The organism is Bacillus sp. FSL W8-0645, assembly GCF_038007905.1.
In the GTDB taxonomy this organism is placed as follows: Bacteria; Bacillota; Bacilli; order Bacillales; family Bacillaceae; genus Bacillus; species Bacillus pumilus.
This window is the reverse complement of sequence record NZ_JBBOYC010000001.1, coordinates 403,700-519,042: the sequence shown is the minus strand read 5'-3', so window position 1 is coordinate 519,042 and position 115,343 is coordinate 403,700. Positions and strand designations below refer to the sequence as shown.

At 42.3% G+C, this 115,343-nt stretch carries 105 protein-coding genes and 2 riboswitches (2 of these 107 running past the window's edge); of the genes, 36 read left to right on the top strand and 69 right to left on the bottom strand.

Annotated features, from left to right (window positions below; genetic code table 11):
• From NST39_RS02500 to NST39_RS02470, 7 genes are all read right to left on the bottom strand, one after another.
• A protein-coding gene (locus tag NST39_RS02500) for a PH domain-containing protein (RefSeq protein ID WP_341026826.1) crosses the window boundary here: on the bottom strand, positions 1-141 show its 5' portion. It extends 1,359 nt beyond the left edge of the window; 141 of the gene's 1,500 nt are visible here — the first part of the coding sequence; its start codon is at positions 139-141; its stop codon lies beyond the left edge, outside the window.
• The gene (locus NST39_RS02495; protein ID WP_126741644.1) at positions 131-610 is read right to left on the bottom strand and encodes a PH domain-containing protein; all 480 of its coding nucleotides are present in this window, start codon (positions 608-610) and stop codon (positions 131-133) included. Before NST39_RS02495 ends, NST39_RS02500 begins: the two co-directional genes overlap by 11 nt.
• A 312-nt stretch (positions 611-922) precedes the next feature.
• A complete protein-coding gene (cshA, locus tag NST39_RS02490; RefSeq protein ID WP_044140562.1) occupies positions 923-2,413 on the bottom strand; it encodes a degradosome RNA helicase CshA in 1,491 nt (496 codons plus the stop codon).
• 165 nt (positions 2,414-2,578) lie between these two features.
• A complete protein-coding gene (locus tag NST39_RS02485) occupies positions 2,579-2,917 on the bottom strand; it encodes a n-acetylglutamate synthase (protein ID WP_341026824.1) in 339 nt (112 codons plus the stop codon).
• A 127-nt stretch (positions 2,918-3,044) separates the two neighbouring features.
• A complete protein-coding gene (locus tag NST39_RS02480; protein ID WP_341026821.1) occupies positions 3,045-3,737 on the bottom strand; it encodes an alpha/beta hydrolase in 693 nt (230 codons plus the stop codon).
• A 27-nt stretch (positions 3,738-3,764) separates the two neighbouring features.
• Positions 3,765-5,129: a UDP-N-acetylmuramoyl-tripeptide--D-alanyl-D-alanine ligase gene (locus NST39_RS02475; protein WP_278177902.1), complete on the bottom strand. Its 1,365-nt coding sequence runs from the start codon at positions 5,127-5,129 to the stop codon at positions 3,765-3,767.
• 81 nt (positions 5,130-5,210) lie between these two features.
• Entirely contained in the window at positions 5,211-6,293 is a 1,083-nt protein-coding gene (locus NST39_RS02470) for a D-alanine--D-alanine ligase (protein WP_044140559.1), read from the bottom strand.
• 183 nt (positions 6,294-6,476) lie between these two features.
• On the opposite strand from NST39_RS02470, the gene NST39_RS02465 reads away from it, so the two are divergent.
• Positions 6,477-6,797 carry a thioredoxin family protein gene (locus tag NST39_RS02465; RefSeq protein ID WP_034663973.1) on the top strand — a complete coding sequence of 107 codons (321 nt, stop codon included), beginning with the start codon at positions 6,477-6,479 and terminating at the stop codon, positions 6,795-6,797.
• A gap of 345 nt (positions 6,798-7,142) precedes the next feature.
• Positions 7,143-7,292: a Fur-regulated basic protein FbpB gene (gene fbpB, locus NST39_RS02460; protein ID WP_065097549.1), complete on the top strand. Its 150-nt coding sequence runs from the start codon at positions 7,143-7,145 to the stop codon at positions 7,290-7,292.
• A 99-nt stretch (positions 7,293-7,391) separates the two neighbouring features.
• On the opposite strand, the gene NST39_RS02455 is transcribed toward fbpB, so the two are convergent.
• The 8 genes from NST39_RS02455 to NST39_RS02420 form a co-directional block, all read right to left on the bottom strand.
• Positions 7,392-7,727 carry a hypothetical protein gene (locus tag NST39_RS02455; RefSeq protein ID WP_003214381.1) on the bottom strand — a complete coding sequence of 112 codons (336 nt, stop codon included), beginning with the start codon at positions 7,725-7,727 and terminating at the stop codon, positions 7,392-7,394.
• 117 nt (positions 7,728-7,844) lie between these two features.
• Positions 7,845-8,612, bottom strand: a complete 768-nt coding sequence (locus NST39_RS02450) for an ABC transporter permease (protein ID WP_341026818.1) — start codon at positions 8,610-8,612, stop codon at positions 7,845-7,847.
• Positions 8,590-9,516: an ABC transporter ATP-binding protein gene (locus tag NST39_RS02445; RefSeq protein ID WP_341026816.1), complete on the bottom strand. Its 927-nt coding sequence runs from the start codon at positions 9,514-9,516 to the stop codon at positions 8,590-8,592. The genes NST39_RS02450 and NST39_RS02445 overlap by 23 nt, the downstream gene beginning before the upstream one ends.
• 126 nt (positions 9,517-9,642) lie before the next feature.
• Positions 9,643-10,884: a dicarboxylate/amino acid:cation symporter gene (locus tag NST39_RS02440; protein ID WP_341026814.1), complete on the bottom strand. Its 1,242-nt coding sequence runs from the start codon at positions 10,882-10,884 to the stop codon at positions 9,643-9,645.
• Positions 10,885-10,962: 78 nt separating this feature from the next.
• Positions 10,963-11,095, bottom strand: a riboswitch (cyclic di-AMP (ydaO/yuaA leader).
• Positions 11,096-11,158: 63 nt separating this feature from the next.
• A complete protein-coding gene (locus NST39_RS02435) occupies positions 11,159-12,181 on the bottom strand; it encodes an AI-2E family transporter (RefSeq protein ID WP_341026813.1) in 1,023 nt (340 codons plus the stop codon).
• 208 nt (positions 12,182-12,389) lie between these two features.
• Entirely contained in the window at positions 12,390-13,658 is a 1,269-nt protein-coding gene (gene dctP / locus NST39_RS02430; RefSeq protein ID WP_341026812.1) for a C4-dicarboxylate transporter DctP, read from the bottom strand.
• A gap of 124 nt (positions 13,659-13,782) precedes the next feature.
• A complete protein-coding gene (locus NST39_RS02425; RefSeq protein ID WP_126741650.1) occupies positions 13,783-14,466 on the bottom strand; it encodes a response regulator in 684 nt (227 codons plus the stop codon).
• The gene (locus tag NST39_RS02420; protein WP_426551724.1) at positions 14,463-16,082 is read right to left on the bottom strand and encodes an ATP-binding protein; all 1,620 of its coding nucleotides are present in this window, start codon (positions 16,080-16,082) and stop codon (positions 14,463-14,465) included. The genes NST39_RS02425 and NST39_RS02420 overlap by 4 nt, the downstream gene beginning before the upstream one ends.
• Before the next feature lie 68 nt (positions 16,083-16,150).
• On the opposite strand from NST39_RS02420, the gene NST39_RS02415 reads away from it, so the two are divergent.
• The gene (locus tag NST39_RS02415; protein ID WP_268507518.1) at positions 16,151-17,248 is read left to right on the top strand and encodes a DctP family TRAP transporter solute-binding subunit; all 1,098 of its coding nucleotides are present in this window, start codon (positions 16,151-16,153) and stop codon (positions 17,246-17,248) included.
• A 25-nt stretch (positions 17,249-17,273) separates the two neighbouring features.
• On the opposite strand, the gene NST39_RS02410 is transcribed toward NST39_RS02415, so the two are convergent.
• A complete protein-coding gene (locus tag NST39_RS02410; protein ID WP_126741652.1) occupies positions 17,274-18,104 on the bottom strand; it encodes an EcsC family protein in 831 nt (276 codons plus the stop codon).
• A gap of 157 nt (positions 18,105-18,261) precedes the next feature.
• On the opposite strand from NST39_RS02410, the gene NST39_RS02405 reads away from it, so the two are divergent.
• The 4 genes from NST39_RS02405 to NST39_RS02390 all read left to right on the top strand — a co-directional run bounded on the left by NST39_RS02405 (position 18,262) and on the right by NST39_RS02390 (position 21,025).
• Positions 18,262-18,522 carry a GlsB/YeaQ/YmgE family stress response membrane protein gene (locus tag NST39_RS02405; RefSeq protein WP_003214275.1) on the top strand — a complete coding sequence of 87 codons (261 nt, stop codon included), beginning with the start codon at positions 18,262-18,264 and terminating at the stop codon, positions 18,520-18,522.
• 223 nt (positions 18,523-18,745) lie between these two features.
• Positions 18,746-20,023 (top strand): Nramp family divalent metal transporter, encoded by a 1,278-nt coding sequence (locus NST39_RS02400; RefSeq protein WP_065097557.1) that lies wholly within the window; start codon positions 18,746-18,748, stop codon positions 20,021-20,023.
• A gap of 70 nt (positions 20,024-20,093) precedes the next feature.
• Positions 20,094-20,663, top strand: a complete 570-nt coding sequence (locus tag NST39_RS02395) for a GNAT family N-acetyltransferase (protein ID WP_113768710.1) — start codon at positions 20,094-20,096, stop codon at positions 20,661-20,663.
• A gap of 98 nt (positions 20,664-20,761) precedes the next feature.
• Positions 20,762-21,025: a hypothetical protein gene (locus NST39_RS02390; RefSeq protein ID WP_012008971.1), complete on the top strand. Its 264-nt coding sequence runs from the start codon at positions 20,762-20,764 to the stop codon at positions 21,023-21,025.
• Between the two features lie 40 nt (positions 21,026-21,065).
• Here NST39_RS02390 and NST39_RS02385 read toward each other — a convergent pair whose 3' ends face one another.
• The 14 genes from NST39_RS02385 to NST39_RS02320 form a co-directional block, all read right to left on the bottom strand.
• Positions 21,066-21,290 (bottom strand): hypothetical protein, encoded by a 225-nt coding sequence (locus NST39_RS02385; RefSeq protein ID WP_003214145.1) that lies wholly within the window; start codon positions 21,288-21,290, stop codon positions 21,066-21,068.
• Positions 21,291-21,559: 269 nt separating this feature from the next.
• Positions 21,560-22,039, bottom strand: coding sequence for a DUF2247 family protein (locus tag NST39_RS02380; RefSeq protein WP_341026805.1), 480 nt, complete (start codon positions 22,037-22,039; stop codon positions 21,560-21,562).
• Positions 22,040-22,043: 4 nt separating this feature from the next.
• Positions 22,044-23,636, bottom strand: coding sequence for a ribonuclease YeeF family protein (locus NST39_RS02375; protein ID WP_341029927.1), 1,593 nt, complete (start codon positions 23,634-23,636; stop codon positions 22,044-22,046).
• Positions 23,637-23,829: 193 nt separating this feature from the next.
• The gene (locus NST39_RS02370) at positions 23,830-25,551 is read right to left on the bottom strand and encodes a pyruvate oxidase (protein ID WP_044140545.1); all 1,722 of its coding nucleotides are present in this window, start codon (positions 25,549-25,551) and stop codon (positions 23,830-23,832) included.
• Positions 25,552-25,621: 70 nt separating this feature from the next.
• A complete protein-coding gene (locus NST39_RS02365) occupies positions 25,622-27,448 on the bottom strand; it encodes an APC family permease (RefSeq protein WP_268483624.1) in 1,827 nt (608 codons plus the stop codon).
• Between the two features lie 112 nt (positions 27,449-27,560).
• A riboswitch (cyclic di-AMP (ydaO/yuaA leader) is annotated at positions 27,561-27,708 on the bottom strand.
• 69 nt (positions 27,709-27,777) lie between these two features.
• Positions 27,778-29,865, bottom strand: coding sequence for a cellulose biosynthesis cyclic di-GMP-binding regulatory protein BcsB (locus NST39_RS02360; protein ID WP_341026802.1), 2,088 nt, complete (start codon positions 29,863-29,865; stop codon positions 27,778-27,780).
• Between the two features lie 4 nt (positions 29,866-29,869).
• Entirely contained in the window at positions 29,870-31,108 is a 1,239-nt protein-coding gene (locus NST39_RS02355; protein ID WP_221450755.1) for a glycosyltransferase family 2 protein, read from the bottom strand.
• Positions 31,109-31,130: 22 nt separating this feature from the next.
• Entirely contained in the window at positions 31,131-32,846 is a 1,716-nt protein-coding gene (locus tag NST39_RS02350; RefSeq protein WP_341026799.1) for a DUF2334 domain-containing protein, read from the bottom strand.
• A complete protein-coding gene (locus NST39_RS02345; RefSeq protein WP_341026797.1) occupies positions 32,836-33,687 on the bottom strand; it encodes a GGDEF domain-containing protein in 852 nt (283 codons plus the stop codon). The genes NST39_RS02350 and NST39_RS02345 overlap by 11 nt, the downstream gene beginning before the upstream one ends.
• Positions 33,668-34,750 (bottom strand): glycosyl hydrolase family 8, encoded by a 1,083-nt coding sequence (locus tag NST39_RS02340; RefSeq protein WP_341026794.1) that lies wholly within the window; start codon positions 34,748-34,750, stop codon positions 33,668-33,670. The genes NST39_RS02345 and NST39_RS02340 overlap by 20 nt, the downstream gene beginning before the upstream one ends.
• A gap of 197 nt (positions 34,751-34,947) precedes the next feature.
• Positions 34,948-37,134 (bottom strand): DNA topoisomerase III, encoded by a 2,187-nt coding sequence (locus tag NST39_RS02335; protein WP_268507511.1) that lies wholly within the window; start codon positions 37,132-37,134, stop codon positions 34,948-34,950.
• Positions 37,135-37,206: 72 nt separating this feature from the next.
• Complete coding sequence (locus NST39_RS02330; protein WP_341026792.1) at positions 37,207-38,262, bottom strand: tartrate dehydrogenase; 1,056 nt, start codon at positions 38,260-38,262, stop codon at positions 37,207-37,209.
• A gap of 98 nt (positions 38,263-38,360) precedes the next feature.
• Positions 38,361-39,293: a DMT family transporter gene (locus NST39_RS02325; RefSeq protein ID WP_341026791.1), complete on the bottom strand. Its 933-nt coding sequence runs from the start codon at positions 39,291-39,293 to the stop codon at positions 38,361-38,363.
• The gene (locus NST39_RS02320; protein WP_106066450.1) at positions 39,283-40,110 is read right to left on the bottom strand and encodes an AraC family ligand binding domain-containing protein; all 828 of its coding nucleotides are present in this window, start codon (positions 40,108-40,110) and stop codon (positions 39,283-39,285) included. Before NST39_RS02320 ends, NST39_RS02325 begins: the two co-directional genes overlap by 11 nt.
• Positions 40,111-40,264: 154 nt before the next feature.
• On the opposite strand from NST39_RS02320, the gene NST39_RS02315 reads away from it, so the two are divergent.
• Both NST39_RS02315 and NST39_RS02310 read left to right on the top strand, forming a co-directional pair.
• On the top strand, positions 40,265-40,939 hold the full coding sequence (locus tag NST39_RS02315; RefSeq protein ID WP_106066451.1) for a GntR family transcriptional regulator: 675 nt from the start codon (positions 40,265-40,267) through the stop codon (positions 40,937-40,939).
• Positions 40,940-41,075: 136 nt separating this feature from the next.
• A complete protein-coding gene (locus NST39_RS02310; protein ID WP_003214125.1) occupies positions 41,076-41,372 on the top strand; it encodes a DUF3817 domain-containing protein in 297 nt (98 codons plus the stop codon).
• Between the two features lie 178 nt (positions 41,373-41,550).
• Here NST39_RS02310 and NST39_RS02305 read toward each other — a convergent pair whose 3' ends face one another.
• The 3 genes from NST39_RS02305 to NST39_RS02295 form a co-directional block, all read right to left on the bottom strand.
• Entirely contained in the window at positions 41,551-43,800 is a 2,250-nt protein-coding gene (locus tag NST39_RS02305; protein WP_341026787.1) for a hypothetical protein, read from the bottom strand.
• Between the two features lie 1,055 nt (positions 43,801-44,855).
• A complete protein-coding gene (locus tag NST39_RS02300; protein WP_003213986.1) occupies positions 44,856-45,278 on the bottom strand; it encodes a pyridoxamine 5'-phosphate oxidase family protein in 423 nt (140 codons plus the stop codon).
• 290 nt (positions 45,279-45,568) lie between these two features.
• The gene (locus tag NST39_RS02295; protein ID WP_034664026.1) at positions 45,569-46,438 is read right to left on the bottom strand and encodes an SDR family oxidoreductase; all 870 of its coding nucleotides are present in this window, start codon (positions 46,436-46,438) and stop codon (positions 45,569-45,571) included.
• Positions 46,439-46,594: 156 nt separating this feature from the next.
• On the opposite strand from NST39_RS02295, the gene NST39_RS02290 reads away from it, so the two are divergent.
• Positions 46,595-47,206 carry a class I SAM-dependent methyltransferase gene (locus tag NST39_RS02290; RefSeq protein WP_268507500.1) on the top strand — a complete coding sequence of 204 codons (612 nt, stop codon included), beginning with the start codon at positions 46,595-46,597 and terminating at the stop codon, positions 47,204-47,206.
• A 17-nt stretch (positions 47,207-47,223) separates the two neighbouring features.
• Here NST39_RS02290 and NST39_RS02285 read toward each other — a convergent pair whose 3' ends face one another.
• The 3 genes from NST39_RS02285 to NST39_RS02275 form a co-directional block, all read right to left on the bottom strand.
• On the bottom strand, positions 47,224-49,311 hold the full coding sequence (locus NST39_RS02285) for a BglG family transcription antiterminator (RefSeq protein ID WP_341026784.1): 2,088 nt from the start codon (positions 49,309-49,311) through the stop codon (positions 47,224-47,226).
• 129 nt (positions 49,312-49,440) lie between these two features.
• On the bottom strand, positions 49,441-50,523 hold the full coding sequence (locus NST39_RS02280) for a C45 family autoproteolytic acyltransferase/hydolase (RefSeq protein WP_113768582.1): 1,083 nt from the start codon (positions 50,521-50,523) through the stop codon (positions 49,441-49,443).
• Positions 50,524-50,612: 89 nt separating this feature from the next.
• The gene (locus NST39_RS02275; protein WP_126741434.1) at positions 50,613-51,245 is read right to left on the bottom strand and encodes a GDSL-type esterase/lipase family protein; all 633 of its coding nucleotides are present in this window, start codon (positions 51,243-51,245) and stop codon (positions 50,613-50,615) included.
• 404 nt (positions 51,246-51,649) lie between these two features.
• On the opposite strand from NST39_RS02275, the gene NST39_RS02270 reads away from it, so the two are divergent.
• Positions 51,650-52,285 (top strand): FMN-dependent NADH-azoreductase, encoded by a 636-nt coding sequence (locus tag NST39_RS02270; protein ID WP_003214444.1) that lies wholly within the window; start codon positions 51,650-51,652, stop codon positions 52,283-52,285.
• Between the two features lie 45 nt (positions 52,286-52,330).
• On the opposite strand, the gene NST39_RS02265 is transcribed toward NST39_RS02270, so the two are convergent.
• The 9 genes from NST39_RS02265 to NST39_RS02225 form a co-directional block, all read right to left on the bottom strand.
• Positions 52,331-53,092, bottom strand: coding sequence for an IclR family transcriptional regulator (locus NST39_RS02265; protein ID WP_217012716.1), 762 nt, complete (start codon positions 53,090-53,092; stop codon positions 52,331-52,333).
• Between the two features lie 15 nt (positions 53,093-53,107).
• Entirely contained in the window at positions 53,108-54,121 is a 1,014-nt protein-coding gene (locus NST39_RS02260; protein WP_113768578.1) for a 5-oxoprolinase subunit C family protein, read from the bottom strand.
• Positions 54,118-54,864 carry a 5-oxoprolinase subunit PxpB gene (pxpB, locus tag NST39_RS02255; RefSeq protein ID WP_111913428.1) on the bottom strand — a complete coding sequence of 249 codons (747 nt, stop codon included), beginning with the start codon at positions 54,862-54,864 and terminating at the stop codon, positions 54,118-54,120. The genes NST39_RS02260 and pxpB overlap by 4 nt, the downstream gene beginning before the upstream one ends.
• 18 nt (positions 54,865-54,882) lie before the next feature.
• Positions 54,883-55,674, bottom strand: a complete 792-nt coding sequence (locus NST39_RS02250; RefSeq protein WP_341026771.1) for a putative hydro-lyase — start codon at positions 55,672-55,674, stop codon at positions 54,883-54,885.
• 5 nt (positions 55,675-55,679) lie between these two features.
• Positions 55,680-56,897 carry an NRAMP family divalent metal transporter gene (locus NST39_RS02245; RefSeq protein WP_065098812.1) on the bottom strand — a complete coding sequence of 406 codons (1,218 nt, stop codon included), beginning with the start codon at positions 56,895-56,897 and terminating at the stop codon, positions 55,680-55,682.
• Positions 56,898-56,923: 26 nt separating this feature from the next.
• On the bottom strand, positions 56,924-57,682 hold the full coding sequence (locus NST39_RS02240) for a LamB/YcsF family protein (protein ID WP_065098811.1): 759 nt from the start codon (positions 57,680-57,682) through the stop codon (positions 56,924-56,926).
• Between the two features lie 188 nt (positions 57,683-57,870).
• Positions 57,871-59,021 (bottom strand): IS3 family transposase gene (locus NST39_RS02235; protein WP_341026768.1). Its coding sequence is split into 2 segments (ribosomal slippage): positions 57,871-58,748 and positions 58,748-59,021, totalling 1,152 coding nucleotides; the frame shifts between segments, so codons are not numbered across the junction.
• A gap of 125 nt (positions 59,022-59,146) precedes the next feature.
• Positions 59,147-59,926, bottom strand: coding sequence for a Cof-type HAD-IIB family hydrolase (locus NST39_RS02230; RefSeq protein WP_445662375.1), 780 nt, complete (start codon positions 59,924-59,926; stop codon positions 59,147-59,149).
• 103 nt (positions 59,927-60,029) lie between these two features.
• Positions 60,030-60,299: an excalibur calcium-binding domain-containing protein gene (locus NST39_RS02225; RefSeq protein ID WP_003214076.1), complete on the bottom strand. Its 270-nt coding sequence runs from the start codon at positions 60,297-60,299 to the stop codon at positions 60,030-60,032.
• 184 nt (positions 60,300-60,483) lie between these two features.
• On the opposite strand from NST39_RS02225, the gene NST39_RS02220 reads away from it, so the two are divergent.
• Genes NST39_RS02220 through NST39_RS02210 form a run of 3 tightly spaced genes read left to right on the top strand, consistent with a single transcriptional unit; the run spans position 60,484 to position 61,444 of the window.
• Positions 60,484-60,861 (top strand): VOC family protein, encoded by a 378-nt coding sequence (locus tag NST39_RS02220; protein WP_003214168.1) that lies wholly within the window; start codon positions 60,484-60,486, stop codon positions 60,859-60,861.
• A 24-nt stretch (positions 60,862-60,885) separates the two neighbouring features.
• Positions 60,886-61,179, top strand: coding sequence for a DUF5316 domain-containing protein (locus NST39_RS02215; protein WP_341026764.1), 294 nt, complete (start codon positions 60,886-60,888; stop codon positions 61,177-61,179).
• A 25-nt stretch (positions 61,180-61,204) separates the two neighbouring features.
• Entirely contained in the window at positions 61,205-61,444 is a 240-nt protein-coding gene (locus tag NST39_RS02210; RefSeq protein ID WP_044140518.1) for a DUF2651 family protein, read from the top strand.
• Positions 61,445-61,475: 31 nt separating this feature from the next.
• Here the strand turns inward: NST39_RS02210 and NST39_RS02205 are convergent, their stop codons facing one another.
• The 5 genes from NST39_RS02205 to NST39_RS02185 all read right to left on the bottom strand — a co-directional run bounded on the left by NST39_RS02205 (position 61,476) and on the right by NST39_RS02185 (position 67,036).
• Positions 61,476-61,868: a RidA family protein gene (locus NST39_RS02205; protein WP_034664057.1), complete on the bottom strand. Its 393-nt coding sequence runs from the start codon at positions 61,866-61,868 to the stop codon at positions 61,476-61,478.
• 226 nt (positions 61,869-62,094) lie between these two features.
• The gene (locus NST39_RS02200) at positions 62,095-63,843 is read right to left on the bottom strand and encodes a methyl-accepting chemotaxis protein (protein WP_044140517.1); all 1,749 of its coding nucleotides are present in this window, start codon (positions 63,841-63,843) and stop codon (positions 62,095-62,097) included.
• A 97-nt stretch (positions 63,844-63,940) separates the two neighbouring features.
• Positions 63,941-65,062, bottom strand: coding sequence for a mannitol-1-phosphate 5-dehydrogenase (locus NST39_RS02195; protein WP_341026759.1), 1,122 nt, complete (start codon positions 65,060-65,062; stop codon positions 63,941-63,943).
• A 1-nt stretch (position 65,063) separates the two neighbouring features.
• Positions 65,064-65,498, bottom strand: coding sequence for a PTS sugar transporter subunit IIA (locus NST39_RS02190; RefSeq protein ID WP_012008933.1), 435 nt, complete (start codon positions 65,496-65,498; stop codon positions 65,064-65,066).
• A 95-nt stretch (positions 65,499-65,593) separates the two neighbouring features.
• Complete coding sequence (locus NST39_RS02185) at positions 65,594-67,036, bottom strand: PTS mannitol transporter subunit IICB (protein ID WP_341026756.1); 1,443 nt, start codon at positions 67,034-67,036, stop codon at positions 65,594-65,596.
• Between the two features lie 506 nt (positions 67,037-67,542).
• Here NST39_RS02185 and NST39_RS02180 point away from each other — a divergent pair.
• The 3 genes from NST39_RS02180 to NST39_RS02170 all read left to right on the top strand — a co-directional run bounded on the left by NST39_RS02180 (position 67,543) and on the right by NST39_RS02170 (position 70,602).
• Complete coding sequence (locus NST39_RS02180) at positions 67,543-69,177, top strand: copper resistance CopC/CopD family protein (protein WP_341026755.1); 1,635 nt, start codon at positions 67,543-67,545, stop codon at positions 69,175-69,177.
• 16 nt (positions 69,178-69,193) lie between these two features.
• Positions 69,194-69,808, top strand: coding sequence for a YcnI family copper-binding membrane protein (locus tag NST39_RS02175; RefSeq protein WP_341026754.1), 615 nt, complete (start codon positions 69,194-69,196; stop codon positions 69,806-69,808).
• Between the two features lie 197 nt (positions 69,809-70,005).
• On the top strand, positions 70,006-70,602 hold the full coding sequence (locus NST39_RS02170) for an NAD(P)H-dependent oxidoreductase (RefSeq protein WP_341026751.1): 597 nt from the start codon (positions 70,006-70,008) through the stop codon (positions 70,600-70,602).
• 48 nt (positions 70,603-70,650) lie between these two features.
• Here NST39_RS02170 and NST39_RS02165 read toward each other — a convergent pair whose 3' ends face one another.
• The 3 genes from NST39_RS02165 to gabT are packed head-to-tail and all read right to left on the bottom strand — an operon-like array spanning position 70,651 to position 74,746.
• Complete coding sequence (locus NST39_RS02165) at positions 70,651-72,045, bottom strand: NAD-dependent succinate-semialdehyde dehydrogenase (RefSeq protein WP_341026749.1); 1,395 nt, start codon at positions 72,043-72,045, stop codon at positions 70,651-70,653.
• Positions 72,020-73,408 carry an APC family permease gene (locus NST39_RS02160; protein WP_341026746.1) on the bottom strand — a complete coding sequence of 463 codons (1,389 nt, stop codon included), beginning with the start codon at positions 73,406-73,408 and terminating at the stop codon, positions 72,020-72,022. Before NST39_RS02160 ends, NST39_RS02165 begins: the two co-directional genes overlap by 26 nt.
• 21 nt (positions 73,409-73,429) lie before the next feature.
• Positions 73,430-74,746 carry a 4-aminobutyrate--2-oxoglutarate transaminase gene (gene gabT / locus NST39_RS02155; RefSeq protein ID WP_341026744.1) on the bottom strand — a complete coding sequence of 439 codons (1,317 nt, stop codon included), beginning with the start codon at positions 74,744-74,746 and terminating at the stop codon, positions 73,430-73,432.
• A 108-nt stretch (positions 74,747-74,854) separates the two neighbouring features.
• Between gabT and gabR the strand changes: the two genes are divergently transcribed.
• The gene (gabR, locus tag NST39_RS02150) at positions 74,855-76,279 is read left to right on the top strand and encodes a MocR-like transcriptional regulator GabR (RefSeq protein ID WP_341026742.1); all 1,425 of its coding nucleotides are present in this window, start codon (positions 74,855-74,857) and stop codon (positions 76,277-76,279) included.
• Between the two features lie 30 nt (positions 76,280-76,309).
• Here gabR and NST39_RS02145 read toward each other — a convergent pair whose 3' ends face one another.
• Entirely contained in the window at positions 76,310-76,621 is a 312-nt protein-coding gene (locus tag NST39_RS02145; RefSeq protein ID WP_341026739.1) for an ArsR/SmtB family transcription factor, read from the bottom strand.
• Between the two features lie 116 nt (positions 76,622-76,737).
• Between NST39_RS02145 and NST39_RS02140 the strand changes: the two genes are divergently transcribed.
• The 5 genes from NST39_RS02140 to NST39_RS02120 all read left to right on the top strand — a co-directional run bounded on the left by NST39_RS02140 (position 76,738) and on the right by NST39_RS02120 (position 82,117).
• Positions 76,738-77,112 carry a hypothetical protein gene (locus tag NST39_RS02140; protein ID WP_341026737.1) on the top strand — a complete coding sequence of 125 codons (375 nt, stop codon included), beginning with the start codon at positions 76,738-76,740 and terminating at the stop codon, positions 77,110-77,112.
• A 137-nt stretch (positions 77,113-77,249) separates the two neighbouring features.
• Entirely contained in the window at positions 77,250-78,116 is an 867-nt protein-coding gene (locus tag NST39_RS02135; protein WP_223250691.1) for a TetR/AcrR family transcriptional regulator, read from the top strand.
• 16 nt (positions 78,117-78,132) lie between these two features.
• Complete coding sequence (locus NST39_RS02130) at positions 78,133-79,566, top strand: MDR family MFS transporter (protein ID WP_044140504.1); 1,434 nt, start codon at positions 78,133-78,135, stop codon at positions 79,564-79,566.
• Positions 79,567-79,740: 174 nt separating this feature from the next.
• Positions 79,741-81,117, top strand: coding sequence for an aspartate kinase (locus NST39_RS02125; protein WP_065098798.1), 1,377 nt, complete (start codon positions 79,741-79,743; stop codon positions 81,115-81,117).
• A gap of 154 nt (positions 81,118-81,271) precedes the next feature.
• Positions 81,272-82,117, top strand: a complete 846-nt coding sequence (locus NST39_RS02120) for a GAF domain-containing protein (protein ID WP_283924150.1) — start codon at positions 81,272-81,274, stop codon at positions 82,115-82,117.
• 55 nt (positions 82,118-82,172) lie between these two features.
• On the opposite strand, the gene NST39_RS02115 is transcribed toward NST39_RS02120, so the two are convergent.
• From NST39_RS02115 to NST39_RS02080, 8 genes are all read right to left on the bottom strand, one after another.
• A complete protein-coding gene (locus NST39_RS02115) occupies positions 82,173-83,507 on the bottom strand; it encodes an MmgE/PrpD family protein (RefSeq protein ID WP_283924149.1) in 1,335 nt (444 codons plus the stop codon).
• Positions 83,498-84,655 carry an amidohydrolase gene (locus NST39_RS02110; protein WP_185108315.1) on the bottom strand — a complete coding sequence of 386 codons (1,158 nt, stop codon included), beginning with the start codon at positions 84,653-84,655 and terminating at the stop codon, positions 83,498-83,500. The genes NST39_RS02115 and NST39_RS02110 overlap by 10 nt, the downstream gene beginning before the upstream one ends.
• 33 nt (positions 84,656-84,688) lie before the next feature.
• On the bottom strand, positions 84,689-85,435 hold the full coding sequence (locus NST39_RS02105) for an amino acid ABC transporter ATP-binding protein (protein WP_044140499.1): 747 nt from the start codon (positions 85,433-85,435) through the stop codon (positions 84,689-84,691).
• Between the two features lie 12 nt (positions 85,436-85,447).
• Positions 85,448-86,122: an amino acid ABC transporter permease gene (locus tag NST39_RS02100; protein ID WP_003214174.1), complete on the bottom strand. Its 675-nt coding sequence runs from the start codon at positions 86,120-86,122 to the stop codon at positions 85,448-85,450.
• 24 nt (positions 86,123-86,146) lie between these two features.
• Positions 86,147-86,941, bottom strand: coding sequence for an amino acid ABC transporter substrate-binding protein (locus NST39_RS02095; RefSeq protein ID WP_185108313.1), 795 nt, complete (start codon positions 86,939-86,941; stop codon positions 86,147-86,149).
• Between the two features lie 22 nt (positions 86,942-86,963).
• On the bottom strand, positions 86,964-87,467 hold the full coding sequence (locus NST39_RS02090) for a GNAT family N-acetyltransferase (RefSeq protein ID WP_003214146.1): 504 nt from the start codon (positions 87,465-87,467) through the stop codon (positions 86,964-86,966).
• Between the two features lie 17 nt (positions 87,468-87,484).
• Complete coding sequence (locus NST39_RS02085; protein WP_283924148.1) at positions 87,485-88,810, bottom strand: LLM class flavin-dependent oxidoreductase; 1,326 nt, start codon at positions 88,808-88,810, stop codon at positions 87,485-87,487.
• Positions 88,811-89,010: 200 nt separating this feature from the next.
• Positions 89,011-90,795, bottom strand: a complete 1,785-nt coding sequence (locus tag NST39_RS02080; RefSeq protein WP_341026730.1) for a right-handed parallel beta-helix repeat-containing protein — start codon at positions 90,793-90,795, stop codon at positions 89,011-89,013.
• A 262-nt stretch (positions 90,796-91,057) separates the two neighbouring features.
• Here NST39_RS02080 and NST39_RS02075 point away from each other — a divergent pair, with 262 nt between their 5' ends.
• Positions 91,058-92,551, top strand: a complete 1,494-nt coding sequence (locus NST39_RS02075; RefSeq protein ID WP_044140493.1) for a peptide MFS transporter — start codon at positions 91,058-91,060, stop codon at positions 92,549-92,551.
• 45 nt (positions 92,552-92,596) lie between these two features.
• Here the strand turns inward: NST39_RS02075 and NST39_RS02070 are convergent, their stop codons facing one another.
• Entirely contained in the window at positions 92,597-94,030 is a 1,434-nt protein-coding gene (locus NST39_RS02070) for an amino acid permease (RefSeq protein WP_003214392.1), read from the bottom strand.
• A gap of 325 nt (positions 94,031-94,355) precedes the next feature.
• Here NST39_RS02070 and tcyA point away from each other — a divergent pair, with 325 nt between their 5' ends.
• Genes tcyA through NST39_RS02055 form a run of 3 tightly spaced genes read left to right on the top strand, consistent with a single transcriptional unit; the run spans position 94,356 to position 96,606 of the window.
• The gene (gene tcyA, locus NST39_RS02065; protein WP_341026727.1) at positions 94,356-95,171 is read left to right on the top strand and encodes a cystine ABC transporter substrate-binding lipoprotein TcyA; all 816 of its coding nucleotides are present in this window, start codon (positions 94,356-94,358) and stop codon (positions 95,169-95,171) included.
• Positions 95,158-95,850, top strand: coding sequence for an amino acid ABC transporter permease (locus NST39_RS02060; protein WP_034325166.1), 693 nt, complete (start codon positions 95,158-95,160; stop codon positions 95,848-95,850). The genes tcyA and NST39_RS02060 overlap by 14 nt, the downstream gene beginning before the upstream one ends.
• Before the next feature lie 12 nt (positions 95,851-95,862).
• On the top strand, positions 95,863-96,606 hold the full coding sequence (locus tag NST39_RS02055) for an amino acid ABC transporter ATP-binding protein (protein ID WP_003214030.1): 744 nt from the start codon (positions 95,863-95,865) through the stop codon (positions 96,604-96,606).
• Between the two features lie 40 nt (positions 96,607-96,646).
• Here the strand turns inward: NST39_RS02055 and NST39_RS02050 are convergent, their stop codons facing one another.
• The 3 genes from NST39_RS02050 to NST39_RS02040 form a co-directional block, all read right to left on the bottom strand.
• Positions 96,647-96,931 carry an AbrB/MazE/SpoVT family DNA-binding domain-containing protein gene (locus NST39_RS02050; RefSeq protein ID WP_052465526.1) on the bottom strand — a complete coding sequence of 95 codons (285 nt, stop codon included), beginning with the start codon at positions 96,929-96,931 and terminating at the stop codon, positions 96,647-96,649.
• A 107-nt stretch (positions 96,932-97,038) separates the two neighbouring features.
• Positions 97,039-97,599, bottom strand: a complete 561-nt coding sequence (locus tag NST39_RS02045; protein ID WP_268483525.1) for a class D sortase — start codon at positions 97,597-97,599, stop codon at positions 97,039-97,041.
• Between the two features lie 6 nt (positions 97,600-97,605).
• Positions 97,606-101,232, bottom strand: coding sequence for an isopeptide-forming domain-containing fimbrial protein (locus NST39_RS02040; protein ID WP_341026725.1), 3,627 nt, complete (start codon positions 101,230-101,232; stop codon positions 97,606-97,608).
• Between the two features lie 544 nt (positions 101,233-101,776).
• Here NST39_RS02040 and NST39_RS02035 point away from each other — a divergent pair.
• The 3 genes from NST39_RS02035 to NST39_RS02025 all read left to right on the top strand — a co-directional run bounded on the left by NST39_RS02035 (position 101,777) and on the right by NST39_RS02025 (position 103,543).
• Positions 101,777-102,421, top strand: a complete 645-nt coding sequence (locus tag NST39_RS02035; RefSeq protein ID WP_044140485.1) for a YczE/YyaS/YitT family protein — start codon at positions 101,777-101,779, stop codon at positions 102,419-102,421.
• An 83-nt stretch (positions 102,422-102,504) separates the two neighbouring features.
• Positions 102,505-102,711, top strand: a complete 207-nt coding sequence (locus NST39_RS02030) for a hypothetical protein (protein ID WP_044140623.1) — start codon at positions 102,505-102,507, stop codon at positions 102,709-102,711.
• Positions 102,712-102,850: 139 nt separating this feature from the next.
• Complete coding sequence (locus tag NST39_RS02025; RefSeq protein WP_341026721.1) at positions 102,851-103,543, top strand: 4'-phosphopantetheinyl transferase family protein; 693 nt, start codon at positions 102,851-102,853, stop codon at positions 103,541-103,543.
• Here the strand turns inward: NST39_RS02025 and NST39_RS02020 are convergent.
• Positions 103,540-104,877, bottom strand: coding sequence for an aminotransferase-like domain-containing protein (locus NST39_RS02020; protein WP_341026719.1), 1,338 nt, complete (start codon positions 104,875-104,877; stop codon positions 103,540-103,542). The two genes, NST39_RS02025 and NST39_RS02020, sit on opposite strands and share 4 nt — an antisense overlap.
• A 130-nt stretch (positions 104,878-105,007) precedes the next feature.
• On the opposite strand from NST39_RS02020, the gene NST39_RS02015 reads away from it, so the two are divergent.
• From NST39_RS02015 to NST39_RS01990, 6 genes are all read left to right on the top strand, one after another.
• The gene (locus tag NST39_RS02015) at positions 105,008-105,922 is read left to right on the top strand and encodes a DMT family transporter (RefSeq protein WP_341026716.1); all 915 of its coding nucleotides are present in this window, start codon (positions 105,008-105,010) and stop codon (positions 105,920-105,922) included.
• 332 nt (positions 105,923-106,254) lie between these two features.
• Positions 106,255-106,554, top strand: coding sequence for a hypothetical protein (locus tag NST39_RS02010; RefSeq protein ID WP_113768544.1), 300 nt, complete (start codon positions 106,255-106,257; stop codon positions 106,552-106,554).
• A 315-nt stretch (positions 106,555-106,869) separates the two neighbouring features.
• The gene (locus NST39_RS02005) at positions 106,870-108,042 is read left to right on the top strand and encodes a hypothetical protein (protein WP_341026713.1); all 1,173 of its coding nucleotides are present in this window, start codon (positions 106,870-106,872) and stop codon (positions 108,040-108,042) included.
• An 8-nt stretch (positions 108,043-108,050) separates the two neighbouring features.
• Positions 108,051-108,740, top strand: a complete 690-nt coding sequence (locus NST39_RS02000) for an ABC transporter ATP-binding protein (protein ID WP_341026711.1) — start codon at positions 108,051-108,053, stop codon at positions 108,738-108,740.
• Positions 108,697-109,230 (top strand): stage II sporulation protein M, encoded by a 534-nt coding sequence (locus NST39_RS01995; protein ID WP_341026709.1) that lies wholly within the window; start codon positions 108,697-108,699, stop codon positions 109,228-109,230. The genes NST39_RS02000 and NST39_RS01995 overlap by 44 nt, the downstream gene beginning before the upstream one ends.
• Positions 109,231-109,250: 20 nt before the next feature.
• Positions 109,251-109,790 (top strand): hypothetical protein, encoded by a 540-nt coding sequence (locus tag NST39_RS01990; protein WP_217012733.1) that lies wholly within the window; start codon positions 109,251-109,253, stop codon positions 109,788-109,790.
• Positions 109,791-109,817: 27 nt separating this feature from the next.
• Here the strand turns inward: NST39_RS01990 and NST39_RS01985 are convergent, their stop codons facing one another.
• Positions 109,818-110,558 (bottom strand): thioesterase II family protein, encoded by a 741-nt coding sequence (locus tag NST39_RS01985; RefSeq protein WP_341026705.1) that lies wholly within the window; start codon positions 110,556-110,558, stop codon positions 109,818-109,820.
• 6 nt (positions 110,559-110,564) lie between these two features.
• Positions 110,565-115,343, bottom strand: partial view of an amino acid adenylation domain-containing protein gene (locus tag NST39_RS01980; protein ID WP_341026702.1) — the 3' portion only. 3,417 nt of this gene lie beyond the right edge of the window; the window shows 4,779 of its 8,196 coding nt (coding positions 3,418-8,196); its start codon lies beyond the right edge, outside the window; it ends in the stop codon at positions 110,565-110,567.

Below are 115,343 nucleotides of genomic sequence, written 5' to 3'. Positions count from 1 at the left end.
ATAAAAACGAATGCTCGAGTTCGAGTTCACAAAAATAAGCACGAAAAAAGGGATAATGAAGTTTTTGACCATGGATACGGCATCTGATATAAAATCAATGAACATCGAGATTGGATGTACACGTTTTGGTTCAGACATCATCTTCCGTCACCCTTGCTAAACGAGATATGTAATCACGAAGCTCATCTGCTTCTTCTAATTCTAGCGCCGGTATATCATGAACTGTGGCAGCAGTCGATATTTGAACAGATGCCAAGCGGTAGCGCCTTAAAAGCGGCCCTTGTGATGTATCGACATGCTGGACACGAACCATCGGTACAATCACACGTGTAACGCGAATAAGTCCATGCTGAATTTCAATTTCATTTTCGAATACTTCGTAGCGCCAGATGCGATGACGGATTTTCGGTATAAGCCAAATGCCAAAAATGACCTGTAAGACCCATAAACCGGCGAGGATGGCGCCAATCCAATATGGCCATTGAAGATAATAACTAGTAACAAATACCCCAATGATGATGAGTAAGAAAATCAATGAGATAATCCCATTTTGAAGACGCCATACCTTTAAACCATTTAAACTAATTTGACGTTGCGGCTGTTTTCTCACATTCTTCCCCCATTCTCTTACTTTTCTATCAATATATTACGAAACAAATCCTAAAAAGTTTCAGCAAACCTGTAAAAAAAAAGCGAACCCTGCAAAGGATTCGCTTTAGATTGTTGACAAAGTGCTAAAATGATGTTTATTTTAGCACTTTGTCTTCTTTTCAGCGTGATAGAAAACCTTTGAAGTCTAGGAAGGGCTAGCACTGGCGCGGAGCGAATTGAACATTCGTGAGCACCAGCGCGCAGACCTGACAACGAATGCGAGGGTTTGTCTACACGCTGAAGCGAATCCTGCAAAGGATTCGCTTTTGAATTAGCTATTATAAGATTTCTTTTGACGACGATCGCTAGAAGAACGATTGCGGTCATTTGAAGAGCGCTTTTTATCACCGTAAGATGAGCGGCTTTTCCCGCGATAGCCGCCTCCGCCGCCACCGTCTCTACGTTTAGAAGAGCTGCGGTTGTTACGATTGTGTTTTGAAATCATTGGTGCTTCATCTGTCAAACGAACAGGTGTTGCATCTGGCTCTTTTGTCATCATTTTGATGGCAGCCGCAACCACTGTGACAGAATCATGATCTTCTAGCAATTCAGCAGCAGCTGTCATGTAGAAGTTTAAGTTGTTTTCACTGATGATTGTACGCAGACGATCAATGGTTACTTGCTGTTGACCTTCAATTGCTTCATCTAGAGTTGGTTCTTTCATACGTTCCATTTTACGGTTAGTCGTTTTCTCAATCGCACGAAGCATATCTTTTTCACGCGGTGTGATGAATGTCACCGCCATACCTGTACGTCCAGCACGGCCTGTACGTCCAATACGGTGGACGTAGCTCTCTGGATCTTGTGGTACGTCAAAGTTATACACGTGTGTTACGCCTGAGATATCAAGTCCACGTGCTGCAACGTCTGTTGCTACAAGCACATCGATTGAACCTTCTTTGAATTTGCGAAGCGCAACCATACGTTTCGCTTGAGTTAGGTCACCATGAATCCCTTCAGCTGTATAACCTCTAAGGTTAAGCGCTTCTGACAATTCGTCAACACGGCGTTTCGTACGACCGAAGACAATTGAAAGCTCAGGTGATTGAATGTCAAGAAGACGTGTCAATGTATCAAACTTCTTACGTTCGTGAATATCCAAGTAGAACTGTTGGATGTTAGAGACAGTCATTTCTTTCGCTTTTACTTTTACGTGTTCTGGGTTGGTCATGAAACGTTCCGCAATGCGCTTAATTGGTGCAGGCATTGTCGCAGAGAATAAAAGGGTTTGGTGTTCACTTGGTACATTTGAAAGGATCGATTCAATGTCTTCGATGAAACCCATGTTTAACATTTCGTCTGCTTCATCAAGCACAACAGTCTCAACATTTTGAAGACGCATTGTACGACGGTTAATGTGATCGAGTAAACGTCCTGGAGTCCCTACGATGATATGAGGATTTTTCTTGAGCGAACGGATTTGGCGGCTGATATCTTGTCCACCGTAAATCGGAAGTACGCGCGCACGCTTGTCTTGGCCAATTTTATATAGCTCTTCAGATACTTGAATCGCTAATTCTCTTGTTGGCGCAATGATAATCGCTTGGATATTTGGAGACGCTGGGTCGATTTTTTCTACAAGAGGAATACCAAATGCTGCAGTTTTTCCTGTTCCTGTTTGTGCTTGTCCAATGACATCTTTATTCTGAAGACCGAGAGGAATTGTTTCCGCTTGAATCGGTGTCGCTTCTTCAAATCCCATGCGGTTAATAGCTTTCATGAGACTTTCGCTTAATTGAAAATCTTGAAACGTTATAGTCAAATTATTCAAACTCCTTCTAATTGCTGTTTCAGTAATCTCGTGAATGATCATTAAAAACTGCCCTTACCCGAAAGGACAGGTCCATTATATACAAAGCCCGAATTACCCTACCTTATATCTTACCATTACACTATTTGTTTTTCAACAAGACAGAAATGGATATATCTACCGTTCCACAATGACAGATTCACCATCACTTTGATCGCCATCCATCCATTTCCACTTTTCGAACAGTTGAATTTTTCCGTTATCCAACTGCTTAGGTGTAGAATTGCAAGACCCGCTTCTCATGCTACCGTCTTTGCTGACATGGTGGTACCTAAAATGAAGTGTTCCATCCTCATTTACAGTTCCTACAAGTACACCAGATACAATACTGCCGCCTTGATATGTGCCCGTTAATATATTCCCGTCCTGACGATATTGAAATATGGTGCCTGCCGATACTTCTCCGTTACTCGAATTAGACTGCGGGACAAAGGTTTTTCCGTCATATTGAAACAACCGAATCAGCCACCTTTTCTTTCCTATTGTACCATAGGCTTGTCACTCATTCGACAAAAATGATGCAATTTTTAACAAGTGGGATTCAATTTATATTAGTTTAGCCACATTTTCGCTTTTCTATAGATTAAATTGTTTTTTTTAGAAATTTCTCTACTTTTTCAAACAATTGCTGTGCACACGGCTCGTGACAAACATGGTGTTTACAGTCAGGTAAATAAAATATTTCTTTCTGTCGAGACGGGATTTGATGATCAATAAATTGTGCACTTGAAGCTGGCACAATCCCATCGCTTTCCCCTTGAACAATTAACACAGGGAGGTGAAGCTTCTCAAGGGAGCTCTTCGTTTGCTTCACCAGCTTCATAAATTCTACAGCGGCTGACAGCGGTGTGCTCGTTAGCTTATGACGGTATCTATCATACAAAGGATTCGTATCAATCAATCCAGACAATGATTGCTTCACCATCTGCCTTGTGTCTTGAATCATTTGTTTTGGATTCACATATTTCGCCGCAGCACTTAAAAGGACGAGACGAGCAACTGGATACTTCGCTGCAAGATAAGAAGCAATCATTCCTCCCATAGAAAACCCAATCAAAAAAATGGTATCACATGTTCGGTAAAGAGAAAGAAGTTCTAATTCAGCTGTCGCAATCCATTCTTGATAGAGAATGCCTTTTAGTTGAAGTTCATCTCCATGCCCCGGAAGCGTGACAGACTGAACGTTCCAATCTGTCTTCTGCTTTAAATATTGCGCTAGCGGTTCCACTTCATAGGGGGCGCCAGTGAATCCATGTATACATAGACAGCCAATCATTCTGTCACCTTCTTTGCCGCTCTCTTTTTATAGTGCAGTAATGACTTCTTCTAATCTCATGCCGCGAGAGGCTTTGACGAGAACAACATCGTCAGGACCTGCTACGTCAGCAAGTTTTTTCTTCAGTTCCTCTTTGTCCATAAATGAGAACACGCGCGCGTCACCGAATGATTTCTTTGCTCCTTCAGCGATGAATTCACCTAGGCGGCCATACGTCATCACATGATCAATAAATTCAGGCTTGATATAGCGGCCTAGTTCATAATGATACGTTTCTTCTTCGCTGCCCATCTCAAGCATGTCTCCAAGGACAAGAATGCGATTTGCGAAGCCGTCCATATCTCCTACAAGATCAATGGCAGCCTTCATGGAAGTAGGGCTTGCATTATACGCATCATTGATAACAGTGATTCCTTTTTCTGTTTTAAACAGTTCAAGACGCATTCCTGTTAACTTTGTTTGCATGAGTCCTTGGGCGATTTGTCTTTCATTCAGTCCGAAATGCTGGCCTATGGCAATGGCAGCAAGGGCATTCTTTACATTATGTTTCCCTAATACAGGAATGAGAAACCCCTGGGCATACCCTTCGACCTGAAATTCAGTTCCTTCTGCAAGCTGGTTGATATGCGTTACCTTGATATCACAGTCCTCTGCTTCTCCAAAGGTTTTCACTTGCTGCGAAAGTAGAGTCGCTCTCTCGCGGATCAAAGGTTCATCTCCTAAATAATAAAAGGTGCCATCCTCTTTTAGCCCTTTTGTGATCTCACATTTTGCATCAGCAATGGCTTCTCTTGATCCTAAATCTTGCATATGAGATTCTCCGATATTAGTTATGACTGCTGCATCAGGCTCAGCTAGGTTTGACAAGAACTCGATCTCGCCTTTTGCACTCATGCCCATCTCCAATACAGCTATCTCTGTACCTTCTGGCATCGCAAGAATGGTGAGCGGAAGACCGATATGATTATTAAAGTTACCGTCTGTTTTATGAACTTGATACGTTGTTTGTAAGACGGAATGAATCATATCTTTCGTTGTCGTTTTCCCATTACTTCCTGTAATACCGACAACACGAGGGTTTTCTTCTTTTAAATATGATTTTGCCAATTGCTGAAGTGCTGCCAGAGTATCGTCGACAAGAATGACAGGTACACCGAACGGTGGATTGGCTTCTTTTTGATTCCAAAGAACGGCTGCGGCTCCAAGCTCCACTGCTTTAGAAGCAAATGTGTGACCGTTAAAATGTTCTCCAATTAAGGGGATAAACAATGCACCTTTTGATACTTTTCGTGTATCTGTCGTCACTCCGTAAATTTGCTCTTCGCCAAAAGCTTGATTAGATAGTGTCCCACCAGCCATTTGGGCGATTTGATTCACTGTACGTTTGATCATGATTTTTTCGCCTCTCTTTCTCATTTCACGTTTGAAGGAAAAGAGACACTACCTAAGGATAGTGTCTGCTAGTTGCTCACATTAAAAAGTCGTTTTAATGGTTTGTTTTTCTTGATGGCGTTCAATTGCAAGTGACACTAGCTTTTCAATTAGCTCTGGATACTCTACACCAGTGTGCTTCCAAAGCAGCGGGAACATACTGAATGGTGTGAATCCAGGCATTGTATTCACTTCATTGATCAACACTTCGCCTTTTTCTGTGAGGAAGAAGTCTGCACGTACAAGACCAGAACCGTCTAGGGATTTAAATGCCTTAATCGCCATATCATGAATCGTCTTGTATTCATCTTCTGACACACTCGCAGGAATGATCAAATCTGTATCGCCATCTTCATATTTTGCTTTGTAGTCATAAAAATCTGTTTTAGGTGCAATTTCACCAACGACAGAGCATTTCGGCTCGTCATTTCCTAATACACCAATCTCGATTTCTCTTCCTACAACGCCTTCTTCTACGACCACACGACGATCATATTGGAAAGCCAAGTCGAATGCGGTTTGCAGCTCTTCTTTGCTGCGGCATTTGCTTATTCCAACACTTGATCCCATGTTGGCAGGTTTCACAAAGCATGGATAGCCAAGTACTTGTTCCACCTGTTCTAAGCTGTCTGCCGTGGCTTTCTCATAGTCTTTTTTATTGAAGGAAAGGTGCTTTGCTTGTGCAAGTCCTGCTTGAGCAAAAACATCTTTCATCATGACTTTATCCATACCCGCGGCAGAAGCAAGAACGCCGTTGCCGACATACGGGATATTTAGCAGTTCAAGTAATCCTTGCATCGTTCCATCTTCACCATTTGGCCCGTGCAATAATGGGAAGACAACATCAATCTTCTCATCAGCGGATGCAGGCTGTGGAAACATGCTCTCATTTAAAGAAGTTGGTAAAAACGTCTTTGCGCTCTGTTCAAATTGAAGCATTCTGACGTTTGATACTGGTTCAGTGAGTTTTTCTCCTCTTAGCCATTCGCCCTCTTCTGTAATATAAATTGGATGTATATCGAACTTCTCAGTGTTAAGTGCTTTTGTAACTGCAAGGGCTGTTTGCAGTGATACATTATGTTCGGCTGACTTTCCGCCGTAAATCAATCCTAAACTTATTTTCAATGGATACTCCCCCCACTAAAATTCATCTTTACTATCTTATCACTTTCAAGCAAAAATGCTCTAATTAATTTTTGTTGTTACGGAATTGAAATGATTTGTAAAGTTGTAAGCGCCTCCCGAGCATTTGTATGTCATTCGCCTTTATTTTATATTAAAATGACATTGAAAAGGAGTTGTGACAAATTGAAAAAAATCACAAGTACTGAACAATTCAATGAAATCATTCAATCTGACAAAGAAGTCATCGTTAAATTCTTTGCAACATGGTGTCCTGACTGTACAAGAATGGACATGTTCATTCCAGACATCTTAGAGGCGTATGCTCACCATGAATGGTTTGAAATAAACAAAGATGATTTCCCTGAATTAGCAGAAACGTATCAGGTCATGGGTATTCCAAGCCTGTTAATTTTCAAAAATGGCGAAAAAACAGGTCATTTACACAGTGCAAACGCAAAATCACCTGAAGAAGTGACAGAGTTTCTTCAAGGGCACGTTTCTTAAATCGTGAAACGAAGGACATCAGCAAACACTTGCTGGTGTCTTTTTTTCTCCATCTCTTACATCAAATCTTTGATAAGACGAATTGTTCAGTCAAAACGTTTCAATGAGCGAAAGAATGTTTTATATAGATGCTTCTCTTACGACATGAAATGACAGGAATTATTTCCTGGGAAAGAATGAGCGTCGACTAGGCTTCGAATTTGTCGATTACGTGAATTTTCTGAATATAATCTTTACTTCCGGCATCGCGCTTTGTATAATAGAGGTGCTAATTGAAAATGATTATCAATTTCATCTATACGGAATCCTATAGACGTTTATTCTTATAAAGGAGCGATGAGTCACATGTCTAAGAAGAAAATCAAAACGTATCAGCAATTGATTGAAGAAAACAAGAAAGCCATCATGCGCGATCCTAAAATGATGGAAAGTATATACGAAACCATCGACAAAAAGCATCAGAAGCAGCTTGCAGTTGCTGGACGTGAATCATAAACATAAGGGGGAGCAGTCAAAGCTGGCTGCCCCTCTCTTTTGTCTTTTACAACAAAAAAAGCCGATAAAATCTATGCTGTGATTTTATCGGCTTTTGTTTTAATGTGATTTCGCTACACGGTCCTGCTTCATTCCTAAATAAATGAGCATATATGTGAGATAACCCATGGTCATTGTTAAACCACCGAAGAAGAACTGAGAAAAGACAGGCTCCTCAAATGTTGTGACAGCAGCAAGAATGATCCAGCTCGCATATAAATAAACCATGAACCATTTCATGTTTCTTTTAAGTGTATACAGAAAGAAAAGACCCGCTAACGAAAAGATTCCCAGCGCTAGTCTGAAATAAATAAGATGATCAAACTGGAAGGCAAAAGACACAAACGAAAACGACAGCAGCAACAAAATGGGTAAAGCCGTAATGAAATTTTTCACGATAGTGCCACCTCCAAGACTCCCTCTTATTATAAGACAAAATCAGCCGGTTATCGTGAAATGCAGATTCGTTTTCACAAAGATGTCACGAATTTTTCTTGTTATTTGACACAATTTTTACACATTTACATCACGCTTCCAAAAAAGAACCCAAGCCGTGCCAACAAAGAAAACAAAATGCGCCCCTACCATAAATAGAGAAAACAAAGGGCTCATGCCTTGGAAGGGCGGCGGTCCTTGAAAGCTGTACTGAGTAAAGTCCGTATTAGCAAAAAGCAGAATTTTCCCCCACTGATTTTCTAAAAGAGACATAATAGGCACAAGTGATTTAGCCACATATAAAACAAAAAACGAGGTCACAAGCGCAACGAGGCTGTTCCTAAACAAGCTGGAACACATAATAGCGAAACTTGCCATCATGATCACTTCCACCCATTGAGATCCGATCACAGCAAATGTATGCTGAAATAATCGTCCCGTACTTTCATCAAATGCAGTACCAAAGAAAATAAGGCCAAATAGGAAAGCAATGACATAATAAAAAACAAACAAATAAATGACTATAAGCACAAGGGTGATGTATTTTGACAGGAAAATTTGCAGCCTTGTTTTGGGCCGTATCAATAAAAACTTGATCGTCCTTTTTTGAAATTCTGTTGAGATCAAGGTCGCGCCAATGACAACTGCGAGCACCTGTAAAATAAACACGACATTCGTGGAATAAGCAAAATAATTGGCGACAGTGTCTTGTCCACCAAAGCTGGAAATGACTCGTTTCAACGCTAAAGCCATCGCCAATTGAAACACAACGATCAATCCAAGTCCAATGAACGTGATCTTTTTCCTCATCATTTTCTTATGCTCATTCTTGATGAGTTGAAGCATCTGCCGTCCCGCCTTCCGTCCATTTCATAAATGCCTCTTCAATTGATGGCTTTTGAGGCGTCATTTCAAGTACATCAAATCCAGCCAGAACAAGCTGTTTGTTCAGCTCAGGCACTTGGTCTTTGTTCAATTGAAGTAATACATGCGCTCCGTTTCGTTCATATGTATAGGCATGTGTATCGAGCCACGAAACCGCCTTTTCCACTGGCTGAATATTCATGAGCATCTGTTCTTTCCCCTCTATGTCTCGAAGCATGGCACTAGCTTTAATCTGTCCTTTTTGAATGATGATCATGCGGTCACATAACTCTTCAACCTCATGCAATAAATGTGTGGCAAATAATACGGACGTTCCTTCTTCTCTTACTAGTGTTTGCAAGTGCTCCCTGAATTCCTTCATACCTGCAGGATCAAGTCCATTTGTCGGTTCGTCTAAAATGAGCAGGTTCGGCTGATGTAATATGGCTTGTGCAATCCCAAGCCTTTGTTTCATCCCCAGTGAATATGTCTTCACCTTTTGATGAATGGCGTGCTCCAGACGAACTCTTTTCACCACTTCCTGCATTCGTTCCTCCGTCACTGCATCGTGCATCGCCGCATACAGTTCAAGGTTTTCAAAGCCTGTTAAATAAGAATAAAATTCGGGATTTTCTATGATTGCACCAACAGATGACATCGCATGTAGGAAATCCTCATCCTGTGAATATCCATTGATCATGATTCGGCCATTGTTTTTTTTCATCAAGCCAACGATCAAACGAATCAAGGTTGTTTTTCCAGACCCATTTGGTCCCAGTAAGCCGACGATTTCCCCATTCCCTATTTCTATAGATATATCTTGTAAGATCATTTTCCGGCCAATTCGTTTATCGACTTTCTCTACTTTTAAAACAGCAGACTCCAACGTGGCTCCTCCTTCTGATGTAAAACCTTTGACGGCAAATAAGACCGCTCATTCTGTTAAAAGTATATCACGCAAGACAAGGGACTCCATGAAAAAAAGGCTGATCGAGTCAGCCCTTCTTTTACATTACATGGATAAGTTCGGTGATGCTGCGTCTTTCTCGTGTTTTTTCTCCGTTTCTGTCACAATCACCGCACATGCGGCGTCACCTGTAATATTGACAACGGTTCTTGCCATATCTAATAAGCGGTCTATGCCAAGGATGAGCGCAATGCCTTCAACCGGAAGCCCAACCGAATTCAATACCATTGCGAGCATGATCAAGCCTACTCCTGGTACACCAGCTGTCCCGATACTGGCTAATACGGCGGTTAATACAACTGTGAGCATTTGCATCAGCGTTAACTCCACACCAAACACTTGTGCAATAAAGATGGTTGCAACCCCTTGCATAATGGCTGTTCCATCCATATTGATCGTAGCGCCTAAAGGCTGCACGAAACTAGAAATCGGCTCAGGTACTTTCAATTTCTTTTGAGCGGTTTCCATAGATATAGGGAGAACCGCACTACTGCTAGACGTACTAAAGGCTACGACCATCGCAGGCGAAAAGTCTTTAAAGAATGTAAATGGATTTCGTTTTGCAAATAAAGCCAAAGTTGAGCCATATGTGAGAAAGAAATGCACCAATAGTGCTACTAATACGACTGTAAAATACAGCCCCATGGCTTTAATAGCTTCAAGACCTTGACTCCCGATAGCTGTCACAATTAAGCCAAATGTCCCGTATGGAGCAAATTTCATGACCACTCCTACAAGGTACATCATGAGTTCATTGCCTTGTTCTAATATTTTGAGTAATCCTTCTGTTTTTTTGCCTAGCACTGCAATTCCTAGTCCTAAGAATACACAGAAGACAATGATTTGCAGCATATTTCCTTCGACTAAAGATTGAACTGGATTTGATGGAATGATGTTTAATAAAGTGTCTGTTGTAGATGGTGCTTCTTGAGGTTCGTATTCTGCCCCTTTAGTATCGAATGAACCAAAGGAACCCGGTTTGATTAATAATGCTAATGACATTGCAATGATAATAGCGAAGGTTGTGGTCAGTAGAAAATATAAGATGCTTTTTGCTCCAATACGGCCTAGTTTTTTTGGATCTCCGAGACCTGCTACACCTAGTGTGATGGAAAAGAATACGATCGGCACCACTAACATTTTAATCAGATTTAAGAAGATTTGACCTAGAGGCGTAAATAGATAAGGGTCTAACACTTTGAATACATTTGGAGCAAAAATGTTAAGCAATAGTCCTGTGATTGCACCTACAAACAAGGCAATAATAATTTTCGTCGCTAGCTTCAATAAACTCTCCCCTTCCTCATCAAAAAAGACCCACAAGAGAGTTTTCTCGTGGGTCTTTGTTTCCATACACGTACCACTGTTTACTCTCTTCACGCCGATGAGGTTAGCTGACGGGTTAGGACGAAGAGATGTCCTTTTTTCTCACAGAGAAAAATTCACCCCAAAAACATGGGTCCCCCATTCCTTTAGAAGGATTAAGCGTGTGGTAATATGATATTTTCATACTATTTATACCTTATTTTCGGAAAATTGTAAACAGGTTCATATGAACTTTTTAATTACTTTCTTCCTTATTCGTGACCTCCAAAATATCTAAAATGAACACAAAGATCGGGATACCAATAATCAGTCCCCAAATGCCGATGTAGTGTTCAGAGAAGATCAGCACAATAAATGTGAAGAAAATAGGGAGTTCTGTTTTTGCTGACATGAGCTTTGGGTTTAAGAAGTAGGCTTCAATCGCATGGATGATGACGATCACAAGCACGATATACAGGACATACATGCCGCCTCCAAGCGTATACGCAATGATGCTGAGTGGAATAAGTGAGATGACCACACCTGCCACTGGGATTAAGCCTAGCAAAAAGACCATGACCGCTAATCCAAATAATTGCGGGAATCCCATAATGCCTAGCGCAATGGTTGTTAAGACACAGTTAACAGTTGCAATAATAAACTGTGCTTCGAGTACTTTTCCAAACGTTCTGGAGAATTTACGTCCAAAGAAGGCGATTTCATGATAGAACACAGAGATTTTACTCGTTTTGAACTTGTTCATGAATTGAATGAGGCGTTCCTTTTCGAACAGGAAGAACATGCTTAATATTAAGGACATCATGACCTGGATACTGAACGTACTGAAATCTGTTAAGTATGTATAGAGGAAATTAAACCCTTTCTCAAAGTAAGCTGATATTTTAAAATCTCCGAATACGTTCGTGATGACATCAAAGAAGGGTAAATCTTGTGGATGATCTGCAATTTTCTTTCCTAAATGAAATAGCTGTTCCACCTGCTTGGCGATGATTGGCACAAACACGAATCCACCAAACGTCAATCCACCAGCCAAAAGAATATACAAAAGGGTAATAACAGATTTCTGCCCTATTTTTAGGAAGTGACTTAAAAAGCCTCTAATGACCTCTTCTAACCGATTCATTAAAAAGGTGAATATGAAGGTCAAGAGAATTAAATTCATCATTCCTCTTAATAGATATAAGGCTGTCGCTAATACTACAAATACAGAAAACCGCTTAACACCGGGTTTTTCGAACAATTTTAAAAATGCCGCCATTACGTTACACACCTGCCAGGACTAAAGTCTATTTTTATCGGATCTGATATACATTATATCGGATCTTTCTGTAAATTATATAATAAAAGGTCAATGAGGTCTTACGATTCGCCCTAAATTTATCAAGCTTTAATGTTTTTTCTTTTCAGCACAAGAAAAAACCGAACCCCATGTAGACATAAGGTTTCGGTTTTTGGTTGTTTTTATACTATACAGCTTGCTTCATATTTCGCATTTCTTGAAGGGCTGTTTTGCTCTTCGCTTCGTCAAATTCCCCTTCACTTTTCGCCACAACAATTGTCGCGATTCCATTTCCAATGAGATTTGTGATAGCTCTTCCTTCGCTCATGAATCGATCTACTCCAAGCAGAAGTGCAAGCCCCTCTAGCGGAATGACCTGTAGTGCAGCGAGTGTAGAAGCCAGCACGATAAATCCGCTTCCTGTCACCCCAGCCGCTCCCTTTGATGTGAGCATTAGAACAAGGATAATGGTGATCTGCTGGCCGATAGACAAGTCTACACCAAACACTTGCGCTAAAAAGACCACAGCCATCGATAAGTAGATCGAGGTTCCATCTAAGTTAAAGGAATACCCTGTTGGGATGACAAGACCCACAACAGACTTAGAGCACCCGTAGCGTTCCATTTTATCCATCATTCTTGGCAGTACGGATTCTGATGAGCTTGTGCCAAGAACAATTAATATTTCATCCTTGATAAATCGCAAGTAACCGAACAGGCTGAAGCCATACATTTTACAAATGATATTCAGCACAACGAAGATGAACAGGAACATGGTCATATAAACGGAGAGCATCAGACTTGCGAGCGGTTTAATCGATGCCAAACCAAAGTGTCCGATTGTATAGGCCATTGCCCCAAATGCACCGAGCGGCGCAGCACGCATAATATAGCCAATGATTTTAAAGAAAACAAGTGACAGCTTATCAAGCCACTCAATGATTCCTTTCCCCTTCTCGCCAAGTGCAGCAAGCGCAACACCGAATAAAATAGAGAAGAATAAGACCTGTAAAATATCGCCCCTTGCAAAAGCATCTACCATGTTAGATGGCACGATGTGTGTGACAAATTCCATCCAGTCGATACCCTGTCCTCCATTTTGGGTATACTGTGAAACATCCCCTTTTTCAAGCTTGCTATAGTCCAGACCTGCACCTGGCTTCATGATATTTACGACAAAAAGACCGATGACCAAAGCAAGCGTCGTGACGACTTCAAAATAAATAAATGCTTTTCCCCCAACTTTTCCAACCTTTTTCATATCCCCCATCTTGGCAATACCAAGAACAATGGTTAAGAAAATAATTGGTGCAATGACCATTTTAACGGCATTGATGAAGGTGTCACCAAGCGGCTTCATTTCTTTTCCGACGTTTGGCCAAACCATCCCGACAATGATTCCGATAATGACAGCTGCAATCACCTGAAATGTCAGGTTCTTCAAAAGCCTCTTCATAAAAAATCAACTCCCTCACCCTTTGATGTAAACGCTTAACTATTATCTGTAGCTAAATGATAGCGGTTTCACCAAAGGCTGTGAAGCTTATGAACATATCGTACATTTTGGTCTTTTTGGTCTCTTAGTCAGAATGTACGATATATTTATTGACAGGCCGGCCTACCCCGCCATATTGCATATCTAATTTCAGCTCGCCTTCTTTCACTAAGAAGTCTAAATACCGGCGTGCCGTGACACGGGCAATGCCGAGTGCATTGGCAACTTCTTCTGCAGACTGCGGGCCTTCCTGCAAGCCCATATAGGCTTTAATTTCATTCATCGTATGCACATTCAGCCCCTTAGGGAGCCAAGTATCCTCCAGCTTAACAGCAGGCTTTCGTATGATATCATCCAGCATCTCTTGAGAAAATTCTGTTGCTGTACGAATTTTAGATTTAAACGCTTTATAGCTTTCAAGTGATTCTTTCATACGTTCGAATTTAAACGGCTTGATGATATAATCTCGTGCGCCATTTTGAAGCATGATGCCAATGGTCTCTTTGTCCTTTGCCGCAGAAATAACGATCACATCCACCTGTATCTTTTGCTTTCTAATGTCTTGAAGCGTCTTCACGCCATCTTTTTTTGGCATATATACATCGAGGACAACAAGGTCTGGATGAATTTCTTTGATGAGCTGGATGCCCTGCTCTCCATTACCTGCGACTGCCGCCACTTGAAAGCCAGGAACACTCTTAATGAACTCTTTATTCACTTCTTGCACCATCGGATCATCTTCAATTAATAGCACCTTAATCTGAGTCATCTGTCTCTCTCCTCTATGATCATTGGGAATTCGATTGAGAAGGTGGTACCAATGCCGATGCTTGATGTAACTTCTACATTTCCCATCCCTTTGTCGATAATCGTTTTTACAATATACAGGCCATAGCCTGTTCCGCCTTCTTTGCCGTGTGTGAAGCCTTTATCGAAAATATAAGGAATCATTTCCTCTTCAATCCCGGAGCCGTTGTCTTCAATTAAAATCGCGAGGATATCCTCGGTTTGATCAATACTAATAGAAATGCGTTTTGTGTCTCTTTCTACAGTATCATAGGAGGCAAAGGCATTCTCGATCAGGTTGCCAAGCAGCTTCGTCATATCATGTTGATCTAGACGCTCAGGGAAATCACGTAGACAGCTATGTTCATCTACTTCGACCTTTATGCCTAGCTCCTTGCCCCTTCTGATTTTACTCATCAATAATCCCGCAACGGCATCATGCTGAATGACGCGGTGAAGAAAGTCCATCACATGTTCTTGCTCTTCCGTCGTTTGAAAGGCTAGATCGAGTGCCTGATCGGGTTTACCAAGCTGAATCAGCCCGGCAATCGTATGAAGCTTATTCATATGCTCATGATTTTGCACCCGCAGACCGTCTACAAAGTTCTTAACACCGGTTAGCTCCTCTGCCAATTTTGCCGCTTCTGTCCGGTCCTGAAAAATGGCGACTGCTCCAATAATTTTCTTTTTCATGACAATCGGAATCCGGCTGCTCATAATCCGCTTTCCGCTCATATGAATTTCTTCATTGTAGACGGGTTCTGCGCGATCAATGATCTCTGGAAGTCTTGTGTCAGACAGCACATCCCAAATATTCCGGCCTACGACATCCCCTATCACGCCAAAGATTTGCTTCGCCTTTTCATTAAAAATGGTGATCATGTGCTGATTATCAATGGCGATGACCCCTTCATTAATAGAGTGAAAGGTTGCGGTGCGCTCCTCTAGCATTCTGACAATCTCATGCGGCTCCAGCTTAAACATTTGCTGTTTAATATGACGAGCAAGCAAAAATGAACCTACAAGCCCAAAGCTGAGCGTTAGCAAAAGGATCATGAGGATATCCCGCTTCATTTCTCCTAATATATCGATCATACTTGGCAGTGTTCTCCCTACAAGGACGACCCCTGTTTGATTAAATTGATCATCCTTCACTGGATAAAAGGCTCTGATGGCGGTCCCAAGCTCTCCCTCTGCTTCTGAGAAATAAATATGCTCGGCAAAAGCAGGCTCTTCATCTGTCCCCTCCGAGCGCTGGCCAATCCTTGCTTTCACTGGATGCGTTAATCTCAAATGATCCATATCCATGACGACAATGTAGTCAGCGTCTTGAATAATCCGAATCTCTTCGATGGCATGCTGTAATCGGTCACGTTCCTTTGTTTGATCAGCTAACGCCTGCTTTACCTCATTCATCTCGGCAACTGTTCTCGCCGTGTTCATGAGCCTTTTTCGAAGCTCTCGTTCCTCTGTTTGCTGGATTCCCCCAACAAGGACAATTCCTCCGATTAAAAGGGCGAAAATGACAACGAAATATGTGAGGATGGTGAGCTTCCATCTAATAGATAATTGTTGTAATTTCAATCGATTTCTCATCATTTTTTTCACCTGTATCTTTACGAATTCTTCCTCGGTCAAGTATGCTTGACTTAAGGGGGATCGGACGCATGAAGAATTTACTCGCCTATACACTATTGCTCTTGATCGGTTTTGTAACCGCTTTATACTTTGGTTTTTATCATATGATGCCAAAAGCAGCGACGACCTTTGACGATGAACAGACAGGGCTGAAGGATCAACTTGTGTTCAAATTTAGCCATGTCGTGGCAGATAATACACCAAAAGGACTTGCCGCAAAGAAATTTGCTGAGCTTGTGCACGAAAAATCCGATGGGAAGATCACCATTCAAACTTTCTCCAACGGAAGTCTTTATTCTGATATAGAAGAAATTAATGCACTCAAAGAGAATCAAGTTCAATTTATCGCACCATCTACCTCGAAGCTCGGCATGCTATCCTCTGAGTGGCTGGCACTTGACCTTCCCTTTGCTTTTTCTAATTATGATGCGGTTCAAGAAGGCTTGCACGGTGCAATTGGACAAAGATTATTTGGCACCCTGCAAAAAGACGGGCTAAAGGGAATGGCGTATTGGACAAATGGCTTTAAGCAAATCACCTCTAATAAAGGTCCGATCAAACAGCCTAGTGATTTAAAAAACCAATCTCTCCGCATTATGCAAAGCGACATGATTGAAAAACAATTCAAACTCCTTGGCGCAAAGCCCTATCAGGAATCGTTTAATTCGACGTTTCAGCTATTAGAAACAAAAAAAGTAGATGGTGAAGAAAATACCATTTCAAATATTTATTCAAAAAAATTCTATCATATACAAGACTATATGACGATTAGTAATCACGGGTATTTGGGCTATGTGGTCTTAACAGATCAATCCTTCTTTGATCGCCAGACACCTGAAACGAAACGAATTTTACTTGAAGCTATGGAAGAAACAACAGCTTGGAATGAAAAACATGCAGAACAGATGAACAAAGATCAACTGGAGGACATTAAACGGGAATCGCCAATTGCCATTCATGAATTGACGCCAGCAGAAAGACAAAAATGGATGAAAGCCCTCGATCCTTTGTATGAGGAAGCCGAAAAAACCATTGGTTCCACCCTAATCAAACAGATTCGTGAGTTGCGTGCGCGTTATGAACATTCTCCAATCCATGCTTTTCAAGAAGAGGATAAGACCAAATAAAAAATCCCTTTGAGAAAGGGATTTTTTATGCACCAGATTCACTCTGTTCTTGCTGCGTGAGCTCTTCTAGTCTTGAGACAATTCTTCGCTTTCGGTATTGCATCATGCCTGTTTCGGCAATACTTTTTAGTTGTGAGCGGTTGGAAACTGCGCCAAATAAAATCCCTGCTACGGGAACAAGCTGAAATAGTTTCTTCCAGCCAAATGAATCTCGGTAATTATAGACTACCTCACGCCATCCTTGGATTTGTGAGAACATGTTTTCGTGTTTCCCTTCGGAAGCATGATAGCTCCTGAGTTCTTTTAATATCGATTTCTTCCCAACCACATCAGCAGAGGTCAGCTGCAAGCATTTTATGATGAAGACCCGCTCTTCTTTGTTTTTAGGATCATAGCCATAGGTGACAGCAATATCCTGTAATGTTTTAAGGGAGAGACCAAGTACCGCAGGAATATCTGCAGCCAGTGTAAACATACCACCGACACCCGTTGTCGCCCCTTGTACCGTGGCGAGATTCGTCCTATTTTTCCCCATATGTTCACTAATGGCATCCATGATTTCAATTGGAGCTTTTTCTATATCTTCTATACGCTGAATCGATTCGTCGGCACATTTCTTTTGAAATTGATGGATGATGCCTTTTTCTGATGTCAAATAGGCACCGCCTGATTGAATGTAATGCCCCATTTCATCTAGCAGCACACCGATTTTTTTTTGGATAAAGGCAGGCGTCAGCTTGTCCAGCATTTGAAATGGCAGGCGGCTGAGTTTCTCCCAAAACCATACCTTTTGCTGATCTTTCTCCCACTGTTCAATCTGCTTTAATTGTGCTTTTAGCCACTCTCTTTCCTCCATGCCTTTTTCCTCCTTAGATGCTGCTGAAGTATTTGTTTGTTATTATACACAATCCTTTTCCATCATACGTATAGAACATTGAATCGGTTTCGAAAGGTTTGAAACTTTTTCAAAACGGTTATTGCTTAATACACAAACAAAAAGAGGAGTGATCAACATGTTAGGATTTCTGATTTCATTAGTTGTGGCGATTGTCATCGGCCTTATTGGCAGTGCACTCGCTGGAGGTAGTGTACCAGGAGGATGGATCGGTTCAATGATTGCAGGACTTGCAGGTGCTTGGATTGGTCATGGATTACTTGGAACGTGGGGTCCTAGTTTGGCAGGCTTTGCGATCATTCCAGCAATCTTAGGTGCAGCGATCTTTGTCATCATCTTAAGCCTGATCTTCCGTAGTGTGGGATCAAGGGTATCTTAAAAAAACAAATAACAGAGGAAGCAGTAGGGACACCGTCTATAAAGGCGGTGTTTTTTATGTGTTGGATTGACAAGGTATCTATTTTTTTCACTTACATATGATAAACAAACCTATTAGTTCAGATAGTTGACTTTTCATGAAGATGGGCATATGATGATTAAAAATTGCATCAAGGAAACATTTTGTGCCCAAGCAAAACTTTGTAGAATCTAGGTGATGACATATGACAAACAAATACATCGAGGCACAGGCACACATGTCAGAGGCAGCTGAGCGTGCACTTGAAGGAAAAGTCAAGGGATTTAGAAGACTCCTTCCTTTTCTCGGTCCTGCTTTTATCGCAGCCATTGCTTATATTGATCCAGGAAATTTCGCCACCAACATTGCGGCTGGCTCCAAATATGGATATCTCCTTTTATGGGTCATTCTCATATCAAATCTCATGGCTTTGCTCATCCAGTCTTTATCCGCAAAGCTTGGAATTGCGACAGGCAAAAACTTACCTGAAATCGCACGTGAAGAGTTTCCAAAGCCCGTTTCGATTGGTTTATGGATTCAGGGAGAGCTCGTCATTATTGCCACGGATTTAGCTGAGTTTATCGGGGCGGCACTTGGTTTATACTTGCTCTTTCGAATCCCGCTGCTTGAAGCATCCATTATCGCGGCTATCGGTTCATTTGCGATATTGGAGCTGCAAAGACGAGGGTATCGAGCATTAGAAGCAGGTATTACAGGCATGTTGTTCGTTGTCGTGATCGCTTTCGCTGTACAAACCTTTGTCGCCAAACCAGATATCGCAAGTGTCGCTGGCGGACTGTTCATTCCAAAATTTGATGGCGCAGACAGCGTGCTGCTTGCAGCTGGAATTTTAGGTGCTACTGTAATGCCTCACGCAATCTACTTACATTCAGCTTTAACCCAAAGAAGAGTCGTCGGCAGAACGGAAAAGGAGAAAAAGCAGATTTTTCGCTTTGAGTTTTTAGATATCCTCATTGCGATGATCGTCGCCGGGGCCATCAATGCCAGCATGTTGATTGTGGCAGCCGCTTTATTTTATAAAAATGGCCTCTTTGTTGAAGATTTGGATGTTGCGTTTCAGCATTTTGGTACACTCGCAGGGCCTGTATCAGCCATCTTATTTGGTGTAGGTCTGCTTGTAGCCGGACTATCCAGCTCTTCTGTCGGTACATTGTCAGGCGATATCATTATGCGGGGCTTTATTCAATACCGGATCCCGCTGTATGTTCGCCGGCTGATTACCATCATTCCTCCTATTGCGATTATTGCATCTGGAGTGAATCCGACCTCTGCGCTTGTGATGAGTCAGGTCGTCTTATCGTTTGGGATTGCTTTTGCTTTAATTCCGCTCATTTTATTTACAAGTAAAAAACGAATTATGGGTGAATTAACGAATGCCCGCTGGGTGACAGGAATATCTTGGGTGATAGCAGCTCTTGTTGTAGCACTTAATCTCTTCTTAATTGTAGATACGTTTATGTAAAAGACAGTGTTGAGCTGTCTTTTTCTTTCCATTTGGTTATGGTAGAATTCCCCTGAGAGGATGTGGGTACATGTTTGTTTATCAGGATCAAGAGATATCCATGCGGCTGCTTGAGCCAAGAGACGCAAGAAGTCTGTATTTGCTCATCCAGCGGTCGAGAGAGCATTTACGTGAATGGATGCTTTGGGTGGATTCAACGCAGACAGAGGAAGACAGTATGGCGTTTATCCAAGGCGCCATGGAGCAAGCGATGCAGAACAACGGTTTTCAAGCGGGCATCTGGTCACATGGAGAGCTCGTCGGCATTATTGGCACCCATCAAATTCATTGGATCAATAGAACCGTTTCAATCGGCTATTGGCTCGGAGAAGGTTATCAAGGAAAAGGCATCATGACAAAAGCATGCCAAGCGGTCATTCACTATTTATTTGAAGAGTGCGGGCTGCACCGTATTGAGATTAGGGCTGCTGTCGATAACCAGAAAAGCAGACGCATCCCAGAGCGATTATCCTTTTCGCTTGAGGGAATTTTAAGACAATGTGAATGGCTGGGCAATCGCTTCACCGATCATTGTGTGTACGCCCTTTTACAGCCTGAATATATGAAACAAAAAACGCATTCGATGAATCAGCCCACTTAATTGTGTCGATTGCATGAATTATTTTACAAAGTGAAGCTTTGTAGTATCCGTTGTGATCGGCATCTGATAAAATAGAAGGAAAAATCGAGGTATGATGTATGTCTCTTATTATTTTATTTTACTTATGGATTGTCCCTTTAGTATTTGGTATTTTCTTCTCATTCCTAACAAAGAAAGCCACCTACAAACGCCGCTTTGTCCCATCCTATAGCATGATAGGACTCAGCATCGTTTTTCTCATTTTGGCACTCGTCTTTTCAGCCAGCCATTTTCTATTTATTTGCGGTATGTTCCTATTTGCCACCACCCTTGTTGGCACAGGCATCCCCTTATTCTTAGCCTTTGGAAAAACACCATCCTAAACAAAAACCACCTTTTCGCGATGGAAAGGTGGTTTCTTTTTTATTGAAGCGGCATTCGGTATGTCATTGTGGCATTTGGATGTTCTTCAATCGTCTTCATCATGTCTTGAAGGATCTCGGCTGCGCGATCATTTGAGTCATACTTGCCGAGCATCTTTGCCCAAGAAGTACTCCCCAAGATCATCCCTTCAATTTTTTTGCCGCTTACTGAGACTTCTTGGACATGAATCAGAGTTTGTTGGTTTTGTGTGAGGATCCATAGCATGGTTTTTTTCTCCTTTTTTGTGGTGGTTGGATTAGTTAACATATGATTTCCAATTATGTGTGGGGTGATTTGGTTTGCTTTTTATTAGAAAGTTCACCCGTATTTTCAAATTTCCCGGACATGATACTTATTTTATGGTCACTCAATGTTTTCTCCTCCATTGCTTTCAAAAAAAACAAATCCACTTTATTCTTTTATCATATCAATCTTTACATGCATTGAAATAAAACGATGGACCATTAGTCCATCGTTCCATTTAAGCTCTCTAGTTATTTAAAAATTAATTCCTTTTCTGTCTCTAAAAACTCTTCTACAAGTTCTTTAATTGTATTTTTTGAATCAAGAGGGTAATAAAATGCGTCTGAAACTTTTCTAAAGAAATCATACATATTTTCGGGCGTATTAAAGATTGAAAAAATATTTTCAATTTCTTCAAAGATGTTCTCATCAGTTGAGTTACTATACGTCTCTTTCATAGTGCTATATAGCCACTTATGATATTCTCTTTGCATGTCTTCCGAAGAACTGTCAGAGGTTATGCTTTCAAGTATATTATCTACTTTAACTTCTTCTTGTTCCCAAGCTAATTCAAGGATTAATTCATTATTAGCATTAGGATTATTTTCTAAGTATTTAACAGCATAGTTTGTTACTTCTAAAGCAGAAATTAAATTAAACTGTCTACCAATAAACAGCGTAGACCAGTTACAATCAAAACCATTTTTTGTGATTATTTCTGTTTTATACAATTTTCTATTTCCCCCATTGATTTATTTTTCCTGTCACTTTGCCACCAGGTATAAAAGTTCTATGGGTCACTGTATTCGTTGTTGGATCTACCACCCATTCAAACACGCCATTCCTTATTTCTTTCGACTGCAACATTTCAGGGGCATTGTTCTTTACTTTTACATATTTTGTTTCGTACTTAACCACTGAGCCCTCTATTTGATACAACGAATCCATATGGCCTTTTCTATTTGGTAAATCAAATCTCTTAGAATGAACTGCGTAGTTGTCAATTATATCATTAAAGCTATGATAAAAATCATCTTTCAATGCACTACCTACTCGTGGATTTTCTAAAACTGGATGCTTAAGTTCTCTCGTACTCTTAATCCCCATCTTTCCATTGAACCCTTTCGCCCCAAACGGCAAAAGCATTCCCAGCGCAACATTCATACTCGCTTCCTGCTGTTCTTTTGAGATCTTATTTCCAAACATATCACGCCCTGTAATCGCTTCGCTGAAGCCGTTGGTGGCGGTAAGACCATATAAGCCTTTTTGAGATGTTTTTAAGGCGTCAAAGGATTTTTGCGATGTCTTGTAAATGTCGATTGCTCTCACTGCGGCTGATGTGGCTTGGGTGGTTTTGTAGACGGCTTTTCCACCTTTGAAAATGCGTCCTGCCCATCCGACGATTGGGATATAACCCGCTGCTGCCATGCCGCCTGCGGCGACGCGCTGTCCTGCGGTAAGTTCTTCACCTGTGATCGGGTCAACGCCTGTAGCGGCGCGTTTTGCATCGTTCACGCCAGTCAGTTCATTCACGATATTCCCGCCGTAATCAAGTGCTTTTTCATGCCAAGGACGGTTGGCGAGGGCTTCTTGTTCTTTTGCGATCTCACGGGCTTCTTCTTGTTCTTTTTTGATTTTGAGATATTCAGATGTTTGCTTCTCAATATCGCTTTTTGCCTTGTAGATTTCGCTATTTTGATACGCTTTCTTGTCAAAATTCATCGGAGAAATCGCTTTTCCATCATTTGTGGCATTCATCATTTCCGTATACAATGCCATTGTAGCTTGCTGCTCCGTTTCTGACAAAGCATATTCATCTTTTAAATTTTGATCAAGCTCTCTTAGGTCTTTCACTGTCTTTTTTCGCTCGTCTTCCGCATCTGCAATTTTTTCATCAAAGGTTTGACTATCAAATACTTCTAGAGAAATGAGGTCGTCGATGTCTTGAAAAATCGTTTTAAGCGCCTTTTTTTGATCCTTCACAATGCTTTTGGCATTTTTGACGCCCATATGTACAGCGTTGTCTAAAAAGTGTTCTTCTACAAAGGTGTCGCCGCCAAAGTTTGTATCATCTAGTGTCACAGAAACACCTTCATGAAAGGCTTTTTGCTTATCAATGAAGCTGATAAACATGTCTACATTTCCGGCCAGTTCTTTATAAAAGCTTTTAATGTTATCGGCACCTTTTCCAGTGAAATCATCACCGAGGTTAGCCACGCCTTGAAGTGCCTTTTTTAAATCTACCATTTGTTCACGGAGTTCCTGGTAGTGTTTTGCCCTTGCATCCATGGCACTTGTTAGTGCTTTTGCATCAAGTATCTTACCCAGAAGAAGTCACTCCCTCCATTATTGATCATAAAGTCTATTTTACCTTTCTCAGTGAATTGGAAAAATAGGCTTTAAGTTACAAAAATAATTTCAAAATATTTTAATAGAGACGAAGGCAAGTGACAATTGAAATGATTTTTCTAATCATCACAAAAAAGTCAGCCCTCTTTTCAGAAGACCGACTACTTTGTGTTTAGAAAAAGCGTTTGAGGCTTTTCTTGAGTGGAGGGATATCCAGCTCACCTTTTTCAAAGAATTTTTTCAATAAATATTTACTGAAGCCTGCTGCTTGGGTGTAAGTGATTTTCCCAGGTAACGGAGGTTCATTGGCGACAGCGACATCAATAATGACTGGTTTATCGGATTGAAGAGCTGTATCAAAGGCTGGAGCTAATTCTTCATGTGATGACACGGAGATTCCTTTGCCGCCACACGCTTCTGCAAACTTAGCAAAATCAATATCCTCCAGCTCTATACCATAATTTATGTTTCCTTTTACCTGTTGTTCATATTCAATCATCCCTAAATTGTTGTTGTTTAAGATTACGACAACGATCGGCAGCTTATATTTTACAGCTGTCACAAAGTCTTGCATGACCATTGTGAAGCCTCCATCACCACAGACGGCAATGGCTTGTCGGTTCGGTTCATTCAATTTAGCTGAAATCGCACCAGGTAAACCGCAGCCCATTGTGGCAAGCCAGCTGGAGATAATGAAATCCTGCTGTTTCATTTCAAAATGACGTGCCATCCATACCGTCACATTACCAACATCAACTGAAAGAATGGCATCGTCCTCGACTGCTTCTTCTAGTCTAGCAATGACTTGCTGTGGTTTAATCGGTGAAGTAGCAACAGATTTTTCTTTATCCATTTCTTCTCGCCACTTCATCATATGCTCTGTACAAGCTTCAAGAAAACCACGCTGCTCTTTATATTCAATGTAGGAAGTCAGTTCATGCAAACCACTCTTGCTGTCGCTCACGATTCCCACATCTACTGGATACCTTTTACCGATTTGATCTGGTTTAATATCTAGTTGAATGGCTGGCGTGTCCTCTGGTAAGTAGTCTCTATATGGAAAGGAGGTACCAAGCATAATTAAGAGATCACATTCTTCCATCGCTTCATATGCCGGCTTCGTTCCAATTTGACCTAAGTTACCTAAAAAGTATGGATGCCTGTCTGGCACAACCCCTTTTGCGGGGAGCGTGATGACGATAGGAGCAGCTGCCTTTTCTGCAAATGAAAGAAGCTCTTCTTTTGCATGTCTTAATCCTTTACCTGCTAAGATGACTGGCTTCTTCGCATTGTTAATCAGCTGAGCTGCCTTTAGCAATTGATCTTTCTTTGGCCGTACTTCTCCCTCAACATAAAGTGGAGATGTATAGACGGGCTTACGCTTTATTTTTTGAGAAAATAAGTCATCCGATACGGTGAGAACTGCCACACCTTTATGGGTATAAGCGGCTTTGATGGCTTGATTCAATAAGTCAGGCAGCGCCTCTGCTGTCTGTACCTGCTGATTAAAGACCGCGACATCGTCAAACATTCGCTCCAATTTGATTTCTTGGAATGCGTCTCTGCCTACTTCGGCCGAAGCAACCTGCCCTGCAATTGCTAAAACTGGTGCACCATCTGCTTTTGCATCATACAGTCCATTTAATAAGTGGACAGCACCCGGCCCAGCAATTGATAAGCAGACACCCAGTTTACCCGTTAGTTTGGCATCAGCCGCCGCTGAAAGTGCTGCCACTTCTTCATGTCTCGTTTGGATAAATTTTATTTGGCTTGATTCATGCCTAAGTTCTTCAATCAATTCGTTTATACTATCGCCGGGCATTCCATAAATATGTTTCACGCCCCACTCTTCCAGTAGCGCTGTTACTTCTTTTCCTGCGGTTCTTTGCGGCATGTGAGAAAACTCCTTTTTTCTTACTCCATACCACCGCATCCTTTTGATCAAACGTTTCAACTTGCTTCTGCTACTTTTTAAAATGATAGGGCAGGGTTGCCACCACAATATCCCGCTTCCATAATAGGCGGAATCTTAATAAAAAGGCAGATTGATTATGCAAAATGGTGTGCCATCTTTTTTTCGGGATAAATTGTGGCACAAGCACCATCACTTTATATTGATGAGCATTTGCTTTTGCCTCAACGGTCTCAAGAAATTTATCTAGCGGGTGAATGAGGCTTCGATAGGACGAATGCAGCATCACAAGCCGTACACCGCTATTTAGTTTTTCCCAATCCTCTTCAATTTTCTTATCCTTTTCTTTATCAAAGGATACATGAACCGCTATGACTTGATCTGACAAAGACTTTGCATATTGAAGAGATTGTTCGACAACACGTGTGACTCCTGCTATCGGCACGATGACCACATTTCCTTTAATCTCAACAGGCTCTGTTTCATTCAATAAACGCAGTTGTTCTCCAACAGACAAATAATGCTTTTTAATGGAATGAAAGATAAATAAAACAATAGGTAGGAAAACAAATATTGGCCATACGAGATGGAACTTGGTCAAAATGAGAATCATAAAAACTGTAAAAGAAATCAGTGCTCCGACGATATTGATTGGCATTTTCGTTTTCCAGCCCTGCGGTTTTTCACGAATCCACTTCACACACATGCCGGTCTGCGACAGGGTAAATGGAATGAACACACCGACAGCATATAGCGGGATGAGGTGTTCTGTCTTCCCATCAAACAACCAGATGAGCAGCATAGAAGCTACACCTAAAAAGATAATGCCATTAGAGTAACCAAGCCGGTCTCCTCTTACCGTAAACATACGCGGCATATATTTATCCTTTGCTAAATTGACAGCCAATAACGGAAAGGCTGAAAAGCCGGTATTTGCCGCTAATATTAGGATTAGCGCTGTGACTGCCTGAATCACGTAATAGAAAAACGTACGTCCAAAAGTGTCTGATGCAATTTGTGATACAACCGTTTCTTCTGGTTTTGGCGAGATGCCGAAACCAAATGCAAGCAATGTGACTCCCACAAATAAAACAGCTAGCAATCCACCCATCATCAACAATGTTCTCGCTGCGTTTTGTGCAGCTGGTTTTTTAAAGGATGGAATTGTATTTGAAATGGCTTCTACTCCAGTCAGAGCAGAACAGCCAGATGAAAAAGCTTTTAATAACAAAAATAATGTAATGCCTTGTACGTGTGTGCCTACCGCTGTATGTTCAGGTGCTGGCGGTACGCCGCCTGTTAATAATTTGAAACCGCCTACTCCAATTAATATCAGGAGTGAAAATACAAACAAGTATACAGGATAAGCCAGAATAGATGCCGATTCTGTTAATCCACGGAGGTTGAGCACCATAATCACGATGACCAATGCAATTGAGATCAAGACATGATATGGATATAGTGTTGGAAAAGCCGATGTGACGGCATCGGTCCCTGCTGAAATGCTCACTGCTACAGTCAAAATATAGTCTACAAGCAATGATCCGCCAGCGATCAATCCCGGTTTTTCACCTAGGTTTCTGCTAGAGACGACATATGCCCCGCCGCCTTCTGGATAAGCATAAATGATCTGGCGGTAAGACAGAATTAACGCCATTAAAAGAATTAATACACAACCTGCAATCGGGAGTGAGTACCAAAATGCTGCTGCACTAACGACAGAAAGAACAATTAAGATTTGTTCTGTACCATATGCAACTGATGACAATGCGTCTGATGACAATAATGCCAACGCTTTGATTTTTGATAGTTTTTGTTCTCCTGCTGCCTGTGATTTTAATGGTTTACCAATTAAAATACGCTTCATCAAACTGTACATGTGATGCCCGCTCCTTTAGTGTCAAACGATTTAAGTTGCAAAAGATGGATCGCCAAAAAGACACAGAGGCAATAGAATGCCCCTGTGCCTATTGTTTAGATCACAGGTTGGTCTTTGCTCTCTTTAACGCTTACGAGGTTAGCTGACGGATTCGGGCGCATGAGACTTTGCCCTACCTTAAAAGGATTCACCCCACATGGTGTTTTATACCACCAAAATTGGTTCCCCCGCTCATCGAAATGATTCAGCGATTGGTCTTTTATAAAAGAGATCATACTCCCGTTTGACACCAAAGTAAAGAGATTTTTTCGAGGTCTTTTGACCGTTTATTAATCAGTCTTTTTGCGGTTTTTTCGTACGAAATAAACAATCATCACAACGACAAAAATGATCAGTACAGCGATACAAGCAAAGTAAATCCAAGAATCACCGACGCTTTGCTTTTCACCTTTTTTAAGATCATTTTTTGCATTGCTGACTGTTTGGTGATTAGAGAATACATCTTTGTTTTTACTTTCTATTGCAACTGTTGCGGTCTCCGTATTTGTTTGAAGGAATCGAATCACTTCATTTGATATATCAGCGTCAGCTGCCGTCATTCCTGAAAAAACGGTCATGGTTTGGTCTTTATTCCATACGGATGGCTGCGTCCATACAATACGAGCTGTTGTTTCGTTGATCATGCCAAATGAGGATACATCATATTGACCCTTTTTCGCTGGAACGATGAGATCATCTGCTTTTTCTTTTAAAAGAGAGAATGTCTGGATGCCTCCGATGAAAATGAGAGAGTTCTTTTTCAATTGTTCATTTGTCACATTCGATGCTTCAATCAAATGATATTGAGCAGCTTCCGGCTGACTAAATGATTCGGTCAGCATAGCCATTTGATTGATTGAGGCTTGATTGATTTGATCTGGCATAACGATCAATGTGTTTCCTTGCTCCGTTTCTGAAGTGTAAGGAAGCGGCCATGCGGCTAAGTCCGGTGTATCACTAGTTGTTCCTTCTGGTATTTGAAGAGAGCTGTTCTTATCAATGTAAATCCAGCCTTCTTCATCTGTATGTCTACAAGATTCCATGTTTTTAAAACCTGTTGTGACAAACTGTAAGTCCACATATTCGTTCTTTTGAAGCACTTGTGAGTCTACTGGAATCGACACATGGTAGAATCCATTCTCATCTTTGTTTCCTAGTTTTGTTAACGGTACGTCGTGCGGTTCGTTATTGACCATCACTGTTAGACGCTCTGCTTTGTTCGCTGGATCTGATTTTTTAAATGATAGATTTAGTTTTGCACCTGATTTTTGTTGAGCCATTAATGCTTTCGGAAAATAGTAATGATCAGATGCTGTCTTTTTGGTTCCAACTTTGACATCATCTGCGCCAAAATCTATTAAACGAATATGATGAGATGGCTTAGAAGCACTAGCTGTCACCTTTTGCAGTAGCAAGTCGGTTCCAGTGAGCTGACCTGTCAGTTCTGGCTGAGTCAAGACATTGATTTTTTCAGCAATTGTCTTTGGCTGCTTCGCAGTGACAAATAAAATGGGCTGTTCTTTTTTCTTTGCTGTCAGGGTTCTCACCGCTAACGTAAGTTGATCGCCTTCTGTTTTAATTCCAGCCGCTTGCTCGAGCGATTTCATTCGTCCATTCCAGCTTCCTTTTGCTCCAACAGCAATAGTTGGGTGCGCAATTTGCTCGATGTCCTTTTCTTGAACGAGTTTGAGGTCTGCTAGACGATCTTTGTTTTTCAACGTACGATATACTTTCATAGCCGCTTCTAATTCAGCCGCTTCAGGTTTATTTGGAATCACAATATCTGTTTGTTCTTCCTGATCACCTGATGGAATAAATGGTGAAGGGAAGCTGTCTAACGTCACGTCTTTCGTTTGAACTCCTTTGAACGCCAGCTCACTTTCAGGATATACTTTCAGCCAATTGGCAGGCGTCTCTTGGTTGATACACACACCTTCTTTTAACACACCATAAAATGCGAGCTGAATTTGATGAGATCCTTTTTTCAATTGCGCTTTGTTCAATTTGATTTGAATCGATTTTTTTGAGTTTTTTCCTGATACAGGGATCGTCTTTTCAATCTCTCCATCGATCATCACTGTGAAAGACGATGGCGATATTAGTAATGGTGAAGCCTCTATATTTAATGTAAGAGTACTAGACTCTACTTTTTCTTTCTCCATTTGATAGGAAAGGTCAATGCGGTCTTCTTGACCATACAAGGTCACCACATCTTCTGATAAATGCTGCGTTTCTGTTTGATTTCCTTTTGATGAGTGAACCCAATCGTCTTTCACTTGTACTCGATTGGATTGCGCCATTGCTTGACTTGCCATGAAAAAAGGCTGAATGGCAAGGGATAGCGCTAATATTAAAAACATCCATTTGACCGATTTCAATTTGTCACCCGCTTTTCTTTTGTTGTTGATCGTAACGCTCTGTTTTGTACCATTTCACTTCTTGTTTCAATAATCGGCTCTTCACCTCTACACATAAGGAGTACACGACAAGCGCAATCCATACTTGAGAATAGGTGAAGTACATGAGAACCACAATGAGAATATTTTGTTTGGTGAGCTCTGTTTTCTCAATACTTAATGTAATCATCACTTCTGTTAGAAAGAGGAAGAAGGCTAATCCCCACAGGATCAGTGCGACAGCCCCTACAGATAAGTGAAGGTCAACAAATAGGTTTACAATAAAGATGCCATTTGAGAGCAGAACACCGAAGAAGAATAAGAAATACGTAAAGAAGAAATAAAACAAATCGAAAATCATTCGTTTTCGTTTCAGCTTCATAAACTGCCTTAAAAATTTAAGGACAACATATTGATTTCCTCTAGCCCAGCGCGTTCTTTGCCGCCACCAGACCTTCCATGTCTCAGGCTCTTGTTCCCATGTGATTGCAGCTGGGAAAAATCGAATCACATATCCTAGGTTATACACACGGATCGTTAATTCGGTGTCCTCAGCCAAAGCTTGGGCATCCCAGCCGCCGAGCTCTTCTAAAATGTGCCGGCGGATGGCGAAGTTGGTACCTGGTATTGTCGCAATACCAAACCATTTCCATCTCCCGCCCTGCGCCATCCATTGGAAACAGATGGTCTCAATATTAATAAATTTGGTCAGCAAATTTTTGGCTGCATTGATCACCCTGAATTTCCCGACAACAGCGCCTGCTTTTGGGTCATTTAATAACCCAAGAACCAAATAATAGACAGCCTTTGGTTCAGGCATGTTATCTGCATCGTATACGCAAATCACTTCTCCTGTTGAAGCCTTCAAACCTTCATTCAGTGCAGTGGATTTTCCCTTCCCTGCAAATGGCGGCTTCGTTTCAATCATATGGACATGATCATATTGCTCACTGAATGATTGCACAATCTCTCCTGTGCGATCAGAGGAATTGTCATTAATCACAATGATTTCAAGGAGGTGTTTAGGATATGATAGCTGAACCATCGCTTTTAACGTCTGCCGAATGACGACCTCTTCATTATGAGCAGGAATCAGAATACTGACGGTCGGCAGCTCTTTCCCTTGTTTTGTCCATTTAGGCAGCACTTTTTCATAGGTGAGGTAATGCTGAAAGCCGCCCTGCATGAGAAACATGTGGTATAGGAGCATGATCCAAATGAGCATTAATGAAAGATAAAATAAGACATCAGCCACCTGATTTTCTCTCCTTAAAAATTCGTTTTTTCATTGTCAGTCTTAAATACAATGTGTATAAAGCAAATGCCGCAATAAACAGCATGACCACAACTGTGAGAATTCGTAGCATATTTTCCATGCCACTTCGTTTGACTTTTTTTGTTTCGGAAATGTTGGATTGCTCTACTTGAATATGTCCATTCCCTGATGTTTGGATTTTTACATGTGCAGTTTGGACCGTCTGTTTTGTTTTCTTTACATCAAGCCATTCGCTAGAAGGAATTGCCTCCATCTGTGTGATTAACTCCTGTAACCCTGCAATCCCTAACTCCACGTCATAGGACAACCCAATTGCGGCTGATTGCAAATGCTGCACGGATTGAATCGTCTGTTCAGTTAAAACATTTGAACCTTCTTTGTCAGACACTTGCTCAACTTGCTGCTGAGGATATAAGGTCATGCCGTGTAACATGGCAGGAGACGTCACGAGCGGCGATGCACCGGCTGTTTTCCAAGTGCGGTCTGATAACTGCACCTGTCCAAATAGGCTGGATACATGCTTTGAAATTACTTCATAACCTTTTTGTGATATCGCATCATGCGGCACCTCGAACGCAAGAGGATATAAGCCTTGCCTAGCAAGAAGCTCAATGCCCTTTGTCAGTTTTTCTTCTGTATAGGCGATTTCTTGCTGCTGATACGATTTGGTATACGTATGAAAGTCTTTTTCATTTGGGAATTGGCTTTTACTTTGTTTCTTCTCTGCATTTTTTGGATCATTTGTCGTGATGGGCTGATCATATTTTGCATCCCAGAACTCAAATCCCTGACCAGATTCCGCCGTTCGATACGTACGGTTAAAGCCATGAAGAATGATACTCGCTCCATTGCCTTGCAATTGTTTTAACACACTCACAAGTTTCGGGCGGTCACTAAGTGTGACTTCATCACCTGTTGCTCGATCTATCCAAACAGGGGTCACTGCAATTTGATAAGGAATATGCTGTGCAGATACGTATTGTCCAAGTTCTAGCAGCTTCTTCTCGTCACTTGCTGGACTGATGTTCCCGAGCATTACGTATTTTGTCTTCATTTGCACAGAAGATGGCATGTATTTTTCTAGCACTTCTGCAAGAAGCTTGTTGTGCTGCACGACATCTAAGATACCGATATATGCCGCACCTTCTTTTGTTTGAGTCACAAATGGCAGATCAGATTGACGTTTCTTCACTAGAAATTCATTTTCCAAGTCTGCCCCTCGAACCGTTAACACATTGATCCTTCTCTCTAGCTGACGGTATGTCTGATCATGTGTATGTTTCAATTGACTGATATGATCTTGTTTGTGAAAAGTAAGCTTGGAGAATGGGTGGAGCTGTTCCGCATTGTATCCAATGGCGATGAATTGCTGTGATTCGTTCATCGCACGAATAGTATGTTTTGACAGGGTTCTCTTTATTTCTCCAAGATAAATGACTTGCTGAAATTCATTGATCCTCTTTTCAGCCAAATGTTCATCAGATACAATCGTCGTCTGTTTTGAAAAATGACCGGCGAGTAGATCCAGCATATGAACGGCTGGAGTCACTTCCCCCGATGGTGTGGAATAAACGATCAGTGTATTTGGCTGCGTGACAAGCGCCTCGGCTGAAGCAATGTGTTTAAACGAAAGAATCGAAAAAAGCGTGATCATCAAACAACATTTCATCAAAGAATTAAAGTTCATTCATCATCATCTCTTTTTCTAGTTCTTCTAAAAACTGCTCTGGCGTACGATATTCCGAGCTGCTTGTTAAATGACAGACATGAAATGTCAAGGTCACTTCACGACCGTTTAATAGGACATGCGTTTGCAGTTTATCCTTTAGCTTATCAAGGACAACTGACACATTTTCTTCTGGTGTATGGGTTAGCAGCAAGCCCATTCGTCCTTCAGATAACCGAAATTTCTTATCGGTTTCTCTTATGCTTTCGCGTATCTTGAGACTTAATTGCTGAAATAGGTGCTGCATTTCTTTTTCTCCATATAACGATTTGAATTCCGCTGCGTAATTCATATGAAGAAGGATAAAGACAAATGGCTGTTTGTACCGTTCTGCCCGTTTCATTTCCTCGGACAATTCGAGCTTCATCCGCTCAGCATTGTCAAATCCTGTTGTCGAGTCAATCGCCACAAATTGTTTGATGGCCTGCTTTTGTTGTTCAATGGTGTGACGCAGCGTATTGATCCGTTCATGCAAGCTTCCCGCTGAAATAGCGAAAAAAAGAAGTGCTACGCCCCAAATTACTACATCTTGTAATGTTTGATTTGAAAAAAGGGGATTTTCATGGCCAAGCTCTGTAAAGAACATGACACTTCCTATAAAGAACAAAATCAGTAAGGTGAAAATTAATGCTGGTAGGATACCAAATAAAATACCACAGCCTAACACGACAAATGTCAGTGCGATGATCATAAAGCTCTCCGCATCTTGTACGTTAAGGTAGCCCATAAACAAAATAAGGCCTGCAAACGTGAGGAGCAGAGAATAGTACAAGCGATACGTGTTACTGAACAACCGATTCATTTAGAAGCTCCCTTTCTGCAATTAGAGGCAATAAATTATCAAATGAGTGTGTCTCTTTTTCGTTCATGTATCCTCCGTAATAAGGCTTGAGAGGATCTTGGGTTTGTAATTCTTTCATGCGGTGATAGACAGCCTTTGCAAATTTCAGCTCGTTTTGTTTAAGGGCATACAAAATGACGAGCGCATATACCGAAGGCGATTCATATGTGACAGATGGCTGCAGTGTACTCAGTTTGTATCTTCCGTACAGTTTTCCTTCTTGTTTAAACGACGTTTTAAGCCATTTCATGATCGCGGACGTATTCACTTTTGCATGATGTGCATGTAAAGCTGTATAAAGTTGATCGATCATATTGATTTCTTGATCGAATGAATAGGTTTTTTTCTTTATGTCATAGGATTTAGGAAAGAATCCTTTTTTTCTCGGTGCTTGTTTTAGAATGGCTAATTGGTTACTGGTCATTTGTTTCGTGAATATTTGGAGGAATTCCAATTCTTGGATTGCTTTTGGGTCTATATAAGAGAGTGTGATTGTATGTGAAGTTCGATTGGTTGATGCATCATAATAATCGGACAATATGCCTTTGAACATGTTTTTTTCTTTTAACGCTTGAGCGATTTCTTTTGCTGTCGTTTGATACGCTGACTTCTTCCACAAACGATTTGCCTTTTGAAGTGCCGTCACTACACGTAAATCATCGACTAAAGCATTGGCCTTGCTTTTTTGATCAGATTCAATTTGCCAGCTGAGAAGATGGTGGTCTATTAAAAATTGATCTTGCAGAACATCAAATTGTTGGTCAAATGAATTTTGATCTTTTTTTCGAACAAGATAATCCATCCAAAGTCCAAGTGATTCAGATAAGTAGATGTGCTGCTCTGCAAAAGAGGTGCGAATTAAGCCTTGATCTGTCATTAAGTGGTGAGTGATAAAATATTCACCAGGCAAAACGGGCTGAGGTGATACTGGATCAGCTGATTCTTTCTGCTGTTCCCAGGTACATCCGCCTAGTAGAATGACAATGAGTAAAACAATTGCTGTACGATATATGCGTGTATGCATTCGTGTCCCCTTTCAATTCCGCGTTCTCTAAGCATCTAACGATTTATTATAGAGCGTTTTTGTTTAAATTTAAATGAATATTTTATGCCAATTTACGAGCCTTTTCGCATATTTATTCCCATTTTCAGAAAAACAATATGTCGATATACTTGATAACACTGAAAAACCCATGCGTTTCCGCACGGGTTTTTATAGAACTATTGATCTAATTTTAATTTCTTTAATTGTTCAGCTAGTGCGTTATTAATTGGTTCTTCCACTTTCTTTTGTTTCTTCATATATTTAGACACATCGTGCTTACTGGCTTTCTTTTGATTGGATTGAGATTTGCGTTTTTCGAAGACAGACAGCTTTTCTCTATGGCCGCATACACAAGCAAAGATTTTGCCATCACCTTCTCCGCGCAGCTCGAGCTTTTTATGACAGTTCGGGCAGCGTGCGTTTGTTTTCTTCGCCACATTTTTACGATGGCCGCATTCCCGGTCCTGACAGACGAGCATCGTGCCATGTTTTCCATTCACTTTCAGCATGAGTTTACCGCAGTCTGGACAATGAGTGCCAGTGACATTGTCATGCTTAAAGGTTTGGTTCCTCTGTTTGATTTCAGATACAGCTTGTTTGGCATATGACTTCATTTCACTCATGAATTGAGAAGCTTTCAATTGCCCTTTGGCGATTTTAGAAAGTTTTTGTTCCCATTCCGCTGTTAATGCAGGAGACTTTAAGTCTTCAGGCACTAACGAGAGCAGCTGCTTCCCTTTCGATGTGATGAAAATGTCTTTGCCCTTTTTCTCGATTAAGAAGCTATTGAACAGCTTTTCAATAATATCCGCTCTTGTTGCTACAGTTCCTAGACCACCTGTTTCACCAATGGTTTTCACTAAGTCCTTTTCCTCGTTCTGCATAAATGCCGCTGGGTTTTCCATAGCAGATAATAGGGTCGCTTCATTAAAACGTGCAGGAGGTTTCGTTTCTCCTCTTGTCTCTTTCAGCTGTCGTACATCTAGTGACTGTCCTTCTGAAAGCAGCGGCAAATGTTGATCTGCCTCGGCTGATTCCTCTTCTTCATATGAGTCATCGTACACGGCTTTCCAGCCAGCTGCTTGCACAGTTTTCCCTTTTGCTGTGAACGTTTCACTGCCTATTTTGGTGATGACCGTTGTTTCCTCATACTCGAAAGGATTCATAAGTACAGCAAGGAATCGTTTGGCAATGAGGTCATATAATTTACGCTCTTTATCGCTTAATACTCCTGGGTACAGCTCTTCCTCGGTTGGAATAATCGCATGGTGATCTGACACCTTGGCATCATTGACGAAGCCTTTGTGCGCTTTCACACCTGATTGTAAAATCCGGTTCACATGCTGCGCGTACGGTCTGACATTCATTCCTTTTAAACGATCTTTTAATGTAGGAACGATATCCGCTGAAATAAATCGTGAATCTGTACGTGGATATGTGACGAGCTTATGCTGCTCATACAATCGCTGAAGCGTAGATAATGTTTCTTTGGCTGAAAAACCGTAGCGTTTATGTGCATCACGCTGCAATTCAGTCAGATCGTACAGTCCCGGCGCAAAAGCTTTTTTCGCTGTTTTTTTCAACGCATCAACCACTGCTGGTTTTCCTTCGCAGGCTGCCAAGCGATCTTTGATCACATTCTCTTGGAATGTCCGGTTTTGCTTTGTTTTGGCATCCTGCCAGGTCAAAGTCAGTCCATCTACTTGTGCAGTCAATCCATAGAACGGCTTCGGCTGAAATTGCTGAATGTCTTCTTCTCGTTTTGCGATCATGGCGATCGTTGGTGTTTGCACCCGTCCGCAGGAAAGCTGTGCATTGAACTTTGTTGTCAGCGCTCTTGTTGCATTGATGCCGACAATCCAATCTGCCTCTGCACGCGCAACGGCTGAGCGATACAGGTTATCGTATTCTTTGCCGTCTTTTAATCGTTTGAAGCCTTCTTGAATGGCTTTGTCCGTGACAGATGAGATCCATAGTCGTTTCAAAGGCTTTTTCACATGCGCTTTTTCAAGAATCCATCGAGCGACAAGCTCCCCTTCACGTCCTGCATCTGTTGCGATGACAATGTCTTTGACATCTTTTCTCGCAAGCTGCGCTTTCACTGCTTGGAATTGTTTGCCTGTCTTTTTCATCACCACAAGCTTAAGCGGTTCGGGAATGATTGGTAAATCCTCTAAACGCCAGGATTGAAACTCTTTTCCGTAGCCTTCAGGATCAGCCAGTGTGACCAAATGGCCAAGCGCCCACGTCACAATGTATTGATCTCCTTCTAAAAAGCCATTTCCTTTTTTATGACACTTCAGGACCCGTGCAAGATCACGTCCGACCGAAGGTTTCTCTGCTAATACAACTGTTTTTGACACTAGATTTCACATCTCTTTCTTCTATCCATCCTTTTATTATAGCAGACGTGGAGATGCGGTTCTAATGACGGATTATTTCTTCAATCGTGTGATGATTTCGTTTGTGACTTCTTGCGTTTGATAAACGCCGCCGATGTCTGCCGTTAAAAAGCCATCTGCTGTGACTGATTCGATGGTTTCGAGCAGATGTGTGCCCAGTTCTTCCTCTCCGAAATGATCAAGCATGAGTTTAGCGGTCCAGATTTGACCGATTGGGTTGGCGATTCCTTTTCCCGCAATGTCTGGTGCTGATCCGTGTACAGGCTCAAACATGGATGGGTATTTGCCATTTACATTGATGTTGGCGGCAGGCGCTATGCCAATACTTCCCATAATAGCTGCCCCAAGGTCTGTCAAAATATCACCAAACAAATTACTGGCAACAATCACATCGAATTTTTCTGGTCTTGTTACAAAGAAGGCTGAGAGCGCGTCAATGTGCTGTGAGTCTGCTGTCACCTCTGGATAATCCTTTGCTACGTCTTGAAACACTTCATCCCAAAAAGGCATGGTATGAACGATCCCATTCGATTTGGTTGCACTCGTCACATGCTTTCGCCTTTTTTCTGCTAATTGAAAGGCAAAACGCATCGCACGCTCTGTCCCTTTTCTTGAGAATACCGCATTTTGAACAGCAAGCTGATCTTCCCCTTGATACATACGGCCTCCAATTTCACTATATTCACCTTCACCGTTTTCTCTGACAACTAGAAGATCGAAATCCTTTGGCTGAGCAAGCGGTGAGCGAATGCCGCTCAGCTGTTTTGCAGGTCTGACGTTTATCACCTGTTCAAATTCCCGCCTAATCTCAATAAGCAGTCCCCAAAGTGATACGTGATCCGGCACTAAATTGGCATCTCCGACTGCCCCTAAGAAAATGCTGTCAAAGGCTTTCAATTGATGTAATCCATCCTTTGGCATCATCTCGCCATGCTCTAAATAATATTCACAGCTCCACGGAAAATCCCGAAAGGTAAAGGACAGACCGCCATGCACTTCTGATACCGCTTTCAATACTCGTATGGCTTCAGGTACAACTTCCTTCCCAACCCCGTCACCTGGTATCGCCGCAATTGAAACATGCTTCATTTATTTCTCCCCCTTCATTGTAGGTCGACCGTCGACCGTTTAAATTTGAGTTTACTAGAGAGTACATGTTCTTTCAATGGATAAAGGCACTTTTTTGATCAAAGCGCCTGTTTATCCTGCAAAAGCATCGAGGGTTTCTCCTTCTTCCTCCCCGTACCTTTTTTATCTGAAAGCAGCAGTCCGCCTAAGGTCAGTGCCGTTCCGAGTATCGACATGAGGGTCAATCTCTCATGAAGAACGATCATTGAAATGACCATCGTAATAATAGGAACGCCATAAATATACACACTCGCTTTCACCACACCGAGCGTTTTCACTGAAAAGCTCCATGTTAGAAAACAAATGGCAGATGCGAACAGGCCTAAAAACAATAAGTGAAAGGCAAACGACGGGTTCGTCAATCGCTCCCAGTCTATATGAATTTTAAAATGCCAGATCAGGGGAAGCATCCAGAGTAAGCCGTAAAAAAAGACACGTCTCGTCACTTGAATGATATGGTATCCATATTGGTTGATGATTTTCGATAAAATAGAATAGAAGGCCCAGACAATGGTCGCCGTTAATGCTAGCGCATCACCGATTGGATTCAATTGGAACGTCGTCATTCCATTAAAGCTAATCAGTACAATTCCTGTCATTGCGATGAAAAAGCCTATGAAAAACCGGCGATGCAAAGGCTCATCTTTCAATAAAAAATAAGCCAATAAAAATGAGAAGAATGGCACAACCGAGCTAATGACTCCTGCATTCGAAGCGAACGTATAGGTGAGAGCGACATTTTCTAAAAAATAGTATAAGACCACACCACATAACCCTGCGAGCGCAAACATCGCTTCATGCTTTTTACGCTGCACCTTCATAGTGACTGGGTATATCAACATCAGAGCGAGATATCCAAGAAAAAAGCGGAAAAATAATATTTCTGTTGGAGAAAAAGCCGTTAACAATATTTTGGTTGAGATAAAGGTCGATCCCCATAGAAAAATGGTGAATATGGCCGCTAGATGACCAAGAAGCTGGTTATTTTTCATCTACTGTTACCTGCTTTGCAAAAATGTGCTGATATTGCCCTGGTGTGAGCCCAATAAATTCTGAAAAGAAATGACTCAAATGACTTTGATCAGAAAAACCCGCGGAGACTGCCGCATCTACAGGCTTCACTCCTTTGGCGAGAAGCTCCTTCGCATAATTCACTCTCACTGTTTGTAAATAACGATACGGCGTGATCCCTCTGTACTTTGTAAAAGCACGCAGAAGTGAGTATTTATTCATGGAGACAAGCTCTCCTAAGTCGTCTAACGATATATTTTCCGTAAGGTGTGTTTCAATATATTGCTGTGCGTCTTGGACTTTCTGTTCGGCAGCATGCGCTGCTGATGCTTTTTCCTCTGATGTATCAGCATAGGCTTCAATCAACTGCTTCATAAAGAAATAAAACGTTTCCTGTTTATTCAAAGCTAGGGCTTCTTCTGTCATCATTTGATGAAGATCATATAATGGCTTTGTCAGTTCACTTTGTGAAAACACAGGGGCTTTAAAGTGTGGCTTGTGCTGAAACATCTTCTCTATCACATCTGCTTCTATATTTAAACAACGATAATCTAGTGTCCTGTGATCAATCTGCTCGCATGCGTGATTGTCATATGGATTGAAAAGAAGAATGTCTCCCTTTTCAATGATGTATTCTTTATTTTGGCAGATCAAACGTCTTTGACCATCCTCAATAAATCCAATCACATAGTATGTATGAAAATGATTCGGGAATTTTTGCATGATGCCATGAAAGCGATACGCCTCTATTTGCAAGTCCTGATCAAAATGTACCGTTCGTTCTTCTTGTGTTTTCATGTCGATCCCCTCTTTCACTGAACTGATCATTAGTGTAGCACACCCTTTTTCTCTTGAATTGTACGATATTGACTTTTCCGATGCAGGCTTGCCTAGAGGGAAAAACTTGGATAACATGAGACAAAAGATGATGTGTAAATGAGGGAATGACAGGATGAATTCATTCGAGATGGAAAGACCAGCACCATACCATATGCAATTTTATGAACAGCTGAAGCAAATGATATTTGATGGACAGTTTCAGCCGGGGGAACGTATCAATGAGACACAGCTTGCCAAACAATTTGGTGTAAGTCGATCACCAGTGAGAGAGGCGATGAGGCTTTTAGAAAAAGATGAGCTCTTGATCGCTGATCATCGGTCAGGCTACTCTGTCTATACGTTAACGGAAAAAGATGTCGAGGAGCTTTATCAAATTCGGATCGCCCTAGAAACGCTTGCTGTTAAGCTTGCATGCAAGGAAGCCGCGCAAAGAGAGCTGGAGGAAATTGGGCATGTTCTCACGCAGGCAGACGAAGCAATCAAGCAGCAGCTGGCATCTAAAGACATCGTCCAGTTACATGAAGCCTTTCATCAAAAAATCATTCTAGCGAGTCACAATCACCGCTTATGTAAACAATTGAATCATGTGAATGCACTCATTCATTTTTGCCGCATCTTTCATTTTAGCGGCGGGGCGCGTGCTGAGACGATTCAAACAGAGCATGCTGCCATTTATTCTGAAATGAAAGAGCGCCGCTCCACAGAAGCCGTTCAAGCGATGACGAATCATTTGTTACATGATGTGATGCACTTAAAGCAAGTACTCTCTGAAACAAACACGGATTAAGTGATTTTTCCTTTTTCCCAATTTTTAAGCATTACATGAACATATTTTGAATTTTTCGTAGATTTTAGCATGTCCAGACGATCTTTCGTTTATATTAGAAGATGAGAAATTAGCTTTTATACAGGAGGATTTGTCTATGCATACAAGTATTAGCCGTCTTCGAAAGGCGGGTTTTATTGAGGGTATGTCTCTTTTAACCCTTCTTTTAATTGCCATGCCTCTGAAATATTTTGCGGATATTCCGATGGCAGTCACCATTGTAGGCTCTCTTCATGGCGCATTGTTTGTCATCTATATGCTTATTTTGGCATATGTGACCTTTAAAGTTCGCTGGCATTTGAAATGGTCGATCGCTGGTTTTTTTGCGGCGTTCATTCCTTTCGGCAACTTCGCCTATGATAAGGTGCTCCGCCAGTATGATACAAAAGCTTAATCAAAAAAGGGCTAAAACGAAATTCGTTTTAGCCCTTTTTCTCCTTTTCAGCGTGATAGAAAACCTTTGCAGTCCTAGGAAGGGCGGTTACTTTTGCGGAGCGAATTTGACATTCGTGAGCACCAGCACGCAGGACTGACACCGAATGCGAGGGTTTGTCTACACGCTGAAGTATTTTTTAAATCGATGCATATTTCACAATGGCTGCTTGACGCGTCATTTCGTGATATGCCACCCATAATTCATCACCCGGCAGTACGCTAGTGATTGGATCGATTGGCTGTTTCACTTCATACATCATGCCATCTCGCTCAATCTGAATGATCGCTAGCGGCTGGTTGCCGATGACACCAGCAAATGCGACATGGGTCACTTTTGCACTTCCTTGTTTCTCTTGCATGAGACTGATTTCTTTATCCAGCTCTTCTTTTTTTGTCTGCATCGTGATTTGAGTTCCTGGCGCGACCTCCATATGATCAGGGATGAATTGACTGACCGTTTTTGTGATGGACTGATCTCCGCTAGAAACTGTCACATCTAGCATGATAGGTTTCTGACCATGAATCGTGACTGGATATTGCTTCACCCGCTGGATGGTTCCTGTTAATGTCACGTCTTTCCCCGACCGATTCCGCACTTCATGGCCATAGGCTGCCATTTTCAACTGACCGCTGATGTCGACGAGGTCGGCTTTTTCTCCTGTTCTAAATTCAAAACTAGCGGCTTGAATCATCGGAATGGTATACCTTTTCTGATCTGCTTCAAATGTAAGCGATAAGACAGTGCCTCGTCCTACGGTTCCATATGATTCTATATTTCTTAAAACAGCGCCTTTGATGAACTTTGGTTCACTTGTCTGTGAGAAGTCCCCCTCTTTTAAGAGCATCGCCTTTTTCTTCTTCGGATTGTAGAGAATGGCGATACGCTGACCCGGCTGTGGTATCTGTGTATAGGATACAACCGTTTTTACTGTCTTCTCGATGTTTTCCCCATCATATTGAAATTGCAGCTGCATTTTGACAAGCGGCTGTTCGTTGATGTAGGTACCCGTTTCTTTGACAGATACTATATTGGCTTCTAATGTGACACTGTCCTTGATCTTGTTCTTTCTCACCAGTCTCAAAATCGGCGGCAGGAAGATGGCTAGCACAAATAACAGCAGTGGAATAAACAGCCATATCGCCCAGTTGAGAATGAGCGGTCCGCCTTTCATGACATATTGCATAAAGGTGTCAACAGACGTTTGGTGAGCAGGACTGGCGTTTTCGATTGAGATCATTTTTTTCAAAGGAAATTCCTTTAGCTCTTTGCTCTTCGTCTCAAATGCACCCGTTAATTGATTGTCGATTGAATAATAGATCCAATCGCTTTTCACATTTTTATTGAAAGAGAGTCCTTCTCTTTGTAACGTTTCATATGAAAACGACTGCAAAAGCTTGCTAACAGACGTCGCCTTATTCGTGCGGTGGTTATAAATATAACCAGTCAGCTTGCCTTTTGCTTCGTCCTTTGCTGTAGAGCCTGCAAGAAGAACTTCTTCCTCATTAAGCTGGTAGAGAAGGGTTTGATAAATCGGTTTTGGTGTTGGGACGACTTCCCCAAGCCTTCCCTCTGCATTCACTTTCCTTGGTCTTTTTGGATAGTTAGATTCGACAGCGACTGCAACATTTTGGGATGTTCCGATCGTTTTTTCCAGCTGCTGCTCCACTTTATCTTCAATGAGGCTAAACGGTTCAGCGTTTTTGGAGACATAGACCCCAAGCTGATGCTTATCGTTTGAAACTCCGCTGACATATGCCTTCTGGTCATTTTTTAAAGTCAATTCAAATATAGGTATAGGCGTCTGTCCTCTAAAGGAATTCATGACGGCATCGATGGAAACGGGTCTTGCTGGCAGCTTTAGCTCGTTGAGATTGTGCACATGAAACTGACCATCCTTTAGCTCACCGAGGACCGCAGCGGCGCCTTCCATTTCTCCCGTAAACACAAGCCGTCCATACCATTGATATGTATTCGTTTTTAAAAACGAGGGTATCTGTAGATTTTGCTTAACGAGCTCTTTCTTTTCTCCGCTCGGCGTTAGTTTCTCGATCAATAGCTGCCCCTCTTTATTTTTTAAAGCAAGTAAGAGATTGTTACCTTGAATGGATGGCAGCATTTCATTAAACGAATCGCTTGCTGTGGTCCATTCACTGATTCTTTTTCCTGATTGAGGATCATACATGGCAAAATGGAGCTGCTGGTTTTTTGATACAGCACTCACCACTCGTTTTCCTTCATCAAATGTAAACATTCGTTTGACGTCATAATCCGTCGCTTTCCCTGCTGACAAATCATCTTGGTAATGGTTCCACACCAAGACACTAAGAATGATCGCTGGAATAAAGAAGACAATATACCTGAGGAAAATCACTGGTATTCTTTTCACTTGATCGCTTCCTTTCATGAGGTTCCTTTATCTTATACGTCAGTGCAGCGAGAATGTTTCAAGCGCTAGAAGAATACCATTCTAACCCCTAAAATCCATATTTTACAAACTTGGTTATTTGCGATAAAATCCAATCATATTCATAAAAGGAGTTATCTCATTGGATAAGCTATCATCTATCATTCTAACAGCTTGGCTGCGTGTTCCCCGTTGGCTCAAACAATGGGTGCTCGTATCCATTACCATTTTCTTTTTTTATATGTGCTTTGTAAAGGGGCTGACTAGCTGGCATACCTTGCCGCCCATCACTTTACTATCATGTATCATCGGTTCCTTCTGCATTTGGCTGTTATGGCTAAAAGGTCAAAAAAATAAGTGAAATGGGGAAAATCATGAAAGAATCCATCAGTTATTTTGCTATCTCTTTTGTTCTGCAATTGGTTTGGTTTGGCATTGTGCACCCAAATAAAGGCGTGACACTCTTGGACATGTTCATTTTTTCTATTTTGTTTGCGGTGATGTTCTTTTTTATTCAGAAGATTTGGCGGTATCAGAAGAAAGGTCGAAGTGAGTGATCATGAAATGAACTCAATGAAAAAGGCTGCCAAATAGATGGCAGCCTTTTCCTTGCTTTTTTCATGCAAATAAATAATCAATGTGTGATCTCCGTTAAGGAGTGTATGAATTAAGATTCGATCATATCAGTGTGTCATATGTGTTCCGAGTGAACCTACGTTTGAAAGTAAACGCCATGGAAGTTCTGGATAACAAGACAACGAAAGCCCTACCTCTCATTCGTCCTTACGGCTCCGAAGCCGTGCCAGTGTGAATTGTAAATCAAAACGTCTTTTTTCCACTCTTCCGCTTTTATAGGGGGCGGGTGCAGAAGGAAAAGAATAAGTTTGTTCGCTTTAACAGCGTCTCGTTCTTATCAAGTAGAAGCTCTATTGCTTCTCATTATGTCATAGAAAAAAGAAAGTTTACTTTCTTTATTTATTTGCTTATTTCAACACTTAATATAAAACTATAACACATCCCCCCATCTTACGCAAGTGTTAAAGTGATAATTCAGCTGGAGTACGGTTTCCTTCATTCATGTAACGAATGGAGGTTGGATCAATCTTCAGAATCACTAGGTTCGGATCATCTTTTCCTTTAAACCATTTCTCCATCTCCTCAGACCAAAGGCGGTCGATCAGTTCTGGATCATCGGTTAATGTGGCGGTACCTGCGATTTCTGCATACGTGTCACCGAATCCTTCACCTGAATAACCAATGAGAATATGGACATTCGGGTTTTTTTCAATTTCGTCTGCTTTATGTGTTTCTTTGCTTGTTGGTGTATATAATGTCAGCCCTTCATGGAAAAAAGTCATGTAGCGGGTATGCGGCTTATCCTGTTCAACGGTCGCCAGTGTTCCGACCTTTTGTTCATCTAATAGATTGAGTACCTTTTGTTTTAATTCTTCTTGTGACATATCGTTTCACTCCTTCAAATTTCATCCGTACTCTTAGGTTTCCACGACAATCCATTCATTAAACAAAGAAATGTGTTTTTCATAAAAAGAGATCTTCTGGCTGATGCTATAGAAAACAGGCTCAATGAAGGGAGAAGTTGAACATGCCTCATGAAACGATGTTCCATTTAAGTTCACTTGTCATTGCGGCAGTTGTTGTGGGCATTATCGTATGGTCTGTCTCATCTGTGCAGAAGAATCGCAAGAAATACTAAGCGCACCGCCCAATCAGGTGGGCGGTGCGCTATTGATCATGTATTCATAAAGGAACCGCCGTTGACGTGAAGTGTTTGTCCTGTCATATAAGACGATTCGTCAGAAGCAAGCAGCACATAGCAGCCGACATGCTCTACAGGCTGTCCTGGTCTTCCCATTGGGGTTTCTGCCCCGAAGCTTTCCACACTATCCTCATCAAATGTAGATGGAATGAGCGGCGTCCAAATTGGACCTGGCGCTACACCGTTCACCCGAATCCCATCTTTCACAAGCGACTGTGCCATAGAACGCGTAAAGCCATTGATGGCGCCTTTTGTCGCCGTATAATCAATCAGCACTTTGTTGCCTCGATATGGGTTAATGGATGTTGTATTAATAATTGTACTTCCCGGTTTTAAGTAATCCAGTGCTTTCTTCGTAAAATAAAAATAGGAATAGAAGTTGGTTCTAAAGGTTTGGTGAAGCTGTTCACTAGATATATCCTGAATCCGTTCTTTCGGATGCTGTTCAGCCGCATTATTCACTAAAATATCTAATTGCCCAAAGGCTTCAACCGTTTTTTCTACCGCTTTCTCGCAAAAGGCTTCGTCACCGACATCTCCTGCAATCGTTAAACATTTGACGCCTTCCTGTTCTACGCGCTTTTGCGTATCCTTTGCATCCTCATGTTCATTTAAGTACACAATGGCGACGTGTGCCCCTTCTTTTGCATAGGCAACAGATACAGCACGTCCAATTCCACTATCTCCGCCTGTAATCAGTGCGACTTTCCCTTTGAGCTTGCCAGACCCTTGATATGATTCATCCTCAAAGATCGGCGCAGGATTCATTTCCCTTTCACTGCCTGGCTGCTGATCTTGTGTTTGGCGCGGAATGCCATTTGTTAAATATTCACGTAAATCCATGTGTAAGCTCCTCCTTGATTTGTTGATGTATCCTTTCATTACCACCTCATTTTTCCACTCAAACATCCCTGTGCGGCACAGATGCGTTTTTGTAAATCAGTATGTTTCAAGATGGATAAAATCGGTTACTTGATCATTAAAAAGGAGCGTTCTCACATGCTGTCAACCATTTCGAAAACCTTTAGCAAACCAAAAGGCTGGCTCGGAAGCATCGCAGGCTTCATTATGTCAAAAGAAAATAAAGCATTGAATCAGTGGGCCATCCAGCACTTAGATCTGACAGATGGTGAAAACATTTTGGAAATCGGCTATGGACCTGGCTACAGCATCAAACATATGCTTAAGCATTATGAAGATCTTCACATTGATGGGCTGGATGCCTCCTCCACCATGCAGGAGCAAGCACAGTCCCGCGTCAGCAAACGGTCAAAAGACAAACAGGTCCGGCTGTATGTAGGAAAAATCGAGAAAACACGTTTGCCGGGAGAGCAGTATGACAAAGTACTGTCTGTGAACAACTTTACGATTTGGGATGATCCAAAGACTGGTCTACTCAACCTTTATCACACGTTGAAACCGGGCGGAAAACTCGTCATTGTGATGCAGCCAAGAGAAAAAGGTGCTGATGCGAGCCGGACAAAAGAGATGGGTGAAAACATATTGAATGATTTACAGTTTGCGGGGTTTGACCATTTTTCTGTTGAGTATGAGGAAATTCGTCCAACGCTTGCTGTCTGTGTCACAGCCAAAAAGCCGAGAAGCGAATAAGCTCTAGGCTTTTTTTCTTACCACTTTGCCTCTTTAACAAATTGATAGAACAACTGATGTAATTTCTGTTCAATGTCTCCCTCTGATCCATGACCATAAAGCGTCATGCTTTCCTCACTTTCAATGATGGATGAACTGATCAGACTAAACATTTCAGACCCTTCCTTGCCAAGCTCTTGCGGCGCCAGCATCATGAGCATTCGTGACATTTGCTGCTGCCCGCCGTCCATGCTTTTGACCTCGTATGCCTGATCAAGATCATAAATATGAAAGATTGGTTCCTTGATGAATGTATGCTTTAAATGAAAAAGAGCAAATTCTGTACTAGGAATCCCTAAACCGCCTTGCTGTTCACGTTCTAGTAAACCACTTGCTACCTCATCCGCATGTATGATAAATCCTTCCTCTTCAAGCTGACGAAGCAGCTGCCTGATTGTTGCCTCATGCTGCGGCATCGCCTTTCTATTTTCAATGGTGAAATGGGACAAGATGCTGCGAATCACAGACATGTAATTCGTCACCCGCTCTGCAACCGCCATCATATTAACGGATTCTTGTACCGATTCTTTGGCAGCTTCTTTCATCCTTTTTTTCTCAATCATATAAGGGATCTTTCGTTTAATATGAGCCTTCACACGCATAGCATCATCCTCGTTTAAGAGCGGACTGACCATGATGTAATCGATATGCTCATATGGGATAGGAACGGTCGAGACAATCATGTCATAGCTTGATGCATCGATTTCTTTTAGTTCCATCAAGGAAGACAGATCGAATTCGGCGATCTCTGGCAATTCTTTTTTTAACCGAGATGCGAGCATTTTAGAGGAACCGATCCCGCTTGAGCACACGACCAATGCATGAATGTTTGTTTCTTCTTTTTTGATTTCAAGCACTGAGCCAAAGTGAAGCACAATAAAGGCGATTTCATCCTCTGGAAATTCGATCTCTGGAAAGAAACGCTCGACTCCTTCTTCAATTGCCATGAAAAGCAAAAAGTAGTCCTTTTTAATTTGTTGTGTAAGTGGATTATAGATTCTCATCTTTTCCTTTAAACGGTTCATGGCAGGTTCGAGATGAGACACGAGTCCCTCATACAATGAATCATTCTCATTTAAATGATAGCCGGTTTTATTAGAAATAAAATCAATGAGCTTCTTCGTTCTGATCGCGATATCCAGCTCGATTTCATCAAGACGGTATTCTTTTTGAAAGCTACGATTGGCACTGCGCAGATGGATCGTCATATATCCGACCTCTGCTTCAGGAATCTCCACATTAAACATGCGTTCAAGCGCTCTTGCAATTCGCAGTGATGATTCAAATTCTTTCGTCCGCTTTAGTTCAAGCAGCTCTTCCTCTTCCATTCGAATGGTTTCGCCAAGCTGAATCCGTTCGATAGCATAGGTTAAGTGAACGACAAGCGCAATATAGGCACTATCCGATAAAGAGAGTGACAGGCGATTTTTCAAATGAAAGAGAAGTCTTTCTACCTTGAGCAGCTGCCCTCTGCTGACAACGCCAAACACTTTTTCCGTCGCTTTCGTTCGATGCTTGATATTCATTTCAATCGTTTCTAAAAATAATTGAATATCGAGCCGATCTACAATGAGGTTGCCGACAATCTTTCGTTTTGCTTCCTCCGGTCCTTTTAATTCAATGCCATACCCACGTTTTCGGATCAGCCGCAAACCGTATGGCGCGATCCACTCCGTCAGTTCATCTAAGTCATAGCTGATGGTCGCATTTGTAACCTGCAAATCGGAAGCGAGTGTATATAATTTCACCGGTTCCTTTGCTTCAAGCAGCGCACATAAGATTAAGAGCTTCCGTTCGTCAGAGCTATATTCAATTTGATCCTCATTTGATATATGAGCAAGAAGCCGCTGTTTATCCTCCTGTTCACCGACTGCCTTCAAGCCTTTCCCCGGCTGTTTATCTAGTGAAAGATCATAATTCTTTAATATGGGTTTAATCGATTTTAGTTCTCTATGAATCGTCCTTGTACTTACCTGAACAGAATCGGCTATCTCACGAATGGTGACATAACGATTTTGCTGAATGATGTATTTGATGATCTTCTGTTCTCGTGCCGTTATGTACATGAAATGCCTCCTTCTGCAAAAATAGGTCTATTGTCGCACCTTAATATAAAACGCTTTCAACAATGATGCAATCTTAAGTTGATCTGACTTTGGCACATAGGCTGTGACAAAATTAAATACAACGTCTGATCATACATTTCTCCAAAATGACGGTCCATAATCCTTTTGATGAAATTGAACCTTTTGTTCATGAAAAGGCAGTGAACCCCCAGCTTTTAAAGAATACGTCGGATTGTATATTGGAGAGCCAAAGCAATAATCCATCGTTCCTTCTTCCGGGCGGAAGATGACGGTTCGCATTGTTCCAAACAGCTCCTCATAATTGTGTACAGCCAGACCATCAGGATATTCTGTCTGAAACAGCTTAACAAGAGAATCACTTGTTTGTTGTTCTTTTAAAGCCTCTATTAGCATGTCATACCTGACAACAGAATGATGTTTCGTCACCCCTTTTGCTGTTTGATCAGCAATCGGATGATTTGTGGCTGCAATATAACCTTCCTCCGGTCTTCTCACCATTTTGCGGCCATCAATGATTTCAATCACAGCCGCTTCTCCTTTTCGATCGGCAAGCATGAGGTGAACATTTGAGGCAACGGGCATTTCCTGAATAGAGCGAATGGCTTCCTCAACCGTTCTACAGTTTTCCAGAACAGATCGAATCACATGATACACTTGCAAGCCGGCAACTGCTGGAGGCTTTAAACCGGGTTCATTTCCAACCGGCGGACCACAAGCAGAGAATGTGACAGAAAGACCATGCTCATTCATCCCATCAGATCTGCCAAACAAGAGCAGCGACGAGCCTGTATGATATGCCAAGCCCTTCACATGTGTCGTCACAAGACGCATATCATCAAATATCGGGGAGAAATCATAGTTACGCAGCATGACCGTTTGTTGACCTGCCGCCTTATTTCCCTGCCTCACACAGTGGGAACAGCCTGGCTGTAGATGAGATGAATAGAAAAAGGTCAAATAGCGCTCATCTAATTGCAGTTCATCACAAAATCCAGCAATCTCTTCTTCTAATTGGGGAAGATATGGGCGCATCAGCTGCTTCGTTTCTTTCACAGCCTCTTTTGCTAGCGGTTCTGTTCGAATGTATTGTGTCTGTAGCCATTGCTTCTTCTTCATCCAGACAGCCTGCTGTTTTCCCACTTCATAAGCGGTTCCTGTCATTTCTTGAAAATATGCACTGATTTCCTCCATGCCTGCACACCTCTTTCGCTTTCGTTTCTTTTATCATATCGAAACCCTCCTTCATTTAAAAGGACGAAAAAAACTGCAATCCCAATGGATTACAGCTGGTTACAGGATTGTTGAAGCAATGTTTTTGCCATTGTTTCATATCCTTTATAGTTCGGATGAAATTGATCAATCGATAAGTACTCATTTTCATGTCCTTCAAACGCCCGATACACATCCACAACCTCTACATGCGGATTTGCAGCAAGCGAGCGAAGCTGATGATTGTATTGCTGAAGCCACCGCCCGGCTATTGGTATTTGCGGAAAAGGATTATATAAATTCATGAGATACACGCAATAGGGCTGCTTTTGCCCTCTTTTGATCTGAGCGATTTCTTGAATCATTTTGCTGAAATTTGCTTGGCAATGCAGCGTCGCTTGCAGCAGTTTCTTTTCATCTTCACCCTTTTCATACTGCTGAATCGCTTGAACAAGGTCATTCCCACAGCCTGTAATGGTGATGATGTCAGCTGCTGCAATAGCACGCCTCACATCAGATCGTTTGAACAGCTGAAAAATCTGATCCGTCGTTAACCCTGACTTTGCAAATACAGACAGCTCGACTGACGCATGTGCCTTTTTTTCAAGCATCCACTGATACCGCTCAGCAAATCCCCCGCCAAATAAACGTGCCCCCACCCCAACTGTTAAGGAATCTCCAATCGCAACATAGGATCGTCCCACTCTTATCCCTCACTCTCTCCTGCCTTCTCTTATATATACGAAATCGGAGAACAGATGCTTGTAGCAGATGACTTAGAGGCATTCATCTTTTTTTCATGAGACGTCTTTACAAACTCTTTACTTGCGAGATCGACTGATTTTTTGTTCAATAAGAATAGGGTTTTTATGGTGAAATCCGTATCTCCAGCGTTTCAGAAAAGTTGACAAACTTTTTATCTCGATTTCAAGACTTTATACCTTGACTTCAAACTACATTGTGATTACAATAAAAATATCAGTTTTTATGTAACTGTGCTTGTTACATCTTTAATCATAGCATTCCACTATGATTAAAGATGCCACATATTCAGTGTATCTTTGGGATACGCTAAAAAAACCACTGAAACAGAAAGGATTGAATAAACATGGCAAAAGTTTTATACATCACTGCACATCCGCATGATGAAACAGTTTCTTACAGTATGGCTACTGCTAAAGCATTTATCGAATCTTATAAGGAAGCAAATCCAAGTGACGAGGTTGTACATATCGATTTGTACAAAGAAAACATCCCTCACATTGATGCAGATGTATTCGCTGGCTGGGGCAAGCTGCAATCAGGTGCTGGTTTCGATACACTTTCAGCTGAAGAGCAAGCGAAAGTTGCTCGACTAAACGAATTAAGCGATCAATTCGTTTCTGCTGACAAATATGTATTTGTTTCACCACTTTGGAACTTCTCATTCCCACCAGTTCTTAAAGCATACATCGACTCTGTTGCTGTAGCTGGTAAAACATTCAAATACACGGAGCAAGGTCCTGTTGGATTATTAACAGACAAAAAAGCTCTACACATCCAAGCACGTGGCGGATATTACACTGAAGGTCCTGCTGCTGAACTTGAAGCAGGTCACCGTTACCTTGGTACAATCGCGAGCTTCTTCGGAATTCCTTCTTTCGAAGGTCTTATCGTTGAAGGTCACAATGCTGAACCTGCGAAAGCAGAGCAAATTAAAGCAGATGCGATCGAACGTGCAAAAGCTTTAGGTAAAACTTTCTAATAAACTGAACGCGAAAAGCCAATGATCTTAACGGTCATTGGCTTTTTATTTATCTAGATGAAAGCCTAATTCTCTGGAGATACCGCTCGCGGCTTTTTTGACTTGTTCAATTAAGTATGGAAGACGTTCCTTTTGATAACCTGCTTCAAACCCTGCAATGCTAATACCTGCTGTGACTTCTCCAAGGTGATTGAATATAGGAGCTCCAACCGCAGCTGTATAGTTTTCAAGCTCCGAATAACTTAACGTATAGCCCCGCTCATTTGATTCTTCCAGTATGTTTCGAAGAACCTCTTTATCTGTAATGGTTCCGATTCCGATTTTCCCTAGCTCAATCGAATCGATATAGGCGATTCTCTCGTTCTCTGGTAAAAAGGAGAGAATACTTCTCGCGCAGGCTCCTGCATACAGGGGAGAGCGCCTGCCGACGGCGGTGTAGAGACGAACAGGCTGCGTCCCTTCAATTTTATCCACGTAAATGGCTTCGTCTCCTTCACGAACGATGAGCTGTACAGCTTCTCCCACTTCATCCCGCAAGCCTTCCATAAATGGTCTTGCAAGTCTCCGAATATCAAGACGATCCGCCACAAGCTGACCGTATTCTAGAAACATCAGTCCTAACCGATAAGCACCTGAATCTTTCTTTTCTAATAATCCCATATCGCTTAACGAGCTCGCCATCCGGTGCACAGACGTTTTCGGCATGCCGGAAAGCTCAATCATTTCATTCAATGTTAATTGGTCACGTGTGATAAACAGCCGCAAAATCTCCATTGATTTCACGACGGTTTTATTTGTGTTCTGCATGTCCATCCCCTTTTTCTAAACGAAGGCTTCCAGCTTGATTCTGGCACCCAGCTCCTTCAGTTCTGCTTCTTGCTTAAATAGCGCCTGCTCTGCGTCCTGATGATCGATTCGCTTAAAATACAAATTCGCCCCAGGCATCGCTTGTGCAATGAGCGGCAGATCGACCGTCGCAACTTCTCCAATCCGCGGGTATCCGCCTGTTGTTTGCCGATCTGCCAGCAGAATAATCGGCTGACCGTCAGGAGGAATTTGAATAGAACCAAAGGCAACCGCCTCAGAAATCAATTCAAGCTTTTCTTTTAAATGAACCGGCTCCCCCTTCAAACGGCAGCCCATGCGATCTGATTGAGGCGTGACCTGAAAAGGCTGTTCGAAAAAGGTGCTTTGAGATGATTCTTGAAAAAAAGAAAGGTGTCTCCCTGGCAGCACCCGAATCACGGGCGATTTCCGCAACGGTAAAAAATGCGTATAACTTACAGTCCAATCGGGTGCGCTGTACGCCGCCTGTTTCAGATTGCTTTTGAGTCTATCAGACAATCGATTTGCTACGAGTGATGGCTTTCCAATGGACAGGACGTCTCCTTTTTCAAGCGGACGTCCGTTCAGTCCACCGATTCCTGCTCTCACATAGGTGCTTTTGCTCTCCATGACCGGCTCCACATCGAATCCACCCGCCACAGCAAGATAAGAGCGGCAGCCCCTCTTACAAGGACCAAAGGTGAGCGTGCTTCCTGATCGAACAAAGAGCGGTTTCCATAAAGGGGCTGGCTCTCCATCGATGTCGATCTCTACATCAGCGCCAGTCACTGCAATAAGCGCATCCTTTTGACACGTCAACACAGGACCCGGCCCCATTAATGTGATTTCCAGTACGGCTTCGCTTTCCTCGTTGCCTGTGAGAATGTTGGCAATTCTAAGCGAGAGCGCATCCATGCCGCCGCTCGTTAAGACGCCATACTTTTGATAGCCTTTCCGCCCTTTATCTTGAATGGTTGTGAACATTCCTGGCTTGATGACATGAATACTCAACGTTCTGCCTCCTTCATGCTGAAAAATTCCTTTTCAGACATTTGGACAAATCTGACCTCGTCCCCTGCTCTCAATAGACTTGGGACTTTCTCGTCTGGTCGAAAGAGTGGCAGCGGGGTTTGTCCAATGAGCTGCCAGCCACCAGGTGTGGAAATGGGGTAAACGCCGGTCTGCTTTCCCGCAATGCCGACAGATCCTTTTGGAATGGACATTCTCGGTGTTTCCCTGCGCGGGGCTGCGATCTTTTCAGAAAGCCCGCCTAAAAACGGAAACCCTGGTGCAAATCCAATCATATAGACAAGATACGTCCCTGCGGTGTGAATACGCACGACTTCTTCTGGTGTTAAATGATTGATCCGGGCGACTTCTTCTAAATCAGGACCCAGCTCTCCCCCGTAGCAGACCGGTATGTCGATGGTGCGGCGCTTAGCCTGAACACCCTCCTGCCATTTCTCTTCAAGGAGTGTTTCAATATAGCTTTTCACCCATTCATACGGAGACAAATCTTGTTGTTGAAGATGGGCAGATTGATAAACGGTGTACGGCTCGTAAAAAACAGTCACGTTTGTAAAGGCTTGAACAGCTTCCACATATCCGGCAAATGGATGCTGTTCAATACACGAAAACAAATGCACAACACGCTCATGAATTTCTTCACATATGTCTGTTCCTGCTTGAATCACGATCGCTGCATCTCCTAGCGGGTGGAAGGTGATAGAATTTTTTATCGTTGAAAATGCCACTTGAGGACCCCTCTCTTTCTAAAGCACACCGAGCTGTTGATCTCGTTGATCTGTGATGAACATATGCCCAGGTGCATGGGTAATCGCAATGTCTGGTTTTGTATGCATGACAATGGCTTGCGGCGTCACACCACATGCCCAAAACACCGGGACCTCTCCTTCTTTGATCACGGATGGTTCTCCAAAGTCCGGCTGATCCACATTGGCAACTCCGATCATCGCTGGGTCACCTATATGAATGGGGCCACCATGAACTGACGGGAACCTAGACGTCACTTGTACACTTCTTGTGATCTGATGCGCCGGAATAGGTCTCATGCTGACGACCATCGGGCCATGAAATACCCCTGCCCTTTCACAAGCGATATTCGTTTGATACATCGGAACGTTATGACCGTTTTCAATATGGCGAACAGGGATATCATTCAGCATGAGCGCATGCTCAAACGTAAAACTGCAGCCGATGAGAAAGGCAACCATATCATCCTCCCAATAAGCAGAGATATCTGACACCTCTTCTTGAAGAATCCCTTTTCGGTAAATACGGTATTTAGGAAAGTCCGTACGAATATCCGCTTCGGGTGCAGACCGTCTCGGCACTGGATCACCCGGCTCCAGTACATCAAGCAAGGGGCATGCAGCGGGATTGCGCTGACAAAACAACAGAAAATCAAAGGCAAGTTCTTTTTTGACGATCATTAAATTGGCTTGAGCATATCCCTCTGCTAGACCAGCCGTTGGTCCTGTGACTTCTTTTTTACGAATCAACTCTCTGATCTGTGAAGTCTCATATGTTTGATAGATATTCATTCGATTCAGCTCCATAGTTTTGGAATTTCATTGATGATGGTATACCCGCCCATCATTGCCATGATGACAACGACAAATGCGCCTGATACTGTCAAAAAGAATGGATGTCGATAATCCCCGACAATGTCTTTCTTATAAGCCGCTACCAGCAAGGTGCCAAGCGCGAGCGGTAAGATCAATGCATTGATTGCCCCAACTAATATCAATATGTTCACAGGTCTTCCGATCGTAATAAAACAAATGGTCGAGAGGGCAATAAAGCCGATGATAATGCCACGTTGATTTTGCTCAATTTTTGGTGAGAAGGTTTTAAAGAAGGAAACTGATGTATATGCTGCTCCAATGACGGACGTAATCGCCGCAGCCCACATAATAATCCCGAACATTTTATATCCGATATTTCCTGAAGCTAGTTGAAATACAGAGGCAGGCGGGTTGGATGGATCAATCTGCAAGCCTTTTGCGACAACTCCTAATGTAGCAAGAAAGAGTGCTACACGCATGATGGACGTAATGAGGACACCGAAAATAGAGCTTTTCGTCACTTGGGGCAATGCTTCCTTCCCCTTAATACCTGCATCCAGCAAGCGGTGTCCGCCAGCAAAGACGATATAGCCGCCTACTGTTCCGCCTACAAGTGTCACAATGGATAAAATATCAATTTTCTCTGGGACAAATGTTCTCACTGCCGCTTCTCCAACTGGCGGTGCTGTTGAAATCGCCACATACAGCATTAGGCCAATCATGACAAAGCCCGCTATCTGCGTGAAACGGTCCATTGCTTTTCCAGCCTCTTTGATCACAAAGATCAGAATAGCAATAACAGCACTGACCCCTGCACCGATTCGCGGATCGACTCCGAAGATGACCTGAAAACCGAGACCAGCACCAGCGATATTTCCGATGTTAAAGGCAAGTCCCCCAATGACAATCAAAACGGCCAGAACATACCCAAGACCCGGCAGAACCATATTTGCAATATCCTGCCCTCGTTTTTCTGACACGGCGATGATGCGCCATACATTGGTTTGCGCAAAAATATCTAACAAAATAGAGATGAGAATGACAAACCCAAAGCTAGCCGCAAGTTGCTGTGTAAAGACAGTCGTTTGTGTTAAAAATCCCGGTCCGATGGCGGACGTCGCCATTAAAAAGGCTGCGCCCATCAGCATAGACCGGTTCCCCTTTGGTGCCTTCGTGTGCTTGACTTCCTCTTTTTTCATGCTGTTTCCCCCTTTGATGACGATTTTTATTGAAAGGCTTTGAGATGAATGCTCGCTTCTTTTAGCTTTGATGTAATGGTTTTGGCAAATTGGAGCGCATGGATGCCATCTCCGTGAATACAGACCGTATCTGCTTTAAGCGAAATATCTTCTCCTTGAACGGTATGAACCTTCCCTTCTCTCACCATACGAACAACCTGCTGAACGGCCAGTTCATCGTCTTCGATGAGTGCATGCGGTTCGCGGCGGGATGTCAGCGTCCCGTCTGCTTGATAGGTCCGATCAGAAAATACTTCATGCGCTACTTGAAGACCCATTCTCTCACCTGCTAACGCAAGTTCACTGCCTGAAAGCCCGTATAATACAAGACTTGGATCGACATGATACACAGCCTTCGCAATTGATTCAGATATTTCAGTATTCTTAGCCGCCATGTTGTACAGGGCGCCGTGTGGCTTGACATGCTGCATGGTGCCGCCTTCTGCCTTGAGGAAGGCTGAGAGAGCGCCAATTTGATAGATAACGAGATCATAGGCTTCCTCTGCTGAAATCGCCATTGGACGTCTGCCAAATCCGACTAAATCTTGCAGACCCGGATGCGCACCAATTTGTACCCCTTTATCTAATGCCATTCTAACGGTTTTTCTCATCACCGTTGGATCTCCTGCATGAAAACCGCAAGCGATGTTGGCTGAGGTGACATATTCTAAAATTTGTTCATCTGAACCGATTGTATATTGACCAAAGCTTTCTCCCAAATCACAGTTGATATCTACTTGATACATAGGATCCCTCCTTGTTGTTCCGAATAACGGAATCTAAGGTCCGAATATTCGAATTTATATTGATTATATCAACTTTGGACAGATTGCACATGACATTGTCAGAAAACATAACAATAGAACTAGGAGACATAAAAAAGCGAGAGGATATGGGACTGACCCCCGTTTTTGAGACAGGGATCAAAACACCTTTATACAGCCAATTGCCGATAGTTTATCGGTGATTGGTTGTTTAGTTTCGTTTGAATACGAATGTTGTTATAATAATAAATGTATTCTTTGACAGTGCGTTCTACGATGTTGGTCGTAGTGCGGTCAATCCTGTTAAGATAGAACGTTTCAGACTTTAGTGAGGAATGAAACGATTCGATGGAGGCATTATCAGCGGGCGTCCCTTTACGGGACATGCTCATGGTAATGCCTTTTATATGAACAGCTTTCTGATACTCGTAAGATGTATACACAGAACCTTGATCGCTATGTAACACGCAATTCTCAGGCAGTGCTGGGAGCTGATTAAGTGTGTTTAAGATAAAGTCTGTGTCCTGCTTATCACCAATCGTAAAAGCAATCACTTCTCCATTATATAAATCCAATATACTGGAAAGGTACAATTGTTTCTGTCCATAAGGCAAATACGTGATGTCCGTTACTAGTTTTTCAAGAGGGCGATCAGACTGAAAGTTCCGATCCAGTATATTACCGGCCACGGCATAGGGCTGCCCATTCTTCTTACGCTTTTTCATTTTAACCCGGCATTGCCACTGGTTTTTCTGCATGATACGTTGAACAGTTTTATGGTTAATATGCATTCTCCTTTTTAGTATGGCTGTGATTTTTCGATAACCATATCGATATTTGTGCTTTCGGCACAACGTGCCGATCTGTTTCTCTAGTTGTCTTTTAGAATGATTCTGAGTCAGATTCTTTTTCCATCTATAATACGAAGCGCGTGAGACGCCTAAATGGACACAGATGTCCAGTACCGTCATCGTTTTGTGAAATTCTTCTACCAGTTTGATTGACGTTTCCTTATCAACTTCCTTTCCAATTCGTTGTACTTTTTTAAAACTTCATTCTGTTGACTCAAATAGCGATTTTCTGCCTGCAGTCTCTCTAATTCGGAAGAGTACTCGGGACCCTTTCCATAGGTATATTGTTTTCCAACAGGCTGTTCGAACCGGTGTGTATCCCCAGCTTTATGCCACCTCACCCATGTCTGAACCTGCGTCTTATTCTTGATATTCAATTTCTGCATGATCTCTTTCATAGGTACGCCTGCCAATCTCATTTCTACAGCCTTCTGTTTGACTTCAACCGGATAACTCACTCTTGTCCCCATAGAAAAAACACCTCCATGTTTTATTTCGGATCACAACGATCCATTTTCAAACTTGAAGGTGTTTTTTATTTGTCTCATCTTACGGGGTCAGTTCCATATCGCCTCTCGCTTTTTCATCATGTTCTTTATTTAGACAGCACCCAATGCTGGATCGCTTTTGCTACCCCGTGCTCTGTATTAGGAGCCGTAATCCAATCAGCCGCTTCTTTCACAACTTCTTGCGCATTTCCCATCGCAATGCCTAATCCGGCTTCTTGAATCATCGCCATATCATTTAGGCTGTCGCCAAGCGACATGACATTGTCCATCGTACAGCCAATGCGTTCTGCTACCTTTGCAAGAGCTGCCGCTTTGTTAATGCCAGCTGCATTGACTTCGATATTGGTTGGACTTGAATTTGTAATCTCTAGATGACCATTTGTTTTCAGTGTATTGAGCACTTCCTCACGAACGTTATCGTCATGAATTTCAAAGCCGAATTTCAGCCATTCGTGGTCATGAATTCGTTCTGGGAATTCACCTCTCCACACCTTCTCCACAGTGGAAGCCCAGTAATCGGTTTCGTACCTATTTTTTAGATCCCACATCATTTGGACATGATCAGGATGCAATAGATCTCGTTCGATCAGCTGGAAGTTTGAATCCCAGATTTCACTTCCGTTTGCTGTCACAAGGTAAGAAGACAGCTTAAGCGGCTCAACCAGCTCTCGGCATGTCATCAGCGTCCGCCCTGTGCTAATCACCACATGGACCCCTTTTGCTTCAGCATCTTTAATGGCTTGTTTATTTTCCTCTGGAATGACATGTTCACCGTTTAACAGCGTGCCATCCATATCAATAGCAATCAATCGGATGTCTTTCTTATCAGCTTGTATGGACAAATTGAGTACCCCACTTTGTATCATTTTTTGTAACTATCTTTATTTTAATATAAAGAGGGAGATGGCACAAAGGGACGAGTTTGATCCCATAGAAAAAAGACCTTGTTACAGGTCTCTTCGCATTGGCTTAGCGTTCACATGCAATCCCGTCTTTATCACGGTCAAGTCGCTTATTTTTTTGGTAAAGTGCTTTTGACACATACGGCTTGTACTTTGTTTTGCCGCCTTTGTTTTTCGTGTTTTTGCTTTTCGCTACGCCGCCTTTATAGACTTTGTTCAGCGCTTTGCAGTTTTTGTAGGACTTGACTGTTTTTGCATCTGCAGTGTGGGTGTCGACTTGTGTAACGCTTAGTAAAAGACCTAAGGACAAGACAGCCACCATGATTTTTTTCAACATGTAGAATCCCCCTATTTTTTCTATTTTTACATTTTTATCATATGTCACCACTTTTTGTTTTTCAAGACTATTGAGCTAAATATATTGATTTTTTTGGAATAAAACATGCTTTATATCCTATGTGGTACACTGAGTGGGAAACCTTTCCGGTTTTGACACGTATATGAAGAGAGGAGTTTTTCACATGAAAATGAAATATACCATTCTATATGTAAACGATGTTGAGGCAAGTATTCATTTCTATCAACATGTACTTGGCTTTCCTATGAAACTTAGGGTTGAATCCTATGTTGAGTTTGATACTGGAGATGTGACCTTATCAATTAACTCACGTCAGGATGTCAAAGATGCACTTGGATTGCCTGTCCCTGAAGCAAATCAATCCTCTCAAACGTTTGAGATTGGGTTTGTTGTGGATGATGTGGAACAAACCATTGCATCAATGAAGGAAAAAGGGGTTTCGATCATCAAAGAACCTGCAAAAAAACCATGGGGTCAAACCGTCGCTTATGTCGCTGATCCTGATGGTCATTTCATTGAAATATGTGATGCCGTCTCCTAATTCTCTTTAAAGGAGTGAATCAGTATGAGAAAAAAACATGCCTTTATCGCCGGTGTTTGTTCGATGATTGTGATTTGCAGTGCAGCTATTATTTTGCAGCACCATGAGTGGATAGGATGGGTCAGTGGTGGAATCTCTATTATTGGCGTCATGATATCTGGACTTCTAATGGGTGCTTGGACAAGCGGAGAAGAGACGCGAGCAACCTATCATTCTGAAACAAAAGAGCATCGCATGTGGCGTCTTGATACGGCCTTTCTCATGATGATCTTTGCACTTCCGCACATGGCAGTGTCGATCTTTTATGTTTTGATGTAAACACTTGCTAAAAGGAGTTAGTCATATGGCTGTTTTTATCTTATTCGTTGTATTTGGCTTCCCTATTATTTCTGTGCTGATTGGCATTTTTGGCACAATGCTTTTGAAGAATGTTTGGATGCCGACTTTGATTGTCCTGTTAGCCAGCGTCATTCTCATGTACTCATACATTGGCGGGGATGAATCCTTTCTCATTTGGGTCGTCATCTACACCGTCTTTACGTTGATCGCTGCATGGATGACAAAGCGGTTTCGGTTCAAGTAAAAAAGAACAGTTTGCACTGTTCTTTTTTTGATCAAATATCGGCGCACCATAGCTCAATTTCAATTTTCAGCTCAGGCCATCCTAAAGCTGATACATAAGCAACCGTCATTGATGGATAAGCTGTTTTGAAGATCGTATCCCACTGAGGATATAGATGATCCCAGTCGATTTCTTCTGTTGCCCATATATTGACCTTGATGACATGCTCTTCATTCAATCCTTCTGATTCAAGGATTTTTTTGATATTTTCAAACGTATTGGTTACCTGGTCGTTTAAACTTGATGGTACCTGTCCATCGATATCTGTTCCGACTTGACCGGATGTAACAAATAATCCCGCGCCCTTTGGTACTCTTGTGATATGACTATAGCTGCCAACGGGCTTCGGCATACTTTCTGGGTTTTTTCTCGTGATTTTTTCCATATGATGTCCCTCACTCACTTTGATTTTTCTGCTAGATTTCTCTTCATGTAGACAGACTTCACCAATTTCTATCTATCCTAAAAGAAAACAGCAGTGGAGTATCCATAGCCACAAGGTAAGAACATCAATATTTTCTTTTTCATGACCGGAACACTCCTTTTGATTGCGTGAGCAAGGTTTTGATTAACTATATAGTACCTGAAAAGAGACGTTCAGTCAAAATAGTTTATAGACGATAACGCGCAATGTCTTGATTCAATCGTATGCTTAGTTCATTGAGCCTTTCTGCTGCTTTTGCCACATTGGATATGGCTGTCACTTGTTCGTCTGTGGATGCGGTGATCTCTTCGATCGCAGCGGCATTTTCCTGAGAAATATGGGCTGCGCCCAGCATGGCTTTTGTGATGAGGTCGTTTTGCTCTAGTAATGCATTCAGCTCTTTTGCCATTGCGTCTGTTTCAACGATGGTTTGTGAAATCGACGTAGAGATGGCATTGAATTCATGTTCTGTTGCATGTACCGCGTCATCTAACTCAGCGAAACGATCCATTGTGTTTGACATCATGCCGGCTGTTGCCGTCGTTTCTTCTTTAATGCCTTGTACCATTTGCTGAATTTGCACTGCTGATTGTTTTGTCTGCTCAGCTAAATTTCGCACTTCACTCGCCACAACCGAGAAGCCCTTGCCGTGCTCTCCTGCGCGTGCTGCTTCTATGCTGGCATTCAACGCAAGTAAATTCGTCTCATTTGAAATACTTTCAATTGTATCTGTAATTTTAGAGATATCCTGTACTTTTGTACTTAATTGCTCAATGCCTGCTCGAATGCCTTGAGACGCTTGAATGGATTGTTCATTTGATTGTTTTAATTGCTGAACAATTTGCTGGCCCTGCTGCGAAGATTGATTTGATTGGTCAGAGATTCGTTTAATTTGGTCACTTTGTTCTTTGACGTTCTCAATCGATTGATTGAACTGGGTCATTTGTTGATTGGCTACATCAAGGTCAGATGCCTGATGAAGCGTTCCAGTCGAAATGTCGCCAATCGCTCGGCCAATCTCTTCACTGCTAGCTGAGGTTTCTTCAGATATTGCTGATAAATCTGTGGCTGATTCGACGAGTTGACTGCTCGTTTCCTGTAGACCGCTTACAAGTGTCCGGAGTTCTCCTGACATATGATTAAAGCCTTTTGCCAGCTGTCCAATCTCATCTGTTGTTTCTTTTAAACTCGTGCGTTCAAGATTCCCCGCCGCAATTTCTTTTGAAGCAGCAGTGACTTGCTTGAGCAATCTGACCTTTCCTCGAGCAGCTAAATAAAAGACGCCAAGACTGAGAAGAGCGACACCTGCTGTAATGAGCATGATATAGAGCTTCATCTGCTCTAATTCTTTATAAAATTCATCCTGGAAGACGGCGATGCCGATACTCCAATCCCAGGGCGTGAACTGGCTCATATAGGCAAGCTTTTGCTTTTCTTCCCCAGTGGCATCGTCCTTATCTAAATAGGTCACATAGTGTGCATCCTCGCCTTCTGATTTGGCTCCAGCGACCATTTTTTCACGATTGGTCGTGTTATCTGGAATGACGCCAATGTCATTGACAGGATGGACTTGAGAGGAATAATCTGCTCCATACGCGACAAGATAGCCTTTATTTTTATAAATAAAATCTGATTTTTGAAATTGGTACCCTTTCCCGTTGTCATTTTTTGGCCCGCTCAAGTAAATACGGGCTTGTTCCTGTGCCTGTTCAAGCGTCAGTTCTTTTTTCTCTACACGATCATTCAACTGTTCAAGTGTAGCCATTGCTCCGCTGACGATGTGCTTTAAATCTGCTTTCCCCGCATCAATTAAGACATGTTTCGCTAATAAATACCCCGTTGTCCCAACAAGTCCACCGGTTAAGATTGTGATGACGATAATGGCAGACATTAATTGAAAAAAGACACTTCTTGACGCAAACATTTTCCTTTTCATATACAAATTCCCCCTTACTTCATATATCGACAAATGGGGTAAAGTATTAAAAAGTCATCAAAAAATCCCTTTCACTCGTTGGAAAGGGATTTTCTAATTATCGAGCTGTTTCTTTAAGAATGGCTTGATAGAGATCATCTGTTGGCGTGAGGCCACATACTTCTTCCAGCACACCTTCAATGCCTTTTTCTTTTCTTAATTCCTGCAAACGAACCGCTTCTTCGTCTTCGGCAAAGTCATAAGCGAGAGCTGCAGCAATGCCTTTGATTAAGTACACTGGCTGCTTGATCTTTTTCGCCGGACCGATTAAACGGTCATCTGCTCCTAGCTTTCTAAGAGGAGAGCGTGCGACACGAGTGACTTCGTCGGAGATAAAAACATTTTCGAATCGTTTGATGATTTTTTGAATATACGCATCATGTTCGTCTTTTCCAAAGTCATATGTGTCGATTAAATAACTGCCTGTTTCGTGCAGTGCCCCTTCAACCACCTGGCGAATCTCTGATGTATCGACGGCTTCTTTAATCGTTTGAACGCCTTGCTGATACCCGACATAAGCCGCTAGTGCATGTCCTGTATTGACAGTAAAGAGCTTGCGTTCAATATACGGCGTCAAATCTTGTACAAAGGTCGCTCCGTCAATCTGAGGAACATCTCCAATAAAGCCAGTCTTATCAATGACCCACTCGAAAAAAGGCTCGACTGATACTTTTAGAATGTCCTCATGGTGCTGAATCGGCACAATGCGGTCCACAGCAGCGTTTGGAAAACCAACTGTTTTTGATAACGCTTCTTGTTCCTCTTCTGTTAGATGAGAGAAAACAGCTTCTTTTAAATGAGAGCTGCCTCCAATCATATTTTCACATGCCACGATATTGATGATATGGTCAGGCTTTTTCTGTTTCAATCCTTCAGCAATGGATGAAGCAATGATCTTCAAAACGGTTGGTCCAACAGCTGTTGTAATCAAATCAGCTGATGCCACTGCCTCTGTTAATGCCACTGGGTTTTGTGCAGAATTGATCGCTGTCACTGGGCCGACTACTTCTTGCTTCTGACCTGGTGCTGCGAGTTCAACCGTGTATTCTCCTCCTGCATTCAGCTCGTTGATGACCGCTTCATTTACATCAGTGAAGACAAGCTCAAAGCCTGATGTTTTTAACAAAGAACCGATAAACCCTCTGCCAATATTCCCTGCTCCAAAATGAAGTGCCTTCATGTTAGTTCACCTCGTTAAAGATGGCGATCAGTTCATCCTGATCCTTTGCATGAATGATGCGCTCTACATTTTCCTCTTCTGAACAGACAATCGCAATTTGAGAAAGAATATCGAGGTGTTCATTGTTTTTACCTGCGATGCCAAAGACGACTTTGGCGATATTTCCTTCGCCGTATTCAACGCCATCTGGAATTTGAATGATGGAAATCCCAGAATGAAGGACAGCTGCTTTCGCATCTTCTGTTCCATGAGGAATCGCAATCCCGTTGCCCATAAATGTAGACGAAATATTTTCTCTTTCAAACATTTTGTCTACATAATCACTTGTGACATAGCCATTTGCCACTAGGACTTCACCTGCTTTTTTAATGGCTTCTTCTTTCGAGCCTGCTTGTTCGTTTAGAAAAATATTGTCTTTTGATAGTACTTGTTTCATGAATGATCACACCTTTTCTTAGAATAGAAAATCAGGAAAACAACCAAAACGGGGAGTTCAATGAAGAAAAATTGAACTCAACCCGTTTCACCATGTTATTTTTTCAATTTCTCAATCAGCTCATCGTATTTTGGGCTGTTTAAGAAATTATCAACTGAGATATGCACAGCGCCTGGCAATTTTGCCTTGGCTCTGTCTGTTAAATCTTTATGAGTGAAGACCACATCGGCATCATTTGGAATGTTGCTGATGGATGTGTTTGTCACATCAATATCAAGCTCTGCCTTTTTGACTTTATTCTTTAAGATGGATGCGCCCATTGCACTTGAGCCCATTCCTGCATCACAGGCAAAGATGATTTTGTTCACATCATCTGGATTGACATCGCTTGGAGAAGCTGCTTGTTCATTTGCTTCAGCACCTTCCTTTTGTGCTGTAAGAGCAGCTGCTGCTGCGCTTTTCTTCCCTTTCATGTCCTGCATTTTTTCTGTTGCTGCTGTTAAGTCTTCGTCAACTGCTTTTGATGCTTTTAAAATCACAGAAGCGACAAGGAATGATACGACGGCTGCCACGACAACACCTGCTAGAACAGCAAGATGTCCGCCTTTTGGTGACATCAGCATGAGAGCGATAATACTTCCTGGTGACGGCACAGCCTTTAAGCCTGCATTTAACAAGGTAAAGGTCAGAACGCCGCTCGCTCCCCCTGCAATAACAGCCAAAATGAGCTTTGGTTTCATTAAGATGTACGGGAAGTAAATCTCATGAATTCCTCCTAAAAATTGAATGACAATCGCACCCGGTGCAGACTGCTTTGCATTCCCTCTTCCGAAGAACATGTATGCAAGTAGAACACCTAAACCTGGCCCTGGGTTTGTTTCAAGTAAGAACAGAACGGACTGTCCTGTCTTCGCCGCTTGCTCTACCCCTAAAGGACCTAAGATTCCTTGGTTAATCGCATTGTTTAAGAACAAAACTTTCGCTGGTTCAATGAAAATACTTGCCAGCGGAAGCAGATGTGCATTCACAATGATATCTACACCTGCCGCAAGGGCTTTATTTAGACCAAGTACCACTGGTCCGATGGCGTAGAAGGCAATCGCGACAAGAATGGCACCTAGAATTCCTGCCGTAAAGTTATTCACAAGCATTTCAAAGCCCGATTTGATTCGATCTTTGAAGAGCTGATCAATTTTCTTAATCAAGTAACCGCCAAGTGGTCCCATGATCATGGCACCTAAAAACATTGGAATGTCCGAACCGACTATGACCCCAATCGTCGCGGTTGCACCGAGTACCCCGCCTCGATGGTCGTATACGAGTTTACCGCCTGTGTAACCGATTAAGAGCGGCAGTAAGTAGTTGATCATTGGGCCAACAAGTGAAGCTAACTGTTCATTTGGCAAATAGCCACTCGGAATGAATAATGCCGTAATGAGCCCCCAAGCGATAAATGCGCCAATATTCGGCATAATCATACCGCTTAAATAGCTTCCAAAGCGCTGTACTTTTACGCGGAATCCGCTTTTTTCCTGCATCTATGAAAACTCCTTTCTTCTTTCCCTTTATTTAGGGCTTTATAGGTCAAAAGATATAAGAACAAGTGTCAGTGAAGCCCTTAACCTTATCGTAAAACGCTTTCACTTTCCCTTCAATTGAAACTAAAAGTCACTTTGTCACTTAGTGTGTGACAAAATTGAAATATGATGTGAATTCTCTGTCAGAGCAAAGGACAAATGGGTTAAAAAGATTGACGTGCCGTGGTTTTGACGCAAAATTCATTGGAATTTCACAATTTTCAAATCGTCTCTTCTTGTTTCCTCTTCTTAAATCGAATAGGCTTATACATGATCAAACCTATTCAATCAAGAAATGTCTGCGCAGACATGACACAGAAAAAGTGAACCATTTTGCTGTTTGTTTCGTTTACCTTTTAGAGTGAGCGGCACAATAGGAGGAGCGGTTTTTTCTGTGACTCACAGTTTACTGCCGCTTTCTTTCTGATACATGAGACATTTTCATAGGTAGAAAGGCGGTTATTCACTTGTTGAAACATAGTAAGTGGCTTCTGCTCCTTATCGTCACGTTCGCTTTTTTCATTCCAAAGGAAGCATTTGCTCATGCATACGTCGTCAGCTCGAATCCAGCGGCAAATGAAGAGCTGGAGAAGCAGCCTCCTTCGGTCTCTATCACATTTAGTGAAGGAATCGAAAGTGGATTTCATGCCATTAAGGTGCTAAATGCAAAAGGTGATCGTGTGGATCAAGGAGATACGGTCATTAAAGATCAAAAAATCATGGAAGCTGCTTTAAAAAAGGATTTACCAAAAGGAATTTATACCATTCAATGGAATGCGGTATCAGCAGACGGGCACTCTGTCTCTGGCATGATCCCGTTTAGTATTGGCAAAGCGGATGGCGGTTTTGACCAATTAGATCAAGGTCAAACGAATGAATCTATTGATGTTGCCTCGACCATTGACAAAGCCTTTCTTTATACGTCGTTTAGCTTATTTCTCGGGACCATTTTGTTTGGACTGTTTTGGTTTAGGGCAGCCATTTCACCTGTATTAGCGAAACGAATGAAATGGCTTTTGACATTGTCACTGATCATGATGGGCGGAGCACTCGTGTTCCAGCTGCCGATTCAAACAAAATCAGCAGCAGACGTGTCTTTTTGGGGAGCATTTCAGCCATCGCTTTTACAAGAAACCATTGCGTCGACTTCTGGCGGTAGTTTGTGGATGATGCTCATGGTGTCATTTGTTCTTCTGACCATTTGGAGCATTGTTGCGATGAAAAAAGGGGATTTTACTTCTTTTCGGGTATGGTTGTTTCCACTGCTCCTATTCGCAGTGCTTCTCTGGCTGAAGGCACAAATCGGACATCCAGCAGCAACCGATAATAAAATACTGACAACGTCACTTGATTTCATCCATCTCGTTTCTGCATCGATCTGGGTCGGTGGTTTAACAGCCATTGTGCTTTTATTGTTGAAGAAGCTGCCAAATGAAGATCAGCCGCTCATACGGAATACGTTAACGGCGTTTCATCCTTGGGCACTGCTCTCTGTTGGACTCATTGTGTTTTCAGGATTTGTAAATGCGATCTTTATTTTGCAATCGTTTGATGCTCTTTTCGAATCAGCATACGGACGAACCTTTTTAATCAAGCTTGGTTTATTTATCTTGATGGGCATTCTTGGGCTTGTCCATTACTTGATGCTGAGATGGGAAAAGAAACAGAAACAGAACGTTTCGTTACGAGCTGAGTGGATCATCGGAATCGCCATTTTGTTATTAACAGCTGTGTTCACCAATATTCCGAGCCCTCCTCCGCCTGCACCTGAGCCGTTCTTCGGCGCAAACCAAGTGGAGCATCGTGACATTGTGTCCATGAGCATTACCCCGAATGCCCCGGGGAAAAACACATTCGAGGTCGCATTTACGAAGAAGGATGGACAAACGATTACTGATATTCAATCTGTGTCAGCCAAGATCCATAAAGTCGCCTTATTCGGTGAAGAGAAACCGAGTGAATTTCAGCTGAAACGATTAAAAAATGGTCATTACTCTGCTGAAAATCTCTTGTTAAATGAAAAAGGCACTTGGAAAATTGAAATCCATGCGTTAACTGGTTCTTTTGAAAATATCGATACCACATTTATTAGAAGAAACTAAAAGGAGTTCATACCATATGAAAAAATACGTTAAAGCTTTATTACCAATGCTTCTCGCTTCATTTTTATTGGCGATTCCTGTGAGTGCTCACGTCACAGTCAAACCTGATACGTCTGCGACAAATGCGTGGGAAACCTATACGTTAAAAGTTCCTTCTGAGAGTGACAGTCCAACGACTAAGGTTGTCGTGACAATACCTAAAGGCGTAGAATTCCAACAATACGAGCCTGTCCCTGGATGGAAAACATCAACTGAAGAAAAAGATGGCAAGGTGACAAGAGTGACTTGGGAAGCAAACGGTAAAGGCGTGCTTGCCGGACAGTTCCAGCAATTCGTTTTTGTAGCGAAAAACCCTGAAAAAGCAGGGGAAGCTGCATGGGATGCGTATCAATATTATAAGGATGGAACGGTCGTTGAATGGACTGGCGATAAAGATGCTGATAAGCCGCATTCGATCACAAACATTGTGGCATCTAATACGGTAACGGATTCCCATGGTCAAGAAAAACCAAAGGAAGAAAAGGCATCTGAAACAGCCTCCAATTCTCCTTCACCACTTGTGCTAGGGTTGTCCATTGCTGCTCTAGTCGTAGCACTGATTGCGCTTGTGCTTGCTTTTAGAAAGAAATAATTGATTCGTAAGCGATCGTTTTCACGGGAACGATCGCTTTCATTTCTTTCCACCTTATTTGAACACGAGATGCAAGGCTTTGCCTGCAAGCTAGGAAGATCACCCCCATTTTCCCAACCTATTATTACCAATATAGGATTGAATAGGATGATGACGCATGCCATAATGAGACACATGACCACCTAGGAGGCTATAAGATGAACCATCTAATTATATTTGCTCATCCCCAGCAAAGCTTGAATCAAACCTTATTAGATCTTGTTGTCAGCACTCTTTTGAACAATGGTCATAAAGTGACTGTTCGTGATGTTTATGCTCTTGGTTTTTCGCCAGAACTAAGCATCTTGGAAAAGGCTGCGATCAAACGGGGTGATCTCCCAATTGCCATTCAAACTGAGCAGAAGCTGATTCAGCAAGCAGATGTCCTAACGTTTATTTTCCCCATTTGGTGGACAGGCTTACCCGCTATGCTAAAGGGCTATGTAGAACGCGTTTTTTCTGAGGGCTTCGCTTATCAAATCAATGAGTATGGGGCTATTGAAAACCTGCTTTGGCACAAAAAAGGTGTCATTATCAACACGCACGATGCTCCAAGGACCTTTCTTGACTCTAACCGGATCGTTTCCGCTTCCCACCGAATGACAGCAGATACAGAAGTCTTCAATTTTATTGGGGTTGAGCCTGTTGAACGGCTTTTGTTCAGCAGCATGGAGCAGGCATCAGCAGATTACATCCACGAAATTCTGAAAGAAACAAAAGAAACGGTGGAGCAGCTTTTCCCGCCGGCTGTTTAACATAAAAAAGACTGCCGAGATTCCTTATTCGGACAGTCTTTTTCACGTTTATTCGTCTAAACCAATGGATACATATTTGGTTTCTAAATAGGGTTCGATCCCTTCGATGCCGCCTTCACGGCCAATTCCGCTTTCTTTCATTCCTCCGAATGGTGCTTGAACAGCCGATGGGCCGCCATCATTCCAGCCAATAATCCCGTAATCAAGATTCTCTGAGATGTAGAGGCCGTTTCGATAATTTTCTGTAAAGAAATAAGCTGCAAGACCAAAAGGTGTATCGTTCGCTAATTCAATCGCTTCATCTAGCGTTTTGAACGTCGTAATCGGTGCCACTGGTCCAAAGGTTTCTTCATGCATGATGTTCATGGAAGTGTCCACATGTGTGAGAACCGTTGGCTGGACAAAATAATACGACTTGTGATCATCGAAATGAGTATCTCCGCCGACAAGGATTTTCGCCCCTTTATCGACTGCATCTTGAATTTGGCTGACAATTTTATCAAAGCCACGCTTGTTGATAATTGGGCCGATGGATGTGCCCTCTTCAAAGCCATTTCCCACTTTCAGCTTTTCGACCTCTTTGCTGAAGCCTTGAGCAAATGCCTCATGAATGTCTTCATGCACAATTAAGCGGTTGGCACAGACACAGGTTTGTCCTGCATTACGGAACTTAGATGCCACTGCTTGTTTGACAGCTAGTTCAAGATTGGCATCTTTGTCTACGATGAGCGGGGCATGACCGCCAAGCTCCATGGATACGTGCTTGACTGTGCTGGCACTGTTTTTAATCAAATGCTTTCCGACTGGTGTTGAGCCTGTAAACGTGATTTTGCGAATCAATGGACTATCTGTGAATATTTCACCGACTTCTTTTCCATCTCCAACCACCCATTGCAGGGCATCCTCTGGAATTCCGGCTTCGTGGCCTAATTTTACAAGTTCAATAGCCGTCAGCGGCGTGTCTTCAGCAGGCTTCACAATAAAGGTACAGCCCGCCGCAAGTGCTGGTGCTGCCTTTCTCGTGATCATGGCTGCTGGGAAATTCCACGGTGTAATGGCCGCAACAGGACCAACTGGCTGCTTTGTGACGAAAAGGCGTTTGTTCGTCGTATGTGACGGAATGGTTCTGCCGTAGATTCGTTTGGCTTCCTCTGCGTACCATTCAATATATCCAGCCGCATAAACGATTTCGCCTAATGCTTCTTGATACGGCTTCCCGTTTTCTTCCGTGATGATTTTTGCAAGCCTTTCTTTATGTTCAATCATGAGATCAAACCACTTGCGAATGATATTGGCACGTTCATGCGCTGACGTTTTTGCCCATACTTGGAATGCTTGATGTGAGCGCGAAATGGCGTCTTCGATCTGTTCTTTTGTATGCTGAGCAACTGAAGCAATTTCTTCTCCTGTTGCAGGATTATACACTTTGAGTTCGTTTGTCATGCTCTACCGTCTCCTTCGTTCTTGGATTCATTACATATAGTATATACCCAATGAGTGCCCAACCTAAAAGCAATATCCATTCAGCTGGCCATGATAAGGAAGCCGGCATCCCTGGAAAATAAAATGAAAGAAAAAGGAGACTTAGCCCGATGGCTAAAACGCCTGTCGTCCGCCAATATTTAATGCGGTATGGACGCTCAAGCTCTGGTTCCACTTTGCGAAGTCTCATAAAGGCAATGGACACAATTAAGTACCCGACGATGATCCCGACACCACCTGCATTGACAATCCATACGAGGGCAGGGCGCCCTAATAATGGAGCGAAAAAAGCCAAAGCACCAAGAAATAAAATGGCATTTGTCGGCGTTTTATACTTTGGATGAATATACGCAAACCATTTGGAAATCATGCCTCTTTCCGCCATCGCGTATAGAATACGGCTGGCACCGATAATAAAAGCATTCCAGCTCGTCACAATCCCTGCTACACCGCCAATGACAAGCACTGTCCCAAATGCTTGATGACCGAGAAGCTGCACCATGGCATCTGCTGTCGCCAATGAAGAGGCTTCAAGCTGTCCTTTTGATAGCCCCGCAGCTACCCCAAAGACAATAAGCAGATAAAATACGACCGCACTCACGATGGAGATAATTAAAATTCTCCCAATGATTTTCTTTGGCGCATTAATCTCTGCTGCTACTTGCGGAATCACATCAAACCCAACGAATAAAAAAGGAATCATGACTAATACGGCCATAAGACCGCCAACCCCGCCTTGAAACATTGGCCCAAGGTTTGCAAAATCCCCATTAAATGTCGCGCCGCCTAAAAGGAGAAAACCTGTCAGAATAATCGCTACTGTGAACACAGACTGAAAAATGGCTGCAGGCTTTGCCCCAATGTAATTCAGTGCTGTTAAAAACAATGCACCGCCCGATCCAATCAATACCCATGTGAAATAAACGTCCCATCCCCCTATATTCCATAGGAAGCCAACATGCTGTGTTGGAATCACATAATCAATAACTGTCGGCAAGGCAACAGCCTCAAACGTAATGACGGACACATAACCAAACAATACACCCCATGCTGAGACGAACGCTGATTTCATTCCAAATGCCCGCTGGACAAAGACGAGCCCTCCGCCTGTCTCTGGAATCGCAGACGAAAGCTCAGCATACGTCAGTCCAATAAAGATGACGAGAATACCGCCTATAACGAAGGCAATCACGCTGCCTAAAAATCCAGCTGTTAAAATCCAATCTCCCGAAAGTACAACCCAGCCCCATCCAAGCATTGCACCAATGGATAAAAACAGTACGTCAGACTGCGACATGGTTTTTGCCATTTGTTGTTTTTGCATACAACCATCCCCCTTTGTTGTTTAGCGTGCTTTGAAGGCATCCTCGATGATCCCTAGTCCTTCGTGAAGCAGCTCATCTGTGATGACAAGTGGTGTTAAGAAGCGAATAATATTCCCATTAATCCCCGCCGTTAATAAGAGCAGCCCGTGCTCGTTTGCAAATGCTGCAATCGCTGCGGCTGTTTTCTTATCTGGTGTACGCGTAGTTTGATCTTCCACAATTTCAATCGCCGCCATTGCCCCTAACCGGCGGACTTCCCCAATGAATGGATACGTAGTTCTCCAATCATTTGCTTTCTCCTCAATGACTTGTCCGATGTGCTCAGATCGTTGATTCAGTTGTTCTGTTTCAATAATATCAAGAACCGCTAGTGCTGCCACACAGCCTAATGGACTTCCTGCATACGTTCCCCCTAATTCCCCTGGATCTGCCGCATCAAGTAGTTCTTTTCTGCCGACGACACCGCTTAGCGGCAACCCAGCAGCAAGAGATTTTGACACCGTGATTAAGTCCGGCACCACATCAAAGTGCTCAATGGCAAAATATTTCCCTGTTCTCGCAAAGCCTGTTTGGATTTCATCTGCTACAAAGACAATCCCGTGCTGCTGACAGAATGAAGCGACATGCTGAACAAAACGTTTCGATGGTACAATGAACCCGCCCTCCCCTTGGACTGGCTCCATGACCACACACGCAACGGTTTCTGGTGCAACAGCAGCGACGAAGAATTGGTTGAATTGATCAATGATGTACTCATCGTAGGCTGCATCGCTTAATTCTTCTGGCTTCTGATAGTAATACGGGTATGGCGCTTGATACACCTCTGACGCAAATGGTCCGAACCCAAATTTATATGGCTTGACTTTACTCGTCATGCTCATCGTCATATTCGTTCTGCCGTGGAAGCCTCTTGTAAACGAGACAACGGCCTGTCTTTTCGTATATTTACGTGCAATTTTCACCGCATTTTCAACAGCTTCTGCACCTGAATTTAGGAAAATGGCTTTCTTGTCATGATCACCTGGTGTGAGGCGGCATAGCTTCTCTGCCAATTCGATATATGATTCGTACATCATCACGTTGAATCCTGGGTGGATCAGACTGTCTGCTTGTGCTTTGACGGCTTCCACAACCTTTGGATGTGAATGCCCTACATTTAACGTACCAATTGCGCCAGCAAAATCGATAAAACGTTTCCCATCGATATCGAACAGCTCGGCTCCCTTCCCTTTTGCTGCAAGATGGCGGTTGCCATTACTCACGCCTCTTGCGACGTATTGATCTCTTTTCCCCTGCCATTCCTCTGTTGAAAAACGGTTTGTTGTCGTTTGACTCATTGTCATCCATCCCCTTTATGTCTTTTTTATTATTCTGAATATTTTTTGGTATGATAGAAAGTACCAATATCATTTTTTTCATGGTACCAGAGAGGAAGGACTGAAGAGATGCTGACAATTCAACTAGATCAAACAGGGGCAAACGGATATATTTATCATCAAATTTATACGAAAATTAAAGGTGAAATTTTAAATCGAAACCTTCAGCCGCACGATCAATTACCATCCAAACGAGAATTAGCCGATGCATTAAACGTCAGCGTGAATTCAGTGAATGGCGCGTATCAGCAGCTGCTTGCCGAGGGATATTTATATTCGGTTGAACGGAAAGGATTTTTTGTGGAGTCACTAGAAACGTTTCATGAATCAGGTCAGCTGAAACCCTCTTCCCTTCCAGCAGATTTAAAGGAAGAGCCGATTGCACGAGACGATTGGTATTCCTTTTCACATATCTCAGTCAATACCACTCATTTTCCCTTTAAAAGCTGGTTGAAAAGTGAACAAAAGGCGATCAGCCTCCACCAAGAAGAGTTTGGCGAGCTTCCGCATCCACAAGGTGTGTACGAGCTTCGGGAAACGATTGCCCGGTTAATCGGGCTGGCAAGAGGCGTCAAATGCTATCCAGAACAGCTCATTTTAAGTGCAGGCACGCAGTCACTTATCCATTCGTTATCAAGCATTCTTCCAGCTGATCAAGTATACGGGTTAGAAAACCCTGGCTATCGCCGGCTCTATCAAATGCTAAAAAACAATCATCACCGAATTGAAACGATTGGCATTGATCAAAAAGGAGTGCGGATGAGTGACATTCAGAAGAAAGAGCCGAATGTGTTGATCATTACTCCTTCACATCAATTCCCAACAGGGGTGATTATGCCAATTTCCCGGCGGATTCAGCTCTTAAACTGGGCAGCCGATGAGCATGACCGTTATATCATTGAGGATGATTATGACAGTGAATTCAAGTATGGGACTGACAGCATTCCAGCGCTGCAAAGTTTGGATCGATATGACAAAGTCATTTATATGGGGACCTTTTCAAAATCATTGCTGCCCGGCTTAAGGCTAAGCTACATGGTGCTCCCGCAGCATTTATTGAGACGCTATAAGGAAGAACAGCACTTCTTCATTCAAACGGCCAACCTTTTTACACAATACACCCTTCTTCATTTTATAAAGGATGGGGCGTATCAGCGGCATATTAAAAGAATGAATGGTTTATATGAGGAAAAGCGGAAGCAGCTCATTGAAGAGCTCGACACGGTTTTTGCTGACAATGTACGGATTATTGGGGAGAATGCAGGACTTCATTTTATCGCAGAGTTCCGCTCAAACCGCACGCAGCATGAGATTTTACAGCGTGCCAAAGAAAGAAAGCTGAAAATGTATGGGATGGACCGTTTTACCCTTGATGAGCAATTACCGGGGCATCAGGAAGGCTTTGTTCCGCTCGTCCTCGGCTTCTCTCATATGCGGCCAGAGGATATTGAGCCGGCGGTAAAACGACTGTATGAGTCGATTTATGGAAAATAAAACAGCCAGCTGCTTTACTAGACAGCTGGCTTACCACCGCTCTTTATCTACGGCTAAAATGGATGACACGAGTCCAGGAAAAGCGGTCTCGATGTCTTCTGTTCTTAAAGAATAGTAGCGGTGTTTTCCGTCAATTCTCACTTTCACGATGCCTGCCTCCCTCAGCACTTTGAAGTGATGAGAAAGCGTGGATTTGGCAATATTCATTTCATACGTGCCGCATGTCCTCTCGCCTGCTTCTGCTAAGCAGCGGACAATTTCTAACCGGATTGGATCGGCCAATGCGTGCAGCACAGAAATCAGTCTCATGTCTTCTTGGGTTAGATGGATTGGATTATTCATACGATAAATGTATCGTATTTTGTGCCAACATACAATCTTCCTCACATAGTAACGATACATCCTTCGGAAACGACTAAGACCATATACAAGCTTTCTTGTGAAGGGAAGGATCTCATTTGACACGAAAGAGATGGACTGACTTATGTATAATGTTACTCGCCATGTGCTTATATGGATGCCAATCCGTCCAGCATTCCGAATCTAAACCACCTAGTGCAGAAGAGATATTAGCTCTCGATGAACAGGCAGATTTATTTCAATGGGAAGAAACGGTCTATGAAGCAAATGTAGATTGGACCCATCAACTAACCGTCACTAAAGATCTACAATTAGGTGTGATTCAGAAAACAGCTGACGAACATTTTGATCATGGCACGGCTACCCATTTGAAAAAAGGGACAGCGATTTACTCTGTAAAGGAGCGAAAAGACCTTTTGATCGCTGAACTTAACGGACAGATCATCATATATGCCGCACATGCAGAAGGATAAAATACCTGTCATAAGATAGGTGTTTTTTAAGTTTCTTTTCTTGTCATAGGTCATTGGTTTTGTTATCATTGCAAAAGTGACCACTCGGTTTCCATTGTGACCATATGGTTTTGCCGATTCGGAAAGGACTTATGAAGATGAATGAAAAGCAAGAAGAGATTTTGCGGGTTTCGAAGAAATTATTTTCTCAAAAAGGCTATATGAGTGTCTCCATGCAGTCAATTGCCGATGCCTGTAAAATATCAAAAGCGTCTATTTATAAGCTGTTTGATTCAAAGGAAGCTCTTCTATTAGAACTGATTAAATACAATCAGTGCAAAATGAGAGAGATTTCTCAGATCATTCATTCAGAAACAACGCTATCCAAAAAGGAAAAATTCACAAAGAAGATCAAGCTTGAGCTTGAAGAGTTTAAAGAGAATCATAAATTTTTGAATATGCTGTCCTTTGAAGCTTTTTCACAGCATTCACCCATTGTGATTAAGCATTTACGTGAGACACGATCCATTATCATGCAGCGGCACAGAGACATTATTTTAAGCACATATGGTGAATCTGTTGCGCCTTACGTCTGGGATCTTGTGATTGTACTCAACGGACTAATGAGAGAATTCATCTTAATGCTGGCCATCGAGCGAAAGAACATCCAATTAGAAAATGCCGCAGAAATGATTATCGGCGTGATGGACCGTGTGTCGAAAAAGCCTTGCTCTATTGAGCCTGTGCTAACAGATCAGTTGATGGACTCTTATTTGCTTTCCACACAGGACGAATATGATGAGGAAAAGCTTGTCATCTCGTACTTAACAAAGATCAAACAAGAGCTTCACACACTGTCAAACGGGGAAGAAAAGGACGATCTCCTCTCTGCGTTTGAACTGCTAAGTGAAGAATTATCAAAGGACCAACCGAGAACCTTTTTAATCAGTTCACTACTCGATTATTTAGGCAAAAACAGCGTTTTATCACAAAACGTGTCACAGCTGAAAAGCATCATCTTATAGATAAAGAAGGGATAACATGAACCAATCTACAACATCGTATAATCGATCTGTGATTGTGGGGATTTTCCTCGTTGGGGCATTCGTCGCGATTTTAAACCAAACGCTGCTCATACCAGCGATCCCACATATCATGGAGGAATTCAATATTGATGTCAGCAAAGGACAGTGGCTCACCACAGCCTTTATGCTGACAAACGGGATTCTCATCCCGATCACGGCTTTCTTAATTGAGAAATTTTCAAGCCGTTCTTTAGTTTTAACAGCGCTTAGTATTTTTACAGCCGGTACCATTCTTGCTTCATTCGCAACGAATTTTCCTGTATTACTTGCAGCGCGTATTGTGCAGGCAGCTGGCGCAGGGATTTTAATGCCGCTGATGCAAACGATCTTTTTAACCATTTTCCCGAAAGAAAAACGGGGTCAGGCAATGGGCATGGTCGGACTTGTCATATCTTTCGCACCAGCTCTTGGACCGACACTTGGCGGATGGATTGTTGATGCCTTCAGCTGGAAGTTCTTGTTCTATATTGTTCTGCCAATCGGTATCATTGATCTTATTCTTGCTTTCTTCTTAATGAAAAATGTAACGCAACAAAGAGAGGCACGTATTGATGTTTTATCTGTCATCTTGTCGTCCTTCGGTTTCGGCGGGCTGCTTTACGGATTTTCTAGTGTTGGCACATATGGCTGGACGAGTGCCACTGTCCTCATATCACTGATTGTCGGCGCTGTGAGCTTGTTCTTCTTTATTCTGCGCCAGTCGAATTTGACAAGACCGATGCTTGAATTTGGTGTCTTTAAGTTTGCGATCTTTAGCTTAACGACCTTCCTTGGGATGCTTGTCTTTGCTTTATTGATTGGGACAGAGACGATTCTGCCGCTCTATACGCAGAATGTGAGAGGATTGTCTGCTCTTGATACAGGGCTTATCTTACTGCCAGGTGCTCTCTTTATGGGACTCCTCTCACCAATTATTGGACGGATTTTTGATAAAGTCGGCGGAAAAGGGCTGGCATTAGGCGGGTTTACGATACTTACCGTGACGACCTTGCCATTTATGCTGCTCACCCTTGATTCATCCATCGCCCTCATTACGGTCGCTTACACACTGCGCTTAATTGGGGTTGGGATGATCATGATGCCGCTGACAACAGCAGGTATTAACTCTTTACCGCCTCATTTGATCCCGCATGGGACAGCGATGAATAACACGATGAGACAAGTGGGTGGTTCCATTGGGACGGCAGTGCTTGTCTCCATCATGAGCAGCTCTGCTGCAAATGCAGATTTGGCCAGTCCATTAAAATCAGCCGTTCACGGCATGAACACATCATTTATCGTGTCTGGTTTGATTGCGGTCCTTGGGCTTGTCCTCTCCTTTTTCTTAAAGGAAAAACGCGAGAATAAAGTGATGAAACAGGAGCTATCTTCCTCCTCATCTTCTTCATAAGAAAAAGAGCTCGGCATATCGCCGGCTCTTTTTTCATATACTCACGCTATATCGTCCTCCCCTAAAATACATTTGTATTTCTAGCGAAGAAAAACCTTGATAATTTAAAGAAAAGAGTTGATAATAGGAACTATTCAATTTGTGAGAAAATTTTTACTATAGGAGATGTATGCTTTGAAGGTCGTTAAATTTGGTGGCAGTTCACTTGCATCTGGCAAGCAGCTGCAAAAGGTATTTGACATTGTAACAGCAGATCCAGCTCGAAAAGCAGTCGTTGTTTCCGCACCAGGAAAACGGCATTCAACGGATACGAAGGTCACCGATCTATTAATTAGCTGTGGTGAGCAATATTTACGTTTAGGCGAAGCACACGATTTACAGGAAGCCGTCATCAAGCGGTATGCCTCGATTGCGGATGAACTTGGATTAAGTCATGACGTGATTGACACCATCCGGCAAGATCTAGATGCCCTCTTACAGGCTGATACGTCTCATCCTGAGCGATATCTTGATGCCATCAAGGCAAGCGGTGAAGACAATAACGCAAAGCTCATTGCCGCCTATTTCCGCTATCAAGGTGTCGAAGCTCACTATGTAAACCCAAAGGAAGCCGGTTTATTTGTGAGCGATGAGCCTGGTCAAGCGCAAGTCCTTCCGGAGTCATACGATCATTTGTACAAATTAAGAGAGCGCTCTGGCATCATCATCTTCCCTGGCTTTTTTGGCTTTAATCTATCGGGAGATATCGTCACCTTTTCTCGCAGCGGCTCCGATATTACCGGCTCGATTTTGGCAAATGGTTTGAAGGCAGATGTGTATGAAAACTTTACAGATGTGGATGCTGTTTATGCTGTCAATCCAACGATCGTTCATGAGCCGAAGGAGATTACAGAGCTAACGTACCGGGAAATGCGCGAGCTATCCTATGCTGGTTTTTCCGTGTTCCATGATGAAGCACTCATTCCGGCCTTCCGTGCAGGCATTCCTGTGCAGATTAAAAACACCAATAATCCCTCGGCAAAAGGCACAAAAATTGTGAACCAGCGTGATCATACAAATGGACCCGTTGTCGGAATCGCTTCAGACAGCGGATTCTGCAGCATTTATATAAGCAAATATTTGATGAACCGAGAAGTCGGTTTTGGTCGTAAGGTGCTGCAAACGCTAGAGGAATATGGGCTTACGTATGAACACGTCCCTTCTGGCATTGATGATATGAACATTATTTTAAGGCAGGATCAGCTAGAGGAGCAGCATATTGAACAAGAGCTACTCGATCGCTTGAAGCTCGTGCTTGATGCAGATGAGGTCGTGTTAGAGCCGAATCTCTCCCTCATTATGGTTGTAGGAGAAGCGATGCGTCACAATGTTGGTACCACAGCAAGAGCAGCAAAGGCGCTGTCAAAAGCGAAGGTCAATATTGAAATGATCAATCAAGGCTCTTCAGAGGTCAGCATGATGTTTGGCGTCAAAGCCGCTCAAGAAAAAGAAGCCGTTCAAGCGTTGTATGAGGAATTTTTCTCTATGTCTACTGTCCCTGTCTCTCTTTAATCAGCAGGCTGCCAGATCTCAGGATCGGCAGTCTTTTTTGTTCTCACCCGATTCACATATTAAAGTATATCTATTTCTCGTTTGATTTTGTATGATAGAGACAAACCAACTATTGTTCCGGCCTATGATCGGAGCTACAAGGAGTCCTAAAACAATGCCTCGTCAACAACTATTAAAACAGTTTCGCAATTTTCATGATGCTTCTACGAGTATTTTAAATATGATGAGTCAATTCACTGATGTAAATACACTGTTTATTGCTAAAAACGATCAAACCACCAATCAGATTGTCAAGGTGCTAAATCATGACGAGCAGCTTCTTGAAGAAGGAGAAGAAATTCCTTACGAGAAGACATTTTGCAAGCTGGCGATCGATCATCAGGATACGCTTGTGATCCCTGATATATCATTGGATGATCGTTCTAAATACTTAAAAGTCACGAAACGTCTTCAAGGCGGATCATTCATCGGAGTGCCGATTGATTTTACAGATGGTACGAACTACGGAACGATTTGCGGGCTTGATCTAAGACCGCAGCAATTCACAGAAGAGCATGTGCATATGTTTGAAACGATGGCTTCTCTATTAAGCTATGTCCTTGAATTAGACCGTGCCAACCGGCAGATTCAGCAATTATCTGTACCGATCGTCCCAGTTGTTGACGGTGTTGCCGTGCTTCCTCTCCTAGGTGATATCGAAGAGACACGTGCTCAGCATATATTAGAAACCATTTTACAGGAAAGCTACAGACTGTCGCTCTCTCATTTGGTCATTGATGTATCGGGAACAAAACGCCTGAATGAACAGAGCATTCAATATTTGGTCAGCTATGCACAAACGCTGAGACTTTTAGGGATTTCGGCTGTTCTAACAGGGATTAAGCAAGACCTTGCTTTAAGTGCGATTCAATCGAATATTTCATTTAAAGACATCACCATTCGGAAAGACTTGCCGCAGGCACTTGCTCATATTGGCTTGACGTTTACCAAAATGGAATAAGAAATGATACTCAAAAAGGGCTAAATAAATTTTAGCCCTTTTTCTTCTTTTTAAATCATGCCAGCAGCTGCAAATAAGAAGAATCGTTTCCGTCTTCAATAACTTGTGAAATCTCCTGTGCATGTGATGCGTCTGTGACACTGTTTAATTTTTGCATGATGTCTTCTTTCGATAATGCGTGGCCTGGTGCTCCCCGCGGAATATCGACTCGTTTGCTGATGATGGTGCCGTCAGATAAGGTAAGCTTCACAATCGTAAAGCGACCTTTTGGAACAGCTTCTGGATGGGGTTCTATCGTTTGATCATATCCTCTGCTCACCCGCTTCATCCATGTGCGCATGTGTGATGGAATGATTTTTTTCGTAAAGTGATCCAGCGTTAGCGTCTGTCCAAACACGGCAAGTGCGATCACGTATTCGACACTGAATCGTCCTTCTTCTCCAGTTGAAGGTGTCTGCTCAATAAGTGCGGCATCTCCGCCAGGCGGGAATAGGACATCTACTTGTTTCACCTGCTCCGGTAAGAAAGTACGCTCATTCATTAATGCTAGGATCGCATCGGCTGCATGATGCGCAGCTGAACAGAACGGGTATACTTTGAACCACAGCCCCGGCGAGACAATTCGCCACGTTGTACCATATCCCTCTAGTAAACGACTTTCCGCGCGCTCCTGATCTCCATAGAGAGAAAAGAAACCAAGCGTACCATCAAGAACCGATTTATTCCCGCCAAAACCTGAACAAGCTAAGTCCATAGACCAGACGGCTGTTTTAGCCGCTAAGCCGGCTTGTAATGGTTTCATATCAGAGCCAAACTGCTTTCTCATTCCGGCTGATTGCGCTCCAGCAAAGCCGATTGCCTTCGCCAGCTCTTCCTGCGAGACTTGTTTTAAATACCCAATGGCACATACTGCTGCAATGGCTCCGAGGGTTCCAGTATTATGCCAGCCCCTTTCATAATGCGCCTTGCCGATGGATTCGCCAAGCCTTGCCATCACTTCAACACCTGTGATGTAGGCAGCTAAAAATCGATCGCCAAACCCTTTGCCGTCTGATAGCTGTGATAGCAATGCTGGAATGATAACCGCACTTGGGTGTCCTCTCACGTCTGAATGCACATCATCATAATCAAGGGCGTGGATCAGGTAGCCGTTCAGCATGGCTGCGGATTGACGGCTGACCTTCTTCCCTTGTCCAATGACAGGAATTTGAGCTGCTCCGCCTTCTTGTTCCACCAGTGCCATGAGCTTTTGAATTCCTTCATCCTCTTTCGCAGCAAGCGCTGCTGCCGCAGCATCTAACAGACCATTTCTAGCCATTTCTACCGCCCGCTGATCTTGAAGTGGATGAGCAGACAGTACAGCCTCTGCCAGTTGTTTTGTTAGTTCCATGATCGTGACTCCAATGCCCGAACAGCAAGCTCGGCAAAGAAGGCAGCGGCAACAGGGAGTGCGCCTTCATTTAATGTAAAGGCAGGGTGATGCCATTCCTCCGTACCGCTTGTCCCCATCCATACGAAAAAGCCTGGAATGTGTTCTTGATAAAGGGCAAAATCTTCTCCGCCCGGTGACTGCTCTGCCTGAACTACTGTGAGATCCAGCGCACCTGCCGCTTCTTCGACCACCTTTGTCAAACGATCGTCATTTAACACAGAAGGCAAATACGGATGCCATCTCACATCACCTTTCGCCCCAAATCCCTCGGCAATCCCACTCACGATTTGTTTCATGAGATCGGGAATCATCGCTCTCACTTCAGGCTCAAACGTCCGAACGGTTCCTTCCATCTCAACACGATCAGGAATCACATTCCATGATGTACCGCCTTGAATGCGTGTGATACTGACGACTGCATGATGCAATGAGCTGATGCGGCGGCTGACAATTTGCTGAAGAGCACTTGTGATCTGCCCGCTGATGGCAATCGGGTCCACCGTATGATTCGGAATACCTGCATGACCACCCGTTCCTTTAATATTGATTTCAAACCGGTCTACACTTGCCATCAACGCTTTTTCTCTAATGCCTATAGTGCCAACTGGCAGGTCAGGTTTGTTGTGCATACCAAAAATCGCATCCACTCCATCTAAAACGCCTGCCTCTATGACATGTTTCGCTCCTTGCGCGACTTCCTCAGCCGGCTGGAACAAAATGCGGACCGTTCCTTTGATCTCGTGTTTCCGTTCTTTTAATAAAAGAGCCGCTCCAAAGATAGAAGCTGTATGAAAATCATGACCGCAAGCATGCATTTTCCCCGGTACCTTTGAGGAAAATGGTTCGCCAGATGCTTCTTCAATCGGAAGTGCATCAATATCAGCCCTCAGGGCAATCGTTGGTCCCTCTTGTTCTCCTTTGATTTCACAGACAACACCTGTTTGAAGAGCTGGAAAATCGAGTACGGTAATTCCTTCTTCTTCTAACCAGCCGCGCAGTTTTTTAGTCGTTTCATGTTCTTCAAATGCCAGCTCTGGATGCTCATGAAGCGCTCGGCGAATGTTAATTAAACGTTTGTTTAAAGCATCATTTCCTAATGATTTCACTGATACTCACCCCTCTAAAGAGTAAAAAGCAGCTTATGCTTCTTCAGCCGCTGCTTCTTTTTGAATAAATCGTTTTGTCCGTTCATTCTTCGTTTCATCAAATAGCTCAGTTGGTGTGCCCTGTTCAATAATATGACCATCCGCCATGAAAATCACATGGTCTGCCACTTCTCTAGCAAACGTCATTTCGTGTGTGACGATGATCATCGTTGTTTCTTGAATCGCAATGGACTTAATGACTTGAAGCACACCTGAGACAAGCTCTGGATCAAGCGCTGACGTTGGTTCATCGAGTAAAATCGCATGTGGATCAACTGCTAATGCGCGGGCAATCCCGATTCGCTGCTGCTGTCCGCCAGATAACGTGACTGGATAGCTGTCAGCCTTTTGCTCTAATCCTACCTGCTTCAGCAGCTTCATTCCTATCTCATTGGCCTGCTGCTTCGTCATTTTTTTCGTCACAAGCAGTGATTCTGTGATATTTTGCAGTGCTGTCTTGTTTTTAAATAAATTATAGTTTTGAAACACCATGGCCGTTTGTTGACGCAGGTGATGGGCTTCTTTTCGTGTATATTTAGACGCATCGAGCTTCGCATCGCCAATTTCAATCGTGCCTTCATCTGGTATTTCTAATAAATTTAAGCAGCGCAGCAAGGTGGATTTACCGGAGCCAGAAGGTCCGATAATGGCCACAACCTGCCCTTTTTGCACATCGAGATTGATTCCGTCTAAGACGACAAGGTCGCCGAATGATTTCTTCAAATTGGTGAGCTTGATCATGTCCACACCTCCTTAATTCCGGTAAGGTTTGCTAATTTTTCGTTCAAATAGGTCTTGAAGGAAGCTATAAATGATGGTCATCACCCAATACACAATCCCTACAGCTAAATAGGTTTCAAAGTATTTATAGTTCGCCGACGCAATCATCTTCCCTTGTGCAAACATTTCTGCCACACCAATCGTAAAGGCAAGAGATGTTTCTTTTAAAAGACCGATAAAGGTATTTCCCGTTGCTGGAATCGCATTTCTTATTGCCTGCGGGAAAATAATTCTTACGTAAGACTGCCATCTTGTCATGCCGACAGATAGACAAGCTTCCAGTTGCCCTTCATCTACAGAATTGAGGGCCGCTCTGAAAATTTCTGCTAAGTATGCTGAGTTTTTAATACTTAATCCGATAATGACCGCTGTTAGGGCATCCATTGAGGTCATCGCAGGGAATAGCTGCGGAAGACCAAAATAAATGAGAAAGAGCTGAACCAAGGTTGGAACCGCTCTGAAAAAAGAAATATACAGCTTGGCAAATTGGTATAAAACAGGTATCCGGTTTTTCGTAATAAGAGCGAATACCACACCAATGATAATGGCAAAAACCATGGAGACAATCGCCATGAAGATCGTTATCGGCAAGTATTGAATCAATGTCGGAAAAACCGTCACCATATACTGCCAATCAATTTTGTTCATGTCTGCTCTTCACCGCCGCTGTCGTTATTTTTTAATTGGCACTGTGACATCGTCTTTGAAATACTTCTCAGACAATTTCTTCAGTGTCCCGTCTTCTCTTAATTCTTTGATCGCTTTGTTAAATTCTTCTCTTAGCTTGTCATGCTTTTTATCTTTGGCAAATGGGTAGCCTACTTCTTCATACACAATTGGGTTGCCAACGATTTTGAGTGGCAGACCTGTTTTTTCAATTTGAGCAAGTAATACACTGCGTCCGTTGACATAAGCATCTACGCGGCCATTTGCCACTTCATTTAAGACACCGTCTTGCGTTTCATATGTTTTAATATTGATTTTTTTGTCTGGGTCTTTGCTCTCTAAGTTTTTGGCGTGGTTAGAGCCAAGAACCGCCGCCACTGTTTTCCCTTTTAAATCATCAAGACCTTTGATGTCGTTGTTGTCCTTTTTCACGATGATTTGTGTTCCTGCATAAGCGTACGTATCAGTAAAATGAAACGTTTGTTTACGCTCATCTGTGACTGCGACTTGATTTGACACTGTATCCAGCTTACCAGATGTCAGCTGTCCCATGAGTCCGCTGAATTCACTCAGCTGCCAGTCTAGTTTGTAGCCGAGCTTTTTCGCAACCGCTTCAGTTACTTCGACATCGAAGCCAACAAGCTTGCCATTGTCTTTATAAGCGAACGGATAGCTTTGCCCTGTGGCACCTACTTTCAACACTTTTTCGTCTTTGCCTTCACTCTGATTGTTACCGCCGCAAGCTGCTAAAACTGCCAACATTGCTGCAAATAGAACGACTAGCCATTTTTTGTTTTTCATGATCGTATACCCTTCTTTCCTCTTATGGTTGTGTGATATCTGACCTTAGTTGTTTTTTAAAATAAACCGTGATGTGACCCTTGCCTAAATCCTTTTCTCCTGCTCTGACGTAGCCTTTGCGCTCATACATGTCTATGAGCCACGGATGCTTATCAGCTGTACCAAGAGATACGTATGGCACCTTCAAGGTATCTCTTAACACTTCGGTTTCAACCCATTCCAGCAAGACAGAGCCTGTCCCTTTTTTGGCGGATGGTTCTGAGGCAAACCACCAAATATGAGGGACGCCGAACGGGCCTGGCTGTTCTCCCCAAGGCATACGGAGCGACAAGGTAGATAGAAGCTCTCCGTTTTCTTCCATCACATAGCAGAGATTCTTTTGTACATTTTTTTGAACGAGAGCGAAATCAGCATGTGCTGCTTGGAACTGGATGCCGAGCTCACGAATTGGCTCATAGGCTCTTGTTGTCAGTTCAAGCAGCGCCTCTATATCTGCCTCTGTTGCCAGACGAAACGTGTATCCCAACGTTAGTCACCTCACCCTTATGTCGTGTAACGATTTTTTGGCTGTGTTAATCCTAGATTTTCTCGTAAGGTTTGTCCTGTGTATTCTGTTTTGAATAAGCCTCTTTCCTGAAGGATTGGGACGACGCGGTCTACGAACATGTCCAGCCCTTCTGGCAATAGCGGCGGCATGACGTTAAAGCCGTCTGCTGCTTCTTCATTGATCCATGTTTCCATCACATCTGCGAGCTGCTGTGGTGTGCCAATGAAAATATTATGACCACGAGAGCCGGCAACCGATTGATAGAGCTGGCGAATGGTCAGGTGATCCTTTTTCGCCATATTCATCACGAGATCAAAACGGCTTTTTACCGCATTTGACGTGCTTGGATCAATTTCTGGAAGCGGTCCGTCTAAAGGATACTGAGACAGATCAATCCCACCTAAGTAGTTTTGCAGAATGCTAAGCCCAATCTCAGGAACAATCAGCTCCTGTAATTCTTCATATTTCGCTTTAGCTTCTTCCTCTGTATCAGCAATAATCGGGAAGATCCCCGGCATGATGCTGACGTCCTCTCTAGCACGACCAGCAGCCTTTACTTTCTCCTTTAAGCTTTGATAAAATTCCTTCGCTTTTTCGAGATCGTTTTGTGCAGTGAAAATGAGTTCAGCTGTTTTCGCTGCAAGCTTTTGACCATCTTCGGATGATCCTGCTTGAATGATCACTGGCTGCCCTTGAGGTGTGCGTGATACGTTGAGAGGACCCCTTACTGAGAAGAACTCCCCTTTATGCTGGAGCTCATGAAGCTTACTAGATTCAAAGAATTCTCCCGTTTCCTTGTTTCTGACAAGGGCGTCTTCCTCCCAAGAATCCCAAAGACCTTTGACGACTTCAACGAACTCTTCTGCTCGCTCGTATCGTTTATGGTGTGCTAAATGCTCTTCGCCGCTAAAGTTTTTCGCTGTTTCTTCAATAGAAGATGTGACCACATTCCATGCCGCTCTTCCGCCTGATAAATGATCAAGGGAGGCAAACTGTCTTGCAATATGGAAAGGTTCACTGTATGTAGTGGATGCTGTTGCTGCTAAACCAATTGATGAAGTAGACTCAGCAATGGATGAAAGCAGGGTGAGCGGTTCAAATCTCGTGAGTACATTCGGATGAGAGGTTTGGTTAATGGATAAGCTGTCAGCTAAAAAGAGTAAATCCAGCTTTCCTTCCTCTGCTTTTTTCGCTAATTGTTTAAAATAATCCAGGTTCATGGCTGCATCTGATACGGCGTTCGGATGTCTCCAAGAGGCAACATGATGTCCAGTTCCTGCAATGAATACGCCTAGCTTGAGCTTCCTTTTCGGCTGTGACACTTGTTCTTCATCCTTTCTATATCCTGCTGTATCAAACTGAAGTCCTCAGAAGATACATTTTTCTGATTGAATTAATCGGTTTTATCAATAAAAAAAGGGCAAATGTTGCGAAAAATGAAAAATAATTATTACTATATGCCCTTTTTACAGGATTGTCAACCGCCTTCTGAACCTCCAAAATTAGGGATTTGACTCGTTTATCACGGTGTATCGATTTCAATATTTCCGATGAGCCGGTCTGTGGTATGTGTCACCAATTGACTGCGTTCCAGCATGTTATGGGCGATCACGGAATGAGTGGAAGAAATGGTGCGGACGGCAATCGCTTTTTGAGGAGACAAATTAATGATGTTATTCCGCAGCACACGGGCTGAGGCGGCTTGATCAATAAAGATCGCCGTCGGCTGTCCGAACGAACGATTTAAATAAAAGCGGTTATCTCCGATTTGTGGTGAACCGTTTTTAATATACATCACGACATATAAAGATGATTCTTCAAAGGAATTGTCTTTGATTTCTAATGGCCCCGTCGTGCTACTGTATACGGCGTAGTTTTGGTAGTGCTTAAAGCGATTATGCCAAATGAAAGCCTTTGCATTTCCAGTGACACTGATCGTATACGAAGACGCAAGCTCTGGGTGTCCCTCTTGAATAAAGTGATTGCCGTTGATTCCAGCTTCTCCATCCTGCACCCAGATCCCTCTGCTGAAATCTTTGAATTGATTGTGCTGGATCAGGATATTCGTTCCTCTCACCATCGCCCCATCGATCACCGAATAGATGGTATTGTTTGAAAAGACGACGCTATCCGATTGATAGATACGCAGTGCTGCGCTTCTTTGCCCTGTATTCGTCCCCGATTCAATATGATTTCCTTCTATTAGAATACGATTCGCCATATAAACGGACAAAGCCGCATCTTCAAATAGACTGATCTTATTCCCTGTAATGTGAACGCTGTCGCCCCTCACATCAATCCCTTTTTCAAACCCTTCAATCATATTGCCAATAATAATCACATTGTTTTCCGATTGATCAAGAGAGACACCTAAGCTCGTAATTCCTGCTTTTGTTACGCCTCCTTCTACTGCACGGATCAAATTGTTGGCAATGATTGTTTCGGTAGCAAAGCCATAGGAGATGCTACTGTCTGTGTGATTGCCTTCAATGATGACACCATAGCCGTTGAAGTTATAAATGGAGCTGGCGGCACCACCTCTTACAATGTTGTTTCGAATTTGAATATTCAGCGGTTCCTCCATATTAACTGCATTTTCCCCGTAGCCTTCAATATCAATGCCCATTCTTGGCTCGACTCCGTTTACTCCTGCTCTCTCCAGCAAACAGTCCTCCACAATGACCCCATCACAGCCTGTAATCGAGATATTGTTTCGTCTTGAATCTGTGATGTGGCAGCCGGAAATATGAATAGATGAAGCAGGCGAGTACGATTCAGCTTGTGATAATAAGCCGTGGGGACTGACAATCATGCCGTCTCCCGTACAATTCTTGATTTGCACACGATTCACTTCCACATTAGAGGCCCCTTCAATACATATCCCAAAGCCCCACTCATGGGTTTTTCGTTCAGGAGGAAGCGACTTGTATACATGCTCATGACGATCCCCTTCGATACGCCCGCCCCGGATGGTCACATGCTGAACCTTTCCTATATAAAAGGCCGCATACCCCCATGAATCATTTGGTTTTACCTTAATTACGGCATCCGGCGCCATCTCAATGGTCATATGACTTGGCACACGTATACCCGCACCTCGGAAAGGAAAAAATCGATCCCCTCTGTACACTGCATCGATGACATACGTGCCGCTCGGCAGCCAGACGTGAGAATACCCCTGTGCTTTCGTCCATTGTAAGCATTCATTGAGCTTCGCTGTACAGTCCGTTTTCCCATCCGCCACCACACCAAAATCTTGTACATTGACAACAGGCTTTTTTAGATCAGATTCATTCAATTCCCCCAACCTAAACCCCTCCTTTTCACACATGTCCTCTTGTCATCCTATGCATGTGTAAAAGGTTTGCTTGTACAATCCTTCAAATTTTAAATAAATTCTTTCGGTATAACTTTCTGACCATTCTTACTTGAGAGAATTTTTCGTTTTTTGAGTCTTTACGCCTATTGAACTAACATTTTCCTGTTTTAGAATAGTTTTATATTGACACAAGAACTATACAAGAATATCATTTTTCTCATATCTCTTTTTTTAAGAAAGGATCTATGCCATGTCTACAATTGACCACGATAAAATTGTTAAAAGTGTTCCTCAAAAAGGGTTTTTTGGACATCCTAAAGGACTTTACACACTGTTTTTCACTGAATTTTGGGAGCGTTTCTCTTATTACGGCATGCGTGCACTGCTTATTTACTATATGTACACAGAGGTGACAAAGGGCGGTCTTGGCTTTGATCAGACGACAGCCAATTCGATCATGTCTGTCTACGGTGCGCTTGTCTATATGTCAGGCATTATTGGCGGATGGCTCGCCGACCGGGTATTCGGTTCGTCCAGTACGGTCTTTTATGGCGGGGTGTTCATTATGCTTGGACATGTCATTTTGGCTTTGCCAAGCGGAGCAACAGCGCTCTTTATTAGTATGGGATTGATTATTATTGGGACAGGTCTTCTAAAGCCGAACGTTTCAAACATTGTTGGCGACCTGTATTCCAAAACAGACCCACGCAGGGATTCTGGCTTTAGTATTTTCTACATGGGGATCAACATGGGCGGTTTTATTGCCCCATTAATTGTCGGAACACTCGGTCAAAAAGTGAACTTCCACCTCGGATTCTCACTTGCTGCCGTTGGGATGCTTGTTGGTCTGATTACATTTGTGATCACGAAAAAACCGAATCTTGGTCTTGCCGGTACTTATGTGACAAATCCGTTATCAGCTACTGAACGCAAGAACTTCAAAATTTTCGGAACATTAATTGCCATTGTGCTCGCTGTTTTTGTCGTCATTGGCATTCAAACAGGCGCACTCACGATTAATCTATTCACTTGGTTTGTCAGTGTTCTTGGGGTGCTCATTCCGATTGTGTATTTCATCGTCATGTATTTCAGTAAAAAGACGAGCCCAGTGGAGCAATCCAGGGTTCTCGCTTATATTCCATTGTTCCTTGCTGCGGTGATGTTCTGGGCGATTCAAGAACAAGGCTCAAACATTTTAGCCACATATGCAGATCAACGAACAAACTTGAATTTCCTTGGGATGACACTTGCCTCTTCATGGTTCCAATCATTGAACCCAATTTTCATTGTGCTCTTGTCTCCTGTGTTTGCTTGGTTGTGGATTAGACTAGGGAAAAAACAGCCATCTACCCCGATTAAGTTCTCACTTGGCCTTCTGTTTGCAGGATTATCCTTCATCATCATGATCATTCCTGCCTACATGTCTGGCCCGAATACACTTGTAAGTCCATTATGGCTCGTTCTGAGCTTCTTCCTTGTCGTGATCGGAGAGCTCTGCCTATCACCAGTTGGGCTGTCAGCGACAACAAAGCTTGCACCTGCTGCCTTCTCAGCGCAAACGATGAGCCTTTGGTTCCTTTCAAATGCGATGGCACAGGCGATCAATGCGCAAGTGGTCAAACTGTTTGATAAAGTGCCAGAAACCGTCTATTTCGGTATCATCGGATTGCTTGCCATCGTTTTATGCGGTGTGATGCTGCTCTTAACACCAGTGATTAAGAAAGCGATGAAAGGTATTCATTAAATAAAAAAAGAAGCCTCCCCATTGGGTTGGCTTCTTTTTTCTCGTTTAAAACCGGATCTCATCATCTCCATGAATTTGCAGCTTAAGCGGTTCACTTTTCGCTTGATGCTTTTTCACATAGCGGTGATAGACGACATACCCAATGATCATGAGAGGGACGCCGACATATAATCCGATGCGCTGCTCCTGATCAAAGGCAAGGCTGATCAACACAATGGTGTTGAGAGTAATCGCAATAATCGGCAGCACCGGATAGAGAGGGGTTTTAAATTTTAAGTTTTCCAACTTTCCGCCTGCTTTAAGATATCTTCTGCGGAAAAGCATCTGTGATAATGTAATGGTGATCCAGCCTGTCTGGGCACTCATGCCGGCAATGGACACGATCCAGGCAAAAACTGTTTTCTCTGCAAAGAAACCGGATAATAGCGAAATCCCTGTAAACAGGAACGTGAGCAGTAAGGCATTCATCGGAATACCGCGCTGATTCACGCGTCTAAATGCTTTTCCTGCCATTCCTTCTTTCGATAAGGAATAGAGCATTCTCGTCGATGCATACAAGCCAGAGTTGGCAACAGATAATAAAGCGATGATAATGACAAAGTTCATGATATCTGCCGCAAAAGGAATGCCCGTTCTCTCAAATACAGTAACAAACGGACTTTGTAGCACACTCGCTTCCTTCCAAGGCACCATACCCGCTAAGACAAAGATAGATAATACGAAAAAGACGAGTGTACGCCAAACAGTTTGATGAATGGAGCGAGGAACGGTTTTCTCAGGGTTTTCACTTTCTCCTGCCGCAATCCCGATCAGCTCTGTTCCTTGGAATGAAAAGTTCACGGTAATCATCGTGACCACAACGGCGAGCAATCCATTTGGAAACAGCCCATCACTCACAAAATGACTGAAGTAAGGAGCAGGTTCACCGCTCGTCGTTTCAATAAAACCAAACATCGCCGCTCCGCCTACACCTATAAAGAGTAAAATCGCAATGATCTTAATGGTTGAAAAGAAAAACTCCGACTCCCCGAACGCTTTCGCCGACCGGGCATTTAATAAGAAAAGACACAGTCCAAATATGAGACACCAAATCCACACATCCACTTGCGGGAGCCAGCGCCTCATCAGCTGTCCTGCTGATAAAAATTCAAGGGCGACCGTTGCTGCCCAGCCAAGCCAATAAATCCAGCCGACCGCAAAACCCGCTGCAGGGCTGACAAATTTCGTCGCATACGTATGAAACGACCCAGACACAGGAAGTGCGACCGACAGCTCTCCAAGACACAGCATGGTTAAATACATAATCAATCCGCCCACAATATAAGAAAGAACGGCTCCGACTGGTCCTGCTTGTCCAATCGTATAGCCCGTTCCTAAGAAAAAGCCTGTCCCAATGACACCGCCAAGTGAAATCATAAATAAATGACGGGAGGTCATCGCCCTTTTCAATTGCTCAGGCTGATTTTGTCCAACATCCACAATGATGCCCTCCTTCTTCTAAGATGATAACTTATCAAAACATGTCTCCATGTGATTCATTCCATTTTCAAAACAACCTACTAATTATACATCTTTTATAATAAATATGCTTCCTTCTATGGTCACTGTCTCAAAGTCTTTATTTTAGTAATGTTCGCACAAATAAAAGATGAAAGGCTTTGTAGACGAGAGAGGTTTGAAAGAAATGGGTTGCGGGCATAAAGTTGGTGAGATTCGCTCAAGCTAGTTTCAAATGCTTTACTTTTAGGTTGCTTCTCTGTAAGATCATATGTTGTAAATACCAACAAGAAAAGTGGGGAATAAAATGAAAAAAATGTTCTTTGCCATTATGTTAGGCGCTTGTGTTGCATTGATCACGGCATGTGGATCAGGTGCAGACGACAACGCGAATAAACAATCTGGGTCTAAGGAATCAGGTGACCTTTGGAAATCCATTCAGGATAAAGGTGTTCTGACGATCGGAACAGAGGGTACTTATGCTCCTTTCACATTCCATGACAAAAAGACAGATAAATTAACTGGCTACGATGTCGAAGTCATCACAGAAGTAGCAAAACGTCTTGACTTAAAACCTGAATTCAAAGAAACACAATGGGACAGCATGTTTGCTGGACTGAATTCAAAACGTTTTGACGTGGTAGCGAACCAAGTTGGTAAAACTGGACGTGAAAATCAATACGAGTTCTCTGATAAATACACAACGTCTCAAGCCATTGTTGTGACAAAATCAGATAACAACGACATCAAGAAACTATCTGATGTAAAAGGTAAAAAAGCAGCACAATCATTAACAAGTAACTACAATAAACTAGCTACAGATGCTGGCGCTAAAATTGAAGGCGTTGAAGGTCTTGCACAATCGATTCAATTGATTCAGCAAGGACGTGCTGATCTGACGTTCAATGACAAGCTGGCTGTATTGAATTACTTGAAAACAAGCGGGAACAAAAACCTAAAAGTTGCATTTGAAACAGGAGATCCTCAAGAAACTTACTTTGCATTCAGAAAAGGCAGCGGCGAAGTCGTTGACAAAGTGAATGGCGCATTAAAAGAAATGAAAAAAGACGGTACACTTGCTAAGATTTCCAAGAAATGGTTTGGTGAAGATGTTACAAAGTAATACCCTAGGAGTCGTCATTCCTTGGGATCTTCTTCAGCAATCTTTTTGGCCAATGGTGATGCAGGGGATTTATTATACAATCCCCCTCGCTATCATTGCCTTTATTATTGGTATTTTTATCGCGCTTGTGACAGCTCTTGCTAGAATGTCTAAAATCAAAGCCCTCAGATGGATTTTTTCCATCTATGTGTCGGCCGTTCGTGGAACGCCGCTTTTTGTGCAATTGTTTATTATTTTCTATTTCTTTCCGACATTTAATATCACACTGGATCCATATCCAAGTGCCATTATTGCTTTTTCATTAAACGTAGGTGCGTATGCGTCTGAAATTATCCGTGCATCCGTCCTATCTGTTCCTAAAGGACAATGGGAAGCTGGTTATTCAATTGGGATGACGCATCGTAAAACGCTTGTCCGCGTGATTTTACCGCAAGCTGTGCGTGTATCGATTCCGCCGCTATCTAATTCATTCATTAGTTTAGTGAAGGATACATCTCTTGCCTCCCAAATCCTCGTAGCAGAGCTTTTCCGTAAATCTCAGGAAATTGCTGCGGCGAACTTGGATCAGATCTTGTTCATTTATATGGAAGCAGCCCTAATCTATTGGGTATTCTGCTTCATTCTATCGCTCGTTCAGCATCAAATTGAAAAACGACTTGATCGATATGTCGCAAGGTAAGGAGGGAACGACATGCTAACAGTCAAAGGTCTCAAAAAATCCTTTGGTGAAAATGAGATTTTAAAGTCAATAGATTTTACGATCAACAAAGGGCAGGTTGTCGCCATTCTTGGGCCATCAGGTTCAGGAAAAACAACGATGCTTCGCTGTTTAAATGCACTTGAAACACCAAATGGCGGCTCCTTTACCTTCGATGATTTCTCAATTGATTTTTCGAAAAAAAATAAATCAGCTGATCTGCTAAAGCTACGCCGAAAATCGGGAATGGTGTTTCAAGATTATCACCTGTTTCCACACCGCACTGTGCTTGAAAATGTGATGGAAGGTCCTGTCCAAGTACAGCGCCGTCCAAAGGAAACGGTTCGAAAAGAAGCCATCCAGCTCTTGCAAAAGGTCGGTCTGGAAGATAAAAAGGATCTGTATCCATTCCAGCTCTCAGGCGGCCAAAAGCAGCGTGTCGGGATTGCCCGTGCACTTGCCATTCAGCCAGAGCTCATGCTTTTTGATGAGCCCACCTCTGCACTTGACCCTGAGCTTGTCGGGGAAGTCTTAAAGGTCATGAAGGATCTAGCGAAAGAAGGCTGGACCATGGCAGTTGTCACACATGAAATCAAGTTTGCCCAAGAAGTGGCGGACGAAGTGATATTTATTGATGGAGGCGTCATCGTCGAACAAGGTCCTCCAGAAGAAATCTTCAAACGACCGAAGGAAGAACGAACGAAGCAATTTTTAAACCGGATTTTGAATCCAGTATGATGAAAAAAGGCTGTTCTCACGTGATGAGAACAGCCTTTTTTCATATTTCTTTTTGCAGACGAAGCGCCAGTAAATCTTGCAAGAGCAATCTCGCTCCCTCTGGACTGATAACGACTCCACCCGATAGCACTTTGTTGGAGCCTGTTACTTCCCCTGTGACGACACAAGGTTTGTCCTGCCAATACGGCTTCATGACAATTTGGTCTTCTTCTCGATAAATCTCCATAAAATCGCGAGGATGAATTTTCAACCGTTTTCTTATATCTGTCGGAAGAACAATTCTTCCAAAGTTATCTATATATCTTACATAGTCTTGATTTAACAAATTGACCCCCTCCTGCATCTCTATAGATATAGGCGATTCCCTTTTTATCAAGGAATGAAGCGCTCTAATCGGTTAGTGAAAGGATAAGTTGCAGGCTGATCCAGTGGCTAAACACGCTTCCCATATATGATATATCTGTTTGGTGCAGGACCAATGAAAGAAAAAGGATAACATGTGGTGAGGATAAGTTCTTCCTTTTCCTGTTGCAATGTAATAATACTTTGATCATCTTTTTTCACAATCTTTGTTTTCTCAATTTCATAGGTAAATCGTCCATATGAAAGTTCAATGACGAGTTGATCCCCTTTCACCAGTTCTCCTGTTCGTCTAAACACAGTATCACGATGCCCAGATAAAACGATTTGTCCTTGTTCATTAGGTAAATAGCTTTCGTGATAATGACCAACGCCCTTTGCTAAATCCTCCGCTTCTGTGCCTTCTACAATTGGTAACTCAGCATTTAACTTTGGAATGTGTAAGAGCCCAATGGTTTCACCAGCCTTCGGGACAAAAGGGGAATCTGTTTGCCCCTTTTGCTGGATGGCTGCTTGTGCAGACTGGAAAGATTGATCTACTTGCCTTTGCCCATCAACAATCCTCATATATCCTATCATCACAAGACAAATACCTGCTGAAATCAATAGCGTTGAGATGATTTTTTGAAACATGGACAATTATTCGTTTCTTTTTCTTCTTTTCCATACAATAAGGGATGCACCTATTAGCACAAGTGCAAATCCTGCTAGTAAAAGGTTGTACATCGCTGTTGCTGTATTCGGCAGGTGATGTCCGGGTGTGTCCGGGTTTGACCCAGAAGGCTGCTCTGGATGTTCAGGCACCTCTGGCACATGCGGCGGTTCTACCGTTGTGGAGTTTTCGGGTTTGTCTGGTTCGTCAACATTCTCACCCTTCACAACTGCGATATTTTGAATGGTTTTACCTTCATATCCTTTAGCGACCTTCGCTTCAAAAGTAATCGTATGCCAGTCCGTATCTTTGATATCGCCAAATTGACCGGTTACTGTGCCTTTTGTGTAATCTCCGTTGTCGTCATCTTTTGCATCTGTGACGGCTTGTCCATCTACTTTTAATGACCCTTCGACATATTCAAGACCTGCTGGCAATTTATCGGCAATAACTAAATCTTTGACGATGCTGTCTTCTACACTATTTTTTGTTTTGATGGTGTAAAGAAGGGTGTCGCCTACCTGAACTTCTTTTTCATCTTTATTGCCTTCTGCTTTTTGAGTGATCTCAGATGTTTTTTCCGATTCAAGCTTTGGATCTCTTGGATCAATGTTTGTTTCGGTTGTCGGCTCATCTGGCGGTGTGTTTTCGCCTGTTACTTTCGCTGTGTTTTGAATGCTTTTACCTGATTGGCCTTTAGCGACCTTCGCTTCAAAAGTAATCGTATGCCAGTCCGTGTTTTTGATGTCACCAAATTGACCGGTTACTGTGCCTTTTGTGTAGTCTCCGTTGTCGTCATCTTTTGCATCTGTGACAGCTTGGTCATCTACTTTTAATGATCCTTCGACATATTCAAGACCTTCTGGCAGTTGATCTGCGATGACTAAATTTTTGACGATGCTGTCTTCTTCAAGATTCTTTGTTTTGATCGTATAAAGAAGGATATCTCCTACCTGTGGTGTCTTTTCATCTGTGTTTCCTTCTGCTTTTTTCTGAATGCTCGCTGCCTTTTCTGATGATAGTTTTGGTTCACGAGGGTAAATTTGTGTTTTCGTTGTTGGATCATCTGGCGGCGTGTTTTCACCTGTTACTTCGGCTGTGTTTTGAATGTCTTGACCAGACTGTCCCTTTTCAACTGTTACTTCAAACGTTACGGTATGCCAGTCCGTGTCCTTCACATCACCAAAATATCCCGTGACCTTTCCATCTGTGTAGTCACCGCTATCGTCGTCTTTCACATCTGTGACGGATTCTCCATCAATTTCAAGAGACCCAGCAACATACTTCAGCCCTTTTGGCAATTGATCTGAGATGACTAGATTTTCAATAAGGCTGTCTTCTATCGTGTTTTTTGTTTTAATCGTATAAAGAAGGGTGTCCCCTACTTCTGGGTGCTTCTCATCTGTGTTACCTTCGGCTTTTTTCTGCCAGACGGCTGATTTTTCTGATTCAAGCTTTGGGTCACGAGGATAGATTTCTGTTTTTGTAGTTGGATCGTCTGGTGGTGTATTTTCACCTGTGACACTCGCTGTATTTTGAATGTCTTTACCAGACTGTCCTTTTTCAACCGTCACTTCAAACGTCACGGTATGCCAATCTGTATCCTGAATGTCACCGAATTGTCCTGAGACGGTTCTATTTGTGACATCACCATTGTCTTGATCTTGCTCATCTGTCACCGCTTGTCCGTCTACCTCAAGTGAATTGGGCACATATGCTAATCCTTCTGGCAGTTCATCTGAGATTACTAAGTTTTTAACGAGACTGTCTTCTATCGTATTCTTTGTTTTAATTGTATAAAGAAGTGTGTCACCGACCTCTGGATGCTTCTCATCTGTATTACCATCTGCTTTTTTCTGCAAGACGGCTGATTTTTCAGAAGTCAGCTTCGGGTCACGAGGATAGATTTCTACATTCGTTGTCGGCTCGTCTGGCGGTGTGTTGCCGGTTGTGACATTGGCTGTATTTTGAATGTCTTTGCCTGCCTGACCTTTTTCAACTGTGACTTCAAACGTCACGGTATGCCATTTCGCATCTTTCACTTCACCGAACGTTCCAGTAACAGTTCCACCTGTCATATCACCGTTATCATCATCTTTTGCATCTGTGACTGGATTTCCATCTACCTGAAGTGAATTTGGTACATATGATAACCCTTGAGGTAACTTGTCAGAAATCACAAGATCTTCAATGAAGCTGTCTTCAACAGTGTTACGGGCTTGAATGGTATACAGCAATGTGTCGCCTACTTCCGGGTGCTTCTCATCTGTATTACCATCTGCTTTTTTCTGTAAGACCGCTGATTTTTCTGATTCAAGCTTTGGATCACGAGGATAAATTTCTATGTTTGTTGTTGGTTTGTCTGGCGGTGTGTTTTCCCCTTTGACATTGGCTGTATTTTGAATATCTTTGCCAGCTTGACCTTTTGCTACTTTCGCTTCAAATGTCACAGTGTGCCAATCGGTATCTTTCACATCACCTAATTGACCTGTAACTGTGCCGTTTGTATAATCACCTTTGTCTTGGTCTTTAGCATCTGTTACGCTTGTGCCATCCACCTTAAGAGATCCAGAAACATAAGTTAGGCTGGTCGGAAGGTTATCTGATATTATCAGATTTTTAAGAATGCCGAATTGCACCGTATTTTTGGCTCTAATTGTATAAAGCAACGTGTCGCCTACTTCTGGATGCTTCTCATCAGTGTTTCCTTCTGCTTTTTTCTGTAAAGTAACAGACTTTTCTGATTCAAGGTTAGGTGGGAATGGATCAAATTCTGGCTTTACCCGTGATGCTAAGTCGTAAGATAATGAATTACCTGCAATGCCAATATATTTTGTACTTAATGATTTTGCATCAAGTGTAAAAAGAGTAGAATGGCCTATAGATGCATCTTTACCTGATTGTAATAGCATTTGTCCATTTGGCAAAAAGCTAATTCCTCGTACGCCTCCCTCAATAGGTTTACCATCTGCATTTGTGATTGGAATCACTCGAATTACTTCAGCTGTATCAGGATTCATTTGTGCAATGGCGCCACTTCCATTTGATGCGAACCAAAGATAGCCATCCTTATCGACTACAAGGTCTCCGCCAACTCCAGAGCCGATGTCATAGCCGACAATTTTTTTAGACGTTTTTTGACCGGTCGTTAAATCGTATGATCCAAGGAAGTATTCACCACCCGAAGCATAGGAATGTAAATATTTACCTTTGTAGATGACAGCATTCGACGCAGCATACGAACCTCCAGCTAATACGCCTACACTCTGAGCTTGTCCTGTCGTCGGATCTATTTTATAAAGAACAGGTTCTCCAGTTGCTGTCGTCGTTGCATACACAAAATTTTGTTGATCATTAACTGCAACACCGTTGACTAAAGTGCTCGGAATCCCCTTCACCGGCACACTAGCCTTTACGTTGGTTGGATTATTCCCATCAAGCTGATAAAGGGTCATTGGAAGACCTTGGCCACTTTGGCCAATCATGTAGGAATCTGTGTTGTTGACAACCACCGTTCCAGCGGCTTTCGTAACAGCTGGTGAGACTGTTAATAAATTCCCAGCAATCAGCACCAATATAAGAAATAATTGACTCGTTCTTTTTAATATGTTCATTCTTTGACATCCCCTTTCCATGCTTCAGATCATAATGGTATGTACCAGTTCACCTCCCACACTTTGGTAAAGAATATCAATAATATTTCAAAAGCCTCAACATGACTAAATGACTATTTTCGACAAAAATAGACATTTAGAACTATATACCTCTCAATGATTGATTCGCTTATGTCTTTCCAATAAATTAACCTTTTTCCATCTCAAATTTCATCATCTATCTATCTTTACAAACAGGTCTTATGATGCGAATCACATACAATCCTTTCTATTTAAAGATAAATATTCTTTTATTGGGTGACGATTAATTTTTTGTTAATATATATTGGATTTTTTTCTTTTTTTAATAAAAAAAGGGAATGATTGGTTCGCTTTGTTAAAAAAAACAAGCCGAAAGTCTTGCTGCTTGTTTTGATGTTTTGACTTTTACGATGCGAAAAAATTCTTTTTATAAGTAAGCGATTACAATTGAGCAAAGCCATTTAAAGGGGCGTGGGAGTATGTTACGATTGAATTCGAGTGTTTAAGAAAGAAGGGAAAGCTTTTGAAGCGGGAACATCTTTTACGTTGGTTTTTTTATTTTGTTGGATTAATCGTATTAGCTTTTGGACTATCGCTGACAGTGAAAGGAAAGATTCTTGGGATTGGTCCTTGGGACGCTTTCCACTACGGACTGTTTCAGCATTTTGGACTGACGATTGGACAATGGTCCATCATTATTGGTGCACTGATTGTGACACTAACATCTGTTTTTACGAAATCATTTCCAAAGATCGGCGCATTACTGAACATGGTGCTGATTGGCATGTTTATAGATTTCTTTAATGCGGTATTGCCTGCACCACATGGGTATTTACCCGCTTTATATGTGTTTATTACGGGCGTTGTGGTTTCAGGGTATGGTGTAGGCATTTATGTCTCAGCAAATCTTGGCGCTGGGCCAAGGGATTCATTAATGCTGCTCATCTCAGCGAAAACAGGGTTGAACGTGCAGTGGGTGCGAAATGGCATTGAGTTAACAGTGCTTTTATTTGCATGGATGCTCGGCGGGCCGATTGGCGTTGGCACGATTCTAACGGCTATTTTCACAGGTCTCGTCCTTCGATTCTCCTTGCCGCAATCGACACGGCTCTTGCAGCTGCTTATTACAAAAACAGCAGAGAAACCTGTTCAGACGCTTATCCGATAAGAACAAGCCATTCTATAAAAAGAATGGCTTTTCTTGTGTTAAAATGAAAAAACAGAATATTCTATTATTTAAGATGAGACCTCATGCAGCTTTTCCACTATCATTACTGGACACCATTTGTCGAAGAGACCGAGCAGACGTATCGCTTGTTAGGCTTTGAAGTAAAGGCGCGTTTCACAAAGGATGGCTCCTTTCATCCGCCGCTCACATGGGATGATTTTAGAGAAGAGCAGCCGACCTTTCGAATCGTCGAAATGAGAAAGGGACAAATGAATATCACATTCGGTTAAAGTAAAAAAGTCCTTTCTGATCATACAGGCTTAGAATGCAGCGTGGCTTGCTGTCACTTTATGCTTTGATTGTATAGGATTTCCCTTTTGTACGGCGCTCTCCAATGGTACAATCAATGTAAAAAATTAGAGGTTCATTATGAAGATTTTCGCTATCCAATTACAACATTTAGATGACATCCATGCACGAGAACAAATCGAGCATTTGAAACTCTTTGTTTCAGCTGAAAAGCGTGCTGCGGCTGAGCGTTTTCGCTTTTTGGTCGATGCAAGAAGGACTTTGTTAGGTGAGGTGCTGGTTCGTCAAATGATCCATAGTATGTACGATCTGCCTATTGATCAGATCGTTTTTCAAACAGAGGGCAATGGCAAGCCTGTCGTCCGGCACATTCCTTCTTTTCATTTTAATCTTTCTCACTCTGGTGCTTGGGTCGTATGCGCAATAGATGATGCACCCGTTGGTATTGATATTGAGGAGATCAAACCGATTGATCTAGCGATTGCTAAACGATTTTTTTCAGCAAATGAGTATGAGGATTTACTTTCACAACCGGCAGAACGGCAGGAAGCCTACTTCTTTCACTTATGGTCAATGAAGGAGGCCTTTATCAAGCTGACTGGAAAGGGATTATCTTATGGTCTTTCGTCCTTTACAGCCCGCCTGTCAGAGGATGGACAGGCGACGCTTGCATTACCTGATCATGAAGCGCCCTGCTTTGTTCAAACATACTCACTCGATCCTGCCTACCAAATGGCGGTGTGTACACGAAAGCCTTCTGCGGCTGAACGTGTAGAGATACTCTCTTGCCGTGATGTGCTGTCTCGTCTTTAATATCGCCCAATTTGCTGAAATGCTGTCTTTAACAAATCGACTCCACGTGTGATTTGTTCTTCTTTCACATGCCAAATGTTCAACTGAAGAATAGAGTCTTTTTGAAAGGTAGACAGATAATGGCGGTCGATTGACTGAATGGAAACAGATGCCTTTTTCAGCTGCTGAATGAGCTGGTTCGTCGGAATTGACCGATCGAGACGTACATGTGTATGAGTAGCTGGCTCCTCTTCTCCTAGTTGATAAGCGATTTGATCGCTTTTCAGGCATGTCACTAGTTGTTTGGATCGGTTGCGATAGGTCGCCCGCATTCTGTCTCGATGCCGTTCAAACATCCCGCTTTTTAAATATATTTCTAAGGCTGCCTGTGACAGCATGGAGCTGTCGATGTCAATGAGCCGTTTGTGTTCGCTAAAAGGTCTAATCAGTTCCTCAGGTAAGACGACCGCTCCTGTTCGAAGTCCTGGAAAGATGATCTTGGAGAAGCTTTTTAAATAAATGACCTTACCCGCCTGATCGTACGAATAGATCGGGTCTCTTTTTGCATCGAATTCTAAATCGGCTATGTAATCATCTTCAACGATATAGACATCATATGTCTCGGCAAGAGCTGCAATCGCTCTTTTCTCCTGTTTTGACAAGCTCGTTCCAAGCGGGTTTTGAAATCTTGGCATCGTATAGAAAAAACGAATCTCCTCTTCTCGAAAGATGCGCTCCAATTTCTGAAGGTCAATTCCCTTTTCCGTCCGCTGAATCCCCATCACAGGCAGTTGATTTTTTTCTAAATATTGAAGGTATAGGTGATAGCCTGGCTGTTCGACTAGTATGGTCTGTTTGCCATTCGGAAAAGGGATGGTGCTTAAAATGGATAACGCCAGCTGAATACCAGAAGTCATAACGATCTGTTCTGGATTTGCAAACACTTGATAATCCATTAATCGCTTAGAAATGACTGGCAGCAGCGAGGGTAATCCGTTGGCTGTGCCGTAAATAAACAAGTCATTTTGATACAAGTCGATCGCTTGGTTGATGCAGTGCTGGAAATCAACATATGGAAACACGACGGGATCAGGTGCAGATGAAGCAAAATCAATCCATGTGCTATCCTCTTTCCCTGCCGACTGCTTTGTTTTCACGACATAGTAGCCGCTTCTTTCTACAGAATACAGCAGATGTTCTCGTTCTAATGTGTCTAGTGCTTTGATGACAGTGCTTTTACTCACTGCATATTGAGCCGCCAAATGGCGAATGGAAGGGATCTTCATGCCAGCATTGTATTCACCAGACGTCATCTTCTCTTTTAAGCTGAGAACAAGCTGATCATATTTCCTCACACCACTTCCTCCTTGTACCGGTACAGATATCATGTTCTCTTATTGTACACCTTAGATGATCCGATTACGATAGAAGAACAGAACCGGTCAATTCATCCGAAGCATGCATGCTCGTATAAGGAGTCAAATTGTGGACATTTCAAAACAGAAAGCGTATGCTGCCGCAATAGGCTACGCCACGATCATTGGTTTTTCATTTTTGTTTGTCAAAATTGCATTAGAATCAGCAAACCCGATCGATTTATTGGCACACCGCTTTACAGTTTCTTTTGCAGCCGCACTATTGCTGTATCCATTTTTACGAAAGAAAATCCGCCTCTCCATTCAATGGCGAGATCTTCTCTACATCGTACCGTTTTCCTTGCTTTACCCTGTGTTGTTTTTTGCTTTTCAAGTATGGGGGCTGATGTATACCTCTTCGTCAGAGGCTGGTATTATTCAGGCAACGATTCCTATTCTGACAATGGTGCTTGCCGCGTGGTTTTTAAAGGAACGCGCGACATGGATCCAAGTGCTGTTTACCATTCTTTCTGTGTGCGGGGTGATGCTTCTCTTTGTCATGAAGGGAATTGATGTGAAGCATTCACACATGATCGGCTATGGACTGATATTGCTTTCTGCCTTATCATCCAGTGCATACAGTGTATTTGCCCGGGTGATTACACGGCGCTTCCATGTGATTGAACTCACCTTCGTGATGACATTCTTTGGATTTGTCTTCTTCAATGCCGCTGCGCTCTTCCGGCATTCAGTAAACGAGACAATGCCTCAATTTTTCAGCCCATTTACACAACCATCCTTTGTATGGTCAATGCTCTTTTTAGGCATTCTTTCTTCTCTTCTCACGGCATATTTATCAAACTATGCCCTCTCTCAGCTTGAAGCGGCAAAGGTCAGCATCTTTAACAATTTATCTGCGTTTATTACAGTCGCCGCTGGGGTCCTCATTTTACATGAAACAATCGATTGGTATCATCTCATCGGAGGTGTACTTGTCATTGGCGGAGTGATTGGCGGGAATGTGGTGAAAAAGCGGAATTCATAAGAAAAAGCGGTCCCTTTAAGGAGGACCGCTTTCTTTTAATATTTCATTAATTGTTGTTTAGCTGCAAGGTCGATGCATCTTCCTCTATTTATCCAAGCGAGAAATATTGCAACAAAATAGTTGGAATTACACAATAATTCTATTTACTTCACACTTCATAGATAGTTACTGAAGTATTAACAAATTAATAAAATCCCATCTGTCCTGTTATTACATCAAAATAAACCCCAGATATTCCATTTTAATGGAAAATACAGTATATAAAACCTATTTACCCTAAATCCTTTTTATGTATAATATGGGTATATAAGCAAGGGGGGGAGGTGTTAAATATGAAAATGGGTTTAAAAAATAGATTGTTCGCAATTCTAGGCTTGAGTCTTATTTTCACTTTAACTTTAACAACAATGATTTTATTGACTCTTGAACCAGTCACACCTTTTGCAAATCTAGCAGCAAACTATCCTCAAATACCTACTTGGGCATTAACTTCTATTAGTGCAATTCTAAATGCTGCTGGTACAGTTGGTGCTATTGCTGCTGTCCTAGGTACTTTTGGACTTGGTGCTATTGCCTCTCTAGTAATTAGTTATGCTAGAAAATATGGGGTTAAATACGCTATTGCTTTCTAAAAAATGATTTTATAGAGAAGGTGTACATGCCTTCTCTTTACACCTTTAAAAATGGAAGTGTTGTAAATGCATAAATATTTAATGTACACAAAGATATTGTTAATCAATGATTTAAGAAGACATCAACGTAATAACGCTCTCATTTTAGTATTTTTTTCCTTCTTATACATAATTATACCTCTGTTACTAGGTGTATTAACTACTTATTTTTTTAAGAATTTATCAATAATCTATCTATCACTGTTTATATTAATGTTCACAGTAAATATTGATAAGAGCTTGATGAGGATACTTTTCTCTTCGGATAAAAAACAGATGGCAATTTTAAAAATCCATCTAGACCAATATATTTTCGGTAAAGATATGAGTAAATTTTTCAGCATTATGGTCGGTTTATTATTCTTCATTCTAGGTTCTTACTTATCAAATTTAAGTATACATGGGTTACAAGGATCTTTTACACTAGCAGTTCTTGCCTTGACTTCTTTCACCTTAGGTTACCTACTTAGATTGCATATATTGTTACTACTTTCAAACCCCAAATTTTTCGCCATTTCATCAACTATTGGATATATAACTACAGGTCTCATTGCAATTTGGGTATTCACTGTATTTAAATTCAATTTATTCAAAAGTGCTTTATCTAGTTATTCAATATATATTATTTTAGCCTTCACATTCATTAGTATACTTTTAGTAATTTATTGGAGAAGAAACATTCGTAATGTGCCTATTTTCTATTTCCAAAAAAAAGCAAAAGAGCAAAAAGGGACATCTAGAAAATTTAATCATATATTATTTTATGAAATTACACTCCTCATGAGAAATCCCCCTATCCAATGGTCAGTATTATTATTTATACTAACAATATCTGGGGGACTATTTGGTTTAATTCTTTATGGTATTAATACGAACCAACTTGAAATATTAAATATAGAAAATGATTTTTTATTTATTTTTAGTGTTATTTTCCCTATGATTTTTATATCAAATGCAATACAACCGTATGTTTCTTTTGATATTGACGGTCCTATTCTCCCTTTAAAACGAAAATTACCTAACTTAGTTAAAAATAAAATCAAAAATAAGATTATTTTATCTATCATACTACATTTGTTCTTTTGTATTTTATACACCATTTTCTCAAGTTTCACAATAAAACTAGAAGAGCCTTTAAACGTGATAATCACTTTAGTAAACACCAGTATTCTTGTAGCTGTTTGCACTGTAGGTTCTACTGTTGTATTTCCATATTTCAAGTGGGAATTTGTTTATCAAGTTCCTAGTTCCCTTAGTAAATTGACTTTAAATATTTGTTATGGTTTCATTTTAGCTTTATCAGTCATTTCATCCTATAGCGCAATATATTTTATTGTAACGAATATCGTTATGGTCACTAGTTCAATTATTATTATAATTTTAATAATTAGATTTTGGGATAGAACAATAAATAAAAACTATAAATCATTTAAAACATTATTTGAGTGAGGGATTGTATGTTATCACTTCATAATCTAACTAAAGAATATAAAGAATCAAACTTTAAAGTTATGATTTCTGAGATGCATTTCAAAGAAGGTTCAATAATTGGCTTATTAGGTAAAAACGGTGCTGGAAAAACTACTATTCTAGAAATGATAGCTGGATTAATACAACCTGACGAAGGTCAAATATTGATAAATCATAGCAAGCAAAATTTTTCAACAATAGGATATATGGAAGACGATCCAACTTTGTTTGAAAACTTAACTTGTTTTGAATTAGTAAAATATCAATCTATGCTTGTAGAACAACCCTTAGAAAACGACCAGATCAATGAGATGTTGCGTAACTATGGATTAGAAGAGCAAACACACCGGCGTTCCTCTTCTCTTTCAAGAGGAATGAGACAAAGAATGTCTTTTATTCTAACAATATTACACAATCCAAACATTATTTTATTAGATGAGCCATTTACAGGTTTGGATCCTACAAACATGGCTGATATGAAGAAACATTTAAGAAATTTCAAAGAAGCCAACAAAATCATTTTGCTCTCCACTCATATCATCCAATTTGCAGCAGACTTATGCGATGAAATCCTTTTTATTGATAATGGTACTATTATTCACTCAGAAAAAAAATCTTCAGGAGTGACTTTTCATGAAGATCAACTCGAAAAGAAATTTTTTGAAAAGTTATCTTAAAATTTTTCTGGTTTTTATTATATTTTTTTTAGGAGGTTTTAGTTTAAGTGTTTTCGCTTCAACATTTATAGATAGTATTGATTTTAAAAGCAACATAAATATTGACAGCTATCAAGAAATTTTCTTTAATAACCTTTTTGTATCAATCCTTATATTAGTTTCTGGAATAGTTAGTTTGGGCTTGTTATCTAGTATTATTATTTTTTTAAATGGATTTTTCCTAGGTGCATTTTTTATATCATATACATATATATATGGAATTGATATAGCATTATATTATATAATTTTCCATTCTCCAATGGAAATTATCGGGTTGTTTCTTTTTTATTTTGTCTCATTTGATATATCAAAACAAATTATGTTCTATATAATATCTAAAGACAAAATATCTTTTAAACCAAAAGGAAAAATCTATTTCAGTCAGCTCACAACCGGAGTTTTATTGTTATTTATTGCTTCTATTATTGAATTTTATTTCATAAAAATTTGATATTGTTAAAGGGTGTTATTATGAAAAAACATATTTTATTAGTATGCATGCTCTCTGGTATTATAGCTTTTATCCTTTCTATATTAAAAATGGATGAAATAAACAAAAATTTGCTAGATCTACAAGTTGAAGGAAATCAAGATATAATTGAAATTAGTAAGTGGATAGGTATTTCTCTTGCTGTTATTGGAGAAGTATTCAAGCCTATGGTAGAGGTTTTATTTTTTTCATTAATTATTTTTCTAAGTTTGATAGTTTTTGGAACAAAAGATTCCTATAAAAGTATATTTAAAAGAGGTATATTATCTTACTATTTCATTTTGCTAGGTAACTTGATTGTCATTATTTTATACCTTTTTAATGTACCTAATGCTGAATACACGATCACAATTCCATTTTTGTGGAATATTAATATTTTTGTTATCGTTTCATTTAGTGTATGGTGCTATTCCTACGTGAAAAATCAAGAAAATAGAAATTATAAACTTTACATCCCTTTCGTCATATTATTCTTATTTTCTTTGGCTATATCAGCGTTTTCAAGTATTATTCCTCAGTAAAAAACGACCCCAATGGGCCGTTTTTTCTTATTTCTTTATCAAGTGTTGTTTGCCTGCAAGGTCGATCACATGTCTCATCTGTTCTGCGAAGGGCTCGAGGTGTGTGTTGATATACATGTGCCCTCCTTCGAAATTGGTGCGTTCGATGGTTTTTGCCCATGGCAGCCAGCCATTTGCATCTTTCATGCATTTTTCATCTTTTGTTCCATTGAATAAATAAACGGGTGTTTCGATGATGGATTGATCTTTGTGCTGGAAGGTTTCCAGCGCCTGATAGTCTGCACGTAAGGACGGCGTAAAGTAATCCATCATCGGTTTGTTCTCTAATAATTCCTTTGGAATCCCGCCCATTTCGGCAATATGCTGAACAAATGCTTCATTCGATAAATGGGTCAGGATCTGTCGTTTTGTTTGCGGTGGCTGAATGGCTGAGATCACGACTGCTGCAGGATCAATTCCTTCCTTTTCTAACAGCTGCGTCAGTCTATACACAACAAGTCCTCCCATAGAATGTCCGAACAGGATAAACGGGCGGTTCAAGTTGCCCGAGAGCCCTTCTTTGTACAGCTCAGCCAATCGGTCAATGCTCGTTTCGAGCGGCATGAGATTGGTTCCATGCCCTGGGGGCTCTGCTGCTGTTACTTCGGCAGTGCCTTTTAGCTGTTCAAAAAGCGGGCGGTATGAGGCGGAATAACCGCCTGCAAAAGGAAAACAAATAAGTTGAATAAGATCTGATTTTTTTTCAAAGGTTTTAAATAAATGATTCATACGTTCTTACCCCTTTATCATCGTTTGAAGAATTCGTGCCAGTTCATCCGCCTGCGGCCTTTTCATCATGGTGACATGGTCTCCTTTGATGTGATAATACGAGCACGATCCTTTCGTATAAGCCTCCCAGTCTGAGAACTTCTTCTGGAAATCAATGGCGTGATCACTGCTTTGTACAATATAAAACGGCACATCGAATGGTTCTTTTTCTAATTCAATGGCTTGTGACATGATTGTATTGTGCGTTTGCATTTGCAAATATTTATCTAAATACTGATCATTCATAAATTGATGAACCACTTCATCCTTTTCTGCCTCTTTGAGTATTTTTTGCTTCACTTCTTGGAAGCTCAGCCCTTGTAATGCTTCTGGCTGAATGCCGACGAGATTCCCCATTCCAAGGACAAGCGCAAGCATTTTCACTTCTTCTTCGTTCATATCCGCATGGAGCGCCTGATCTGCCTCATCTCTTAACACCGGCACCGTATCTAAAATGATGAGTCCTTTCGGCGCTTTTCCTGCATGGCAGAGCCGCTGATTCATTCCGTAGGCAAGGTGCCCGCCCATTGAATGCCCTGCTAGATAGTCAACACCAGGTCGATAGAAGGTCTCAATGGCTTCAACAAATATGGACACAAGCTCTGTGTAATGGAGGAATTGCGGTTCTTCATCCTCATATAAGCCAGGAGACTGCAAGGCGTACACAGCGCCTTGATGTGTCATCAGCTTAGCCACATCGATATAGCCCATTACCGTTCCACCGGCAGGCGGTGCAAAGAAAATCCTCGGCTCGGCTGGATCGCCTTTTTTCAGCTCAATCACGTAGTCCTTTGGAGACCTTTCGACGTGCTCCCCGGCCTCTGGCATTGCATCCACATGTGCGGCTAGCTGAGCCGGCGCTGGATGCATGAAAATCCATTTCGGATCCACACGAATCCCCTGTTCTTTTAATTTGGCAACGGCTTGGATACTCATAATTGAATCGCCGCCTAAATCAAAAAATGAGTCATGTATGCCTACTTGTTTGACACCAAGCACGTCCTTGAAAGCTGTGACAATCAACTGCTGCGCTTCGGTGACTGGTTTGTCATCTCCTTGAGAAAGAGAGATCGTTTCTGCCGGGTCTGGCAGTGCTTTTTGATCAACCTTTCCGTTTGTTGTAACTGGCATTTCGTCCAGAACGATAAAGTAACTTGGAATCATGTAGCCTGGCAGGCTTTCCTGTAAAAATGCTTTCCAGCCTGGAACAGGATTCGCTCCGTCTGTGACAAGGTAGGCCGCCAGCCGTTTTGAGCTGCCATACGTTTTGGCGATGACTGTACATTCTTTTACTTGTGGATGCTTGAGGAAAGCTGTCTCTATTTCTCCACATTCAATCCGGTAGCCTCTAATTTTCACAAGATTGTCTTTTCGGCCGAGATATTCAATGGTGCCATCTGAACGCCATGTACCAAGATCACCTGAACGATACAGCCTGTCTCCCCCTAGTTCAGGGAATGGATTGTCTATAAACCGTTCATGCGTCCGCTCTGGATCATGAAGGTAGCCTTTTGCCAGCCCTGTGCCGCCGATATAAATTTCTCCTTTGACGCCTGCTGGCACTGGGTTGAGCGCATCATCTAGTACGACGACAGTTGAATTCGATACTGGGACACCAATCGGAACTGACCTTGCTCCCTCTGGCATGTGCGTGACTTGATGTGTTGTGGCTAAGGTCGTGTTTTCTGTTGGGCCGTAAGCATTGATGAGTACACCCTCCATATGCGGCAGTGCCTTTCGTGCATGCTCACTAGACATCGCTTCTCCGCCAACGAGTAATGTGCGGTAGCCTGCTACACTTTTTGGATCGTGCTCCACCAGCCGATTGAATAAAGCGGTTGGCAGACAGTTGGCTGTCACTTGATGCACTTTGATCAGCTGTGATAATTCATCCATATTCAGTGCGGCATATTTCGGAATCAGAATGAGCTGACCGCCATTCAGCAGCATGCCCCACAACTCAAATGTAAAGGCATCAAAAGCATAGTTTGAGAGCTGAAGCATCTTATCATCTGGACCTAGTTTCATATAGTTTGTTTCTCGAACCAGACGGACAACTCCTGCATGGGGGAGCATGACGCCTTTTGGTGTACCTGTTGAGCCTGATGTGTAGTTGACATAGGCTAACTGGTCTTCTCCAATGATTGATTGTTCTCTTTGATACACTGCATCTGTTACTGGTAATGGCTTGTCCATCTCAATCTTTGTACCTGTAAAGTCTACTAGACGCTCTATTAAATGAGACTGAGTGATGATCACATCACTTTGCGTATCGCGAACAATGAGGCGGATTCGCGCATCTGGATATTCTGGTGACATTGGAACATATGCAGCACCAGATTTGACGATGCCTAGCACTGAGACAATCATGTCAAAGGAACGATCAAAAAGCATCGGTACAAGTGAACCTGGTCCAACTCCTTTTGACTGCAAGTAAGCAGCAAGCTGTGTTGCCTTCTCATCCAACTCTTGATACGTCATGTGCTCTTCCAAATAAGACAAGGCAATGCGGTGCGGATCACGCTGCACCTGTTCTTCAAACAGCTCTTGAATGGTCCGTTTTGGATATGGCGTAGCCGTTTGGTTTTTCCCTATGATCATCGCAGCCTGTTCCGCTTTGTCCATTAAGCAATAATTAGAAAATGTACGTTCAGGCTGAGCCGTCATACCATCTAGCAGATGAAGATAATAATTCATATAACGATGAATGGTCTCTTGATCAAATAAATCTGTATTGTATTCCACATGGATCGACAGCTGATCCCCCTGTTCAAATACATGCAGGGTGAGATCAAATTTAGACACTGTATGATGGACCATCACATGTTCACTTGTCAGCCCTTTGAGATTGACATGGAGTGAATCTGTTACATAACCCATCGCCACTTGGAAAATAGGCGATCGACTTAAATCTCTATCTAACGAAAGATCATCGACAAGCTTGTCAAATGGATAACGCTGATGCTCGAAGGCTTTTAACGTCATCTCCTTCACGTTTTCCATGACATCAGCAAACGTATCTGCTGTGGAGATATCCTGTCTCAGCGCGAGTGTATTCACAAACATTCCAACAAGCTTCTCTGATTGCTTGGCACCTCGCCCTGCGATCGGCGAACCAATGATGATATCTGTCTGTCCTGACAGCTTGTGAAGCAGGACGTAGTACGCCGACAGCATCGTCATAAACAGCGTTGTGCCCTGCTGCTTGGACAAAGCCTGCAAACGGCGGATAAGCGTATCTTCCAAGACAATTTGCTCTGTAGCGCCGTTAAATGTTTGAACTGGCGGACGAGGACGGTCAAACGGCAGCTCTAACACCGGAAGATCACCTTGTAAATGATCGAGCCAATAGGCTTGGTCTACTTGATGATGCATTACTTGCTCATTTTCCCAATGAACATAATCTGTCCACTCAATTTCCAGCGCTGGGAGCTGCGGCGCTTCATCTGCAAGAAGCCCGTCATATGCCACTTCTAACTCCTGAATGAGCAGACTGAGCGACCATGCATCTGAAATGATATGGTGCTGCGCGCAAAGAAGATAAAATTCTTCATTGCCCATATCCACAATCGTCCACTGCGCAAGAGGCCCTCTTTCTAAATCATAAATGCGGTTCGCTTCTTGCTGAATAAGTTGCTTGAGTCTTCTCGTTCTTGTTTTTTCATTAAATAATGAGAAGTTCGCAACAGTGACGGATGGCGGAAGGTCTTCACGTATCAGTTGAACCGGCTTGCCGCCAAGCGATTGAAAGGTTGCACGCAGTGCTTCATGACGTTTCGTCAAGAGACCAATCGCTTTTGTTAACGCTTGAATGTGCAGTTGTCCTGTCAGCTTCCAAGCACCTAATATATTGTAATGATGGCTCTTTTCTAATGTGGATAAGAACCAAATACGCTTCTGAGCATGTGACAGCTCATAGCTTGTTCGCTTTTCCAGCTTTGGAATATTGGCTTCCTGAACAGCCGGTGCCTCTTTGATGTCATCCACCATTTGCGCCAAATGTGCCAGATGCTTGCTTTCAAATAATATTTTTAAAGGCGCCTTGATTAAAAACTCATGATTGATCCGTGAAATGGTTTGAGTCGCCTTTAATGAATGTCCGCCAAGGTCAAAGAATTGATCCTCTTTGTACACACGATCAACGTCTAAAATGTCCTCCCATATGGCAGCAAGCATTTGCTCTGTTTTCGTTTCAGGCAATTGTTTTTCAAGGGGTTGTCCATTTTTGTGATGATTCAGCTTAAGGGCTTCATGATCAATAGAGCCATCTAGTTTTTTCGGTATTTCCTGTACTTGCTGAATATCCCAATCACCTTTTGTTCCACCTGCAATATCTTCAACATGCACTTCTTTGCCAGACCGAACCGTGTAAAAAAGCTTTTTCTCAAAAGTCGGTATTGGCGCTGGCTGAAGATACGCAGCGATTTCTGGATTGGCTCCGTCTAGGCCGATAAATAGATGCGCTTCATTCAGCCGAGCACCTAGACAGAATGAATGGAGACCTTGCTTCTTTCCAATCAATTGAAATCCCTTGCGGACGGTAAGGGCTGCGCCGGTATGTCCCTTAGACAAACCAAGATTATCCCACATGCTAAAGTTTAAAGAGATCGCCCGTCTTCCTTCTTGAAAGGTGAGCGTGTGCGCAAGCCCATCTAAAAAGCTGTTGGCCGCAGAGTAAGCTCCGAATGTTGTGCCGCCAAAAAAGCCATTTACTGATCCAAAAAAGACGAGTGGTACTGCCGGGTC

Coding starts and splice junctions, on each gene's coding strand:
- NST39_RS02230 (WP_445662375.1), bottom strand. CDS start 59,926: ATGATACAAAGTGGGGTACTCAATTTGTCCATACAAGCTGATAAGAAA.
- NST39_RS02185 (WP_341026756.1), bottom strand. CDS start 67,036: ATGCAGGAAAAAAGCGGATTCCGCGTAAAAGTACAGCGCTTTGGAAGC.
- NST39_RS02115 (WP_283924149.1), bottom strand. CDS start 83,507: ATGGAACTAACAAAACAACTGGCAGAGGCTGTACTGTCTGCTCATCCA.
- NST39_RS02135 (WP_223250691.1), top strand. CDS start 77,250: ATGAATGAAAAGCAAGAAGAGATTTTGCGGGTTTCGAAGAAATTATTT.
- NST39_RS02365 (WP_268483624.1), bottom strand. CDS start 27,448: ATGTACAGTTTGATGAAGCGTATTTTAATTGGTAAACCATTAAAATCA.
- NST39_RS02450 (WP_341026818.1), bottom strand. CDS start 8,612: ATGCTTCAACTCATCAAGAATGAGCATAAGAAAATGATGAGGAAAAAG.
- NST39_RS02045 (WP_268483525.1), bottom strand. CDS start 97,599: ATGTTTCAAAAAATCATCTCAACGCTATTGATTTCAGCAGGTATTTGT.
- fbpB (WP_065097549.1), top strand. CDS start 7,143: ATGTCTAAGAAGAAAATCAAAACGTATCAGCAATTGATTGAAGAAAAC.
- NST39_RS02310 (WP_003214125.1), top strand. CDS start 41,076: ATGCATACAAGTATTAGCCGTCTTCGAAAGGCGGGTTTTATTGAGGGT.
- tcyA (WP_341026727.1), top strand. CDS start 94,356: ATGAAAAAAATGTTCTTTGCCATTATGTTAGGCGCTTGTGTTGCATTG.
- NST39_RS02290 (WP_268507500.1), top strand. CDS start 46,595: ATGCTGTCAACCATTTCGAAAACCTTTAGCAAACCAAAAGGCTGGCTC.
- NST39_RS02200 (WP_044140517.1), bottom strand. CDS start 63,843: ATGAAAAGGAAAATGTTTGCGTCAAGAAGTGTCTTTTTTCAATTAATG.
- NST39_RS02075 (WP_044140493.1), top strand. CDS start 91,058: ATGTCTACAATTGACCACGATAAAATTGTTAAAAGTGTTCCTCAAAAA.
- NST39_RS02165 (WP_341026749.1), bottom strand. CDS start 72,045: ATGACAAACGAACTCAAAGTGTATAATCCTGCAACAGGAGAAGAAATT.
- NST39_RS02205 (WP_034664057.1), bottom strand. CDS start 61,868: ATGGAAAAAATCACGAGAAAAAACCCAGAAAGTATGCCGAAGCCCGTT.
- NST39_RS02410 (WP_126741652.1), bottom strand. CDS start 18,104: ATGGAGGAAAGAGAGTGGCTAAAAGCACAATTAAAGCAGATTGAACAG.
- NST39_RS02175 (WP_341026754.1), top strand. CDS start 69,194: ATGAAAAAATACGTTAAAGCTTTATTACCAATGCTTCTCGCTTCATTT.
- NST39_RS02415 (WP_268507518.1), top strand. CDS start 16,151: ATGAAGAATTTACTCGCCTATACACTATTGCTCTTGATCGGTTTTGTA.
- NST39_RS02420 (WP_426551724.1), bottom strand. CDS start 16,082: ATGATGAGAAATCGATTGAAATTACAACAATTATCTATTAGATGGAAG.
- NST39_RS02095 (WP_185108313.1), bottom strand. CDS start 86,941: ATGAAAAACAAAAAATGGCTAGTCGTTCTATTTGCAGCAATGTTGGCA.
- NST39_RS02330 (WP_341026792.1), bottom strand. CDS start 38,262: ATGAAGCATGTTTCAATTGCGGCGATACCAGGTGACGGGGTTGGGAAG.
- NST39_RS02315 (WP_106066451.1), top strand. CDS start 40,265: ATGAATTCATTCGAGATGGAAAGACCAGCACCATACCATATGCAATTT.
- NST39_RS02195 (WP_341026759.1), bottom strand. CDS start 65,062: ATGAAGGCACTTCATTTTGGAGCAGGGAATATTGGCAGAGGGTTTATC.
- NST39_RS02400 (WP_065097557.1), top strand. CDS start 18,746: ATGACAAACAAATACATCGAGGCACAGGCACACATGTCAGAGGCAGCT.
- NST39_RS02060 (WP_034325166.1), top strand. CDS start 95,158: ATGTTACAAAGTAATACCCTAGGAGTCGTCATTCCTTGGGATCTTCTT.
- NST39_RS02425 (WP_126741650.1), bottom strand. CDS start 14,466: ATGACTCAGATTAAGGTGCTATTAATTGAAGATGATCCGATGGTGCAA.
- NST39_RS02000 (WP_341026711.1), top strand. CDS start 108,051: ATGTTATCACTTCATAATCTAACTAAAGAATATAAAGAATCAAACTTT.
- NST39_RS02210 (WP_044140518.1), top strand. CDS start 61,205: ATGGCTGTTTTTATCTTATTCGTTGTATTTGGCTTCCCTATTATTTCT.
- NST39_RS02120 (WP_283924150.1), top strand. CDS start 81,272: ATGCCTCGTCAACAACTATTAAAACAGTTTCGCAATTTTCATGATGCT.
- NST39_RS02280 (WP_113768582.1), bottom strand. CDS start 50,523: ATGGAGGAAATCAGTGCATATTTTCAAGAAATGACAGGAACCGCTTAT.
- NST39_RS02295 (WP_034664026.1), bottom strand. CDS start 46,438: ATGGATTTACGTGAATATTTAACAAATGGCATTCCGCGCCAAACACAA.
- NST39_RS02285 (WP_341026784.1), bottom strand. CDS start 49,311: ATGTACATAACGGCACGAGAACAGAAGATCATCAAATACATCATTCAG.
- NST39_RS02480 (WP_341026821.1), bottom strand. CDS start 3,737: ATGATTGGCTGTCTATGTATACATGGATTCACTGGCGCCCCCTATGAA.
- NST39_RS02040 (WP_341026725.1), bottom strand. CDS start 101,232: ATGAACATATTAAAAAGAACGAGTCAATTATTTCTTATATTGGTGCTG.
- NST39_RS02030 (WP_044140623.1), top strand. CDS start 102,505: ATGCAGCTTTTCCACTATCATTACTGGACACCATTTGTCGAAGAGACC.
- NST39_RS02385 (WP_003214145.1), bottom strand. CDS start 21,290: ATGCTATGGATCCTCACACAAAACCAACAAACTCTGATTCATGTCCAA.
- NST39_RS02170 (WP_341026751.1), top strand. CDS start 70,006: ATGAACCATCTAATTATATTTGCTCATCCCCAGCAAAGCTTGAATCAA.
- NST39_RS02130 (WP_044140504.1), top strand. CDS start 78,133: ATGAACCAATCTACAACATCGTATAATCGATCTGTGATTGTGGGGATT.
- NST39_RS02265 (WP_217012716.1), bottom strand. CDS start 53,092: ATGCAGAACACAAATAAAACCGTCGTGAAATCAATGGAGATTTTGCGG.
- NST39_RS02350 (WP_341026799.1), bottom strand. CDS start 32,846: ATGAACTTTAATTCTTTGATGAAATGTTGTTTGATGATCACGCTTTTT.
- NST39_RS02245 (WP_065098812.1), bottom strand. CDS start 56,897: ATGAAAAAAGAGGAAGTCAAGCACACGAAGGCACCAAAGGGGAACCGG.
- NST39_RS02190 (WP_012008933.1), bottom strand. CDS start 65,498: ATGAAACAAGTACTATCAAAAGACAATATTTTTCTAAACGAACAAGCA.
- NST39_RS02225 (WP_003214076.1), bottom strand. CDS start 60,299: ATGTTGAAAAAAATCATGGTGGCTGTCTTGTCCTTAGGTCTTTTACTA.
- NST39_RS02270 (WP_003214444.1), top strand. CDS start 51,650: ATGGCAAAAGTTTTATACATCACTGCACATCCGCATGATGAAACAGTT.
- dctP (WP_341026812.1), bottom strand. CDS start 13,658: ATGAAGAGGCTTTTGAAGAACCTGACATTTCAGGTGATTGCAGCTGTC.
- NST39_RS01985 (WP_341026705.1), bottom strand. CDS start 110,558: ATGAATCATTTATTTAAAACCTTTGAAAAAAAATCAGATCTTATTCAA.
- NST39_RS02240 (WP_065098811.1), bottom strand. CDS start 57,682: ATGTATCAAGTAGATATCAACTGTGATTTGGGAGAAAGCTTTGGTCAA.
- gabR (WP_341026742.1), top strand. CDS start 74,855: ATGCTGACAATTCAACTAGATCAAACAGGGGCAAACGGATATATTTAT.
- NST39_RS01990 (WP_217012733.1), top strand. CDS start 109,251: ATGAAAAAACATATTTTATTAGTATGCATGCTCTCTGGTATTATAGCT.
- NST39_RS02390 (WP_012008971.1), top strand. CDS start 20,762: ATGTCTCTTATTATTTTATTTTACTTATGGATTGTCCCTTTAGTATTT.
- NST39_RS02055 (WP_003214030.1), top strand. CDS start 95,863: ATGCTAACAGTCAAAGGTCTCAAAAAATCCTTTGGTGAAAATGAGATT.
- NST39_RS02340 (WP_341026794.1), bottom strand. CDS start 34,750: ATGCATACACGCATATATCGTACAGCAATTGTTTTACTCATTGTCATT.
- NST39_RS02250 (WP_341026771.1), bottom strand. CDS start 55,674: ATGAATATCTATCAAACATATGAGACTTCACAGATCAGAGAGTTGATT.
- NST39_RS02005 (WP_341026713.1), top strand. CDS start 106,870: ATGGCAATTTTAAAAATCCATCTAGACCAATATATTTTCGGTAAAGAT.
- NST39_RS02320 (WP_106066450.1), bottom strand. CDS start 40,110: ATGAAAACACAAGAAGAACGAACGGTACATTTTGATCAGGACTTGCAA.
- NST39_RS02475 (WP_278177902.1), bottom strand. CDS start 5,129: ATGATCAAACGTACAGTGAATCAAATCGCCCAAATGGCTGGTGGGACA.
- NST39_RS02325 (WP_341026791.1), bottom strand. CDS start 39,293: ATGAAAAATAACCAGCTTCTTGGTCATCTAGCGGCCATATTCACCATT.
- NST39_RS02395 (WP_113768710.1), top strand. CDS start 20,094: ATGTTTGTTTATCAGGATCAAGAGATATCCATGCGGCTGCTTGAGCCA.
- NST39_RS02025 (WP_341026721.1), top strand. CDS start 102,851: ATGAAGATTTTCGCTATCCAATTACAACATTTAGATGACATCCATGCA.
- NST39_RS02405 (WP_003214275.1), top strand. CDS start 18,262: ATGTTAGGATTTCTGATTTCATTAGTTGTGGCGATTGTCATCGGCCTT.
- NST39_RS02100 (WP_003214174.1), bottom strand. CDS start 86,122: ATGAACAAAATTGATTGGCAGTATATGGTGACGGTTTTTCCGACATTG.
- NST39_RS02160 (WP_341026746.1), bottom strand. CDS start 73,408: ATGCAAAAACAACAAATGGCAAAAACCATGTCGCAGTCTGACGTACTG.
- NST39_RS02145 (WP_341026739.1), bottom strand. CDS start 76,621: ATGAATAATCCAATCCATCTAACCCAAGAAGACATGAGACTGATTTCT.
- NST39_RS02010 (WP_113768544.1), top strand. CDS start 106,255: ATGAAAATGGGTTTAAAAAATAGATTGTTCGCAATTCTAGGCTTGAGT.
- NST39_RS02220 (WP_003214168.1), top strand. CDS start 60,484: ATGAAAATGAAATATACCATTCTATATGTAAACGATGTTGAGGCAAGT.
- NST39_RS01995 (WP_341026709.1), top strand. CDS start 108,697: ATGAAGATCAACTCGAAAAGAAATTTTTTGAAAAGTTATCTTAAAATT.
- NST39_RS02355 (WP_221450755.1), bottom strand. CDS start 31,108: ATGCTCATTTGGATCATGCTCCTATACCACATGTTTCTCATGCAGGGC.
- NST39_RS02215 (WP_341026764.1), top strand. CDS start 60,886: ATGAGAAAAAAACATGCCTTTATCGCCGGTGTTTGTTCGATGATTGTG.
- NST39_RS02370 (WP_044140545.1), bottom strand. CDS start 25,551: ATGCCGCAAAGAACCGCAGGAAAAGAAGTAACAGCGCTACTGGAAGAG.
- NST39_RS02300 (WP_003213986.1), bottom strand. CDS start 45,278: ATGTCACAAGAAGAATTAAAACAAAAGGTACTCAATCTATTAGATGAA.
- NST39_RS02345 (WP_341026797.1), bottom strand. CDS start 33,687: ATGAATCGGTTGTTCAGTAACACGTATCGCTTGTACTATTCTCTGCTC.
- gabT (WP_341026744.1), bottom strand. CDS start 74,746: ATGAGTCAAACGACAACAAACCGTTTTTCAACAGAGGAATGGCAGGGG.
- NST39_RS02435 (WP_341026813.1), bottom strand. CDS start 12,181: ATGGCGGCATTTTTAAAATTGTTCGAAAAACCCGGTGTTAAGCGGTTT.
- NST39_RS02105 (WP_044140499.1), bottom strand. CDS start 85,435: ATGATCAAGCTCACCAATTTGAAGAAATCATTCGGCGACCTTGTCGTC.